The 115,343-nt window shown below is 65.4% G+C and carries 104 protein-coding genes (2 of these 104 running past the window's edge); 39 read left to right on the top strand and 65 right to left on the bottom strand.

The genetic code is table 11. From position 1 onward, the window contains the following. The 19 genes from G6N35_RS24760 to rpsJ all read right to left on the bottom strand — a co-directional run. Positions 1-89, bottom strand: the start of a protein-coding gene (locus G6N35_RS24760; protein ID WP_163807018.1) for a formylglycine-generating enzyme family protein. 793 nt of this gene lie to the left of the window's left edge; the window shows 89 of its 882 coding nt (coding positions 1-89); it begins with the start codon at positions 87-89; its stop codon lies off the left edge, out of view. A gap of 4 nt (positions 90-93) precedes the next feature. Then, positions 94-792: a hypothetical protein gene (locus G6N35_RS24755; RefSeq protein ID WP_163807017.1), complete on the bottom strand. Its 699-nt coding sequence runs from the start codon at positions 790-792 to the stop codon at positions 94-96. Positions 793-813: 21 nt separating this feature from the next. Beyond that, positions 814-3,162: an arylsulfatase gene (locus G6N35_RS24750; protein WP_163807016.1), complete on the bottom strand. Its 2,349-nt coding sequence runs from the start codon at positions 3,160-3,162 to the stop codon at positions 814-816. A gap of 72 nt (positions 3,163-3,234) precedes the next feature. After that, on the bottom strand, positions 3,235-4,908 hold the full coding sequence (locus G6N35_RS24745) for a glycosyltransferase family protein (protein ID WP_163807015.1): 1,674 nt from the start codon (positions 4,906-4,908) through the stop codon (positions 3,235-3,237). Further along, positions 4,905-6,368, bottom strand: coding sequence for a glycosyltransferase (locus G6N35_RS24740; protein WP_163807914.1), 1,464 nt, complete (start codon positions 6,366-6,368; stop codon positions 4,905-4,907). The genes G6N35_RS24745 and G6N35_RS24740 overlap by 4 nt, the downstream gene beginning before the upstream one ends. Positions 6,369-6,376: 8 nt before the next feature. Next, a complete protein-coding gene (locus G6N35_RS24735) occupies positions 6,377-7,894 on the bottom strand; it encodes a hypothetical protein (RefSeq protein ID WP_163807014.1) in 1,518 nt (505 codons plus the stop codon). A gap of 2 nt (positions 7,895-7,896) precedes the next feature. Continuing rightward, positions 7,897-9,849, bottom strand: coding sequence for a DEAD/DEAH box helicase family protein (locus tag G6N35_RS24730; RefSeq protein WP_163807013.1), 1,953 nt, complete (start codon positions 9,847-9,849; stop codon positions 7,897-7,899). An 89-nt stretch (positions 9,850-9,938) separates the two neighbouring features. Beyond that, the gene (locus tag G6N35_RS24725; protein WP_163807011.1) at positions 9,939-11,906 is read right to left on the bottom strand and encodes a cellulose biosynthesis cyclic di-GMP-binding regulatory protein BcsB; all 1,968 of its coding nucleotides are present in this window, start codon (positions 11,904-11,906) and stop codon (positions 9,939-9,941) included. A 124-nt stretch (positions 11,907-12,030) separates the two neighbouring features. Further along, positions 12,031-12,339 carry a 30S ribosomal protein S17 gene (gene rpsQ, locus G6N35_RS24720; RefSeq protein WP_163807009.1) on the bottom strand — a complete coding sequence of 103 codons (309 nt, stop codon included), beginning with the start codon at positions 12,337-12,339 and terminating at the stop codon, positions 12,031-12,033. Continuing rightward, the gene (gene rpmC / locus G6N35_RS24715; protein ID WP_163807006.1) at positions 12,339-12,572 is read right to left on the bottom strand and encodes a 50S ribosomal protein L29; all 234 of its coding nucleotides are present in this window, start codon (positions 12,570-12,572) and stop codon (positions 12,339-12,341) included. Before rpmC ends, rpsQ begins: the two co-directional genes overlap by 1 nt. After that, entirely contained in the window at positions 12,572-12,988 is a 417-nt protein-coding gene (gene rplP, locus G6N35_RS24710; RefSeq protein ID WP_059015965.1) for a 50S ribosomal protein L16, read from the bottom strand. The genes rpmC and rplP overlap by 1 nt, the downstream gene beginning before the upstream one ends. Positions 12,989-12,990: 2 nt before the next feature. Beyond that, positions 12,991-13,818 carry a 30S ribosomal protein S3 gene (rpsC, locus tag G6N35_RS24705; RefSeq protein WP_163807004.1) on the bottom strand — a complete coding sequence of 276 codons (828 nt, stop codon included), beginning with the start codon at positions 13,816-13,818 and terminating at the stop codon, positions 12,991-12,993. Continuing rightward, positions 13,818-14,279 (bottom strand): 50S ribosomal protein L22, encoded by a 462-nt coding sequence (gene rplV / locus G6N35_RS24700; protein WP_163807001.1) that lies wholly within the window; start codon positions 14,277-14,279, stop codon positions 13,818-13,820. Before rplV ends, rpsC begins: the two co-directional genes overlap by 1 nt. Then, positions 14,276-14,557 (bottom strand): 30S ribosomal protein S19, encoded by a 282-nt coding sequence (gene rpsS / locus G6N35_RS24695; protein ID WP_003883480.1) that lies wholly within the window; start codon positions 14,555-14,557, stop codon positions 14,276-14,278. Before rpsS ends, rplV begins: the two co-directional genes overlap by 4 nt. A 15-nt stretch (positions 14,558-14,572) precedes the next feature. Next, positions 14,573-15,409, bottom strand: a complete 837-nt coding sequence (gene rplB / locus G6N35_RS24690; RefSeq protein ID WP_163806999.1) for a 50S ribosomal protein L2 — start codon at positions 15,407-15,409, stop codon at positions 14,573-14,575. 33 nt (positions 15,410-15,442) lie between these two features. Continuing rightward, positions 15,443-15,745, bottom strand: coding sequence for a 50S ribosomal protein L23 (rplW, locus tag G6N35_RS24685; RefSeq protein WP_059015961.1), 303 nt, complete (start codon positions 15,743-15,745; stop codon positions 15,443-15,445). Continuing rightward, positions 15,745-16,398: a 50S ribosomal protein L4 gene (rplD, locus tag G6N35_RS24680; RefSeq protein ID WP_163806996.1), complete on the bottom strand. Its 654-nt coding sequence runs from the start codon at positions 16,396-16,398 to the stop codon at positions 15,745-15,747. The genes rplW and rplD overlap by 1 nt, the downstream gene beginning before the upstream one ends. Beyond that, positions 16,398-17,051: a 50S ribosomal protein L3 gene (gene rplC / locus G6N35_RS24675; protein ID WP_163806994.1), complete on the bottom strand. Its 654-nt coding sequence runs from the start codon at positions 17,049-17,051 to the stop codon at positions 16,398-16,400. Before rplC ends, rplD begins: the two co-directional genes overlap by 1 nt. Before the next feature lie 13 nt (positions 17,052-17,064). Next, positions 17,065-17,370, bottom strand: a complete 306-nt coding sequence (gene rpsJ, locus G6N35_RS24670) for a 30S ribosomal protein S10 (protein ID WP_003883485.1) — start codon at positions 17,368-17,370, stop codon at positions 17,065-17,067. A 392-nt stretch (positions 17,371-17,762) separates the two neighbouring features. Here rpsJ and G6N35_RS24665 point away from each other — a divergent pair, with 392 nt between their 5' ends. From G6N35_RS24665 to G6N35_RS24645, 5 genes are read left to right on the top strand one after another with little or no spacing between them, the layout of a single operon-like run. Continuing rightward, complete coding sequence (locus G6N35_RS24665) at positions 17,763-18,263, top strand: hotdog fold domain-containing protein (protein WP_163806992.1); 501 nt, start codon at positions 17,763-17,765, stop codon at positions 18,261-18,263. A gap of 33 nt (positions 18,264-18,296) precedes the next feature. Further along, positions 18,297-19,358 carry an NAD(P)H-dependent amine dehydrogenase family protein gene (locus tag G6N35_RS24660; protein ID WP_163806990.1) on the top strand — a complete coding sequence of 354 codons (1,062 nt, stop codon included), beginning with the start codon at positions 18,297-18,299 and terminating at the stop codon, positions 19,356-19,358. Then, complete coding sequence (locus G6N35_RS24655) at positions 19,358-19,822, top strand: VOC family protein (RefSeq protein WP_163806989.1); 465 nt, start codon at positions 19,358-19,360, stop codon at positions 19,820-19,822. The genes G6N35_RS24660 and G6N35_RS24655 overlap by 1 nt, the downstream gene beginning before the upstream one ends. Beyond that, on the top strand, positions 19,812-20,603 hold the full coding sequence (locus G6N35_RS24650) for an SDR family NAD(P)-dependent oxidoreductase (RefSeq protein WP_163806987.1): 792 nt from the start codon (positions 19,812-19,814) through the stop codon (positions 20,601-20,603). The genes G6N35_RS24655 and G6N35_RS24650 overlap by 11 nt, the downstream gene beginning before the upstream one ends. Beyond that, entirely contained in the window at positions 20,591-21,199 is a 609-nt protein-coding gene (locus G6N35_RS24645; RefSeq protein WP_407664639.1) for a TetR family transcriptional regulator, read from the top strand. The genes G6N35_RS24650 and G6N35_RS24645 overlap by 13 nt, the downstream gene beginning before the upstream one ends. On the opposite strand, the gene G6N35_RS24640 is transcribed toward G6N35_RS24645, so the two are convergent. Further along, positions 21,196-22,770 (bottom strand): carboxylesterase/lipase family protein, encoded by a 1,575-nt coding sequence (locus G6N35_RS24640; protein WP_163807912.1) that lies wholly within the window; start codon positions 22,768-22,770, stop codon positions 21,196-21,198. The genes G6N35_RS24645 and G6N35_RS24640 overlap by 4 nt on opposite strands. Before the next feature lie 224 nt (positions 22,771-22,994). Here G6N35_RS24640 and G6N35_RS24635 point away from each other — a divergent pair, with 224 nt between their 5' ends. Next, positions 22,995-24,245 carry a cytochrome P450 gene (locus G6N35_RS24635; RefSeq protein ID WP_163806985.1) on the top strand — a complete coding sequence of 417 codons (1,251 nt, stop codon included), beginning with the start codon at positions 22,995-22,997 and terminating at the stop codon, positions 24,243-24,245. On the opposite strand, the gene G6N35_RS24630 is transcribed toward G6N35_RS24635, so the two are convergent. Continuing rightward, positions 24,211-24,861 carry a TetR/AcrR family transcriptional regulator gene (locus G6N35_RS24630; protein ID WP_163806984.1) on the bottom strand — a complete coding sequence of 217 codons (651 nt, stop codon included), beginning with the start codon at positions 24,859-24,861 and terminating at the stop codon, positions 24,211-24,213. The genes G6N35_RS24635 and G6N35_RS24630 overlap by 35 nt on opposite strands. A gap of 108 nt (positions 24,862-24,969) precedes the next feature. On the opposite strand from G6N35_RS24630, the gene G6N35_RS24625 reads away from it, so the two are divergent. After that, entirely contained in the window at positions 24,970-25,632 is a 663-nt protein-coding gene (locus tag G6N35_RS24625) for an aspartate/glutamate racemase family protein (RefSeq protein ID WP_163806982.1), read from the top strand. 1 nt (position 25,633) lies between these two features. Here G6N35_RS24625 and mftG read toward each other — a convergent pair whose 3' ends face one another. The 7 genes from mftG to mftA form a co-directional block, all read right to left on the bottom strand. Further along, the gene (gene mftG, locus G6N35_RS24620; protein WP_246224705.1) at positions 25,634-27,058 is read right to left on the bottom strand and encodes a mycofactocin dehydrogenase MftG; all 1,425 of its coding nucleotides are present in this window, start codon (positions 27,056-27,058) and stop codon (positions 25,634-25,636) included. 21 nt (positions 27,059-27,079) lie between these two features. Beyond that, positions 27,080-28,492: a mycofactocin biosynthesis glycosyltransferase MftF gene (mftF, locus tag G6N35_RS24615; protein WP_163806979.1), complete on the bottom strand. Its 1,413-nt coding sequence runs from the start codon at positions 28,490-28,492 to the stop codon at positions 27,080-27,082. Beyond that, positions 28,489-29,232, bottom strand: a complete 744-nt coding sequence (gene mftE, locus G6N35_RS24610; RefSeq protein ID WP_163806977.1) for a mycofactocin biosynthesis peptidyl-dipeptidase MftE — start codon at positions 29,230-29,232, stop codon at positions 28,489-28,491. Before mftE ends, mftF begins: the two co-directional genes overlap by 4 nt. 126 nt (positions 29,233-29,358) lie before the next feature. Then, positions 29,359-30,549 (bottom strand): pre-mycofactocin synthase MftD, encoded by a 1,191-nt coding sequence (mftD, locus tag G6N35_RS24605; protein WP_163806975.1) that lies wholly within the window; start codon positions 30,547-30,549, stop codon positions 29,359-29,361. 2 nt (positions 30,550-30,551) lie between these two features. Then, entirely contained in the window at positions 30,552-31,721 is a 1,170-nt protein-coding gene (mftC, locus tag G6N35_RS24600; protein ID WP_163806973.1) for a mycofactocin radical SAM maturase, read from the bottom strand. Then, positions 31,718-32,032, bottom strand: a complete 315-nt coding sequence (gene mftB, locus G6N35_RS24595) for a mycofactocin biosynthesis chaperone MftB (RefSeq protein ID WP_407664582.1) — start codon at positions 32,030-32,032, stop codon at positions 31,718-31,720. The genes mftC and mftB overlap by 4 nt, the downstream gene beginning before the upstream one ends. A gap of 2 nt (positions 32,033-32,034) precedes the next feature. Then, entirely contained in the window at positions 32,035-32,130 is a 96-nt protein-coding gene (gene mftA, locus G6N35_RS24590) for a mycofactocin precursor MftA (RefSeq protein ID WP_163806961.1), read from the bottom strand. A gap of 92 nt (positions 32,131-32,222) precedes the next feature. Here mftA and mftR point away from each other — a divergent pair, with 92 nt between their 5' ends. The 3 genes from mftR to G6N35_RS24575 are packed head-to-tail and all read left to right on the top strand — an operon-like array spanning position 32,223 to position 34,654. Then, entirely contained in the window at positions 32,223-32,837 is a 615-nt protein-coding gene (mftR, locus tag G6N35_RS24585; protein ID WP_163806959.1) for a mycofactocin system transcriptional regulator MftR, read from the top strand. A gap of 48 nt (positions 32,838-32,885) precedes the next feature. Then, on the top strand, positions 32,886-33,401 hold the full coding sequence (locus tag G6N35_RS24580) for an RNA polymerase sigma factor (RefSeq protein ID WP_163806957.1): 516 nt from the start codon (positions 32,886-32,888) through the stop codon (positions 33,399-33,401). Next, on the top strand, positions 33,398-34,654 hold the full coding sequence (locus tag G6N35_RS24575; RefSeq protein ID WP_163806955.1) for a VOC family protein: 1,257 nt from the start codon (positions 33,398-33,400) through the stop codon (positions 34,652-34,654). The genes G6N35_RS24580 and G6N35_RS24575 overlap by 4 nt, the downstream gene beginning before the upstream one ends. Positions 34,655-34,683: 29 nt before the next feature. Here the strand turns inward: G6N35_RS24575 and G6N35_RS24570 are convergent, their stop codons facing one another. Together G6N35_RS24570 and G6N35_RS24565 are read right to left on the bottom strand one after the other, a co-directional pair. Next, a complete protein-coding gene (locus G6N35_RS24570) occupies positions 34,684-35,865 on the bottom strand; it encodes an NAD(P)/FAD-dependent oxidoreductase (RefSeq protein ID WP_163806954.1) in 1,182 nt (393 codons plus the stop codon). A 66-nt stretch (positions 35,866-35,931) separates the two neighbouring features. Beyond that, on the bottom strand, positions 35,932-36,378 hold the full coding sequence (locus G6N35_RS24565) for an Rv2324 family transcriptional regulator (RefSeq protein WP_163806951.1): 447 nt from the start codon (positions 36,376-36,378) through the stop codon (positions 35,932-35,934). Between the two features lie 123 nt (positions 36,379-36,501). Here G6N35_RS24565 and ddaH point away from each other — a divergent pair, with 123 nt between their 5' ends. Genes ddaH through G6N35_RS24545 form a run of 4 tightly spaced genes read left to right on the top strand, consistent with a single transcriptional unit; the run spans position 36,502 to position 40,989 of the window. After that, positions 36,502-37,344 (top strand): dimethylargininase, encoded by an 843-nt coding sequence (ddaH, locus tag G6N35_RS24560; protein ID WP_179967416.1) that lies wholly within the window; start codon positions 36,502-36,504, stop codon positions 37,342-37,344. Positions 37,345-37,346: 2 nt separating this feature from the next. After that, on the top strand, positions 37,347-38,579 hold the full coding sequence (rocD, locus tag G6N35_RS24555) for an ornithine--oxo-acid transaminase (RefSeq protein ID WP_163807909.1): 1,233 nt from the start codon (positions 37,347-37,349) through the stop codon (positions 38,577-38,579). A 32-nt stretch (positions 38,580-38,611) separates the two neighbouring features. Next, the gene (locus G6N35_RS24550; RefSeq protein WP_163806949.1) at positions 38,612-40,111 is read left to right on the top strand and encodes an amino acid permease; all 1,500 of its coding nucleotides are present in this window, start codon (positions 38,612-38,614) and stop codon (positions 40,109-40,111) included. Beyond that, positions 40,108-40,989, top strand: a complete 882-nt coding sequence (locus G6N35_RS24545) for a universal stress protein (RefSeq protein ID WP_163806946.1) — start codon at positions 40,108-40,110, stop codon at positions 40,987-40,989. Before G6N35_RS24550 ends, G6N35_RS24545 begins: the two co-directional genes overlap by 4 nt. A gap of 13 nt (positions 40,990-41,002) precedes the next feature. Here the strand turns inward: G6N35_RS24545 and G6N35_RS24540 are convergent, their stop codons facing one another. The 9 genes from G6N35_RS24540 to G6N35_RS24500 form a co-directional block, all read right to left on the bottom strand. Continuing rightward, the gene (locus G6N35_RS24540; RefSeq protein WP_163806944.1) at positions 41,003-41,857 is read right to left on the bottom strand and encodes a mycofactocin-coupled SDR family oxidoreductase; all 855 of its coding nucleotides are present in this window, start codon (positions 41,855-41,857) and stop codon (positions 41,003-41,005) included. 173 nt (positions 41,858-42,030) lie between these two features. Next, on the bottom strand, positions 42,031-43,278 hold the full coding sequence (locus G6N35_RS24535) for an arginine deiminase (protein ID WP_163806942.1): 1,248 nt from the start codon (positions 43,276-43,278) through the stop codon (positions 42,031-42,033). A 17-nt stretch (positions 43,279-43,295) separates the two neighbouring features. Beyond that, a complete protein-coding gene (locus G6N35_RS24530) occupies positions 43,296-44,144 on the bottom strand; it encodes an SHOCT domain-containing protein (RefSeq protein WP_163806941.1) in 849 nt (282 codons plus the stop codon). Positions 44,145-44,231: 87 nt separating this feature from the next. Beyond that, a complete protein-coding gene (locus G6N35_RS24525; RefSeq protein WP_163806939.1) occupies positions 44,232-44,510 on the bottom strand; it encodes a hypothetical protein in 279 nt (92 codons plus the stop codon). Between the two features lie 117 nt (positions 44,511-44,627). Continuing rightward, positions 44,628-45,818: an elongation factor Tu gene (gene tuf, locus G6N35_RS24520; RefSeq protein WP_163806937.1), complete on the bottom strand. Its 1,191-nt coding sequence runs from the start codon at positions 45,816-45,818 to the stop codon at positions 44,628-44,630. A gap of 125 nt (positions 45,819-45,943) precedes the next feature. Further along, complete coding sequence (gene fusA / locus G6N35_RS24515; RefSeq protein ID WP_246224703.1) at positions 45,944-47,995, bottom strand: elongation factor G; 2,052 nt, start codon at positions 47,993-47,995, stop codon at positions 45,944-45,946. Positions 47,996-48,119: 124 nt separating this feature from the next. Further along, the gene (gene rpsG / locus G6N35_RS24510) at positions 48,120-48,590 is read right to left on the bottom strand and encodes a 30S ribosomal protein S7 (protein WP_059015889.1); all 471 of its coding nucleotides are present in this window, start codon (positions 48,588-48,590) and stop codon (positions 48,120-48,122) included. Continuing rightward, the gene (gene rpsL / locus G6N35_RS24505; RefSeq protein ID WP_007167812.1) at positions 48,590-48,964 is read right to left on the bottom strand and encodes a 30S ribosomal protein S12; all 375 of its coding nucleotides are present in this window, start codon (positions 48,962-48,964) and stop codon (positions 48,590-48,592) included. Before rpsL ends, rpsG begins: the two co-directional genes overlap by 1 nt. Before the next feature lie 316 nt (positions 48,965-49,280). Continuing rightward, positions 49,281-49,913: a TetR/AcrR family transcriptional regulator gene (locus G6N35_RS24500; RefSeq protein WP_163806933.1), complete on the bottom strand. Its 633-nt coding sequence runs from the start codon at positions 49,911-49,913 to the stop codon at positions 49,281-49,283. 119 nt (positions 49,914-50,032) lie between these two features. Here G6N35_RS24500 and G6N35_RS24495 point away from each other — a divergent pair, with 119 nt between their 5' ends. Beyond that, a complete protein-coding gene (locus tag G6N35_RS24495; protein WP_163806931.1) occupies positions 50,033-50,446 on the top strand; it encodes a DUF3060 domain-containing protein in 414 nt (137 codons plus the stop codon). A 9-nt stretch (positions 50,447-50,455) separates the two neighbouring features. Here G6N35_RS24495 and G6N35_RS24490 read toward each other — a convergent pair whose 3' ends face one another. The 4 genes from G6N35_RS24490 to G6N35_RS24475 form a co-directional block, all read right to left on the bottom strand. Beyond that, entirely contained in the window at positions 50,456-51,289 is an 834-nt protein-coding gene (locus G6N35_RS24490) for a crotonase/enoyl-CoA hydratase family protein (protein WP_163806929.1), read from the bottom strand. After that, entirely contained in the window at positions 51,286-52,002 is a 717-nt protein-coding gene (locus G6N35_RS24485) for a PaaX family transcriptional regulator C-terminal domain-containing protein (protein ID WP_163807908.1), read from the bottom strand. The genes G6N35_RS24490 and G6N35_RS24485 overlap by 4 nt, the downstream gene beginning before the upstream one ends. Positions 52,003-52,028: 26 nt before the next feature. After that, positions 52,029-52,964, bottom strand: coding sequence for a crotonase/enoyl-CoA hydratase family protein (locus tag G6N35_RS24480; RefSeq protein WP_281357046.1), 936 nt, complete (start codon positions 52,962-52,964; stop codon positions 52,029-52,031). Between the two features lie 63 nt (positions 52,965-53,027). Next, complete coding sequence (locus G6N35_RS24475) at positions 53,028-54,656, bottom strand: acyl-CoA dehydrogenase family protein (RefSeq protein ID WP_163806928.1); 1,629 nt, start codon at positions 54,654-54,656, stop codon at positions 53,028-53,030. 62 nt (positions 54,657-54,718) lie between these two features. Here G6N35_RS24475 and G6N35_RS24470 point away from each other — a divergent pair, with 62 nt between their 5' ends. Continuing rightward, positions 54,719-55,054 (top strand): cupin domain-containing protein, encoded by a 336-nt coding sequence (locus G6N35_RS24470; RefSeq protein WP_246224500.1) that lies wholly within the window; start codon positions 54,719-54,721, stop codon positions 55,052-55,054. A 17-nt stretch (positions 55,055-55,071) separates the two neighbouring features. Here G6N35_RS24470 and G6N35_RS24465 read toward each other — a convergent pair whose 3' ends face one another. Next, complete coding sequence (locus tag G6N35_RS24465; protein ID WP_163806924.1) at positions 55,072-55,581, bottom strand: MarR family winged helix-turn-helix transcriptional regulator; 510 nt, start codon at positions 55,579-55,581, stop codon at positions 55,072-55,074. Positions 55,582-55,639: 58 nt separating this feature from the next. Between G6N35_RS24465 and G6N35_RS24460 the strand changes: the two genes are divergently transcribed. After that, a complete protein-coding gene (locus G6N35_RS24460) occupies positions 55,640-56,782 on the top strand; it encodes an FUSC family protein (protein WP_163806922.1) in 1,143 nt (380 codons plus the stop codon). A gap of 1 nt (position 56,783) precedes the next feature. Here the strand turns inward: G6N35_RS24460 and G6N35_RS24455 are convergent, their stop codons facing one another. From G6N35_RS24455 to rplJ, 9 genes are all read right to left on the bottom strand, one after another. Continuing rightward, positions 56,784-57,626 (bottom strand): extracellular catalytic domain type 1 short-chain-length polyhydroxyalkanoate depolymerase, encoded by an 843-nt coding sequence (locus G6N35_RS24455; RefSeq protein ID WP_163806920.1) that lies wholly within the window; start codon positions 57,624-57,626, stop codon positions 56,784-56,786. A gap of 2 nt (positions 57,627-57,628) precedes the next feature. Continuing rightward, the gene (locus G6N35_RS24450) at positions 57,629-58,384 is read right to left on the bottom strand and encodes a deoxyribonuclease IV (RefSeq protein ID WP_163806918.1); all 756 of its coding nucleotides are present in this window, start codon (positions 58,382-58,384) and stop codon (positions 57,629-57,631) included. A 122-nt stretch (positions 58,385-58,506) separates the two neighbouring features. Further along, positions 58,507-59,151, bottom strand: coding sequence for a dihydrofolate reductase family protein (locus G6N35_RS24445; RefSeq protein ID WP_163806916.1), 645 nt, complete (start codon positions 59,149-59,151; stop codon positions 58,507-58,509). 82 nt (positions 59,152-59,233) lie between these two features. Then, positions 59,234-63,190, bottom strand: a complete 3,957-nt coding sequence (locus G6N35_RS24440; protein WP_163806914.1) for a DNA-directed RNA polymerase subunit beta' — start codon at positions 63,188-63,190, stop codon at positions 59,234-59,236. Positions 63,191-63,227: 37 nt separating this feature from the next. Then, positions 63,228-66,725 carry a DNA-directed RNA polymerase subunit beta gene (gene rpoB, locus G6N35_RS24435; RefSeq protein ID WP_163806911.1) on the bottom strand — a complete coding sequence of 1,166 codons (3,498 nt, stop codon included), beginning with the start codon at positions 66,723-66,725 and terminating at the stop codon, positions 63,228-63,230. Between the two features lie 370 nt (positions 66,726-67,095). Then, positions 67,096-70,236, bottom strand: a complete 3,141-nt coding sequence (locus tag G6N35_RS24430; protein WP_163806909.1) for a lipocalin family protein — start codon at positions 70,234-70,236, stop codon at positions 67,096-67,098. Positions 70,237-70,429: 193 nt separating this feature from the next. After that, on the bottom strand, positions 70,430-71,479 hold the full coding sequence (locus tag G6N35_RS24425; RefSeq protein ID WP_163806908.1) for an ABC transporter ATP-binding protein: 1,050 nt from the start codon (positions 71,477-71,479) through the stop codon (positions 70,430-70,432). Positions 71,480-71,666: 187 nt separating this feature from the next. Next, positions 71,667-72,056, bottom strand: a complete 390-nt coding sequence (gene rplL / locus G6N35_RS24420; protein ID WP_163806905.1) for a 50S ribosomal protein L7/L12 — start codon at positions 72,054-72,056, stop codon at positions 71,667-71,669. 37 nt (positions 72,057-72,093) lie between these two features. Beyond that, entirely contained in the window at positions 72,094-72,633 is a 540-nt protein-coding gene (rplJ, locus tag G6N35_RS24415; protein ID WP_163806903.1) for a 50S ribosomal protein L10, read from the bottom strand. Positions 72,634-73,001: 368 nt separating this feature from the next. Between rplJ and G6N35_RS24410 the strand changes: the two genes are divergently transcribed. Continuing rightward, positions 73,002-73,877, top strand: coding sequence for a type IV toxin-antitoxin system AbiEi family antitoxin (locus tag G6N35_RS24410; protein WP_163806901.1), 876 nt, complete (start codon positions 73,002-73,004; stop codon positions 73,875-73,877). Between the two features lie 68 nt (positions 73,878-73,945). Here G6N35_RS24410 and G6N35_RS24405 read toward each other — a convergent pair whose 3' ends face one another. The 4 genes from G6N35_RS24405 to G6N35_RS24390 are packed head-to-tail and all read right to left on the bottom strand — an operon-like array spanning position 73,946 to position 80,586. Further along, positions 73,946-74,851, bottom strand: coding sequence for an ROK family protein (locus G6N35_RS24405; protein ID WP_163806899.1), 906 nt, complete (start codon positions 74,849-74,851; stop codon positions 73,946-73,948). Continuing rightward, complete coding sequence (locus tag G6N35_RS24400) at positions 74,851-75,402, bottom strand: DUF7158 domain-containing protein (RefSeq protein WP_163806897.1); 552 nt, start codon at positions 75,400-75,402, stop codon at positions 74,851-74,853. The genes G6N35_RS24405 and G6N35_RS24400 overlap by 1 nt, the downstream gene beginning before the upstream one ends. After that, a complete protein-coding gene (locus G6N35_RS24395; RefSeq protein WP_163806895.1) occupies positions 75,399-79,574 on the bottom strand; it encodes a glycoside hydrolase family 38 N-terminal domain-containing protein in 4,176 nt (1,391 codons plus the stop codon). The genes G6N35_RS24400 and G6N35_RS24395 overlap by 4 nt, the downstream gene beginning before the upstream one ends. Positions 79,575-79,623: 49 nt before the next feature. Then, on the bottom strand, positions 79,624-80,586 hold the full coding sequence (locus G6N35_RS24390; RefSeq protein ID WP_163806893.1) for a helix-turn-helix transcriptional regulator: 963 nt from the start codon (positions 80,584-80,586) through the stop codon (positions 79,624-79,626). Positions 80,587-80,647: 61 nt separating this feature from the next. Here G6N35_RS24390 and G6N35_RS24385 point away from each other — a divergent pair, with 61 nt between their 5' ends. The 10 genes from G6N35_RS24385 to G6N35_RS24340 all read left to right on the top strand — a co-directional run bounded on the left by G6N35_RS24385 (position 80,648) and on the right by G6N35_RS24340 (position 90,390). Continuing rightward, entirely contained in the window at positions 80,648-81,172 is a 525-nt protein-coding gene (locus tag G6N35_RS24385; protein ID WP_163806891.1) for a DinB family protein, read from the top strand. A 1-nt stretch (position 81,173) separates the two neighbouring features. Then, a complete protein-coding gene (locus tag G6N35_RS24380; protein WP_163806889.1) occupies positions 81,174-81,773 on the top strand; it encodes a DinB family protein in 600 nt (199 codons plus the stop codon). 85 nt (positions 81,774-81,858) lie between these two features. After that, positions 81,859-82,968, top strand: a complete 1,110-nt coding sequence (locus G6N35_RS24375; protein WP_163806887.1) for a GGDEF domain-containing protein — start codon at positions 81,859-81,861, stop codon at positions 82,966-82,968. 47 nt (positions 82,969-83,015) lie between these two features. Beyond that, entirely contained in the window at positions 83,016-84,362 is a 1,347-nt protein-coding gene (locus tag G6N35_RS24370; RefSeq protein WP_163806884.1) for an ABC1 kinase family protein, read from the top strand. A 2-nt stretch (positions 84,363-84,364) separates the two neighbouring features. Then, the gene (locus G6N35_RS24365; RefSeq protein WP_163807906.1) at positions 84,365-85,276 is read left to right on the top strand and encodes an alpha/beta fold hydrolase; all 912 of its coding nucleotides are present in this window, start codon (positions 84,365-84,367) and stop codon (positions 85,274-85,276) included. 112 nt (positions 85,277-85,388) lie between these two features. Continuing rightward, positions 85,389-86,273, top strand: coding sequence for a cyclopropane mycolic acid synthase family methyltransferase (locus tag G6N35_RS24360; RefSeq protein ID WP_163806882.1), 885 nt, complete (start codon positions 85,389-85,391; stop codon positions 86,271-86,273). 128 nt (positions 86,274-86,401) lie between these two features. Further along, positions 86,402-87,295, top strand: coding sequence for a cyclopropane mycolic acid synthase family methyltransferase (locus G6N35_RS24355; RefSeq protein ID WP_163806880.1), 894 nt, complete (start codon positions 86,402-86,404; stop codon positions 87,293-87,295). A 93-nt stretch (positions 87,296-87,388) separates the two neighbouring features. Next, the gene (locus G6N35_RS24350; protein WP_163806878.1) at positions 87,389-88,087 is read left to right on the top strand and encodes a YciI family protein; all 699 of its coding nucleotides are present in this window, start codon (positions 87,389-87,391) and stop codon (positions 88,085-88,087) included. A gap of 2 nt (positions 88,088-88,089) precedes the next feature. Beyond that, a complete protein-coding gene (locus G6N35_RS24345) occupies positions 88,090-89,307 on the top strand; it encodes an RNA polymerase sigma factor (RefSeq protein WP_163806876.1) in 1,218 nt (405 codons plus the stop codon). Between the two features lie 21 nt (positions 89,308-89,328). Next, the gene (locus tag G6N35_RS24340) at positions 89,329-90,390 is read left to right on the top strand and encodes an alpha/beta hydrolase fold domain-containing protein (protein WP_163806874.1); all 1,062 of its coding nucleotides are present in this window, start codon (positions 89,329-89,331) and stop codon (positions 90,388-90,390) included. A 393-nt stretch (positions 90,391-90,783) separates the two neighbouring features. Here G6N35_RS24340 and G6N35_RS24335 read toward each other — a convergent pair whose 3' ends face one another. Continuing rightward, a complete protein-coding gene (locus G6N35_RS24335; RefSeq protein WP_163806872.1) occupies positions 90,784-91,062 on the bottom strand; it encodes a hypothetical protein in 279 nt (92 codons plus the stop codon). A gap of 172 nt (positions 91,063-91,234) precedes the next feature. Here G6N35_RS24335 and G6N35_RS24330 point away from each other — a divergent pair, with 172 nt between their 5' ends. From G6N35_RS24330 to G6N35_RS24300, 7 genes are all read left to right on the top strand, one after another. After that, positions 91,235-91,450, top strand: a complete 216-nt coding sequence (locus tag G6N35_RS24330) for a hypothetical protein (protein WP_163806870.1) — start codon at positions 91,235-91,237, stop codon at positions 91,448-91,450. Positions 91,451-91,695: 245 nt separating this feature from the next. Beyond that, complete coding sequence (locus tag G6N35_RS24325; protein WP_246224499.1) at positions 91,696-93,417, top strand: DUF4012 domain-containing protein; 1,722 nt, start codon at positions 91,696-91,698, stop codon at positions 93,415-93,417. A 46-nt stretch (positions 93,418-93,463) separates the two neighbouring features. Then, positions 93,464-94,987 carry a tyrosine-protein kinase domain-containing protein gene (locus G6N35_RS24320; protein ID WP_163806868.1) on the top strand — a complete coding sequence of 508 codons (1,524 nt, stop codon included), beginning with the start codon at positions 93,464-93,466 and terminating at the stop codon, positions 94,985-94,987. Continuing rightward, positions 94,984-96,033: a GDP-mannose 4,6-dehydratase gene (gene gmd / locus G6N35_RS24315; protein ID WP_163806866.1), complete on the top strand. Its 1,050-nt coding sequence runs from the start codon at positions 94,984-94,986 to the stop codon at positions 96,031-96,033. Before G6N35_RS24320 ends, gmd begins: the two co-directional genes overlap by 4 nt. A 2-nt stretch (positions 96,034-96,035) precedes the next feature. After that, on the top strand, positions 96,036-97,010 hold the full coding sequence (locus tag G6N35_RS24310; protein WP_163806864.1) for a GDP-L-fucose synthase family protein: 975 nt from the start codon (positions 96,036-96,038) through the stop codon (positions 97,008-97,010). A 156-nt stretch (positions 97,011-97,166) separates the two neighbouring features. Continuing rightward, positions 97,167-98,252, top strand: a complete 1,086-nt coding sequence (locus G6N35_RS24305; RefSeq protein ID WP_163806862.1) for a glycosyltransferase family 4 protein — start codon at positions 97,167-97,169, stop codon at positions 98,250-98,252. 511 nt (positions 98,253-98,763) lie between these two features. Continuing rightward, complete coding sequence (locus G6N35_RS24300; RefSeq protein ID WP_163806860.1) at positions 98,764-99,648, top strand: polysaccharide lyase family 20 protein; 885 nt, start codon at positions 98,764-98,766, stop codon at positions 99,646-99,648. An 86-nt stretch (positions 99,649-99,734) separates the two neighbouring features. Here G6N35_RS24300 and G6N35_RS27455 read toward each other — a convergent pair whose 3' ends face one another. The 3 genes from G6N35_RS27455 to G6N35_RS24280 form a co-directional block, all read right to left on the bottom strand. Next, positions 99,735-102,794, bottom strand: coding sequence for a heparinase II/III domain-containing protein (locus G6N35_RS27455; RefSeq protein ID WP_246224498.1), 3,060 nt, complete (start codon positions 102,792-102,794; stop codon positions 99,735-99,737). A gap of 235 nt (positions 102,795-103,029) precedes the next feature. After that, positions 103,030-104,280 carry a glycosyltransferase family 4 protein gene (locus G6N35_RS24285; RefSeq protein ID WP_163806858.1) on the bottom strand — a complete coding sequence of 417 codons (1,251 nt, stop codon included), beginning with the start codon at positions 104,278-104,280 and terminating at the stop codon, positions 103,030-103,032. A 126-nt stretch (positions 104,281-104,406) separates the two neighbouring features. Continuing rightward, positions 104,407-105,744 carry a nucleotide sugar dehydrogenase gene (locus tag G6N35_RS24280; RefSeq protein ID WP_246224497.1) on the bottom strand — a complete coding sequence of 446 codons (1,338 nt, stop codon included), beginning with the start codon at positions 105,742-105,744 and terminating at the stop codon, positions 104,407-104,409. Between the two features lie 252 nt (positions 105,745-105,996). On the opposite strand from G6N35_RS24280, the gene G6N35_RS24275 reads away from it, so the two are divergent. From G6N35_RS24275 to G6N35_RS24265, 3 genes are read left to right on the top strand one after another with little or no spacing between them, the layout of a single operon-like run. After that, entirely contained in the window at positions 105,997-107,289 is a 1,293-nt protein-coding gene (locus G6N35_RS24275) for a lipopolysaccharide biosynthesis protein (protein WP_163806855.1), read from the top strand. Further along, a complete protein-coding gene (locus tag G6N35_RS24270; RefSeq protein WP_220098526.1) occupies positions 107,282-108,589 on the top strand; it encodes a hypothetical protein in 1,308 nt (435 codons plus the stop codon). Before G6N35_RS24275 ends, G6N35_RS24270 begins: the two co-directional genes overlap by 8 nt. After that, positions 108,567-109,358 carry a glycosyltransferase family 2 protein gene (locus G6N35_RS24265; RefSeq protein ID WP_163806851.1) on the top strand — a complete coding sequence of 264 codons (792 nt, stop codon included), beginning with the start codon at positions 108,567-108,569 and terminating at the stop codon, positions 109,356-109,358. The genes G6N35_RS24270 and G6N35_RS24265 overlap by 23 nt, the downstream gene beginning before the upstream one ends. A 61-nt stretch (positions 109,359-109,419) precedes the next feature. Here the strand turns inward: G6N35_RS24265 and G6N35_RS24260 are convergent, their stop codons facing one another. The 3 genes from G6N35_RS24260 to G6N35_RS24250 form a co-directional block, all read right to left on the bottom strand. After that, positions 109,420-110,130, bottom strand: a complete 711-nt coding sequence (locus G6N35_RS24260; RefSeq protein ID WP_163806849.1) for an FkbM family methyltransferase — start codon at positions 110,128-110,130, stop codon at positions 109,420-109,422. 113 nt (positions 110,131-110,243) lie between these two features. After that, positions 110,244-111,071, bottom strand: a complete 828-nt coding sequence (locus G6N35_RS24255; RefSeq protein ID WP_197748441.1) for an FkbM family methyltransferase — start codon at positions 111,069-111,071, stop codon at positions 110,244-110,246. A 251-nt stretch (positions 111,072-111,322) separates the two neighbouring features. Continuing rightward, entirely contained in the window at positions 111,323-112,813 is a 1,491-nt protein-coding gene (locus G6N35_RS24250; RefSeq protein ID WP_163806846.1) for a DUF8728 domain-containing protein, read from the bottom strand. 594 nt (positions 112,814-113,407) lie between these two features. On the opposite strand from G6N35_RS24250, the gene G6N35_RS24245 reads away from it, so the two are divergent. Then, positions 113,408-114,922 carry a sugar transferase gene (locus G6N35_RS24245; RefSeq protein ID WP_163806844.1) on the top strand — a complete coding sequence of 505 codons (1,515 nt, stop codon included), beginning with the start codon at positions 113,408-113,410 and terminating at the stop codon, positions 114,920-114,922. A 4-nt stretch (positions 114,923-114,926) separates the two neighbouring features. Here G6N35_RS24245 and G6N35_RS24240 read toward each other — a convergent pair whose 3' ends face one another. Next, positions 114,927-115,343, bottom strand: partial view of an arsenate reductase/protein-tyrosine-phosphatase family protein gene (locus tag G6N35_RS24240; protein ID WP_163806842.1) — the 3' portion only. Its footprint extends 105 nt past the window's final position; 417 of the gene's 522 nt are visible here — the last part of the coding sequence; the start codon falls outside the window, past its right edge; it ends in the stop codon at positions 114,927-114,929.

Raw genomic sequence — 115,343 nt, 5'->3', positions numbered from 1 at the left:
GCGGTGTGGATCGGCGCTTCTTCGGGATAGAAGCTGACCGAGCCCATCCGGAAGGTTCCGCCGGGCAGTTCGACTAGCTCGCGCAGCACCATGTCAGGGTATGACGACACCGAAGTCGCCGGTCAGTGTATCGGCTGCCGCGTCGAATCCCGTTGCGCCAGAAGGTGCTTCGACGTGGATGGCCACCAGGTAGCTCTTCGAGTTGGTCCAGATGTGGGCGATGCGATCCTCATACTGGATCGACTCATCCGGGTCGTCGGCCCACGTCCCCATCAGCTTCTGGCCGCTGAACCCGCACAGATCGGCGGGCAGCAGGCTCAGCGTGCTGATCGGGTACTTGGCCATCAGGCTGTCGGAGTACCGGGTGAATGCGGCGGCCGGCTCCAGCGGGGTGGCGGTGATGCTGATCTCGGCCAGCATGTCGTCCGGACCGGCAAGCCGGGCTCCGACGTCACCGGAGCCGGGCGTGGCACTCCAGCCGTCAGGCAGCGCGACCGTGATCGTCGGGGCCGCCGGATCACCGACGGTGGCCACCGCGGTTGCCCCGGAGAATTTCTGCGGGCACACCGTGGCACCGGCCGGTAGCGATTGACGGGTCGTCTCCACCACTCCCGGTTCCGAGGTCTCCGCAGTCGCGGTGGCCGATGCCGAGGCGCTGATCGAGGTGGTCGCCGACGTCGCGACCGACGACTCGGCCAGCACCGCGGTGCCCGCGCTGTCGCGGACACAACCGGCAACAATGGGTGCGGCCAGTACCACCGCCGCCGAAGCGGCCCACACCAGCCGAGTCACCCATCCAGTATGCCGGGGCCGTCAGTCCCTGGCGAAAGCCGCCGCCAGTTGACGCTCCGCATCGATGTACGGGCTGCCGGACACGTCCACCACGACGTGCTGGATCGAACCGCCGCGGAAATCGAACGGGGCCCGGTAGGCCGTAGACACCGGCTGCCCCAGGTTGCGGCCCACGCTGACGCCGCCGCCTGCCAATCCGAACGTGAACGGGTGGGCCTTGACCCCGGGCAGTGTCGCCACAGCAGTGCCGTCGACGTAGAGGCTGACATCGCCGACCGGGGTGTGGGTGCCTTCCACCCCGGTACGCGCGTAGCCGACACCGAGAATGTGGTGCCCGGCGGGCACCGGGTCCGGCGCGATCACCCGCTGCTCGATTTCACCGAAGAAGTTGTAGACGAACTGCAACCGGCCATCGGCGATGAACAGCACGTACCCGCCGTGGCCTGCGCCTTGCTTGAGCAGTACCCCCTCGACATCCGGGCCGTCGATGACGACGTCGGCGAGCACCGAGAACGACCGGCCGCCGATCATCACGCACGCCCCCATCGCCACCGGCGCGGTGTGCGGGTAGTAGACGTAACTCGAGCGATTGCCGGCGATGCCGGGCCGCCAGCGTCCGACCATCTCGAAGACGTTGAGATCGGCGAGCGGAAGACCGTTGTATTTCTCGGCTTCGGCGAACCACAGGGCCTTGAGCTCCTCCAGTTTCTCCGGATGCTCAGCCGCCAGATCCCGGGTCTGACTGCGGTCCTTGTCGATGTGGTAGAGCTCCCAGCGGTCCTCGTCGAAATGTGACCATCCCGACGGGGCGGCCGGGTGCACGGTGTTAGCGAACCAGCCCTCGTGCCAGATACCACGAGTGCCCAGCATGGTGTAGAACTGGGTCTTCTTCCCGGTGTCGACGTTCGGATCATCAAGGGCCGCTTTGAAGCTCACGCCATCCAGTGGCTTCTGCGCGATGCCGCGCACCGTCTCCGGCGGTTCGATGCCCAGCAACTCGTAGACGGTCGGCGTGATGTCACTGACATTGACGTAGTGGTCTCTGATGGCACCGTGTGCCGCGATTCCGTTGGGCCAGGACACAATCGCGGTGTCGGCGATGCCGCCTTCATGGGAGGCGTAACGCTTGTAGAGCTTGTAGGGCGTATTGAACGCCATCGCCCACCCGATCGGGTAGTGGTTGTAGGTTGCAGGAGAACCCAATTCGTCCAGGAAGGGCAGCGCCTCCTCGACGGTGTCGATGTAGCCGTTGAAGAACTTGGCTTCGTTGACCGAGCCGTTCGGGCCGCCCTCACCGCTGGCGCCGTTGTCGGAGATCACCACGATGATGGTGTTGTCGAGCTGACCCGATTCCTCGAGGTAGTCGAGCACCCGGCCGATCTGGGCATCGGTGTAGGACAGGAAGCCGGCGAACACCTCGGCCATCCGGGCGAACAGCCGCTTCTCGTCGTCGGACAACGCATCCCAGGGCCGCACGGTGTCCTGCTCGGGCCAGGGCTGGCCATCCGGCCCGGTCACGTCGGAGTAGGGATTGACGCCGGACAACTCGGTGTCGGGCGGGACGATGCCGAGCTTCTTCTGGTTCTCCAGAACGATCTCCCGGTACCGCTCGTAGCCCATGTCGAAGCGGCCCGCGTATTTGTCGGCCCACTCGGTGAAGACGTGGTGCGGGGCGTGACCGGCGCCCGGGCACAGATAGGTGAACCACGGCTTGTCGGGGGCGACCATCGTCGAATCGCGGATGAACTCGATGGCCTTGTCGGCCAGGTCCTTCGAAAGGTGGTAGCCCTCCTCCGGGGTGGCGGGTGCCTCCACCGGATGGTTGTCGTAGACCAGCTCGGGATACCACTGGTCGGTCTCCCCGCCCATGAACCCGTAGAACCGCTCGAACCCGCGCGACAGCGGCCAATGACGCCGGGTAGCAGCCAGATTGGACTCCTCGATGGGAGTCAGGTGCCATTTGCCCACGCAGTACGTGTTCCAGCCCCGTTCGGCCAGCACCTCCGAGATCAGCGCGGTGTCGTCGGGGATGCGCCCACTGTTGCCGGGGAACCCTTCGGTGAACTCCTCGACCATCGCCATTCCCACGGTGGTGGCGTTGCGACCGGTGAGCAACGAGGCCCTGGTGGGCGAGCACAGGGCGGTGGTGTGGAACTGCGACAATCGCACACCGCGTTCGGCGATCCGCGACATCGCCGGCATCTCGACGAGGCCGCCGAAGCAGTCCCAGGTGGCGATGCCGATGTCGTCCCACACCACGTAGAGCACGTTGGGCGCGTCCGGCGGCGCCGTCGGCGCGGCGTACGGGCCCCAGTCGGGTTCGGAATCACGAATGTCGAGCGCGATCTTGCCGGTGAACTCCGTTGCCATCAACTACCCCTATCGTCGAAGCGACCCTACCCGTGCCGAGTAGAAATCTCCTGTGGAATCTATGTCGGTTTCTCAGGCTTCCGGTACCGGTTCGTTGACCCGATAAAGTCGCCAGTTCGGTTGGCCGACGCCGTCATTGGGGATCTCCAGTTCCAGCGTGGCCACGTCGGCACCGGTGTCGTAGAGCGTCGGGTAGCGCTGGTTGAGCGCATCGGAGACGCCACGCCCGGTCGGGGGCACGGCAAGCAGGTACTTGACGCCGTTGCCCGACGGGTTGTTGAGCAGCCGCACGAAATCGGGGTCCGACGGTACGACGAACATCCTGGGATTGCGGGAGGCGGCCACCACCGCGAAGCCGTAGACGGTGTCGGTGATCACCGAGCTGTGGGCCAGTTCGAGGTTGTCCAGGTAGCCGGCGATAGCCCGTTCGGTGGAGAAGGTTCGGGCGATGCGATGCTCGACGGCCTTTTGCGGACTCGTGCTGTCGGGGGCCGGGTTGAGCACCGCCCCCAGGGCATACTCCTGGGGTGCATAGCGGGCCAGGCTCATCCCCCATCCGGTGACCGGGACGCTCACCGCCAGCGCCAGCGCCACTGCGGCGTACCCGGTGCGGGTGCGGGTCGTCAGGCCGTGCGTCGCGGGTGCCGCGTTGCGGCCGCGGCGCTTGGGCGTGACGAACGCTCCGTCGGGAACGGCCAGCATCGCCAGGCACGCCGTAAATGGAATCGCGATGATGTAAAAGCGCAGGAACGGAAACGTCGAACCCGCGGCGAACGTCAGCGCCTGGAATATCAGGGCTGCGCCGTAGATCGCCAGTGGTGGGATCAGCATGGTCCATTTCGGCCTGCCCCAGCGGATGAATCCGGCCCATGCGCCGATCGGAATCAGGGTGGGGGCCAGCAGCAGTATGCAGGTGGCGGCGAACACCAGGCCGCTGCCCGGGCCGGCCTGCACGCCGCCCGACTGCTTGAGGATGGCCGAATTGCCGTACTGCGAGGTGAATTGGGCGAACGCCGCACCAGTGATCAGCCAGCTGGCGGCTGCCCACCCGATGAACGCGACGAAACCGGGCGCGCTGACCAGGATGAGGTCCAGCAGTGCGCGACGCAACCGCGGTGGCCGGCGGGCCCGCACATAAGTGGTCGTACCGACCATCAGACCCGCGGCGGCCACGCAAGCGACGGCGTCGTACCGGGTCAGGTAGGCCAGCCCCATCGCGATGCCGCCAGCGGCCACCAGATGGTGCACGTCGTCGTCGACCATCCAGAGGATGAGACGACGCACCGCCCACGAGATGAAGAAGATGAACGGCGCCTCGCTCATCCCGTTGGACCCGTAGAAGATGATCATCGGGTTCACGGCGAACAGCGCGGTGATGGTCAGCGCGTACCAGCGCGGCAGGCCGCGGTCGGTCCCCATCGACAGGATCTGGACGACCGCGCCGGCCATGAACGCCGCCGACATGATCGAACCCGCGAAGGCGCGCGCCGCGAGGTCGGGGAACAGCGGGCTCGCCGCGATCACCGGGATCTGCACCATCGCGGTCAGCGGAGTGAAGATGAACCCGATGGCGGCCAGATGCGGCGAGCGGCTGAACAGGACGCTCTGCGCCGCAGACACCCGCGAGAGTGCGTCGCCGAGGATGAACCCGTTGGCGACCTGCAGCCAGTACCCCACCGCCAGGTACAACACGAAAGCCGCGGCGAAGGCGACCGCCTTGATCCGCCGGTCGGTGCCTGCGGTCATGAGGCCGCCGGCCCCGGGTCCGGCTTCTGCGACAGACCGTGAAACGTCTTCTCCCAGTAGGACGGGTTGCGGATCAGCTGGTAGGTGCCCTTGGCCGCGGCGATGCTCATCATCACGAAGAAGGCGGGCACGGTCAGCGCCGCGACCAGCAGGTCCGACCGGTCATCCTCGCGCAGCGCGATCAGGTTCATGTAGAGGGTGGCGCCATTGCCCAGGATCAGCGCGGCCAGTGCGGGGAAATAGATGTACCAGGGAAAGACCGCCTCGACTACGGAGGGCTGACCGAGGAACCACAACACCGTGATGAACCAGAACAGCAGGTTCAGCACCGCGATGATCGGCGTTCCGGCCATCACCAGGTTGAACCGGATGAAGCTGCGCAAGCCGATGGTGCGCAACAACTGTCGCGGCCGCCTGATGTGGACCAGCCACGTCTGCAGGTAACCCTTGTACCACCGGGACCGTTGCCGCACCCAGTTGATCGGGTCGCTGTTGGCCTCCTCCAGCGTCGCGGAGTCCAGCACTGCGGTCTGGTAACCCGACGCCGCGATGCGCAGCCCGAGGTCGGCGTCTTCGGTGACGTTGAAGGGATCCCACGCCCCGATCCGGTCGAGCACGTCGCGGCGCAGGTGATTGGAGGTACCGCCCAACGGGATCGGCGAATTGCTCCGCATCATCCCGGGCAGCAGATAGCCGAACCACAGCCCGTATTCGGCGGTGAACCATCCGGTGAGCAGGTTCTGGTGACCATTGTGATAGGCCAGCTTGGCCTGCACACACGCGATGTTGTCGGGCAGCTCCCGAAAAGCGGCCACCACGCGGCGCAGCTGCAGGGGTTCGGGAAGGTCCTCGGCGTCGTAGATCGTGACGATCTCCCCTGTCGCGAATTCCAGCCCGTAGTTGCACGCTTTGGGTTTGGTCCTGGGTTCGGCAGGAGGCACCAGCACGATCGTGATCGTCTCGGAGTCGGCACAGCTTTCGGCCGCGGTGATGGTCACGTCGTCGTCGGCTTCGAGCAGTAACAGCACCTGCAATTTGTCGGCCGGATACTCCAGGGCCGCCATCGCGCCCAGCAGGTCGGCCACCACCTCGGGCTCGTTGTAGGCCGGGACCAGGATGGTGTACCGCGGCAGTTGATCGTCCGGGATGGCGCGAGCCTTCTCGTCGGAGATGACCAGAGCCGCCGCGGCCAGACCCTGTTTGAAGATCAGCACCCGGTCGAGCATCGTGAACACGTAGCCGAAGGTGCACAACCCGATCAGGGCGACCGCGGTCTGCATCGGCAACCAGATCGCGAAACCGACCGTGACGATCAACGCCGCCCACAACACGGCGCGCTGCCAGCCCATCACCGGATTGGCCGCCGAACGCATCGGATCGTCTTCGCGCAGTCCCTCGACGGCGCGGTGCAGTGCCCGCTGCTTCTCCTCGTCGGTGGCATCGTCGTGACTGCGCACCATCCGCCGGCTCATCGCAGCGTCTCCGAACCCTTGAGCGCGGCGTCGACCAGGCCACGGCCGAACTGGGTGAGCATCTCGGCGTCCTTGTATTCCGGATCCTTGTTGCTGGTGACGGCGTTGCCGCGCAGCAGCACCGTGAACAGTGTGCCCAGCGTCGGCAGCAGTGCGCCGTTGGGCTCCGGGAACGGGGCTTGCGCTTCGTGGTTGTCCACTGCCGCTATCAACACCCGCTGCGCAGAATCTTTGTTGCGCCATTGGAACGTCAGGATGTTCCATGTCACCAGCTGCCGGTCGTCGACGACGCTGAGCATGAAACCGGTCACCTCGTGGCCGAGTCCAACCGGGTACGGATCGCTCACCCGACTGGAAGCGATGTCATAGAGGACGTTGGCGGGATAGACGTTGAAGGAGAACGGCTGCCAGGTGTTGGTCGAGTCGACGATCACAGTCCTTGGCCGGGAGAACTTGTCCCACTTCAGGTTTCCGGTATCGGCGACCATCGCCTGACGCAACAGGGTCGAGTCACGCCCGTAGAGCCGGCGGACCCAGTCGTATTCGGTCTGTTCGGTGACGTGCCAGCCGACCGGTGGGGTCAGCGGGCGCCCGAAGGTCATCGACGAGATCCAGGTGGTCGGCGCGCTGGTCGCCGCCGGCACCACCACCAGGGACAGCGCCACGGCTACCGCCAGTACCAGTGGTAGGCCGGCCCAGACATCCTTGGCGGCAAGGGGTTCCAGGCGCCGGTCCAGGACGCGCTTGCGGGTGCCGCGGCGGGCCAGGAAGTACAGGGCCAGCCCGACCGCGGCGATCGCGGTGACCGACGGAATCATCTGGTAGGCGAACACCGGCGCGGAGGGCCGCACCAACGCGATACCCATCAGCACGACCAGACCCACCGCCCAGGAACCGATCGCGCCGACCACGCCCCGGCTTCTGGTGCGCCCCACCGCGATCGCGGTGGCAGCGGCCGCGATGAGCAGTACCCCGGTACCGGCGGCCACCCGGCTGCCGCCGAGAAAGATGACCGTGATCTGGTAGGGCAGCGGAAAGACCGCCAGAAGCAGCGCCCACACCCAGGCGAACCGGGTCACCGGCCGCAGCCCGAACAACACCACGCTGGAACTGACGACGAAGAACCACATCGCCAGCAGATCCAGCCGCAGCAGGTGGAAGTAGGTGGCGTAGCGCTGTAACAGGACGGCGTGCACCATCAGCGCCACACCCAGCCCGATGATGCCGACGATGACGTCGGTCTGGCGGTCGTGGATGGGCAGTTCGGTGCGCTCGCGACGGGCTACACCGATGGCCGCCATGATGCCGGCCATCGGAACCACCCAGATGTAGCCATTCAGGCTGCCCGCCCGGGTCGACTCCAGCAGCGACTCCAGCGAACGATGGAACGCCAGCACTGTCAGCGCGGCGATGACGACCCACCGCAGCACCAGCCGGTAGACAGGCCGCAACCCGTGCAGCCACGGTGTCGGTGGCTCCGCAATGTGCGGCGGTGTCGCTGCCGTCGCCGTCATCGTCAGCCGCCGGATTCGCCTCTGCGGGAACGCAACAGGATCAGCCCGCTGCCGACAGCGGCCGCCGCGGCAATGCCACCGCCCACCGCCCAGGCCCAGATCCTGCGGTCCTCGACGGTCGGCGCGGGCGCCTGCACCATCCCAGGCGGGGTACCCACGGTGACCGGGTTGTGGCCCGGCGTCGCGACGATCGCGGCCCCGCCCAGCCGCGACCATCGGCGCGGATCGCTGCTGAGCCAGCGCAGCAGTTCGTCGAGCTGGTCGGGTGCACCGTTGGACGTGGCGACCAGCAGCGTGCGCTGTCCGTCGAACACCGTTTGCAGCGAGCCGAACTGGATGGCGGGATCCAGCGTCAACGTGGTGGGCGCACCGGCGTCGTCGACACCGTCGAGCGCGAGCCGTCCACTGGTCGGGCTGACGGGCAGCGTGATCCGCGAGAAGTTCCAGCCGTCGGCGGCGACGACGATGGCCGGCAGCCGGCTGTTCACCGCGGTCTGGACGTCGGTAACGGCGACGTCGATGGGCAGTGCACTGAGCCGCTGCAAACCAACGATGATCGTGGTGGCCCGCACCGTATCGGCGAAGGCGTCGGCGCCGAGGCCGACCTGGACACGGGGCATCAGGGCCTGCGGCAACGATTGGAAGCCGCCGGGCACCGGCGGGATGGCCGGTTCGCTCTCCACCACGCTGTCGCCGTCGACCGTCAGGGTCAACGGCTGGAACTCCCCGCACCGTCCGGTGTTGCCCGCGATGTTCAGTGCCACTCCGAGATTGGTGTAGCGCTGCAGCAGACGATCGGGCACGGTCACCCAGTGGTCGATCACGCCGGTGTTGTCGGTGGGCCAGCGATCGATCGTCTCACCGCCGACGACGGCGACCAGTCGGGCGCTGATGGCAGCGGGTACCGGGGTGTAGGAGCCCAAGAGGTGAACCCGCACATTGTGGGCCGAGCGGCCCAGCCGGGTCTGGTCCAGACCAACGGTGACCTGAGGAGCCAGCGCCACGGCGGTCACGCCGTTCTGTCCCAGTTCGCGCACCGTGGTGACGTTGCCGGGCAGCTGCGCGGTGGCCTTCAGTGGTCCGACGACAGCTTTCGAGCTCAGCGCCAGCCGGGAGATGTCCGACGACAGCAGCCGGGTCTGGTTGGTCAATTCGTTGGCAGGTCCGGAGATTCGCAAAGCCGGGACGACACCGTCATCACCCTGCAGGGACAGGCCGGTGTCAGGGCTTTCCTGGATGACGATGCCGCGTTCGAACGGAACCTGCGGGGCCGCCGGTCCCGAACCGATCGTGCTCACCGCGACGGAGGTGGTCTGCGTGCCATAGTGCGCGACGACAGCCGCGGCCAACCGGACCGCCGCCTCGGACTCAGCCTTGGTGGGCTTGGCCGGAATCGAGATCGTCAGCTTGCGCAGCACCGGCGGCAGGAAGTCGGCGACCGTCGCCGGGGGCAACTCGACACCGTCGAACGTGACCGATCCGTTGACCAGCCGCAGCGGGTTGGTGGGATCCAGGCAGTAACCCTGAACCGGCACCAGGTAGGTACGCAACGTCACGGTCACCGAGTTGTCGATGATGTCGGCCCCGGCCAGTGGGATCACCACCGGCACCTGGTCGGCCACCGGCAGCGGGATACGGGCGATGGTGCGGTCGTCCTGCGTGACGCTCAGCGTTCCCGCGGCGACATTGATCGGGACTTCGAGCGTCGCGTTCAAGGAGGCGGGGACCAGACCCTGCGGCACCGGGAACGTCAGCATCGCGGTGCCCTGGTCGCCGTAGAACGCCAATGGGGCGCTGGTGCCCATGTCGGCCAGACCCAGGGTCGGCGCATTCGACAACGGTGGTGCGGGTTCCTCCGGCTCGGCGCGGGTCACCGGCGACGTCCACAATGCCAGGGCGAGTATCGCGACGATCAACGCCGGCCTACGCGGCGATCTGTTGTGCACCTGGGGCATCACTGTGACCTTGCTAGGCGAACGTCAATTTTCCCACCAGTCTCACATACAACTTGGGTCACTGGCGCGCGGTCCCGAAACCGACCGGCTCAGGAGGTCTTGCGCGAGCTGAGCAGAATCGCCAACGCCCCGAGGGCAGCCACGGCGACCACACCCCCGGCCACCCACCACGCCCACGAACCGGTGCTGCTGTCACCGGCGGCGTCGGCCTGCGGCGCGGTCACCTCGCTGGGCTCGTTCGGCACGGTCACCGGCGCCTGGCCGGGAACCGAGATGATGGCCCTGCCGTCCAGCCCGGACCAGCGGCCCGCGCCACCGGAAAGCCAACCGAGCAGCTCATCCAACTGGGCGGGCACCCCGTTCGACGTCGCGATCAGCAACGTGCGCTTGCCGTCGAACACGGTCTGCAGCGACCCGTACTGGATGGCGGGATCCAGCGTCAGTGTCAGCGGATTGCCCTCTGGACTCTGCGCCTGGATGTCGATCCTGCCGTTGTCCGAACTGATCGGCAGCGCGATGTTCTTGTCGCTCCACCCGTCGGCGGCAACCAGGACAGCCGGGTCCGGGCTGGCGATCGCGTCCTGCAGACCCGTCACCGACGTGGTCAGCGGTACCGGGCTGAAGCGCTGCAGCCCGACGACGATCTGGATCGCCCGAACGGTGTCGAGGAAGGTGTCCTTGTCACCGAAACCGATCTTCACGCGCGGCATCAATGTCTGCGGCAATGATCGAAAGCCTGCCGGCAGAGGTGGATTGGCCGGGCTGACGGCGACGGTGGTGCTGCCGTCGATCCGCAAGTGGATGCCCAGGTATTCACCGCACCCGCCCTGGAAACCGGTGGAGTTGATCGAGACCTCCACGGTGGTCGACCGTCCGAGAAGCTTGTCGGGGATCTCGACCCAGCGATCGATCACCCCGGTGTTCTCCACCGGCCACCGATCCAGGGTCTGGCCCGCGACCGAGATCCGCACCTCGCCACCCATCACGTTGGACAGCGGTGTGTAGGAACCGATCACATGCAACCGGACCGCGTGCAGCGGATGGCCGAAGCGGGCCTGATCGAGGGTGATACCGACCGACGGCCACATTCCCACCGACTGCAGATCAGACTGGCCAACCTGCGCCAGCGTCGTGGTGTTTCCGGCCAGCCGCAACCGATACGGCAATGGCCCGGCGACCGCCCTGGGGCTCAACGCATAGCGCAGTGAGTCGTCGGCCAACAAGCGAGCCTGATTCGTCAGCTCGTCACCTTGGCCACTGACCACTAGCGACGGCACGCCGGACCCCTGTAGCGAAAGACCTTTGTTGGGGCCCTCTTTGATGACCACCTGACGCTCCAGCGGTGCCGACGGCGCCGGCAGGGCGGTGGCACCGTCGGGCAGCGGGACGACGGCGACGTCGGGATTCTGGCCACCGAACTTGGTCACCATCGCGGCCGCCAGTTGCACCGCGGCATTGGACTCGGCCTGCGACGGCCGCGGCGGCACCGCGATGGTCAGCTTGCGCAGCACCGGCGGTACGAAGGCGGACACCGTCGTCGGTATCGCCTCGGTGCCGCCGAAGGTGATGGAGCTGTAGGTCAAGCGCACCGGGTGCAGCGGGTCCCAGCAGTACTTGTCGAGCGGGATCGCGGTGATCGTGAACGTGGCCGTCAGGTAGTTGCCGGACACCTCCGCACCGGCAAGCGGGACGACAACGGGGCTCTGATCGGTCAGCGGCAGATCGATCCGGCTGATGGTGCGATCATTCTGCGTGACGACGAGGTTGCCCGATCGCAACGTGACGGGCAGTTGCAGAACCGCATTGAGCGCTAACGGTGCCAGCCCCTGCGGGACCGGGAACGACAGCGTGGCACTCGTGGTGTCCGCGGCGCCGTCGAAGCTCAGTGTCTGGCCTTGGCCCAGATCGCCGAGCGACAGTGTTGGCGCGTCGATCGGTGCGCCGCCCGCACCCGCGTCGGTGTTCGGATCTGCGTAGGCCCCCGGCGTTCCCCCCGCGAGGAGCATCGCGACCACGGCGGCCAACGCCGCCGTCCGTTTAGCGAAACTGCTCTTCATCGGATGAATGTTAGGCATTGGCACTCCGATGGCCGCGCTGAACCGCCGAATTGTCGCGATGGTCGGTTATTGACGAAAATGCCCACCGCCGGTTTCGGCGATGGGCATTTCGGAAAGTGACGTACTACTTGGCCTTCTCGAGGACGTCCACCAGGCGCCAGCGCTTGGTGGCCGACAGCGGCCGCGTCTCCATCAACGAGACCCGGTCGCCGATGCCGGCGACGCCGTCCTCGTCGTGGGCCTTGACCTTCTTGGTCGTGCGAATGATCTTGCCGTACTTGGGGTGCTGCACACGCGACTCGAGTTCAACGACGATGGTCTTCTCCATCTTGTCGCTGACCACGTAGCCGATCGCCGTCTTACGACGGCCGCGGGGCTTCTCGGCCGCCGGGGTGTACTTGGGCCCAGCCGATTTTGAAGTGTCTTCTGCCATCACGATTCCTCACCAGCGGGTCCGGAGGCCAGACCCAATTCACGTTCACGCAGCACCGTGTAGATGCGTGCGATTTCCTGCCGGACCAAGCGAAGCCGACGATTGTTGTCCAGCTGCCCGGTGGCCATCTGGAAACGCAGGTTGAACAGCTCTTCCTTCGACTCGCGCAGCTTGTCGACCAACTCGTCGTCGGTCAGTTCGCGCAGTTCGCCGGCGCTGACGCCCACTGCCATCAGAACTGCTCCTCTCGGGTCACGATGCGTGCCTTGATCGGCAACTTGTGGATCGCGCGGGTCAGTGCTTCGCGCGCGATCTGCTCATTGGGGTAGCTCAGCTCGAAAAGCACGCGGCCCGGCTTCACGTTGGCCACCCACCACTCCGGGGAGCCCTTACCGGAACCCATGCGGGTCTCGGCGGGCTTCTTGGTCAGCGGACGGTCGGGGAAGATGTTGATCCACACCTTGCCGCCACGCTTGATGTGCCGGTTGATGGCGATACGAGCGGACTCGATCTGCCGGTTGGTGATGTAGGCGTGCTCCAGGGCCTGGATGCCGTAGTCACCGAACGTCACCGACGTTCCACCGCTGGCAATACCACGCTGCTTGGGGTGGTGTTGCTTGCGGTGCTTGACCTTACGGGGAATCAACATGACTAGTTCTCCGTGCTCTCAGCGGCGGGTTCGACGGCCGAAGCCTCGACCGTTTCCGCCGGACCTTCGCTGGCCGCGCGGCCGGCTTCGGTGCTCGTCGCGGTGGTACCGGACGCACCGCTGCGGCGCGGGCGGGTGCCCGACGGACGCTCGCGGCGCGGGCGGTCGGCGGCCGGTGCAGCGGCGGACAGCTCACGCTTGCCACCGACGATGTCGCCCTTGTAGATCCACACCTTGACGCCGATTCGACCGAAGGTGGTCTTGGCCTCGTACAGGCCGTAATCGATGTCAGCGCGCAGGGTGTGCAGCGGCACGCGGCCTTCGCGGTAGAACTCCGAGCGGCTCATCTCGGCGCCGCCGAGGCGGCCCGAGCACTGCACGCGGATGCCCTTGACGTTGGGCTGCCGCATGGCCGACTGGATGGCCTTGCGCATCGCGCGGCGGAACGCCACCCGGTTGCTCAGCTGCTCGGCCACACCCTGGGCGACCAGCTGGGCCTGCGCCTCGGGGTTCTTGACCTCGAGGATGTTGAGCTGAACCTGCTTGCCGGTCAGCTTCTCCAGGTCGGCGCGGATGCGGTCGGCCTCGGTGCCGCGGCGGCCGATCACGATGCCCGGACGCGCGGTGTGGATGTCAACGCGAACCCGGTCACGGGTGCGCTCGATCTCCACGTCGGCGATGCCGGCGCGCTCGAGACCGGTGGCCAGCAGGCGCCGGATGGCCACGTCTTCCTTGACGTAGTCGGCGTACTGCTTGTCGGCGTACCACCGGGACTTCCAATCGGTGGTGATACCGAGCCGGAAGCCGTGGGGATTGATTTTCTGGCCCACTACTCCGAGCCCTCCTTCGTCTTGTCGGCCGTCGTCTTGGCAGCCTTGCTGGCCTGCGCACGACGGGCGCGGGCTGCGCTGGCCGAGGTGCCTGCGTCCTTCTTGCTGGGACGGCTCTCCACGATCACGGTGATGTGGCTGGTGCGCTTGCGGATCCGGTAGGCGCGACCCTGCGCGCGCGGCCGGATGCGCTTGGCCGTCGGGCCCTCATCGGCGAAGACGGTGGCCACCACGAGGGAGGCCGGGTCCAGGCCGTTGTTGTTCTGCGCGTTGGCGGCAGCGCTGGCGATCACCTTGGCGACCGGCTCGCTGGCGGCCTGCGGGGCCCAGCGCAGGATGTCGAGCGCCTCTTCGACGGACTTCCCGCGGACCAGGTCGATCACCCGGCGCGCCTTGCTGGCCGAGACACGCACGAAGCGCGCCTTGGCGGTAGCAGACGGATATTCGGTAACGGTGCTCATCGGCGCTTGCTCTTCCGGTCGTCCTTGATGTGACCCTTGAACGTCCGCGTCGGGGCGAACTCGCCCAGCTTGTGCCCGACCATGGCCTCGGTGACGAACACCGGCACGTGCTTGCGACCGTCATGGACGGCGAAGGTGTGACCGATGAAGTCCGGGAGGATGGTCGAACGACGCGACCAGGTCTTGATGACCTGCTTGGTGTTCTTCTCGTTCTGGACGTCGACCTTCTTGAGCAGATGGTCGTCGACGAACGGACCCTTCTTCAGGCTGCGTGGCATTGCTTACTCTCCTGCCTAGCGCTTCTTGCCGGTGCGCCGGCGTCGGACGATGAGCTTGTCGCTCGGCTTGTTGGGCTTGCGGGTGCGGCCCTCGGGCTTACCCCACGGGCTGACCGGATGGCGGCCACCGGAGGTCTTGCCCTCGCCACCACCGTGCGGGTGGTCGACCGGGTTCATCACGACACCACGGACGGTGGGACGCTTGCCCTTCCACCGCATGCGGCCGGCCTTGCCCCAGTTGATGTTGGCCTGCTCGGCGTTGCCGACCTCGCCGACGGTGGCGCGGCAGCGCACGTCGACGCGGCGGATTTCACCCGACGGCATACGCAGCGAGGCGTAGGTGCCTTCCTTGCCCAGCAGCTGGATGCTCGAGCCGGCCGAGCGGGCCAGCTTGGCACCGCCACCGGGGCGCAGCTCGACGGCGTGGATCAACGTACCGGCCGGGATGTTGCGCAGCGGCAGGTTGTTACCGGGCTTGATGTCGGCGTTGGCGCCGGACTCGACCACGTCACCCTGCTTGAGTCCCTGCGGCGCGATGATGTAGCGCTTCTCGCCGTCCAGGAAGTGCAGCAGCGCGATGTTCGCGGTGCGGTTCGGGTCGTACTCGATGTGAGCGACCTTGGCGTTGACGCCGTCCTTGTCGTTACGACGGAAGTCGATCACCCGGTAGGCGCGCTTGTGGCCACCGCCCTTGTGCCGGGTGGTGATTCGGCCGTGGGCGTTGCGACCACCGGTGCCGTGCAGCGGACGGATCAGCGACTTCTCCGGAGTCGAGCGAGTGATCTCGGCGAAATCGGAGACGCTGGCACCGCGGCGACCGGGGGTCGTCGGCTTGTACTTGCGAATTCCCATGTTCTGGTTCCTGAGTCCTTGTTCGTTACCGGGCTAGGCCGGTGCTCCGAAGAGGTCGATCGGCTTGCTGCCGGGGGCCAGGGTCACGATCGCGCGCTTGGTGCTCTTGCGCTTACCGAAGCCGGTGCGGGTGCGCTTGCGCTTGCCCTGCCGGTTGGCGGTGTTCACCGAGTCGACCTTCACCTTGAAGATCTTCTCGATGGCGATCTTGATCTGCGTCTTGTTCGAGTCCGGGTGGACGACGAACGTGTAGACGTTGTCCTCGATCAGCCCGTACGACTTCTCCGAGATGACCGGAGCCAAGATGATGTCGCGGGGGTCGGTCACGGTAGCCATCAGGCGGACACCTCCTGCTTCGACTTCGAAGCGTGCTCGATGTAGGCGTTGAGAGCCTCCACGCTGAACACCACGTCGTCGGCGTTGAGGACGTCGTAGGTGTTGAGCTGGTCGGGCGAGATCACGTGCACACCAGGCAGGTTGCGCACGCTCTTGGCACCGACCTCGTCGCTGCGGCCGATCACGATCAGCACCTTCTTGTTCTCGGTCAAGGTGCCCAGGAAGGCCTTGGCGCTCTTGGTCGAGGGCGTCTGGCCTTCGACCAGTTCGGTGACCGCGTGGATGCGCTCGTTGCGGGCCCGGTCGGACAATGCGCCACGCAATGCGGCGGCGATCATCTTCTTCGGGGTGCGCTGGCTGTAGTCGCGCGGCTGCGGGCCGTGGACGACGCCACCACCGGTGAACTGCGGAGCGCGGGTCGAGCCCTGACGGGCGCGGCCGGTGCCCTTCTGCCGGTACGGCTTCTTGCCACCGCCGGACACCTGGGCGCGAGTCTTGGTCGCGTGGGTGCCCTGTCGCTTGGCCGCCAGCTGTGCCGTCACCACCTGGTGCATCAGCGCCACGTTGGCCTCGACGTCGAACAGCTCGGCGGGCAGCTCGACGCTGCCGTCCTTCTTGCCGCCCGGGGTGTGGACGTCAATCTTCACAGTCATTACTTCTCACCTCGTTTGACCGCGGTGCGAACCATCACCAGGCCGCCGGTGCGGCCGGGGACCGCACCCTTGATCAACAGCACGCCGTTCTCGGCATCGACCTTGTGCACCAACAGGTTCTGCGTGGTGACGCGGTCGTTGCCCATCCGGCCCGACATCCGGGTGCCCTTGAAGACGCGACCCGGGGTGGCGCAGCCACCGATCGAACCCGGCCGGCGGTGCACCGCCTGGGCACCGTGGCTGGCGCCCTGGCCACGGAAGCCGTGGCGCTTCATGGTGCCGGCGTAGCCCTTGCCCTTGCTGGTGCCGGTGACGTCGACGTAGCTGCCATCGGCGAAGATCTCCGCCGTCAGCTCCTGGCCGACCTCGTACTCGGCGGCCGCGGCCTCGTCGTCGAGCCGCAGCTCGGCGAGGTGGCGGCGCGGGTTGACGCCGGCGGCGCTGAACTGGCCGGTGACCGGCTTGGTCACCTTGCGCGGGCTGATCTCGCCGTAGGCGAGCTGCACTGCGCTGTAGCCGTCACGCTCGGGCGTGCGGATGCGGGTCACGACGTTCGGACCGGCCTTGACGACCGTCACGGGAACGACGCGGTTGTTCTCGTCGAAGACCTGGGTCATGCCCAGCTTCGTACCCAAAATGCCTTTTCTAGCCATTGTTCGCCGACCCCTACTGGATGTTCACGTCGACGCTGGCCGGCAGATCGATGCGCATGAGCGCGTCGACCGTCTTCGGCGTCGGGTCGAGGATGTCGATGAGCCGCTTGTGAGTACGCATCTCGAAGTGCTCCCGCGAGTCCTTGTACTTATGCGGGGAGCGGATGACGCAGTACACGTTCTTCTCCGTCGGCAGCGGCACCGGGCCGACCACACTGGCGCCGGTTCGGGTGACCGTCTCCACGATCTTGCGCGCCGAGGCGTCAATGGCCTCATGGTCGTAGGCCTTGAGCCTGATGCGGATCTTTTGTCCCGCCACGCTTCTCCTACCTTCACTCCTGCTTGGTCCCCGCAAGGGGACACGGTGGTCGTGCGCTGCCGCCTCGACCTGGGGCCGAAACTCAGCGCTGGCTGTCGCCGCCGCTCTTTACCTGTCCTGGTACACCGGCCCCCGCGGTCGGGCGTGTCGCCCTCACACAGCCTGCGAGGCGCGTGGAAAAACCATCGCGCTCCGAGGTTGGGACCGGACGCGCCCCTGAGGGCGCCGGTCGTATACCTTGTGCGGCCCGCTCCCGATGGGGGGCGAACCCGGCTCAAGGCAACCCGAACAGTATGCCCTAGATCGGACCTCGATCCAAATTGCTGCACTGCCTGCTCAGCACGGGTCCGCCGGGGCCCTCCGGGAGCCTGCTGCCAGTAGGGTCGGCCGGCATGGCGGCGACAACGGAGACGACGACGGAGACGCGGACCTACCGGATCTGGCAACACCTGTCCCGATACCCCGGCGGACGGCTGGTGTTCTCGGCCGCTGCCGCTGTCCGGGTGCCGTTTTTCGCGACGGTGCTGCCCCATATCGTGCGGATGGAACCCGGCTATGCCGAGGTCAGCATCCGCAAGTGGCCACTGACCTACAACCACCTGCGCACCGTGCACGCCATCGCCATGTGCAACGCCGCCGAAGTGGCGATGGGCATGCTGATGGAAGCGACGGTACCGACCACCCACCGCTGGATTCCCAAGGCCATGGAGGTGCAGTACCTGCACAAGGCGACGACGGCCCTGCGGGCCTGCGCGCGGATCGATCCACCGGACTTCGACGGCATCACCGACGGTGCCGACGTCCTCGTCGGGGTCAGCGTCTACGACCGCTTCGGCACCGAGGTGGTCCGCGCCGCGATCACCACGTGGGTGACGCGGTCCCACTCTTCCTGACAGTCACTGCCAAATCGACATAGCATGCCGGGCATGTACCGAGTCATCCAGTGGGCCACCGGCGGAGTCGGCAAGGCCGCGATCCAGGGCGTGCTGCGCCACCCGGAACTCGAACTCGTCGGCTGCTGGGTCCACAGCGACGACAAGAACGGCCGCGACGTCGGCGAACTGATCGGCGAGGGCCCGATCGGGGTCTGCGCGACCACCGATGTCGACGCCCTGCTGGCGCTGGACGCCGACTGCGTCATGTATTCGCCCCTGCTGCCCGACGAACAAGTCGTCGCCCGCATCCTGCGGTCCGGCAAGAACGTCGTCACCCCGGTGGGATGGGTCTACCCCGACCCGCAGAGCCCGGGCGTGCGGGTCATCGAGGAGGCTTGTCAGGCCGGCGCAGTCACGCTGCACGGGTCGGGCATCCACCCGGGCGGCATCACCGAACGCTTCCCGTTGATGGTCTCCTCGCTGTCCTCGGCGATCACCCATGTCCGCGCCGAGGAGTTCTCCGATATCCGCACCTACAACGCTCCCCTGGTGGTGCGCGAGGTGATGGGCTTCGGACTCACCCCGGAGCAGGCGATGAGCGGCCCGATCGCCGCGCTGCTGGAGGCCGGGTTCAAGGCCTCGGTGCGGATGGTCGCCGACGAACTGGGCTTCCGCTCCGATCCGAAGATCCGCTCCACCCAGGAGGTGGCGGTGGCGGTGCACGGTACCGACGAACTCGTCGTCCCGATGGCCGCAGGCACCGTCGCCGCCCGCCGGTTCCGCTGGCAGGCGATCGTCGACGACGTTCCGGTGGTCACCGCCGCGGTCAACTGGCTGATGTGCGAGGTCGACCTGGATCCTCCGTGGACCCTCGGCGAGCAGGGTGAGCGCTTCGAGGTCGAGATCACCGGTGACCCCGACGTGTCGCTGACGTTCAAGGGGCTGCAACCGGAAACGGTCGCCGAAGGCCTCGAGCGCAATCCCGGCGTGGTGGCCACCGCCAATCACTGCATCAGCGCCATCCCCTACGTGTGCCAGGCCGCTCCCGGCATCAAGACCTACCTGGATCTGCCGCTCATCGCCGGCCGCGCCGCCCCGGACCTGGCCCGCTGATGAAACCCCTTGCCGACCTTCGGTTTTCACACCTGGTGGTCGGGGTCACCGACATGGAACGGGCGCTGTTGTTCTATCGCGGATTGCTGGGCATGGACGTGGTCTTCGATCAGGGCATGTCCGGTGAGCCCTTCGACACGGCGATCGGTGGCTCCGCGGGCCACCAGGGCCGGGTGGTCGGCGGCCTGGTCGGCGGGGTGATGCTGGAACTGCTGTCGTTGGGCGACGGCACCAGCCCGGTCCGGCGCTCGATCGTGGGCAACCAGAACATCTCCCTGTCGGTGACCGATCTCGACGACACCTACCGCCGAGTCTGCGCTGCGGGATACCAGCCCGATCAGGCACCATTCGCCATCGCCGGGGTACGGATGTTCTTCGTCAAAGATCCGGACGGCACCGCCGTCGAGTTCGTCGAATTCCCCTCCCCCGCCCGAACGTCATGGGAGTTGCACCGTGGCAGCTGAGGATCGCACGACCTTCTGGCATCCGGCGTCGCTGAGCGGTCTGCGGGCGATCGTCACCGGTGCGGCCAAGGGGGTCGGCCGTGGCATCACCGCCGCCCTACTGGAGCGCGGAGCCGCGGTGCTGCTCGTCGATCGCGACCCGGCGGTGATCACGGTGGCCGAACAGTTCACCGCCGACGGCCGGCAGGCCACCGCCTTGGTCGCCGACCTGCGCGAGCGCGCCAGCTACTCCCTGATCATCGATACCGCCGCCGACCGGCTCGGCGGGCTCGACACGTTGGTGAACAACGCCATTGCGAGCAACGAGCCCAAACCGTTCACCGCCATCACGATGGAGGACTACGACCTGGTCTTCGACATCGGGCCACGGGCGACCTTCTTCCTGATGCAGGCCGCCTACCCGCTACTGAAGGCCTCCGGCCGCGCATCGGTGGTCAATCTCGGATCGGGCAGCGGCACCGGCGGCCAGACCTGGTTCGGTGCCTACGCCGGCGCCAAGGAAGCCATTCGCGGGATCTCGAAAGTGGCTGCGCTGGAATGGGGGCCAGATCATATTCGGGTGAATGTGATCTGCCCGTTCGCCAACTCCGACGGCGTCCGCAATTGGAGTGAATCCTTCCCGGAGGTCTACGGCAAGGTCGTCAAGGGCATTCCGCTCAAGCGGGTCGGCGACACCCACCACGACATCGGGGCGATGGTGGCGTTCCTGGTCAGCGACGACGCGTCCTACCTCACCGCCCAGACCATCCACGTCGACGGCGGGATGGGATCGTTCCGGTGACCGACACCCCGTCGCTGCGCGACCGGCAGCGAGCCCAGGTGCGCTCGGACATCCACGCCGCTGCCTACCGCCTTTTCGCCGCACGGGGATTCGGCAACGTCACCACCGAGGACATCGCCGCCGAGGCGGCGGTCTCGCCCCGGACGTTCTTCCGCCATGTGGCCACCAAGGAGGAGCTGCTGCTCGGTCCGGTGCAGCGCGGCGGCCCCGCGATCGTCTCCCTGCTGCAGCGACGACCCGCCGACGAACCGGCCGACCTGGCGCTGACGGCAGCCATCGTCGGGCGCGTCGGATCCTTCGATGACGTGGACCTGCAGAGCTGGCGCGAGGCGATCCTGACCGCACCCGACCTGCTCGACCGGGTGACGCTGCTGCCCGCCGCGGACCGCACCCGGCTGGCCGACCTCATCGCCGAGCGGATGGATGTCGACCCGGCGAACGACAACCGCCCCGGCCTGCTGGTCCAATTATCTTTGGCTGCAGCAGATTTCGCATTCCAGCGCTGGGTTCGCGACGACCGTAGCCGGCGCCGGTCGCTGTCCCGCGAGGTCGGCGAGGCACTGTCCGTGGTCGAACATTCCCGGTGGCGGGGTTAACGACCGCTCTTCAGCGTCGCCCAGAACGCGCACTGGTGGCGGTCGGCGAAATCGGTGACGACCGACAATCTCCCGGGTTGCAAGGACAGTCGTTGGCCGGTGCCCGATTCGGAGCTGAACCGGGGCCAGGCGAGCTCGCCGGTCACGTCCGGCACGCCGGTCTTCACGAACTGACTCCAGTACCCGACCATCTGGTCGGACAGCTGGCGTTGGGCCGGATTGAGCGGCGGCGCGCCCCCGATGTCGAACAGGTAGCGCAGGTCGAGCCCGTGGCTGGCGCCGACGGGGAAGGGCACTGCACGGAACGGATCGGGCGCCGGTGCGGTGCGGTCGTTGAACTCGTAGGCGTAGACCGGTGCACTGCTCGCCAGACCGTTCGCTATCGCATCTGCGGGACAGGCGAATTCGCCGTCGGTGACCGCCGCCGAGTAGGCCCGACCGGTGCTGCCGCCGTAGTGCTGCAGCGGGTAGCGCGCGGCCACCGCAGGCGCGTCCGGGCCGAAGGTGTCGGCCAGCAACGTCGAGTACGGCGGCAAGCCATGGTTCTGGAGGAACCAGATGGCGGAGAACAAGGCGAACTCGTCGGTGTTGGTGCCGATCAGCACGGGCACTCGCGCGGCCCGCCCGGTCGCGAATGCCGTCATCGGATCGACCGGAATCATGTCGGTACCCGTCACCGGCCCGGTGAGCCGGTCGGCACCGAAGCCCGCGTAGAACGGCGGCCGCAGCAATCGGGCAACGGGAAGCGCACGCAGACACTCGGGCGCGACCGCCTCGACCGGGCAGCCCACGCTCGCGGCATACGTCAGGCTCACCTGCCGCCCCGTGGGGCGGGCGCCCTGCGACTGACACGGGCCGCTCTGCAGGATCGCCGCGCGGAACAGGCCGGCCGATCCGGGGGCGACCAGGTGATCGCACACCGACATCGCACCCGCCGACTCCCCGGCAATGGTGACCTTGGCCGGATCGCCGCCGAAGGCCGCGATGTTGTCGTGCACCCAATGCAGCGCGGCCTGCTGGTCGGCCAGGCCGTAGTTACCGGCATCTCCGTTGCGGCTCAACGCCGGATGCGCCAGGAACCCCAATGTCCCGAGCCGGTAGTTGATCGTGACGACGACGATGTCGCCCTGGGTCGCCATCCAACGCGAGTCATAGATGTCGGCGCTGCCGTTGAGAAAGCCCCCGCCGTGGATCCAGACCAGCACCGGACGCGGGGTGGCCGGTGTTGCCCCGTCCGGCGTCCAGACGTTGAGGTTCAGGCAGTCCTCGCCGGTGGGCCTGCCGTAGTCAGGATCGTTACGGGTGTCCTGCGGGCACCGCAGACCCGGTCTGGTGGCATCACGCACGCCTTGCCAGGGCACGACTGGCGCCGGCGGCTGCCAGCGCAGTGCACCCACCGGTGGTGCCGCGTAAGGAATGCCGTCGAATACCCGGTAGCCGGGCGCATCGACACCAAGGACCGCTCCCCCGCTGGTGTGCACGACCGTCGGCGCAGGCACCGCCGCCGCGGGCGGGGCCGATGTGGGTTGGCCGTTGCCGCCGGCACACCCGACGACCAGGATCAGGCACATCAGGATCGCGACGGCCGCTCGGAATCGGCGAAGCGATCGGTACAGCACGGGATCTGAGCCTACGCGGCGAGCGGGACACTCCCCGAGTCGCTTCGCTCCTGCCCGCCGGAACAGGGTCTTCGGACCCTAATCGCCCGAAATCTCTTCCCCTATCCGATGTGATCGCCCACACTACTGATCTGACACCCGTCAAGTTTTGCGCACAGCCAACGAGGAGACTCCGTATGACCACCCGGATCATGGATCCCGCAGCCCGCGTTCTGGCCGATCCCCAGGCCTATGCCGACGAGAAGCGGTTCTATGAGTCACTGGCCCACCTTCGCGCTCACGCCCCGGTGTCCTGGGTCGAGGTCGACGAATACCGGCCGTTCTGGGCGATCACCAAGCACGCCGACATCATGGACATCGAGCGGCAGAATGACCTGTTCACCAACTTCCCCCGTCCCCTGCTGGCGATCACCGAGGCCGATGAGAAGCTGCTGGCCGATCTGGAGGCCGGCACCGGGCTGCGCACTCTGATCCACATGGACGACCCGCACCATCGGGATGTGCGCAAGGTCGGCGCCGACTGGTTCCGCCCCAAGGTCCTCAAGGCCCTCAAAGCGCGCTGTGACGAGTTGGCCAAGATCTGGGTCGACAAGATGGCCGAGAAGGGCCCCGAACTCGACTTCATGACCGAGATCGCAGTGAACTACCCGCTCTACATCATCCTGACCATGCTGGGCCTGCCCGACTCGGACTTCCCCCGCATGCTCAAGCTCACCCAGGAGATGTTCGGCGGCAATGACGAAGAGTTCCAGCGCGGCGGCGACGTCGACGACATGCTCGCGGTGTTGTTGGACTTCTTCAACTACTTCTCGGCACTGACGGCGTCGCGGCGGGAGAACCCGACCGACGACCTGGCCTCGGCGATCGCCAATGCCACGATCAACGGCGAACCGCTGTCCGACATGGACACGCTGTCCTACTACGTCATCGTGGCCAGCGCGGGTCACGACACCACCAGCGCCGGAATCGCCGGCGGCATGCGCGCCCTGCTCGAACATCCCGACCAGCTGGCCCGGCTGCAGAACGACATGTCCCTGATGGGCACCGCCGTCGAGGAGATGATCCGCTGGACGGTCCCGGTCAAGGAGTTCATGCGCACCGCACAGGAGGACACCGTGGTGCGCGGTGTGACCATTCCCAAGGGTGAGGCGGTCTACCTGGCCTACACCTCGGCCAACCGGGACGAAGAGGTCTTCGAGAACCCCGACACGTTCGATGTGGGGCGCGATCCGAACAAGCACCTGTCGTTCGGCTACGGCGTGCACTTCTGCCTGGGCGCGTCGCTGGCCCGTATGGAGATGAACAGCTTCTTCACCGAACTCATCCCGCGGATCAAATCCATCGAGCTGGCCGGTGAGCCGGAGTTGATGGCCACCACGTTCGTCGGCGGTCTCAAGCACCTGCCGATTCGGGTGGAACTGAAGTGATGTCACCCGCGCGGCGGTGCACGGCCAGAAAGCCGTCCACCGCCTTGCGGGAACACTCGCGATAGTCGAAGTCGGTCAGGGTGCTGATCCGGGCGGTGACCACCGGACCGATCAGCAGCATCATCGCCTGTGCACGGTCCACCTCACCGAGCTCGGCGACGGCCTCCGGACTCGCCAAGATCGCCTCGAACGGCGCCCCGTACTGCTGGGCGATCCGCTCCCGTAGGGTGCGGATCTCCGGGCTGTCACCGTCCGCCCGGTCCGGCATCCGCTCCATGTCCGGACCCAGGGCCAGCCAGTAGGTGGCGGTCAGCAACAACGGGGTGTCGACGATGAGTTCGGCCTGCGCCTGCACCAGGGCCACCAGCCGCTCGCGCAATGTGCCGCCCTCCTGGGGCATCGGTGCGGGCGGGATCAGGCTGTTGAAGGCGGCCGCGAGCAGGTCGTTCCCGCTGGGAAAATGCCGGTAGAGGGTGGCGCGGGCGACGTTGGCGCCGCGGGTGACGGCATCGACGGTGACGGCGTTGGGGCCGCCACTGCGCAGCAGCGCCGTCGCCGCGTCGAGCAACCGGGCACGTGAGCGCGCCGGTCGCGGGTCGCTGCGTTGCCCCGCCATCATGCGTCCTTCCCGGGCAGTTCCCACCCTGAGCCCGTCCGACAAGGGTACCGAGTGCCGTCACGCCCGCGGTGCGGTGTTGCGGCGCCCGCCACTAAACTGCTGCTGGTGCGGCTGCTGTTCGTCAACCCCAACACCACGGCCACGATGACTGCCGCGATTGCGCAGGCCGCCCGCCTGGCAGCCCACCCGGACACCGAGATCCGCGCCGTCAACCCACTGGACGGGCCTGCCAGTATCGAGAGCGAGGACGACGAGCGCCGTTGTGTACCAGGGCTTCTCACTGAGATCGCTGCTGCTGCAGCGGGTCCGGACGACCAGCGCCCGCACGCCTACGTGATCGCCTGCTTCGGCGATCCCGGCCTGGTGGCAGCACGCGGCGCCGTGCGCGCACCGGTGCTGGGGATCGCACAGGCCGCCATGCATTCTGCCGCACTGCTGGCCGGCGGGTTCTCGGTGGTGACGTCCATGTCGGCCACGGTGCCGCGGGCCTGGGAACTGGCCGACGACTACACCGCCGGCTCGTGCCTGGGGGTCCATGCCTGCGACATTCCGGTACTCCAGATCGATTCGGATCCCGGCAGTTTCCTGCCGATCGCGCAGCTGTGCGAGTACGCGCTGAGCACCGACCGCAGCGGCGCGGTGGTCCTCGGATGCGCGGCGATGGCCCGGTTCGCCCACCCTCTTCGACAGCGCCTTGGCGTGCCCGTCATCGACGGGGTGGAAGCCGCAACCCGCCTGGCGCAGGCCCTGGTTCCGCTGGCGGCCTGAGTCAGCAGACGAACTCCGCTGCGCGGTGGCCGATCATCGCGATGGTGGCATGCGGACCCCGGCTGGGGATCCGCGGCAGCACGGACCCGTCGACCACCCACAGCCCGTCGACTCCCCGAACCCGGCAGCGCGGATCGACGACGGCATACTCGTCGCCGTCGCGTCCCATCGGCGCGGTACCGCACAGATGCTGCGAAGTTGCCCACGCCGGCTCACCGAGTTCGGTTGTCGCACCGGCGATCTGAACCGCCAGGGCATGGCCGCGGTGCAGCTCCGCGACATCGGCCGGATCACTGTCGTAGCGGTGCTCGATCTGCAGGGGCGCGGCCGGGTCGGCCGAGGTGATCGTCACCCTGCCGTGCGACCTCGGACGCATGAGTGCTACGCCCAGGTGCGGCCAGTCCGGCCTGCCCGCCGTTCCCTCCCCGACCATCGAGATGAAACCACCTGTGTAGGGCCTGATCTCGACGTCACCGTCGACCAGGAGCACCTCCAGCACCGGCCGGCCGGGCGCCACCGTCCAGGTCGTCGGGATCACCCACTCCGGATGGTCCCAGGTGCGCCGCCCCACCGGCAGGTCGGCGATCACCGGGATCCCCGCGCCACACAGCGACGCGGCCGGACCGATACCGGACAGCAGCAGAAGATGCGCGGATTCGATGGCACCGGCCGACAGCACGACCCGGTCGGCCGACAAGCTGACCCGGCCCTCCGGGCTGATCGCCTCGACTCCGGTCACCCTCGACCCGGCCAGCCGCAGCCGCAGTACGGTGTGCCGGGTCAGCACCTCGAGATTGGGCCGGTCCATCGCTGGTTGCAGGAACGCAGCCCCCGGCCCGGTCCGGATTCCGCCGACGATGTTGAGCGGGACGGCGCCGATGCCCGGCGGGGAGTTCTCGCCGCGAGGCTCCGCGTTCAGGTCGGGCAGCCAGCGGTACCCAGCTGCGCCGGCAGCCTCGACGAATGCTGCTGTGCTACCACTGAATTCATGGGTCCGGGTGATGCGGATCGGGCCGCCGTCGTGCTGCTCGGGGAAGTCCAGGTCGGTCTCGATGGCCCGGTAATGGCCGGTCACCTCGGCCCAGGACCAGCCGGGGACGGCGGGGTCATCGAAGTCAGCGGGTAGCGCCCGGCAGAAATACCCGCCGTTGACCGCCCCGGAACCGCCGACGGTACTGCCGCGCACGATGTCGGCGATCCGGACCGGGTCCTGTGTCAGCGTGGTGCGATACCGGCGGGCCAGCGGACTCGCCGTGCCGATCGGCAGCTGGGTCCCGTTGGCCGTCATCTCCCGAACACCGGGTTCGGCCGGACCGTACCCGGCCTCCACCACCGTGACCCGGCACGAGGGATCGGCCGAGAGCCGTTCGGCGAGCACGGATCCGGCGCTACCAGCGCCCACGATCAGAACGTCACTGTGCGTGATGTCGACAACCCGGGCTATCGGTCACGTCTTGATCTGTGGTTTGAGCGGCCGCAGGGTTCGCTCCCGGACCACACCCGTCCACAACCCGGCACCGTAGGCAAGGTCGTCGAGCCGCTTGAGCAGCACGTAGGCGAACAGGCCGACCGGCTTGCCCTCACCGTCACCGCCACGGTTACGGGCGAACCAGTCCAGCACCCCGTCGAGGACGGCGGCGACCAGCACGGCCTGTCGGCAGCGCTGCGAGACCACCGCGGCCACCAATGCCAACGGCCAGTAGTGCCGACAGGTGGCAGCAGCGAGCTGGCGGGCGGCGGCGCCGATGCCGCGTAGCGTCAGAACCGCGACATCCCCGATCCCGGCATCGGTGTTCTGCACTGACTTGGCCATCCGCCCAGTGGTGACACCGGCGAACACCAACGACGCGAGATAGCCCGACGCCGAGCCGAGTGCCATCAGCACCCACACCAGCAGACTCCACGCGGACACCACCACCGGGGCGGTCTTGTCCGGGTGGCGGATCGACAACGGTGCGGCGGAACTGCCGTAGAAAGCCTTGCGCGCCAACCAGTCCCGCTTCTGGGTGCGATGCTCGTGAGCCACCAGGGCGATCGGTTCGTACCGCAGCCTCGACCCCGACTCGACCAGCCGCCAGCACAGGTCGACATCTTCACCGGAGCTCAAGGTCTCGTCGAAGCCGCCGAGTTCCAGCAGCGCTGCCCGTCGGCAGATGATCGCCGCGCTGGGCACGTGGGACACCGGGCCGTAGGGCACCACCGGCGCTTCGCGTTCCCCCAGATCGAGGGACGAACGCACCGCTTCGTAGCGCGCGACCAGGTCGTCGCTGTGCCCGAGTCCCACGATGCGCGGCGCCACCAGCGCGACTGCCGGATCGCAGAAGTGGCCGAGCAGTGCCTCCAGCCAACCGCGATGCGGCACCACGTCGGAGTCCAGGAATGCCACGAAATCCGTGGTGCACATGGCCAGTCCGGTGTTGCGGGCAGCAGACGGCCCCTTGCTGCGGTCGTGGCGAACCACCTCGACCTCGCATCGGGCGGCATGGAAATCGGCGGCGCTCACCGGAGTTTGCGAGCCGTCGTCAACGACGATGACGCGCATGGCACGCAATGACATCACCAGGCGGTACAGTCCGAATGCGTTGTCGCGCACCGGGATAACGACAGTCACATCGCGATGCGACGGGCCTCCGGCAGGGCGGGGATGTGCCACGGTCGCATCCAACAGGGTGCGGGCGAGTTGCGCGCTGACCGCGTCACGCACCTCGAGGCGGCCGCCGTCGAGCAACGTCTGAGCCGACGGAGCCAGCCGGAGCAGCCGGGTGGGCGACCCGCCAAGCAGCGCCGAACCCGATCCGAGCGTGCGGACCCGTCGATCGACCTGGACGGCGAAGCCGTCCGGTAACCGGGGCTGACTCATGAGAGCATCCCGTCGGCGGCTGGGGTCCAGCGCAGCAGGCGCCCCCGACAGTCGGCGACCATCCCGTCGAAGATCCGCGCCCCTTCCGCCGCCGTCGCCGTCGTCGGGTCACCCAACACGCCCACCTCGCTCACCGCCGCCACACCGCCGCTCCGCATCCGGGGCAACAGGTTCACCAGCGGCTCCCGGTTGCCGCTGCACCAGGCCTCAGTACGGACGTCGGCCGGTGAAAGGTGAAGCACTACAGAGGTTTCGGTATGCCCGGCGTGGGCGTCGCCGCCCTCGGCGACACATGGGGCCCAGGTGGCGTCGCGGCCTTCCCGGCGCAGCAGCGTGACCGCCGCGCGCATCGCCTCGATATTGCCGCCGTGGCCGTTGACGAAGACGATCCGCCGGGCCCAGCCGCAGGCCGAGCGGCCGTACTCGAGCAGCACCGACGTCAGGACCTCGGTGCCGATCGACACCGTGCCGGGGAACCCTTCATGCTCGCCGGAGGCGCCGTAGGCGATTGCGGGGGCAAGCAGGAACTGTCCGGGCTCGGCGCGGTCGAGCTCCTCGGTGACGGCCCGCGCCACGGCCGTCGCGATCCGGGTGTCGGTGTCCAGCGGGAGGTGCGGACCGTGCTGCTCGGTCGATCCGACCGGAATCAAGATCGTCGCGGACGTGCCGCGGAGCTGTCCCGATGTCGAGTTCCCCAACTCGCTCCGCAACGCCACCGGCCGATGGTAAGCCGAATTCACCTGGCGTGCGCCAATTGTTCGCCAGAGAAGGAGAATTCTTTCGCTTTCGGACCCGTGAACAAGCCCGCCGCGTTCACCACCGTCCCGTCCGTCACGCCAGCCACACCGGGCGCGGCGCCCACCGGATCAGTGCGACGACGGCGGGACGCCGAGCGTCCGGGTGAATCCGTCAGGCACCAGAACGTCCTCGGGGGTCAGGTCGTGCACCGAGGCCTTACCCAGGCCGCGCAGCACCGAGTCGATGCCCCCGTACATGATGTCCAGAACATTCTCCACGCCGGCCTGCCCGGCCGCTCCCAGCCCCCACAGATAGGCCCGGCCGATCATCACCGCGCGGGCACCCAGCGCCAGCGCCTTGACCACGTCGCTGCCGCGGCGGATGCCACCGTCGAGCAGGACCTCGATCTGATCTCCCACCGCCTCGGCGACCGCGGGCAGCGCCCGGATGGCCGCGGGCGTGCCGTCGATATTGTTACCGCCGTGGTTGGACACCGAGATCGCTGAAACACCGGCATCCACAGCACGTTTGGCGTCATCGACCCGCATCACGCCCTTGAGCATGAACGGACCGCCCCAGTACTCCCGCAACCAGGCGATGTCCTCCCAGGTCGGGGGCGGCGTACCCATCCACTGCCCGTAGGCCTCGAAGAATGGCGGGGCGCCCTCGCCGCGGATGGCCTGGTTGGGCACGCTCAGTGCCGGTGGGCGCAGCGTCTTGGCCCACTCCAGGAACCAGCGGGGCCGGGTCAGCGCCTCCGGGGACATCGTGACCATGGTGCGCAGATCCATCTTCTCGGGGATCTTCGGACTGCCCCAGTCCCGGCCGTGCGAGAAGCTCCAGTCAGTGGTGACGATCAGACCGACGGCGCCGGCGGCCTTGGCCCGGTCGGCCCGCGCCGCGATGGCGGCCCGGTCACCGAGCCAGTAGATCTGGAAGAACGTCTTGGGGTTGGCGGCGACGACCTCCTCGACCGGCTTGCTCGCGAAGGACGACAGCCCGATCGCGGTGCCGCGCGCCGCGGCAGCGCGGGCCACAGCCACCTCGCCGTCGGGGTGCACCGCCTGAACACCGGTCGGCGATATCACGACAGGCAACGAAATATCCTGTCCCATCACCGTCGTCGCGAGATCACGCTTCTCCAACGCACCGATGACGTGCGGAGCGAAGCCCAGCTCGCCGAATGCCTCGACATTGTCGGAGACCGTCAGGCCCTTCTCGCTGCCGGCCAGCAGGGCCGAGTACGCGGACTTCGGCAGGCGCTTCTTGGCGCGCTGCTGCGCGATCGCGACGGTTTCGAACCAGGTGTCACGTGCCATGTCTAGATCGGACTTTCGTTGCAGGGTTTGGCCGGCGGCCGGGTGGAGAGCGTGAGCATGATCGGCTTGCCCCGGGAGTGGTCGGCACTGGGCCGGGGCTTGTCACGCTCGTTGGCCAGCGCCGGGGCTCCGTAGCCCTCGACGCACTCGGGGTCCGGACCGTCCATGGGCAGGCCGGTGAAGAATTTGGCCGCCATGCATCCACCCCGGCAGGCGTCGTAGTGCCCGCAGCTACCGCACGCCCCCGCCGACTGCGGTTCACGCAGCTCGCGGAACAGCGGTGCGTTCTTCCACACGTTGTCGAAACCACTGTCCCGCACGATGTTCCCGGCGAGGAAGCGGTCATGGATGGCGAACGGGCAGGCGTAGACGTCGCCGACCGGGTCGATCAGGCATACCACCCGGCCGGCACCGCACATGTTCAGGCCCGCGAGCGCGCCGGGCGCGCCCAGACCCGACAGATGAAAGAACGAGTCACCGGTGAGCACTCCGTCGCCCCTGGCCACCAGCCAGTTGTAGAGCTGGACCTGCTGGTCGGCGGTGGGGTGCAGGTCGTCCCACACGTCGGCACCGCGTCCCGACGGACGCAGCCGGGTGATCCGCAGTGTGGCGCCATAGCGGTCGGCCAGCGCCTTGAAATCGTCGAGTTGGTCGACGTTGTGGCGGGTGACCACCACCGAGATCTTGGCGTCGGAGAAACCGGCGGCGGCCAGGTTCTCCAGCGCCCGCACCGCCATGGCGAACGAACCCGGGCCGCGCACGGCGTCGTTGACCTCGGCGGTCGCGCCGTCCAGTGAGATCTGGACGTCGACGTAATCACTGGCGGCCAGCTTGGCGGCCACCTCGGGGGTGATCCGGACGCCGTTGGTGGAGAATTTCACTCCAACGTGGTGGGCGGTCGCGTAGTCGACCAGTTCCCAGAAGTCGGGTCGCACGGTGGGCTCCCCGCCGCCGATGTTGACGTAGAACACCTGCATGCGCTCGAGCTCGTCGATGATCGCCTTGCACTGTTCGGTCGACAGCTCGCGCGGGTCCCGCTTGCCCGATGAGGACAGGCAGTGCACGCAGGCCAGGTTGCAGGCGTAGGTCAGTTCCCAGGTCAGACAGATGGGCGCGTCCAGACCGCGCTCGAACTGCTCGATCAACCGGGGTACGGGTGCCACCGAAGTCATTGGGATTCCTTGCAGATCAGCATGTTCGAGGATGCGAGTACGCCCAGGGCGTGCAGGTACGGCGCTTCGTCGTCGGCTTCGACGCCGGCGGCGCGCAGTGCACGGTGCACGTCCGGATGATCGGGCAGCGACTCGATGACGGCCAGGATGGTTCGGTTCTTGAGGAACGACAGCTTCCTGGTGCCGAAGTGGTAGAGCAGTGCGCCGAACGGTTCGGGGCGCACCGCCACCTGCGGGTGCAGACGCCAGCTGCCGGCCGGGTCGAAGTTCGACCCGGCGACAGCCGGATCGCCCACGGCGTGGGCGGGCACGGTCAGTAGACCCCGCACATCCCGTCGATCGAGACCTCTTCGACGAGGGTCTCGGTCACCAGCTCGTTGTCCACCTCGATGTTCTGGCTCTGCTCCATGAAAAGCACCCTTTCTCTGGCTGGGTTCTCGACAATTGTGATCGAGATCGCAAGAATATGGCATCGAGTGCCGAAACGGAAGGGGTGAATCCATGGCGGGTGATTCGGCGGGTGCGCCGGGGGCCCGGGTCGGCCGCCGGCGCTCGACCACGCAGGACCACATCGCCGACGTCGCGCTGGACCTGTTCGCCACCTATGGCTTCGGTGAGGTCAGCGTCGACGACGTCGCCCAGGCGTCCGGGATCGCGCGCCGCACCCTGTTCCGCTACTACTCGTCGAAGAACGCCATCCCGTGGGGTGCGTTCGACTCGCACCTGCAGGACTTCCAACATCTGCTCGACAGCGCGGCGGACGTACCCGTCGCCACTGCGTTGCGCTCAGCCCTGCTGGCGTTCAACACCTTTGATGATTCCGAGACACGCCACCGAACTCGGATGCGGGTGATCCTGCAAACCCCCGAGCTGCAGGCCTACTCGATGACGATGTACGCCGGCTGGCGGGCCGTGGTCTCGGTATACGTGGCCGGACGCATCGGCGGCAGATCCACTGATCTGGTCCCCCAGTCGGTGGCGTGGCAGATGCTCGGCATCGCGTTGTCGGCGTACGAATACTGGTTGGCCCACGAGTCGGTGTCGTTGCCGCAGGCTCTCGGCGACGCCTTCGACGCCGTGGCGCGCGGGCTGGACGGGCTGGACGCCCGGAAATAGTTTCGCCGGACCCGTCGGAGTTCGGCCCCGCGCGACGACGATAGAGGTGTGAGCGCGGATTCCGACCCCGGTGATGCCCCGCACCAGCTGCTGGCGGTGTACGACGAGGCGCTCCCGATCGTGTACCGCTACTTCGTCCGCCGCTGCCCCGACCGGGCCACCGCGGAAGACCTGACCTCCGAAACGTTCCTGGCCGCGATGGATGCCGCCCGGCGTTCCGAGCCACCCCCGATCGCGGTGCCGTGGCTGCTGGGTGTGGCCCGCCACAAACTCGCCGACCACTACCGGCGGCGGGCCACCCGCGAGACGGTCACCGTCGCCGAGGTCCCCGACGCCCAAGCGCCCGACGGCTGGGAGACCGAACTGGACCGGATCGTCGCCGAGAGCGTGCTGGCCCGACTGCCAGACACCCACCGCACCGTGCTGGCGCTGCGTTACATGGACGACTGTTCGGTGCCCGAGTGCGCCGAACTGATCGGACGAACCGTCCACGCCACCGAGGCCCTACTGGTGCGGGCCCGCAAGGCTTTCCGAACTCTCTACCCGGAAGGAGGCGTCCGGTGACTGATCCGTTGACCGTACTGAACGCCGAAGATCCTCCGGTGCAGCCGGATCCGGAATTCGCCGCCCGCCTGCGGCGGAAGCTGGAGTCGGCGCTGTCCCTGCCCACCGGAACACGAGGAGTCGAGATGAGCGGAACCACCGCCGCCCTGGCAGACCTGACCGACGACGTGCCGTCGATCCCCGAATACCCCCGGCCCGCCGCCCTGCCCTACCTCACCGTCGCCGATGCACGAGGAGCCATTGCCTGGTACCGCGACGCACTGGGTGCCGAACTGCACGGCGAGCCCATCGTGATGGACGACGGCCGGATCGGGCATGCCGAACTCGCGATCGGCGACGGCGTGCTCTACCTGGCCGACGAGTTCACCGCGATGGGGCTGCGCGCACCCGAGCCCGGCTGGACCTCGGTCAGCCTGATGCTGCACGTCCCCGACACTGACGCGGCGCTGAGCCGGGCGCGTCGGTTCGGGGCCGAGATCGAACGCGAGCCGTATCAGGCGCACGGCTTTCGCGGGGCAACCATCCGCGATCCGTTCGGCCACCGCTGGATGATCAGCGGGCCGGTTGTCGAGCTGATCAGGCCCGGTGACATCGGCTACCTGAGCCTGCACACGCCGGACGTGCGTCTGGCGGCCGCGTTCTACGGACACGTCCTGGGCTGGTCGGTCGACGACGACGGTCAGGTCACCAATACCGTGGAGCACATTGCCCTTTCGCGCGGTGAGGGCACCCTGCGGTGCTACTACGCAGTGACCGACATCGAGGCGGCGCGCACGGCGATCATCGCCGCCGGGGGTCGGGCCGAGGGGCCACGCCGCTTCGCCCTCGGCGAGAGCATGGACGCCACCGATCCGGACGGCAACCCGTTCGCGGTCTACGTCCCCGAGTCGGCGCAGCGCCGGCCCGCGCTCAACGGCGCCGGTGCGGGGGAACTGTCCTACCTCACCCACGAGGTCGCAGATTCAGCGGTGTTCCGGGACTTCTACTCCGCGTTGTTCGGCTGGACGTTCGAGCCGGGTCGGGTCGCCGACGGCTGGCAGATCGGCCACACCCAGCCGATGGCCGGTGTCGCCGGCGGCGCACAGCGGCAGACCGTGGTGCCGATGTGGACGGTGACGGACATCGAGATCGCCGTGCGGCGAGTCCGCGACGCCGGCGGGACCGTGCTCAGTGAACCTGCGCAGCAGTCCTACGGCCTGATGGCCGAGTGCACCGACGACCAGGGTGGCCGGTTCTACCTCGGGCAGTTCTAGCGCCGGGGCGTGAATCCTCGGCGCCGCGCTCAGCCCAGGACGTCGGCGATCGGCGCGGCGGAGGCGATCTTGGCGCGGGTCTTCATGACCTTGCCCGGCATACCGCCGCCGACCACCCCGACCACCACACCGTCACGCTCGTAGTAGGCCAGGAACTTGCGCCCGTCGTCCTCGACGATGTGCACGACGTCGTTGGCCTCCGGCTCGCCGAGGCACTGGATCTTCACGTCGTACTGGTCGCTCCAGAAGTAGGGGACCACGACGAGCTCGGGAGCTTCCTTGCCCAGGATCGACGGCACCACCGCGCGCGCCTGCTCGGCGACGTTGCTCCAATGCTCCACCCGCGCTTGGTGTCCGGTGGCATCGCGCCAGGACGCCACATCGCCCAGCGCCCACACGTGCGGCGCGCTGGTACGGCCGACCTCGTCGCACACCACACCGTTGTCCACCGCCACACCGCTGCCGTCGAGCCATTCGGTGGCCGGCCGCGAGCCGATGCCCACCACCACCAGGTCAGCAGGTAACTCGCTGCCGTCACTGAGCACCACGGTGCTGACGTGCCCGCCCTCGCCACGCACCTCGGTCACCCCGACGCCGGCGCGCACATCGACACCCTCGGCTCGGTGCAGCCGGGTGACCAGACTGCCCACCTGCTCGCCGAGCACCGAGGCCAGCGGCGCTGGCTGCGGCTCGACGAGGACCACGTCGACGCCGAGCTTGCGCAGGCTTGCCGCGACCTCACAGCCGATGAATCCGGCGCCGATGATGACTGCCTTGCGGGCCGAGGCGGCGTGGGTACGCAGCGCCAGCGCCTCGTCGAGGTTGCGCAGCACCCGGATGCCCTCCAGGTCGGGGAACGACGAAATGCGCTTGGGCACCAGTCCCGTCGCGATCACCAGCTCGTCGTATCCCAGCACCGAACCGTCGGCCAGGGTGACGGTCTTGGCGGTGATGTCCAGCGTCTGGGCGGCACTGCCGAGCCGCAGGGTGATGTTGTTGTCCGTGTAGAACTCGGCGGGCTTGAGCGTGACGTCGTCGAGGTCGGCGTGCAGCACATCCTTGGACAGCGGCGGCCGGTCATAGGGCAGGTGCACCTCGTCGCTGACGATGGTGACCGGGCCGGTGTACTCCGACTTGCGCAACTGTTCGGCAGTGCGGGCGGCAGCCAGCCCGCCGCCGACGATGACGATGCCATTCTCGCTGGAACTCACGTGCTGTTCTTACCTGATCGGCGCCGGAAAGTGTCAGCCAGCCCTGGCCTTGCCTCGCTCACGGGGTCACGACGGCGAACGGTCGATCAGGTTGGACAGCACCACGATGCTCTCACTGCGCTCGATGTCGGCGCTCGAGCGAATGCGCTCCAGTGCCGCCTCGAGGTGCCGCATATCGCGGGCCAGCACGTGCAGGATGGCATCCGATGTGCCGGTGACGGTGGCGGCGCTGATCACCTCCGGAATATCAATCCAGGCCTGCCGCAACTGATCTGGCGCGATGGTGCCGTGGCAGTACACCTGGACGTAGGCCTCGGTGTTCCAGCCCAGCGCACTGCGGTCGATGACGGTGGTGAAGCCGCGGATCACACCGTTGTCGAGCATCCGATCCACTCGCCGCTTGACCGCCGGCGCCGACAGATTCACCCGGGCACCGATCTCGGCGAACGTCGCCCGGGCGTGCTCGGCGAGCTCGGCGAGAATGCGCTCGTCGGTGTCGTCGAGACGGTCCATTCGGCCACTCCTGGCGGTCGACGCAATAGATCGTCGTCATCCTAGCTGTGACGCAAGATTTTCGCCCCACACACGCAATAGCTATCGATTGATTGCGTCAGGCGGCGCCCATATCGTTGATTCATGACGATATCCCCCGATGTCGCCGCCACCACCATGGCGCCGCGCACCCAACGCCTCCGCCACTACGTCATGACCAGGCCGACGTACTTCACCGTCGAGTACGCCATCAACCCCTGGATGGACACCACCAACCCGGTCGACGTCGACCGCGCCGTCGACCAGTGGGAAACCCTGCGCGACACCTACCGCGGGCTGGGGCACACGGTAGATCTCGTCGACCCGGTCCCCGGCCTGCCGGACATGGTCTACACCGCCAACGCGGGTCTGATCGTCAACGGCGCCGCCATCGTCGCGCGATTCAGGCATGCCGAGCGTGACGGCGAGTCCGTCGCCTACGCCGACTGGATGGATCAGCGCGGACACTCCCCCGTCAGCACCCGCCACGTCAACGAGGGCCAGGGCGATCTGCTTGTTGTCGGATCGATGATCCTGGCCGGCACCGGCTTTCGCACCGACCCGCAGGCGCACAGCGAGGTGGCTGACCTCACCGGTATGCCGGTAGTGACCCTGGAACTGGTCGATCCGCGGTTCTACCACCTCGACACCGCACTGACGGTGCTCGACGACACCACCATCGCCTACTACCCGCCGGCATTCACCGATGCCGCGCGCACCCAGCTCGTGCAGCTGTTCCCCACCGCCATCGAGGTGTCCAGTACCGACGCCTACGTCCTTGGGCTCAATGCGGTATCCGACGGCAAACACGTGGTGCATCCGGCACAGGCCACCGGTTTCGCCGAGCAGCTCTACCAGGCCGGATTCCACCCGATCGGCGTCGACCTGTCCGAGTTGCTCAAAGGCGGCGGCTCGGTCAAATGCTGCACCCTGGAGGTCTTTTCGTGACCATGGCCGAGACCGTCGCACCGCCGTCGTCGACCGCCGCTGCGATCGCACTCGACGACGCCTACGCCGCGCACAATTACGCTCCGCTGCCAGTGGTGGCGGCCAGTGCGCGTGGCGCCTGGATCACCGACGTCGAGGGCCGCCGGTATCTGGACTGCCTGGCCGCCTATTCGGCGGTCAACTTCGGCCATCACAACGAGGAGATCATCGCCACCGCGCACCGCCAGCTCGACGCGGTGACCCTGGTGAGCCGCGCGTTCCACTCCGACCGGCTCGGCCCGTTCTGCGCGGCGCTGGCCCAATTGTGCGGCAAGGACATGGTGCTGCCGATGAACAGCGGCGCCGAAGCGGTCGAGAGCGGCATCAAAGTAGCCCGCAAGTGGGGTGCCGACGTCAAGAGCGTCCCGGCGGGCATGGCCAATATCATTGTGGCCGACAAGAACTTTCACGGCCGGACGATCAGCATCGTCAGCTTCTCCAGCGACGAGAGCGCCCGCGGTGGATTCGGGCCCTTCACACCCGGATTCCGCTCGGTCCCGTTCGGGGATTCCGACGCCGTCGCCGCGGCCATCGACGAGCACACCGTCGCCGTCCTCGTCGAGCCGATCCAGGGCGAGGCCGGCATCATCGTGCCGCCCGACGACTACCTGCCCCGGCTGCGCGCACTGTGCACCGAGAACAACGTGCTGCTGATCGCCGACGAGATCCAGTCCGGGCTGGCCCGCACCGGTCAGACCTTCGCCTGCGATCACTGGGGCGTGGTTCCCGACATCTATCTGCTCGGCAAGGCGCTCGGCGGCGGGGTGGTCCCGCTGTCGGCAGTGGTCGCCGACCGCAGCGTGCTGGGTGTCCTCAACCCCGGCGAGCACGGCTCCACCTTCGGGGGCAACCCACTGGCGGCAGCCATCGGCACCACCGTGGTGGAGATTCTGCAGCGCGGTGAATTCCAGTCCCGCTCAGCCGAACTGGGCCTGCACCTGCATGCCCGGCTGCGCGCACTGATCGGCCACGGGGTGCTTGCCGTGCGCGGAATGGGTCTGTGGGCCGGGGTGGATGTCGACACCCGCCTGGGTACCGGAAAACAGCTCAGCCTCGCCCTCGCCAAGCGGGGCGTCTTGGTCAAGGACACCCACGGCTCGACGTTGCGGTTCGCCCCGCCACTGGTGATCACCGCCGAGGAGATCGATTGGGCGATTGAGCAGTTCGCGAGCGCATTGGATGAGGCAGGCCGATAATCGGCTGAATCGGCCCAACTCAGGAGGCGCCCATGACGGCCCCGTCGATCTCGCTCACCGAACAGATGCTGCGCCGACGGCCCGTCATCGGCGCCCCCATCGCCCACGGCGCCTCTGATCATCTGAAACGCACCATCGGCACCTTCCAGCTGACCATGTTCGGCGTGGGGGCCACCGTGGGCACCGGTATCTTCTTCGTCCTGTCCGTCGCGGTGCCAAGTGCCGGCCCTGCCGTGGTCATCTCGTTCGTCGTCGCCGGTATCGCCGCCGGGCTGGCCGCGATCTGTTATGCCGAACTCGCCTCGGCCGTGCCTGTTTCCGGCTCGACCTACTCCTACGCCTACACCACGCTTGGCGAGTTCGTCGCCATGGGTGTGGCCGCGTGCCTCCTGCTGGAATACGGGGTGTCGATCGCCGCGGTCGCCGTCGGGTGGAGCGGCTACCTGAACAAGTTGCTGGACAACCTGTTCGGCATACAGATCCCGCACGCGCTGACCGCGGCGCCGTGGGATTCGGATCCGGGCTGGTTCAACCTGCCGGCCATCGTGCTGATCGTGATGTGCGCACTGCTGCTCATCCGCGGCGCCAGCGAGTCTGCAGCCGTCAACACGATCATGGTCGTCATCAAACTCGGTGTCCTGGCGTTGTTCGCGATCATCGCCTTCACCGCCTTCCAGGCCGACCGGTTCGCCGATTTCGCGCCGTTCGGCGTCGCGGGCATCGGCTCGGCCGCGGGCACGATCTTCTTCTCCTATATCGGCCTGGACGCCGTCTCCACTGCCGGTGACGAAGTCAAGGACCCACAGCGCACGATGCCCCGGGCGATCATCGCCGCGCTCGTCGTCGTCACCTGCGTCTACGTGCTCGTCACCGTGGCCGCCCTGGGCACCCAACCCTGGCAGGAGTTCGAGAACCAGCAGGAGGCTGGGCTGGCCACCATTCTGGACAAGGTCACCGGAAGCACCTGGGCCAGTACGGTTCTGGCGGCCGGCGCGGTGATCTCCATATTCTCGGTCACCCTGGTGGTGATGTACGGCCAGACCCGCATCCTGTTCGCCATGGGGCGCGACGGTCTGTTGCCCGCACGGTTCGCCAAGGTGAACCCGAAAACCATGACGCCCGTGGGCAACACGATCATCGTCGCGGTGGTGGTGTCGATCCTGGCCGGCTTCGTGCCGCTGGACAAACTGGCAGACATGGTATCGATCGGCACGCTGGTGGCGTTCATGATCGTCTCGCTCGGCGTCATCATCCTGCGAGTGCGTGAACCGGACCTGCCTCGCGGCTTCAAAGTGCCCGGCTACCCGGTGACCCCGGTGCTGTCGATCCTGGCCTGCGGCTACATCCTGTTCAGCCTGCACTGGTACACCTGGATCGCGTTCAGCGCCTGGGTGGCCGTGGCCTTGGTCTACTACCTGCTGTGGAGCCGGCACCACAGTGCGCTCAACGATGGTGGTGACGGCGTGATCGCCAGCGCTGCGCCGGGTGTGGACGCCGTCGAAGTGGTCAACCCGCCCCGGGATGCGTCGTGACGGTCGTCGTCGGCTACCTGGCCGGAAAGAGTGGTACCGCCCCGCTGAATCTGGCGGTGGGTGCGGCCAGGACACTGCGCACGTCGCTGACGGTGGCGACCATCGTCCCCAAGCCGTGGACCACCCCGTCGCCGGCGCGGATCGACGCCGAATATGCCTCGTGGGCAGGACAACTCGGTGCCGACTCGGCACAAGAGGCACAGCGCTATCTCGATTCGGTCTGCGACGGGATGGCAGTGACCTACCACAGCCATTCCCACCGCTCGGTGTCCCGCGGGCTGACCGAGGTGGTCGACGAACTCGGCGCCGACCTGCTGGTGCTGGGATCGTCATCCAACGGCCAGTTCGGGCAGGTGGTGGTCGGGTCGACCGCCGACCGGCTGCTGCATTCCTCGCCGGTTCCGCTGGCGATCGCACCGCGGGGTTACCGCATCGCCCGGTCCGGAGCGTTGACCCGCATCACCTGTGGCTACCCGGGAACTCCCGAATCTGTGGGAGTGGTCAAGCGCATCGCCGACTTGGCGATTCGGCTCGAGGTTCCGCTGCGGGTGATCACCTTCGCGGTGCGCGGGCGCACCATGTACCCACCGGAAGTCGGTCTGCATGCCGAGGATTCGATCCTCGCCGCGTGGGAGGCGAGTGCCCGCGAGCTGCTGGCCAAGCTGCGTACCGACGGCGTGGTGGGTGACGACGTGGTGCTGCAGGTGGTCAGCGGCAACGGCTGGGATCAGGCGCTGGACGCCGCCGAATGGCAGGACGGCGACATCCTTGCGCTGGGCACCTCACCGCGCGGTGACATGGCCCGGGTGTTCCTCGGGTCCCGCGGCACAAAGATCCTGCGGCACAGCCCCGTTCCGGTGCTGGTGCTTCCGGGCTGAGCCGATCAGCCGGCTAGTACTTCATCACGCCGCGGTCGATGCGGATCTGTGAACCCGACAGGGTCGAGGAGGCATCACCGGCCAGCCAGACCACCACATCGGCCACCTCGTCGACGGTCATGAAGTCGGACCGCTTACCGGTGGCGCCTTGGCCGACCGGAAGGTAAGGCATCGGCGCGAACGCATGCAGGTAACTCGGATGGGCGCCGAAAACCTTGAGCATGGCGTCGTTTTCGGTCATCGGTGTGGCCACCGAGTAGGGGTGGATCGAGTTCACCCGAATGCCGTACTCGCCGGCCTCCAGGGCAAGCGAGTTCGTCAGCGCCGTCAGGCCGTGCTTGGAGGCGGCATAGTGGCTGTTACCCGGGGTGGCTTTCACACCGGCCGAAGAACTGACCACGATGATCGACCCGCCGTTGCCGGCCTCGATCATCGCCGGGACCACGGCGCGCAATGTCCGCCAGGTACCGGTGAGGTTGGTGTCGATGACCGCGTTCCACTGATCATCGGTGAGCTCCCAGAGCCGACCCCACGACAGCACGCCCGCGTTGGCCACCAGAATGTCCAGTCGGCCGAACTGTTCGATCCCGTCGGCAACCAACAGCCGTAGCGCGGCGTCGTCACGGACGTCGACCTCGCGAGCCAGCACCTTGCGGCCCTCGGCCTCGACCAGCCGAACCGTCTCGGCCAACTCCTCCGAGGTGGTGCCCGGGTAAGGAACGGTGTCAGAAACCGGCCCACAGATGTCGGAGACGATGACGTCTGCCCCTTCGCGCGCCAGCCGCACCGCGTGCGCGCGGCCTTGACCGCGGGCGGCACCGGTCACGAATGCCACTCGTCCTTCGAGGGTGCCTGTCGCTGCTGCCATCAGAGGTCCTTTCCCTGCGTCCACGTCAGGCTAGCAAGACAACTGAAACGTGTTCTTGATCGTCCCGCTCCTTGCAACAGCAGCCGGCTGGAGGGCGGAGCCGCGACCGTGCGCTCTCATCCGCGTGGCGCGGCATGTCGCGGACGACACCGCACACTCGCGGCCGGATTGGCTCAGTACGTGATGGAGTCGCGGATTATCGGGCAGGTCATGCAGTGACCGCCACCGCGGCCGCGCCCCAATTCGGCACCCACGATCGTGATGACCTCGATACCGGCCTTGCGCAACAGCGAGTTGGTGTGGGTGTTGCGGTCATAGGCGAACACGACACCGGGTGACACCGCGACCAGGTTGTTGCCGCTGTCCCACTGTTGACGTTCGGAGTCATAGGCAGAACCGCCCGTCTCGACCACCCGCAACTCGGGCAGGCCAAGCGATTCGGCCACCACTTCGACGAAGGGTTTGGTGGCCTGGACGACCTCGAGGCCGGGCGCGGTGTCGCTGGGAGTCAGGGTGAAGGTCTGGATGTTGTCGACGATGTCGGGATAGATCGTCACCACGTCATGATCGGCGAAGGTGAACACCGTATCGAGATGCATTGCGGCGCGTAGTTTCGGCATTCCGGCGACGATCACCTTCTCGGCACCACCCTGGGCGAACAGCGTGGCGGCAACCTGGGTGATGGCTTGACGTGAGCTGCGCTCACTCATCCCGATCAGCACCACGCCGTTGCCCGGCACCAGGACGTCGCCACCCTCGATAGTGGCCATCCCCCAAGCCTTCTCGGGATCGCCCCACCACACCTTGGAGCCCACGAAGTCGGGGTGGAACTCGTAGATCGCCTTCATCAGCATGGTCTCGTCATGCCGGGCTGGCCAGAACAACGGGTTGAGCGTCAGGCCGCCATAGATCCAGCAGGTGGTGTCGCGGGTGTAGAGGGTGTTCGGCAGCGGCGGCAGCAGGTACTCGGTGACACCGGTGGCCTCACCGGCCAGGGCGCGGAAACCCGCACCCAATTCGGTGGGCAGGTCGCGGGTCGACATCCCGCCGATCAGGAATGCGGCCAGCTGCCGGGGCTCCAATGAGTCCAGATACGAACGCGTTTCGTCGACGAGACCGAGTCCGACCTCGTTGGGCACGATCTCGCGGTCGAGTAACCACGCCCTGGCAACGGGGTTGCTCATCGTCTCGGCCAGGATGTCGTGGAGTTCGACGACGTCGACTCCGTGGTCGCGCATCTTCGCGACGAAGTCGAGGTGGTCGCGGCGGGCGTTTTGCACCCACAGCACATCATCGAACAACAGGTCGTCACAGTTGGACGGGGTGAGCCGTTCATGGGCCAGCCCTGGTGAACACACCAACACCTTGCGCAGTGGCCCCACCTCGGAATGCACACCGTAGGCGGCGGACGGACGGGTCATCGCGCTGCCCCCGTCCCTCAGAGTTCGGACAGGATCTGCTGACGCTTGGTCGCGTACTCGGCTTCGGTGATGGTGCCGGTGGCGCGCAAGGTCTCGAGCTCCTGCAGCCGCTGGGCCGTCGTCGGCTCCGGCGGCGCACCCAGGAATGGTGCCGGCATCGGGGGTGCCACCGGGGCGGCGGGAGGCGCTGCGGTCGGCTGGGCGCCCGCGGCCTGCCGGACGACGGCCATCACCTGCTCCCGCGCCACCGGGTTGGACCGGAGGTCGACAACGTGATCGGCCGCGATGCCGTTGGCCCGCAGGATCTGCAGAATCTGCATCAGCGGACCGATCTGGCCGCGCAGATCGTAGGTCCGGTTGTCACTGGTCGAGGTGAACTGCGCCGGAACTGTGCCGGCGATCAGAGCACTGGCGCCCCAGTCGATCTCGTACTTCTGGGTGGCCGGGTCAACCAGAGCGACCAGATGGTGGCTATTGATGATCTGCATCCGCGCCGGGCTGGACGCCATCGTTTCCTGTGCGTCGAACGGCGCGAAACCAGGCCCTTCGAAGTGCAGGTTGACCTTGATCATCTGCTGATCGTTGACGAACCAGGACGTGTCGCTGATCCCGTTGATGGATACGAGGGTCAGTACACCGGTCTGGGTCAGCTGTTGATGGCGTGCCGCGGCTTTGACGCCGGCGTTGGTCAGCCACAGCGCGATCAGCACGTCGGCGGCGGTGATGAGCAACCCGACCCAGAACATCCAGTTGATGTAGGGCTGGGCCATCGGTCCCAGAGCGAAGTAGACGATCAGGAAGATCGGCCCCACCAGACCGCCGAACAGCAGAACTGTGAGCTGTGCCTTCAGATACCGCACCAACATGTTGCTGTGCCCTTCCTGTGTCGGAGACAGACTAGCGCCATCTGACCGGCGAGGATGGGCTTGCTGGAGCTGGGAGAATGCTGGCAATTACGGCGCCAGGACCTGGCCTACCGTCGGCACGTGCGGCAGTTGTCCGAAGAAGGCGGTATCACCGGCGGGCGTTGCCGGCGCCGGTGTCGCGGGATGGGCGAATGCGGTTGTGGCCGTGGGCATGACAGCGGGGACACGGCGGGGAACGGCGTTCATGCTGGTTTCGCCGACCATGATCACCGCGACGACGATGGCGGCCAACACCGCGACCAGACCGGCACCGCCGATCACGGTCGGCACCGAATATGTCCGCTGCGCGACGTCGTCGTACTCCACGTCCCCATTCCCGACTCCAGAAGATGCCGCAGCGTAGCACCGCAGCGCCGGCCGAAAAACGAAAACGGCGCCCACCCGAAGGTGAGCGCCGCTTCGCAGCAGAGCTAGGTACTCAGATCACTTGAGGATCTTGGTAACCCGGCCGGCGCCGACGGTACGGCCGCCCTCGCGGATCGCGAAGCGCAGGCCCTCGTCCATGGCGACGGGCTGGATCAGCTTGACGGAGATGTCGGTGTTGTCACCGGGCATCACCATCTCGGTGCCCTCGGGCAGGGTCACCACGCCGGTCACGTCCGTGGTACGGAAGTAGAACTGCGGACGGTAGTTGTTGAAGAACGGCGTGTGCCGGCCGCCCTCGTCCTTGGACAGGATGTAGACGCTGCCCTCGAACTCGGTGTGCGGGGTGGTGGTGCCGGGCTTCACGATGACCTGGCCGCGCTCGACGTCCTCACGCTTGACACCACGAACCAGCAGACCGACGTTGTCGCCGGCCTGGCCCTGGTCGAGCAGCTTGCGGAACATCTCGACACCGGTGACGGTGGTCTTGGTGACACCCGGGCGGATGCCGACGATCTCGACCTCTTCGTTCACGTTGATCACGCCACGCTCGACGCGACCAGTGACCACGGTGCCGCGGCCGGTGATGGTGAAGACGTCCTCGACGGGCATCAGGAACGGCTTGTCGGTCTCACGAACCGGATCCGGGATCGAGGCGTCGACGGCGTCCATCAGCTCTTCGACGGACTTGACCCACTTCTCGTCGCCTTCGAGCGCCTTGAGCGCCGAGACGCGGACCACCGGGGCGTCCTCGTCGAACTCCTGGGCGGCCAGCAGTTCGCGGACCTCCATCTCGACGAGCTCGAGGAGCTCCTCGTCGTCCACCATGTCCGACTTGTTCAGCGCAACCAGGATGTAGGGCACGCCGACCTGACGGGCGAGCAGCACGTGCTCACGAGTCTGGGGCATCGGGCCGTCGGTGGCGGCAACCACCAGGATCGCGCCGTCCATCTGGGCGGCACCGGTGATCATGTTCTTGATGTAGTCAGCGTGACCGGGGGCGTCCACGTGGGCGTAGTGGCGCTTGTCGGTCTGGTACTCAACATGCGAGATGTTGATGGTGATACCACGCTGACGCTCTTCGGGCGCATTGTCGATCTGGTCGAATGCGCGCGACTCGTTCAAATCGGGGTACTTGTCGTGCAGAACCTTGGTGATTGCTGCAGTCAGCGTGGTCTTGCCGTGGTCAACGTGACCGATGGTCCCGATGTTGACGTGCGGCTTCGTCCGCTCGAACTTCGCCTTCGCCACTTCTGTGTCCTCCTGGACTGTGTTGGTGCTTTTAAAGCAGGTTGTTGTTTTTCAGTTGTGTGGTCTGCCAAGCCGACAGGCCAGTCTTACTACTGAGCTCTACCCTATTGGGCCGTCCGCTCCGCTTACTGACCCGTCGCCTTCGCGATGATCTCCTTCGACACGTTCGCCGGAACTTCGGCGTACGAGTCGAACACCATGGAGTAGTTAGCCCGGCCCTGGGTCTTCGACCGAAGGTCGCCGACGTAGCCGAACATCTCCGACAGCGGAACCTGCGCCTTGACGACGCGCGCACCGCTGCGCTCCTCCATGGCCTGGATCTGACCACGGCGGGAGTTCAGGTCGCCGATCACATCACCCATGTAGTCCTCAGGGGTGGTGACTTCCACGGCCATGATCGGCTCCAGGATGACCGGCTGAGCCGCTGCGGCGGCCTTCTTCAACGCCTGCGAACCGGCCACCTTGAAGGCCATTTCCGACGAGTCGACGTCGTGGTAGGCACCGTCGAGCAGGGTGACCTTGACGTTCACCAGCGGGTAGCCGGCCAGCACGCCGTACTGCATGGCGTCCTGCGCGCCGGCGTCCACCGACGGGATGTACTCACGCGGGATGCGGCCACCGGTGACCTTGTTCTCGAACTCGTAGGTCGCACCGTCCTCGCCGGTGAACGGCTCGAGGTCGATGATCACCTTCGCGAACTGGCCGGAACCACCGGTCTGCTTCTTGTGGGTGTACTCGACGTTCTTGGCCGGGCGGCGAATCGTCTCGCGGTAGGCCACCTGCGGCTTGCCGACGTTGGCCTCGACCTTGAACTCTCGGCGCATGCGGTCCACCAGGATGTCCAGGTGCAGCTCGCCCATACCGCCGATGACGGTCTGGCCGGTGTCCTGGTCCAGGTGCACCTTGAAGGTCGGGTCCTCTTCGGCCAGCTTCTGGATGGCCGTGCCCAGCTTCTCCTGGTCGCTCTTGGTCTTGGGCTCGATGGCGACCTCGATGACCGGATCGGGGAAGGTCATCGACTCCAGCACGATCTGGTGGTTCGGATCGCACAAGGTGTCACCGGTGGTGGTGTCCTTGAGGCCGATGACCGCGTAGATGTGGCCGGCGGACGCCGTGTCGACCGGGTTCTCCTTGTTGGAGTGCATCTGGAACAGCTTGCCCAGGCGCTCCTTCTTGCCCTTGGTCGAGTTGACGACCTGGGCGCCGGAGTCGACCTTGCCCGAGTAGACGCGGACGTAGGTCAGCTTGCCGAAGAACGGGTGCGTGGCGACCTTGAAGGCCAGGCCCGAGAACGGCTCGTCGGCCGACGGCTTGCGCGAGATGATCTCGTCTTCCTTGCCGGGGACGTGTCCCTCGGCGGCCGGAACGTCGAGCGGGTTCGGCAGGTAGTCGATCACCGCGTCCAGCATGGGCTGCACGCCCTTGTTCTTGAACGCCGAGCCGCACAGCACCGGGTAGGCCTCGCTGCTGATCGTCAGCTTGCGCAGGCCGCCCTTGATCTCCTCGACGGTGAGTTCCTCGCCGCCCAGGTACTTCTCCAGCAGCGCCTCGTCGGTCTCGGCGACAGCCTCGATCATCGCGGTGCGGTACTCCTCGGCCTTCTCCTGAAGGTCCGCGGGGATCTCGACGACGTCGTACTTCTCGCCGAGCTTGGTCTCACCGGTCCATACCTTGGCGGTCATCTCGACCAGGTCGACGACACCCTCGAAGTCACCTTCGGAGCCGATCGGCAGCTGGATCGGGATGACGTTGGCGCCGAGGCGATCCTTCATCGTCTGCACGGAGAAGTAGAAGTCCGCGCCCAGCTTGTCCATCTTGTTGACGAAGCAGATGCGCGGGACGTCGTACTTGTCGGCCTGACGCCACACCTGCTCGGACTGCGGCTCGACGCCCTCCTTGCCGTCGAAGACGGCCACGGCGCCATCGAGCACACGCAGCGAGCGCTCCACCTCGACGGTGAAGTCGACGTGGCCCGGCGTATCGATGATGTTGATCTGGTTGTCGTTCCAGAAGCAGGTGGTCGCAGCCGAGGTGATGGTGATACCCCGCTCCTGCTCCTGCTCCATCCAGTCCATCGTGGCGGCGCCGTCGTGCACCTCACCGATCTTGTAGCTGATACCGGTGTAGAAGAGGATGCGCTCAGTCGTCGTCGTCTTGCCGGCGTCGATGTGCGCCATGATGCCGATGTTGCGGACCTTCGTGAGGTCGGTCAACACGTCCTGTGCCACGGCTAAATTCCCACTCTTTCGCTTGAGTTAATGCTTGTGGTGGTGGACCCGCGCAACGGTGCGCGGGTCGGTGTCACCAGCGGTAGTGCGCGAAGGCCCGGTTCGCCTCGGCCATCTTGTGGGTGTCCTCGCGTCGCTTGACGGCGGCACCCAGGCCATTGCTGGCGTCCAGGATCTCGTTGGCGAGCCGCTCGATCATGGTCTTCTCACGGCGCTGCTTGGAGAAGCTGACCAGCCAGCGCAGAGCCAGCGTGGTCGAGCGGTCGGGACGAACCTCGACGGGCACCTGGTAGGTGGCGCCACCGACACGGCGGCTGCGGACCTCGAGGGCCGGCTTGACGTTGTCCATGGCCCGCTTGAGGGTCACGACCGGATCGGTGCCGGTCTTCTCGCGCGCCTGCTCGAGGGCACCGTAGACGATGCGCTCGGCGAGGGACTTCTTCCCATCCAGGAGCACCTTGTTGACCAGCTGGGTCACCAGCTGCGACCCGTAGACCGGGTCGTTGACGAGGGGACGCTTGGGAGCGGGGCCCTTGCGCGGCATTAGCTCTTCTCCTTCTTGGCGCCGTAACGGCTGCGGGCCTGCTTGCGGTTCTTGACACCCTGGGTGTCCAGCGAGCCGCGGATGATCTTGTAGCGGACACCGGGGAGGTCCTTCACACGACCACCACGCACGAGCACCATCGAGTGCTCCTGCAGGTTGTGACCCTCACCGGGGATGTAGGCGGTGACCTCGACCTGGCTGGTCAGCTTCACGCGCGCAACCTTGCGAAGCGCCGAGTTCGGCTTCTTCGGGGTGGTGGTGTACACGCGGGTGCACACACCACGGCGCTGCGGGCTGCCCTTGAGGGCCGCGGTCTTCACCTTGGCGATCTTGTCGCGGCGACCCTTGCGGACCAGCTGCTGAATGGTTGGCATCTACCGGCTTTCTGTCTCTCGTCGTCTTTCGGCGGTCTTCAAGTCTCTGTACTGCACTTTTCGCCCTGCCGCGTACCCCGCGTCCGGGCGTGTCGCACGCGCTGAGCACCGGTCGAATCCGATGCATACTGGACATGCGAATTTGCCCGGCGTGCGCGCACGCGTCCCCGCGAGCGCCCCTATTGGCCAGGCACGAGCTCCCACAATACCAGGCTCCGCACGCCCCTCCAAACTCGGTGTACGGGGCTTTTCGAGGGCCTTACCGCAGGTCAACGCAGGAATGTCGGCGTTGGTTCCCGCAACCCCCTGAACTGCGTCAGCCGCCGGCACCGTTGCGGTGGGCCATCCCGACCGCCAACCGCAGCACCATATCGGTGAACACGGCGTCGGTGTCCACCTCGTTCATGACCCCGGTCATCTCCAGCAGGACGAAACCGTGCAGGGCTGCCCAGAACTCCAGGGACGCGTAGTAGGCGTCCTCGCCGTCCAGGCCGTAGGAGGCCAGGACCTCGATGACCGGCGCCGCCGCCGCGTGGGAAGCCGCGGTGAACTCCGGGTCGTCACCCTCCAACGGCATCCGGGTGAACGCCGAGTAGCGGCCCGGGTGGTGATGGGCGTAGCTGCGATAGGCACTGGCCATCGCCATCACCGCGTCGTCGCGGGTGCGCCCCTGCCCCACCGTGCTCAGCATCTGCAGGATGTCGTCGATGACGTGCATACGGACGGTCCGGCGCAGGTCTTCGAGACTGTGGACGTGGTTGTACAGCGAGGGACCCTTGGTCCCGAGCTGGGTGGCCAGCGCGTTGATGGTCAGCGCATCCCAGCCTTCCCGGTCCAGGAACGTCAGCGCCGCGTTGACGATGACCTCGCGGCTGAGTTTGGCCGAGCGCGCCGACGACCGGGTCCCGGCGCGCGACCGCCCGCCCGCGGATGCCGGTTGTGATGTCATGCCCTGGCCCTTCAGTTCTGCGATCAGCGAAGAACTCTAGTTGACGTCAGCACCGACACGTAGGCTCCAACCGTCGAGCCGAGCTCGTGACCCCACCAAGTCAGTAAGGAATAGCGCCGATGTATACCCCCACCTTGGCCGCTGGAATCGGAGCGCTCGCCGCCGGGATCGTGGCCGTGACCGTAGCCGGCTGCGGCTCCAACAGCACTGACACGAATTCGCCGACGGCCACGGCGGGCAAGTCGGGCGCTCAGGTCGAGGTGGGCAACACCATCAACTACGGCTCGTTCGGCACTACCACCGAGATCGACTGCGCCGACGGCAAGTCCCTCAACGTCGGCGGGTCGAACAACACCCTGACGGTCAAGGGGTCTTGCGCGTCGGTGAACATCGGCGGCGCGGACAACAAGATCGTGTTCGAGAAGGTCGACAAGGAGCTGTCGGTGGTGGGCCTCAACAACACCGTCACCTACAAGGGCGGCGATCCCAAGGTCAACAACCTCGGCACCGGGAACACCATCAACAAGGGCTGAGGCCGCCGCTCAGGCTCTGGCCCCGTGTCGGCCGGCACCACCGGCGAAGCGCTGAGCACCGGCCAGGGATTCAGCGGCCACCCGGGACAGACTGCCGAACTCGACATCCATCGCCTCGGCTTCGGAGTGGCCCCACTGCTGGATGGCCGATAGGCGGTCCGCCCTGAGGCATCCCTGCGGCAGAGCGGCCAGGTCGGCGGCCAGTTCCTCGGCGGCCTGCCTGGCCTCCCCTTTTCCGACGACCCTGTTGGCCAGCCCGATCGCGAAAGCCTCCTGGGCGTCGACGGCGCGCCCGGTCAGGATCAGGTCCATCGCCCGGCCGTGTCCGATCAGCCGGGGCAACCGCACCGTGCCGCCGTCGATGAGCGGCACTCCCCAGCGCCGGCAGAACACCCCGAACACGGCGTCTTCTTCGACCACCCGCAGGTCACACCACAGCGCCAACTCGAGGCCGCCGGCCACCGCGTACCCACTCACGGCGGCGATCACGGGTTTGGACAAGACCATCCGGCTCGGGCCCATCGGTGCGGGTCCATCACGGTGCGTCGGGTTGCTGTTCGTGGTGCCAATGGCCTTGAGATCAGCTCCGGCGCAAAAGGTTCCGTGGTCACCCCAGAGCACCGCCACCAATGCCGAGTCATCGCGGTCGAATTCGTCGAACGCCTCATGCAGGGCGATGGCCGTCGGACCGTCGACCGCGTTGCGGGCGTGCGGTCGGTCCAGGATCACCGTGGTGACCGCACCGTTGCGCTCAACGCGGACCGATTCCCCGGTCGCTGCGCTCCTGCCCTCCGGAACCGATTCCCCGGCCGCTGCGCTCCTGCCCTCCGGAACACCACTCATCTCGTCGCCTCCAGCTGTCGTGCGTCATCACGTCGCGCCACCAGTTCGGCCGCGAAGTCCAGGTAGGCCTGCCGCAACTGCGCACCGGGCCAACCGGAGGGCAGCAGTTCCGCAGGCAGGACGGGGTCAGCGAGTAGGTGGCGCACGATGCCGGCGGCGGCGGTGAATCGGCCGGGAATGTCTGCAGCCGAGGCCATCTCGGCCAGCAGCCGATGCCCGGTGGACGACCATGAGTCGAGGTCCCACAACCGCGATGCCAACTGCGCAGGGGCGTCGTCACGGGCCTGCAGCACCCGCACCCGTTCCACGATTTCGGCGGGTAGCTGACCGGAGAGATTGTCCGGCCGCAGCCATACTCCCTCGCGCAGTTCACCGAACCGGTTGTTCTGCAAGCAGTTCCGCAAGGACGCACGGGCCCGCGGATCCATCCCCACGGCGGTGATGACCAGCGTGGTCCAGGTGCCGTCCCAGTCCCGGGTCCGCGGGTCCAGTGCGTCGTCCTGTCGGCGCTGGCGGGCCAGCAGCCGGTCGGCGAGCCGGTATCCATCCTCGGACCGCACCAGGTCACCGGCCCCGACCATCCGCGTCAGCGCAACCCGGAGCGTCTGCTCACGGATCCCGAAATCCGATGTCAGTCGCAGCAACTCGGCCGGCGTGGCCCACGCCGGGTGGGCACCCAGCAGCACCGAGAGCACCACCGACCGGGCGGTCATCCGGGACAGCGACGGCGCCACCGTCCTCACACCCCGGAGGTGCTGCGGCCGTGGTCACCGAAGGGTTCGTCGCGATGCCGGACCGCCGACCGGAATCCGTGCTCGCGGGCGTCGGCGACGAAGGCGTGCCCTTCGGGGGTGTGCCGGGCGATGCCGTCGAAGACGGTGCTGACCATCCGGCTGGTCGCCACACCCTGTTGGTAGAGCGCGCTGTTCATGGCGAGCTTGACCATGATGAGCTGGTTGACCGGCACCGCGGCGATCCGCTCGACCAGCCGCTCGGTGCGCTCGTCGAGGTCCTTGGCCTCAGGCGCCTCGACGGCCAGGCCCCACTCCGCGGCCTGCGCGCCGGTGATGCAATCCCCGGTCAGCAGAAGGCGTTTGGCGCGCTGGTCGCCCAGGCGGTGCGCCCACAGGCCGGCCGCCGGCACGCCCCATACCCGGGTCGGCGGGTAGCCGATCTTGGCGTCGGCGGCCGCGATCACCTGATCGGCGTGCAGCGCGATGTCGGTACCGCCTGCCACGCAGTAGCCATGGATCTTGACCACCGTGGGCTTGTCGGCGTGCATCAGGCTGGCGAAGCCCCGGACGAACCGGCTCATCATCTGGTAGTCGATCATCGGGTCCCAGGGTTGGTTGGGCAGGTGGTTGACGGCTTGGGTCTTACCGTCGAGCACCGTGCCCGCCCGCTCGGATCCCCCGGCCGACCCGGTGCCGTCGGCATAGGCGGACAGGTCGAACCCGGCGCAGAAGCCTTCGCCGCGCCCCGACACCAGGATCACGTGGACGTCTTGATCGAGGTCTGCCCGTTCCACCAGCGCCGCCAGCTCCAGCGGGGTGTCCGCGACAATCGCATTGCCCTTCTCCGGGCGGTTGAAGGTGATCCGCGCGACGCGGTCGGTGACCTCATAGGTCATCGTGTTGAGAGTTTCCACGGTCACCCTTCCTGCGAGCAGACGCAAAATCGCATCATCGGAGCCGAATTCATGCGATTTTGCGTCTGCTCGGCGTCACGACCACCGCGATCATCCCTTCACCAGGCAGCGCTCCAGGATCGGTGCGAGGTCCAATCCGGTGGGCAGGGTGCCGAACGCGCCGCCCCAGTTGCCGCCCATCCGGGTCGCCAGGAACGCCTCGGCCACTGCGGGATGGCCATGACGCACCAGCAGCGAGCCCTGCAATGCCAGGCAGATGTCCTCGGCGACCTTGCGGGCCCGGTACTCGACGGCGTCGGTATCCCCCAGTTCGGCCCGAAGCGTGGCGACATGGACGTCGAGCCTGGCGTCTTGACCGGCGGTGGTCGCCAGTTCGTCGAACAGCACGGCGATGCATTCGGGCCGAGTTGCCATGGCGCGCAACGTGTCCAGCGCGCTGACGTTGCCCGAGCCCTCCCAGATCCCCATCAGCGGCGCCTCGCGATAGAGCCGCGGCATGCCGGATTCCTCGGCGTAGCCGTTGCCGCCCAGGCACTCCATCGCCTCACCGGCGTGCGGGGTGGCCCGCTTGCACACCCAGTACTTGGACGCTGCCAGGCCGATCCGCCGCAGTAGTGTCTCCCGCTCGTCGCCACGAACGGCCGCGTCGGTGGCGCCGGCCATCCGCATCGCGACGATCGTGGCGGCCTCCGCCTCGACCGCGAGGTCGGCCAGCACGTTGCGCATCAACGGTTGATCAATCAGGTAGGCGCCGAACGCCTTTCGATGCTGGGCGTGATGAACCGCCCGCGTCAGGCCGTTGCGCATGCTGGTGGCACTGCCCAGTGTGCAGTCCAGCCGGGTCAGGTTGACCATCTCGATGATGGTCGGCACACCGCGGCCCTCCTCGCCGACCAGCCACGCCACCGCGCCGTCGTATTCGATCTCACTGGAGGCGTTGGCGTGATTACCCAGCTTGTCCTTGAGCCGCTGGATGAACATCCGGTTGCGGCTGCCGTCGGGCAGCACCCGCGGCAGCATGAAACAGCTCAATCCGCCGGGCGCCTGGGCGAGCACCAGGAAGATGTCGCTCATTGCCGCCGAGGTGAACCACTTGTGGCCGGTCAGCGAGTAGCTGCCGTCGCCGTTGGGTACGGCCTGGGTGGTGCCGGCGCGAACGTCGGAGCCGCCCTGCTTCTCGGTCATCGACATCCCGGCGGTGATGCCCGCCTTGGTGGCAGGCACTTTCAGCTCCGGGTCGTACTCGCGACTGGTCAGCAGCGGCTCGTAGACGGCGGCCAGCTCCGGGTTGTGCCGCAGCGCGGGGACGACGGCGTAGGTCATCGAGATCGGGCAGACGTGCCCGGGCTCGGGCGTCCACACCCCCATCTTCGCCGCCCGGACCACGTGGGCGCCCGGACGCTCGTCGGCCCACGGGGCGGCGTGCACACCGTGGGCGATCGCCGTGCGCATCAGCTCGTGATAGGCGGGGTCGTATTCGATCTCGTCGACCCGGTACCCGTAGCGGTCATGGGTATGCAGGATCGGCTGATTGCGATCGGCCAGATCACCCCAGCGCTGGGCCTGGGCGCTGCCGGCCAGGGCCCCGAGCTCGGTGACCTCCTCGAGCCCCCACTGCCCGCCTTCGCGGATCAGTGCCTCGATGAGGACCGGCGAGTTAGCCGGATTGTGGTCCACCAGCGGGGGGACCTGGTTGGTGACGACATGCGTGTCCGACATTCCACCACTGTTACATTTTTCGGACAGTCGCACAAGAACCGTAATATGGCATGCTGATTGCCGTGAAGCTGAACTCCGTGGTCCACGCGTCCAGCCAGTGGCTCGAGCACGAGCCGGTGCCCGCCGAGCAGTCACACGGCGGCAGCCCGCACACCGGTGTCGCCGAACTCGGCCGGTTCGGCGGACTCGAGGTCGGGGTCTGGGAGATGACGCCCGGAGTGATGAGTGATGTCGAGGCCGACGAACTGTTCGTCGTGCTGACCGGTGCGGCGACCGTCGAGTTCGACGACGACACCCCCACCATGACACTGGGCCCAGGTGACGTGGTGCGACTGGCCGAGGGAGCGCGCACGGTATGGACAGTCACCGAGACGCTGCGCAAGGTGTATCTGACCTGACTCCGACACGTGCGGGTTCAGTCGCCGAGCGTCGCGCAGATCCTCCGGAGTAGACCGGCGAGGGTGGCTCGCTCTGCATCGGTGAGACCGGCGATCATCGCCTCGTCGTCGGCAAGGCGGCGAGGCATCTCGGTGTCGACCACCGCCCGTCCGGCATCAGTGAGCGCGAGCAGGACCACCCGTCCGTCCCGCTCGGACTTCTGCCGTTCCAGTAGTCCCCGGCCGGCGAGGCTGTCGGCGATCTTGGTCACCGATGCCCCGCTGAGCAACGTTGTGGAGACGACTTCGCTGGCCCGAAGCGGGCGATCGACCCGGGCCAGCGCGCCGAGCACGGCGAACTCGGAGCGCGTCACGCCGTGCCGTTCCAGGTTCGAATCGAGCCGTTGGCTGCAGATCGAGGCGATGCGCTGGATCCGCCCCAGGATGTCGATGGGCGCCGTATCGAGGTGCGGGTAGGCCGCCGCCCATTCCGAGCGAATCCGATCCACGGTGTCGCTGAGCGCACTGGCTTCGACACGTCTGGACACCCGGCCATCCTAAGCACGACGAATCATTTCACTAGTAAAATAGTGATAAATTATCTCGATGCCCGCTTCGCTCGCTCAGCAGCTCGGCCCCACGTACCGCGCGCTGCGCCACGCGGTCCGGCCGACGACCTGGCGCGGCGCCCTCAACGGCGACCTGCGCAAAGCCGGAGTGGCCGTACCCCTGCGGGTCGGTGCCGCGGTGGCCCTGATGTTCGTGCTTGGCGGATTGACCGGTCACCACGACGTGGCCGGGTTCGCCGCCCTCGGTGCTCTGGTCGCAGCGTTCTGCCGGCCCGATCCCTATCCGGTTCGCGTCGGCCGGCTCGTCGTCCTCAGCATCATGATCATCTCGTCGATCGCGGCCGGCGCAGCGTTGGGCGCGAGCAGCGCTTCGGCGGCCGTCAGCGTCGTGGTGATCGCCCTGATCGCTGGAGCCGCAGCATTTTTCGTCTCTGCCCTGCACATCGTCGGCCCCGGTGCGGTGGTGTTCGTCTTCGGCGCGGTCGGTGCCGAGGCCTTCGCCCGCACCACCGGCGATGTCGCGCACGCAGTACTGGCGTGCGCCATCGGCACCGTGACTGGGATGATCGCCGCACTGGCGCCCTGGCTGCTGAACCTGACGTGGCGCGCAGCGACCGGGCGGCCCGCCGCGACCACCGGCTCTCACCCTGCCCGCCGCGAATCGATCGCGGTCACGCTGCTGCGCGCGCCGCATTCCACGCTGGTCACGAGCAGCGCTCGGATCACCATCGCGGGCGCCCTCGGCGCGGCCGTCGCGCTCGCCTTCGGCCTGCCCCACTACATGTGGGCGGCGATGGGCGCGGTGGCCACCATGCAGGGCGTGGCCTATCACGTCGCGGTCCACCGCGGTGTGCAACGTCTGCTGGGCAATATCGGTGGTGCGTTGCTGGCCGCTGGTCTACTGGCCCTGCCGCTCGGGTACTGGGGCACTGCCGCTGCCATCGTCGTCTTCCAGGTCTGCGCCGAGATCGCCTCGACCGTCAACTATGCCTTGACCTCACTGGCCGTGACTCCGATGGCGTTGCTGCTCACCGGCATTGGCGCAGGCTTGACACCCGCAGCGGCCGTCGACCGGGTTCTCGACACGCTGGTGGGCGTCGTCGTCGGCATCGTCGTAGGCGCTCTCACCATCAGTGGTACCGACAGCGAGCACCTGCGCACCGCCGGTGACCAGCCCTGACTCAGCGCGGATGCGCGGCGAAGAAATCCCAGATCGTCTGTGTCGCGAACGGCGGCCACTCGTGACCGCCGCCGGCGACGGTGATCAACTCGACGCTTCGCCCGCTCGGGCAGTTCGCCGTCGATGTGGTCAGTGCACCGTTGACCGTCACCGCCGGCGGCGCGCACTGGTCGACACCACGCCAGAAGGCGTTGACATCAGGCACCGGTGGACCGTCGATGTTGGCGATGCCGGCACCGGGTCCGCCGTCGTAGCGGATCATCCGATCGCCGGTGCCGTGGACATGGATGACCGAGGTCGGCGACGGCGCTGAGCAGCTGTCGAGCTGGGTAGCCGAGTCGGGCCCGATCGCCGCGAAAACCGCTGTGGTGCAGGCGAGTCGGTAAGCCATCATGCCGCCGTTGCTGATGCCGGTGGCGTAGATCCTGGTGGGGTCGATGCCGATGTTGCCCGCGATGTCGCGCACCGCGGCGGTGATGAAGGCGACGTCGTCGACGTTGTCGCGGCCGGGGCGCCCGCAGCATCCTCCCCCGGAGTTCCACGCTCGATTCAGTCCGTCGGGATAGGCGACGACGAACTTGGCCTGCTCGGCCAGTTGATTCCAGCCGTAGGACCGTTCGGCTTGATCGGCGCTGCCGAAGCCGCCGTGCAGCATGACCACCAGCGGCGCTGCCGGGGGCAGGCCGGCGGGCAGGTAGAGCCGATAGGTGCGATCGAGGCCGCCGACCGAGATGGTGTGTGCGGTGGCCCCGGGCGTGAACGGAGCCGGGGCGGCCAATCCGGACGCGGCGCAGGCGGAGACGAGGAACAGGATCCCCAGCAGCGCGACGACTCGGCTCCGCATCCTCAACCCGGCACGTTGTCGCGGAGGAAGGCGATGTCGTTCTTGCGGCCGTCGTCGGCCGTCTCGCAGATCACCGGTGCACCCGCCGCGGTGACCACGGCCACCAGCAGCTGCGGATCGATCTGTCCGGCGCCGAAATTGGCGTGCCGGTCGGCGCCGGAACCTTTGGCGTCGCGGGAGTCGTTACAGTGCACCAGGTCGATGCGGCCGGTGATCGCCTTGATCCGCTCGACGGCGTCGATCAGCTCCTCGCCGGCCGCCCAGGCGTGGCAGGTGTCCAGACAGAACCCGATGCCGGTGTCGCCGATGCGGTCCCACAACCGGCCGATGGTGTCGAAATGGCGCGCCATGGCGTGGTCGCCGCCCGCGGTGTTCTCCAGGTACACCGGCACGTCGGTCTGCAGTTGAGCCAGCGCCTTGACCCAGCGCTCGAAGCCGGCCTCCATGTCGTTGTCGTCGGCGTGGCCGCCGTGCACGATCACCGCGGTCGCACCGACCTCGGCGGCGGCGTCGCAGGTGTCCTGCAGGATCTTGCGCGACGGAATGCGCACCCGGTTGTTGGCCGAGGCCACGTTGATCAGGTACGGGGCGTGGACATAGAGCGGGATCGGCGAGCGGCGCAGCATGTCGGCGTCCTCGCGGGGCTTCGGTTTCTTCCAGCTCTGCGGGTCACCGAGGAAGAACTGCACCGCGTCGGCCTCGTCGTCCAATGCCCCGGCCAGCGGGTTGTCGGAGCGAACATGGGAGCCGATCAGCACGTCGGCCAGTCTAGGCGGGGCCGCCAGGCTGCGCCTCCCCGGCCGACCGCCGCCATCGGCGAGCAGACGCAAAATCGCACGAAAATGACTCTGCCAGTGCGATTTTGCGTCTGCTCGAAACGTCAGCGCCAGAAAAGGTGATGGATCACACCGCTGGGGCTGGGCACCACCTCGTGGCGGTAGCGATCATCGAGTTCGTCCGGCGATTCCCACAGCCGCGAGCCGGCTCCGATCTCCACGTCGGCGACCGCCACGTGCAGCGTGTCGACCAGGCCGGCGTCGAGGAATTGCCGGACGGTGCTCGCCCCGCCGCCGAGCCGGACGTCCTTGCCGTCGGCCGCATCCTTGGCCTGTTCCAGGACACTCGCCGGATCACCGGAAACGAAATGGAAGGTGGTATCGGACAAGGTCAACGCTGGCCGCGCGTGGTGGGACATCACGAACACCGGGGTGTGGAACGGCGGCTCCTCGCCCCACCACCCCTGCCAGTCGGGGTGGTCGTCCCACGGGCCGCGGTAGGGACTGAACTTGTTGCGGCCCATGATCTCCGCGCCGATGTTGTTGAAGTAGTCACGGGTGAAGTAGTCGTCGAGGCCGCGGTCACCGCCGGGCTCGCGGCGTCCCACCCAACTCGCCGTCGCGCCCACCCACGCGAACAGGGCCGGCTGGTCGGCATCGCCGAACGGACGTTGCAAGCACTGGTTGAGCCCGGCGCCGAACCCGTCGCGCGACAGCATGAAGTTCTGAACTCTGAGCAGTTGGGTCACAGGTAAGTAGACCGCGGCCGGTTGCCGAATTCATCGCAACGAAAAAGCCCCCGGGCGAACCCGGGGGCTATTTCGTTCGTGACTAGCGGTAGTCGCTGTAGCCGTAGTCGTCCAACGGCACCGCGGCACCGGTGGCCTGGCCGAAGTCGGGGCTGTAGTACTGATCCTCGTAGGACGGGATCGTGTACGCGGCGGCCCGCGCCTCTTCGGTCGGCTGCACCTGGATGTTGCGGTAGCGGTTGATACCGGTACCGGCCGGGATCAGCTTGCCGATGATCACGTTCTCCTTCAGACCCTGCAGCTTGTCGCTGCGGCAGTTGATCGCCGCATCGGTCAGCACGCGAGTGGTCTCCTGGAACGACGCCGCCGACAGCCACGAATCGGTGGCCAGCGACGCCTTGGTGATACCCATCAGCACCGGACGGCCAGCCGCGGGCTCGGCGCCCTCGGCAACCACCCGACGGTTCTCGGCCTCGAACTCGCCGCGCTCGGTCAGCGAACCGGGCAGGAACTCCGTCGCACCCGAATCGATGATCGTGACGCGCCGCAGCATCTGCCGGACGATGACCTCGATGTGCTTGTCGTGGATCGACACACCCTGCGCCCGGTAGACCTCCTGGACCTCCTTGACCAGGTGGATCTGCACCTTGCGCGGGCCCTCGACACGGAGCACCTCGTGCGGGTCGGCCGAGCCCTCCATGAGCTGCTGGCCAACCTCGACGTGGTCACCGTCGGCCAGCAGCCGCTCGGTCCCGTCGTCGTGCTTGAACACGCGCAGGCGCTGACGCTTGGACAGCTTGTCGTACACGACCTCCTCGCCCCCGTCGTCGGGAACGATGGTGATCTTGTAGAACTTGTCGCTCTCCTCCAGGCGAACCCGCCCGGCGACGTCGGCGATCGGAGCCCGGTTGCGCGGGATACGCGCCTCGAACAGCTCCTGCACACGCGGCAGACCACCGACGATGTCGGCGCCACCGGTAACACCACCCTGGTGGAAGGTACGCATGGTCAGCTGCGTGCCGGGCTCACCGATGGACTGTGCGGCCACGATGCCGACCGCCTCGCCGATGTCGACCAGCTTGCCGGTGGCCATCGACCGGCCGTAGCACATCGCACACACGCCGGAGGCGCTGCCGCAGGTGAGCACGGAGCGCACCTTGACCTGCGAGATACCGGCCTCGAGCAGCGCGTCGATTGCCGGGTCGCCCAGATCGTGGCCGGCCTCGACGATGACGTTGCCCTTCTCGTCGACCGCATCGGCGGCCAGCGTGCGGGCGTACGCCGAGGTCTCGACGTGCGGGTCCCGGATCAGGGTGCCGTCGGCCTGACGCTCGGCCAGATCGACCAGGATGCCCCGCTCGGTGCCGCAGTCGTGCTCGCGGACGATGACGTCCTGAGACACGTCGACCAGACGACGGGTCAGGTAACCCGAGTCGGCGGTACGAAGAGCGGTGTCCGCCAGACCCTTTCGGGCACCGTGGGTGTTGATGAAGTACTCCAGCACCGTCAGGCCCTCACGGAACGAGGACTTGATCGGGCGCGGGATGAACTCACCCTTCGGGTTCGTCACCAGACCCTTCATGCCGGCCAGGGTGCGAGTCTGGGTGAAGTTACCCGTCGCGCCGGACTTCACGATCGTGATGATCGGGTTGTCCTCCGGGTAGTGCGCCTCCAGGGCCTTACCGACCTCTTCGGTGGCTTCCTTCCACAGCTCCACCAGAGCGTCGTTGCGCTCCTGGTGGTTCAGGGCACCGCGCTGGTACTTCTTCTCGATCCCGTCGGCCTCGGCCTCGTAACGCTCCAGGATCTCCTGCTTCTCCGGCGGCACGATGACGTCGGCCATCGACACGGTGACACCCGAACGGGTGGCCCAGTAGAAGCCGGCATCCTTGAGCTTGTCGACGGTCTGCGCAACCACGATCATCGGGTAGCGCTCGGCCAGATCGTTGATGATCCGCGCCTGGACCTTCTTGTGCATCTGCTCGTTGACGAACGGATACCCCTGCGGCAGAAGCTCGTTGAAGATCACCCGACCCAGCGTGGTCTCGGCGGTCCAGGCATCGCCCGGGCGCCAGCCGTTCTCGCCGAACAGCTCGGTCTCGACCTCGTGCGGCGGACGCAGCTGCGTCAGGCGCACCTTGATCTGAGCGCGGACACTGAGCACGCCACGGTCCATCGCCATGATGGCCTCGGCCGGGCTCGAGTACACGCCAGTCTCCGGTGCGTCGGTACCCGCCGGGGCGTACTCGCCCTTGCTGCCCGCGACATGGGTGGTCAGGTAGTACAGACCGGTGACCATGTCCAGACGCGGCATGGCCAGCGGCTTGCCCGACGCCGGCGACAGGATGTTGTTGCTCGACAGCATCAGCACACGGGCCTCGGCCTGCGCCTCGGCGCTCAGCGGCAGGTGGACTGCCATCTGGTCGCCGTCGAAGTCGGCGTTGAACGCCTCACAGACCAGCGGGTGCAGCTGGATGGCCTTGCCTTCCACCAGCTGCGGCTCGAAGGCCTGGATGCCCAGGCGGTGCAGCGTGGGTGCACGGTTCAGCAGCACCGGGTGCTCGGCGATGACCTCTTCGAGGACGTCCCACACCTGCGGACGCTGACGCTCGACCATGCGCTTGGCGCTCTTGATGTTCTGCGCGTGGTTCAGGTCGACCAGACGCTTCATCACGAACGGCTTGAACAGTTCGAGCGCCATCAGCTTGGGCAGACCGCACTGGTGCAGCTTGAGCTGCGGGCCGACCACGATGACCGAGCGGCCCGAGTAGTCGACACGCTTGCCGAGCAGGTTCTGACGGAACCGGCCCTGCTTGCCCTTGAGCAGATCGGACAGCGACTTCAGCGGACGGTTGCCCGGTCCGGTGACGGGGCGGCCGCGGCGGCCGTTGTCGAACAGCGCGTCGACCGACTCCTGAAGCATGCGCTTCTCGTTGTTGACGATGATCTCGGGCGCACCGAGGTCGATCAGTCGCTTGAGCCGGTTGTTGCGGTTGATCACGCGGCGGTACAGGTCGTTGAGGTCCGAGGTGGCGAAGCGGCCACCGTCGAGCTGGACCATCGGCCGCAGCTCCGGCGGGATCACCGGAACGGCGTCGAGCACCATGCCCATCGGCGAGTTGCCGGACTGCTGGAAGGCCGCGACGACCTTCAGCCGCTTGAGGGCACGGAGCTTCTTCTGTCCCTTGCCGCTGCGGATGACCTCGCGCAGCGATTCGGCCTCGGCGTCGATGTCGAAGTTCTGGATGAGCTTCTGGATCGACTCCGCGCCCATCGAGCCTTCGAAGTACTCGCCGTAGCGGTCGACGATCTCGCGGTAGAGGTTCTCGTCGACGATCAGCTGCTTGGGAGCCAGCTTGGTGAAGGTGCTCCAGATCTCGTCGAGCCGGTCCAGCTCGCGCTGGGCCCGGTCACGGAGCTGACGCATCTCGCGCTCGCCACCGTCGCGCACCTTGCGGCGCACGTCGGACTTGGCACCCTCGGCCTCGAGTTCGGCCAGGTCGGCCTCGAGCTTCTGGGCGCGGGCCTCCAGGTCGGCGTCACGCTGATCGGCGACGGCCTTCTTCTCGACCTCCATCTCGGCTTCGAGGGTGGAGAGCTCGTTGTGGCGCATCTCGGTGTCGACCGCGGTGATCACGTAGGCCGCGAAGTAGATGATCTTCTCGAGATCCTTCGGGGCCAGGTCCAGCAGGTACCCGAGGCGCGACGGGACGCCCTTGAAGTACCAGATGTGGGTGACCGGGGCGGCCAGCTCGATGTGGCCCATCCGCTCGCGACGCACCTTGGCGCGAGTGACCTCGACGCCGCAGCGCTCGCAGATGATGCCCTTGAAGCGGACGCGCTTGTACTTGCCGCAGTAGCACTCCCAGTCGCGAGTCGGTCCGAAGATCTTCTCGCAGAACAGGCCATCCTTCTCCGGCTTGAGCGTGCGGTAGTTGATGGTCTCCGGCTTCTTGACCTCGCCGTAGGACCAGTTGCGGATGTCGTCCGCGGTCGCCAGACCGATGCGGAGTTCATCGAAGAAGTTGACGTCTAGCACGTAACTCCCTTTCCCCTTTCGGGACTAGAAACACTAATTAGGCGAGATCTTCGACAGAGGCAGATTCGTTGCGCGACAGGTTGATTCCGAGGTTGGCAGCAGCACGCTCCAAGTCCTCGTCGTCACCATCACGCATCTCGATCGCCGCGCCGTCCGAAGACAGCACCTCAACGTTCAAGCACAGCGACTGCAGCTCCTTGAGCAGCACCTTGAACGACTCGGGAATGCCCGGCTCGGGGATGTTCTCGCCCTTGACGATCGCCTCGTAGACCTTGACCCGGCCGACGGTGTCGTCGGACTTGATGGTCAAGAGCTCCTGCAGCGTGTACGCCGCGCCGTAGGCCTGCATGGCCCAGCACTCCATCTCACCGAACCGCTGACCACCGAACTGCGCCTTACCGCCCAGCGGCTGCTGGGTGATCATCGAGTACGGACCGGTGGAGCGGGCGTGGATCTTGTCGTCCACCAGGTGGTGCAGCTTGAGGATGTACATGTAGCCCACCGTCACCGGGTACGGGAACGGTTCGCCGCTGCGGCCGTCGTAGAGCACAGCCTTGCCGTCACCGTCGACGAGAACCTCGCCGTCACGGTTGGGCAGCGTCGAGGCCAGCAGGCCCTGCAGCTCCTCCTCGCGGGCACCGTCGAACACCGGCGTGGCGGTCCTGGTGTCCGACGGAGCGCTCAGCATCTCCTCGGGCAGGTTGGCCGCCCACTCCGGAGAGCCGTCGACGTTCCAGCCGGTCTTGGCCACCCACCCGAGGTGGGTCTCCAGGATCTGGCCGATGTTCATGCGTCGCGGCACACCGTGGGTGTTCAGGATGATGTCCACCGGGGTGCCGTCCGGCAGGAACGGCATGTCCTCGACCGGCAGGATCTTGCCGATGACGCCCTTGTTGCCGTGGCGGCCGGCGAGCTTGTCACCGTCGGAGATCTTGCGCTTCTGGGCCACGTAGACGCGGACCAGCTCGTTGACACCGGCGGGCAGCTCGTCGTCGTCCTCGCGGGAGAACACCCGGATGCCGATGACCTTGCCGGACTCGCCGTGCGGCACCTTCAGGGAGGTGTCGCGAACCTCGCGGGCCTTCTCACCGAAGATGGCGCGCAGCAGGCGCTCCTCGGGGGTCAGCTCGGTCTCGCCCTTCGGGGTGACCTTGCCGACCAGGATGTCGCCGTCGCGGACCTCGGCACCGATGCGGATGATGCCGCGCTCGTCGAGATCGGCGAGCACCTCGTCGGAGACGTTCGGAATGTCCCGGGTGATCTCCTCGGCGCCCAGCTTGGTGTCGCGGGCATCGATCTCGTGCTCCTCGATGTGAATCGAGGTGAGCACGTCCTCCTCAACCAGGCGGTTGGACAGGATGATCGCGTCCTCGTAGTTGTGACCCTCCCACGGCATGATCGCGACGAGCAGGTTCTTGCCCAGCGCCATCTCACCGTTCTCGGTGCACGGCCCGTCGGCCAGGACCTGGCCCGACTCGACGCGCTGCCCGGCGTCCACGATCGGACGCTGGTTGGCGCAGGTGCCGTGGTTGGAACGGGCGAACTTGCGCATCCGGTAGGTGTGCCGGGTGCCGTCGTCAGCCATCACGGTGATGTAGTCGGCCGAAACCTCTTCCACCACACCGGACTTCTCGGTCACCACCACGTCGCCGGCGTCGATGGCCGCACGCAGCTCCATGCCGGTACCCACCAGCGGTGCCTCGCTACGCACCAGCGGAACCGCCTGGCGCTGCATGTTGGCACCCATCAGGGCGCGGTTGGCGTCGTCGTGCTCGAGGAACGGGATCATCGCCGTCGCGACCGACACCATCTGGCGCGGCGAGACGTCCATGAAGTCGACCTCGGTGGCGTTGACGTACTCGACCTCGCCACCCTTACGGCGCACCAGGACGCGGTCCTCGAGGAACTTGCCGTTGGCGTCGGCCGGCGAGTTGGCCTGCGCCACGACGTGGCGGTCCTCCTCGTCGGCGGTCAGGTAGTGGATCTCGTCGGTGACGACACCGTCGACGACCTTGCGGTACGGCGTCTCGATGAAGCCGAACGGGTTGACCCGCGCGTACACCGACAGCGAACCGATCAGACCGATGTTCGGACCTTCCGGGGTCTCGATCGGGCACATCCGGCCGTAGTGGCTGGAGTGCACGTCGCGGACCTCGAGGCCGGCGCGCTCACGGGACAGACCGCCGGGGCCCAGCGCCGACAGGCGGCGCTTGTGGGTCAGACCCGACAGCGGGTTGTTCTGGTCCATGAACTGCGACAGCTGGCTGGTGCCGAAGAATTCCTTGATCGCCGCCACGACGGGACGGATGTTGATCAGGGTCTGCGGCGTGATCGCCTCGACGTCCTGGGTGGTCATCCGCTCGCGGACGACGCGCTCCATGCGGGACAGGCCGACCCGGATCTGGTTCTGGATCAGCTCACCGACGGTACGCAGACGACGGTTGCCGAAGTGGTCGATGTCGTCGACCTCGACGGGAACCTCGACGCCGCCGGGGGCGGTCATCGTCGGCTGGCCCTCGTGCAGGCGCACCAGGTACTCGATGGTGGCGACGATGTCCTCTTCGGTCAGCGTCGAGCTGGTGATCGGCTGGCCGGCGTTGAGCCCCAGCTTCTTGTTCACCTTGTAGCGGCCCACCCGAGCCAGGTCGTAGCGCTTGTCCTTGAAGAACAGGTTCTCCAGCAGGGTCTGCGCGGACTCCTTGGTCGGCGGCTCGCCCGGGCGCAGCTTCCGGTAGATGTCCAGCAGCGCCTCGTCGGTGCCGGCGGTGTTGTCCTTCTCCAGCGTCGACATCATGATCTCGGAGAAGCCGAACCGCTCGCGGATCTGCTCGGAGGTCCAGCCCAGCGCCTTGAGCAGCACGGTGACCGGCTGGCGGCGCTTGCGGTCGATACGCACACCCACGGTGTCGCGCTTGTCGACGTCGAACTCGAGCCAGGCACCGCGGCCCGGGATGACCTTGACGCTGTGCAGCGTCTTCTCGGTGGACTTGTCGATGGTCTCGTCGAAGTAGACACCCGGCGAGCGGACCAGCTGGCTCACCACGACACGCTCGGTGCCGTTGATGATGAAGGTGCCCTTCTCGGTCATCATCGGGAAGTCCCCCATGAAGACCGTCTGGCTCTTGATCTCACCGGTGTTGTTGTTGATGAACTCGGCCGTGACGAACAGCGGCGCCGCGTACGTCATGTCCTTGTCTTTGCACTCGTCGACCGGAGCCTTGACCTCGTCGAAACGCGGGTCGGAGAAGCTCAGGGACATCGAGCCGGAGAAGTCCTCGATGGGCGACAGCTCCGCGAGGACCTCTTCGAGGCCGCCGACCGGGCTGGGGTCACCCAGGGTGATCGCCTTCTGACGCCACTCGTCGGCACCGATCAGCCATTTGAAGGAATCGGTTTGGACGTCAAGCAGGCCGGGAACCTCAAGGGGCTCACGCAGCTTGGCGAAAGAAACTCGTTTCGGTGCTCCGGGGACGGAGTTAGAAGTAGTAGTTGATTTGCTCTGGCTAGAGACTGCCAAGATGCATCCTTCCAGCACCTAATGCGACTACCCGGAGAACCTCCGGTACGCCGCGAGATCTGCGTCGGTTCAGGCTGGCGTCCTCAAGGACCGGGCCTGTCCCCGACGCACACGGCACGCAAATAGGTCTCTGAGCTGGAAGTCTTGGCTCAGACGTGGACCACGGTGTCAGGTGCGGGTTGAGGTGGGCAGGAGGCAGCCAGCGCAACGTCCAACAATAGCGCAGAACGGCGCATTCCTCAACAACCGCATGCTGGGTCTGCTGGCGCTGGCTGGCGAACTAGCTACCCACGCACACATGCTGGTCAACAGACTGGACCGTTTGCGCCTTTCCGTCAAGGGATAACGCGGTGTTTGGTGTGGAAAACTTCGACCGCGTCATTCGGGCCTAGAGCGTGGTCGGGTATTGCTGGGTCCGGGTGATCGGCCCCCAGACGCCGAGCTGGCGAGCCCGCGTGACAAGGGTGTCGTACTGCGTGTCGGAGATGGTCTTGTCCCGGGTCAGGATGTAGCCGGAGAAGCTCGTCGGGTCACTGACGATCACCCACTGGTAGTTCGGGTCGTAATCGAGAATCCAATAGTTGCCGGGTTCGGCGCTGCTCGGCGTGCTGCCGAAGAAGCCCACGTCCAAGCGGGTGTTGAAGGCCGGGTTGACCGACACCGCGGTCCCGGTGATCTGGGACAGTGGGCCGTTGGGACCGAAGTAGTTGCCCGAGTTCTGCACCTTGACCGTGCCGTCGGAGTTCAGCGTGTAGACCGCGGTGGTGTTCACCAGCCCCCAGGCGAACGGCAGCTTGACACTGCCCTGCTCATACCAGGGTTGGCCGTTGGCGTACTCGGTGACGTTCACCGGCGGCGGGGCGGGCAGCGTGGTGGCCCCGGCCTGACCCATCACGATCGGCTGGTTCTGGACATAGGTGCCGTCGTTGGGGTTGCCGTAGATCCCGTAGACCGGGTCGGTGGGGCCTTTACCTGCATAGATGTCGTTGATCCAGCCCGAGGCGAAGGTGCGCACCGCGTCCTTGCCGCCCGGCGGTGACGGCCGCACGATGATCGAGCTGGCAATCTCACCGAGCCAGGCAAACAGGTTGTTGCCTGCGATGACGTCGGTGTGCGAACCGTTGTCGATCTGCACCCCGTAGAACAGACCCTTCGGCCCGTAGAACAACTGCATCAGTTCGGTGGCCACGCCGTAGGCGTTCCACGACTGCGGCGGTGCGGCGATCTGATAGTCCGGGATGCCGGCGTTGTACAGCGCCTGCAATGAGTCGGTGAACAGCGGGTTGCGCGACACTCCGTCGAACATCACCACGCCCATCAGGTTGTCCTTCTGGGGGGTGTCGGTGATCAGCGCGCCGACGGCGGTGGCGAAGTTGCCGCCCGCCGAGTGCCCGGTGAGCAGGAACTTCGCCGGCAGCGTGCCTTGGAAGCCGGCGGCGTTGGCGCTGATGTTCAGCGCCGAGCGACTGTCCTGGAACATCGAGGCGACGGCTTGGCGCATCACCGCACCGCCGAGGTAGCAGCCGGGGCACAGCGGGTTGTCGAACCAGAAGATGTTCGGCACCACGACGATGCTGTTGGTCTGCTGGGCCAGTTCCTGGGCCATGCTGGCGTACCAGTCCTTGAAGCCGAGGAAGCCGTGCTGCAGCCAGATCACGCCGTTGGCCTGCACGGTGCCGTCGGCCTGGGTCGGGAAGTACCAGTCGGCCGGGGCGGCGTAGCCGTTCTGCCCCGCGGGGATGTCGAGCACCGACGATCCGGTGCGCACGCCGGTGACACCGTTGCCGACGGTGGCGACCGGGGTGTTGGGGTTCAGCCCGTTGTTGCCGCCGTTGACCGGGGCCGGAAGGTGGAATCCGAAGATTCCGCCGACGGTGTCGATCAGTGCCTTGACGAGGTAATCACCGAACGACAGCTGATTGGCCTCGGCCGCGGGCAGCCCGACGGCCGCGGTCGGTCCCATGATGATCTGCTGATTCGAGGCGGCGTAGAGCCCGTACTTGGGGGTCTGCGGGGTCGCCCCGGAGTACATGTCGTTGATCCAGCCGTCGGACAGCGTGTAGACGGCCTGGGTGTTGCCCGCGGGTACGGCCTTGGTCACCAGCTGCAGGACGAAGTCGAAGAGCGGGTTGACCCCGAGCATGGAGTCCACGTGCGAGCCACCTTGGAGCACGACGCCGATGAACTGTCCGGGCAGGGTCGCGGCCAGCACATTGGTGGTGGCGCCGAACAGATTCCAGCTCTGCGCCGGGGCGGCGATCTGGTAGATCGGCTTGCCCGCGGCGGCCAGCGTCGACACCTGGGTGGCGAACGCCCCGTCCAGGGATCCGTTGGAGACGCCGTCGAACATCACCACGCCGACCAGGTCATTGGGGTCGTACTGGCTGTCGTTGCCTTCCAGGTAGTCGTCGGCCACCGCGGTGGCGAAGCCGCCGCCCGCCGAGTGGCCGGCCAGCACGAAGCGCTCCGGCAGGGCGGTGCCGGTGAATCCGGCCGCGGTCGCACTGGCCAACAATGTCGCGCGGTCCGGGCCCAGCAGTGCCGCGGCGTCCTGCTGGGTGACCTCACAGGTGAGGCAGCCGCCGGAGAAGGTGATCGGGATGGACGACAAGGTGGGGGCGACCACGATGCTGTTGGTCTGCTGGGCCAGGTTCTGGGCCAGCGCAGAGTAGAAGGTGTTCGTCGCGGCGAAGCCGTGCTGCAGCCAGATCACGCCCTGGGCGTCGACGCTGCCGTCGGCCTGGGTCGGGAAGTACCAGTCGGCGGCGACGGTCTGTCCGATGAAGGCACCCGGGAGCTCCAGCCGGGAATGGCCGACAAGTACGCCGGTGACCCCGTTGCTGTCGGTGGGCAGCAGGGGCGCCGAACTCGTCACCGGCGCCGACGGCTCGGTGGGGGCGGCGCTCCTGGGTGCGACGCCCAGACCGGAGAGCAGGTTGAGCATCGCGGTGGCCAGCAGGCCCGAGGTGGGCGCGGCGGTGGAGCTCGCACTGGCGGTGATGGTGCCGGCCGAGGCGAGGATCTGGTTGATCTGGGCCTGGCGGGCAGCGGCCTCGGCGGCTCGCCGCGACGTGCCGACGGCCACCGATACCGGGACGGTCTGAGGCGCGGCGCTCGCGCCGGTGTCCACCGCAGCGCTGGTCGACGAGGTGGTGGTGACGCCGGCAGCCGGGGTCGCGGACTGCTCGGTGTCCTGCTCAGTGGCGGTGCCGGTCTTGGTGGTCGATGGCGTCGATGGCGTTGTGGTGGACGGGGTGGTGGCCTTGGTCGTCTGGCTGTCGAGGGAGGTCCGCGGGGACTTGCGGTCGGAATTGGCAGCTGCCGACTTGGGCCCGGTAGCGCTCTTCGACGCGCGCTTGCTGCCGCCGGTGGCTTTACCGCTCGAGGCCGACGAGCCGCTCGACGATTGCTGATTGCCCGAGCCGTCGTCGGTGCCGTCGGCGTGCGCCGCCCCCGACCCGGCCAGCAGGGCCGCACCCAATCCGACGACCACTGCACCCGTGCCCAGCAAGACGCGTCGCTCCGCCATCCACCTCAGCCTCTCTATTGACGATGTCGGAAACGTACTCACAACAACGGCATTCGGTACACGGAATCCGTTGTGCCGAGCGGACACGTCATAAGTTGGTCAGACCGGCGGAGGCCAAAAAATAGCCGGGACGACGCAAGCGCGTCGTCCCGGCTCGAGCGGGGTGAACGGCAACCAGGACGGTCGCCGAGCCTCAGCTGGTGGCGTCCTCGGCGTGCGCGGCGTGCGCGGGCTCGCCGGCGAACGTGTGGGTCGGCAGCTTGTGGGTGCCGTCCAGGTCGTCGCGGATCGCTTCCTGGGCCGCCGGCGGCAACGTGTGCAGGATCTGGCGCACCCGCTCCTGGCGGCGGGCGACGGCCTTGCGCTCGGGGAGACCCGGGGTGGCCTGGATCTGCGGCGGCACACCTTCGATCTCTTCCACACCGCCGTCGTGGTGACCGGCGTCGGCCAACGCCTGCTCCTCGGCCATCGTCGACTCGTCCTTCTCCTCGGACATGCCGATGGGGCCGATGCGGCGGCCGTTGAGGAACTGCTTGACCACGGGTTCCTCGCTGGTCAGCAGCACCTCACGCGGGCCGAACATCACCAGGTGCTTGCGGAACAGCATGCCCATGTTGTCCGGCACGGTGCGAGCGATGTTGATGTTGTGCGTCACGATCAGGATCGTGGCGTCGATCTGGGCGTTGATGTCGATGAGCAGCTGGCTCAGGTAGGCGGTACGCACCGGGTCCAGACCGGAGTCGGGCTCGTCGCAGAGGATGATCTTCGGGTCGAGCACCAGCGAGCGGGCCAGACCGGCGCGCTTCTTCATACCGCCGGAGATCTCGCCGGGGAACTTGTTCTCGTCGCCACCGAGGCCCACCATGTCGAGCTTCTCCATGACGATCTGACGGATCTCGCTCTCCTTCTTCTTCGTGTGCTCACGAAGCGGGAAGGCGGTGTTGTCGTAGATGTTCATCGAGCCGAACAGCGCACCGTCCTGGAACATGACGCCGAACAGGGTGCGGATCTCGTAGAGCTCCTTGGCCGAGCACTGGATGATATCGGTGCCGTCGACGATGATCTTGCCGCGCTCGGGGCGCAGCAGACCGATCAGCGACTTGAGGAACACCGACTTACCGGTACCGGACGGACCGAGCAGCACGCTGACCTCGCCCGCCGGGATGTCCAACGTCACGTCTTCCCAGATGCGCTGAGAACCGAACGACTTGGTCAATCCCTCGACCTGAATACCAATGCCCACGCGAGATCCTTCCGCCCACACCCAAGTACCACTGGCTCGACGACCTGTGGTTTGAGTCACTGTAGCGCACGAGATTGGCAGCCACTCACTTTGTGTGCCTACCCGTGATCGATCAGTGAACTCTCTGCCCAAAAAACGAAATCCCCCGCGGGCGCAATGGCCCGCGGGGGATTCGTGGAAGCTGGAATTACTTGACGGTGACCGTCGCGCCAGCGGCCTCGAGCTTGCCCTTGGCATCCTCGGCGGCTTCCTTGGTGACCTTCTCGAGCAGCGGCTTGGGAGCGCCGTCGACCAGATCCTTGGCTTCCTTCAGGCCCAGGCCGGAGACGATCTCGCGGACGACCTTGATGACGCCGATCTTCTTGTCGCCGGCACCCTCGAGGATGACGTCGAACTCGGACTGCTCTTCGGCGGCCTCGGCCGGAGCGCCAGCGGCACCCGGGGCGGCAGCAACGGCGACCGGAGCGGCCGCGGTGACGTCGAAGGTCTCCTCGAACACCTTCACGAACTCAGAGAGCTCGAGCAGGGTCAGTTCCTTGAAGGCGTCGATGAGCTCTTCGGTGGACAGCTTTGCCATGGTGGTTCCTTTTCTTGATGGGTTGGGGGTGGATTGATCAGGCTGCGGGTTCTGCTGAACCGTCGGCAGCCTTCTTGTCTTGCAGAGCTGCGGCCAGGCGCGCGACCTGGGACGCGGGCGCCACGAACAGCGCCGCGGCCTGGGACTGCTTCGCCTTCAGGGCGCCGGCGACGCGCGACAACAGCACCTCGCGCGACTCCAGGTCGGCGATCCGCTCGACCTCGGACACGGACAGCGCTTTGCCGTCCATGTATCCGCCCTTGATGATGAGCGCCTTGTTGTCCTTGGCGAACTTCTTGATCGCCTTGGCAGCGTCGACGGGCTCGCCGTTGATGAACGCGATGGCGGTCGGTCCGGCGAACAGGTCGTCGAGACCCTCGATGCCGGCCTCGGACGCGGCGCGCTTCACCAGGGTGTTCTTGGCGACGGTGTACGACGCACCAGCACCCAGCGACCTGCGCAGCTCGGCAAGGTTGGACACCGTCAGGCCGCGGTACTCGGTGACGACGGTGGCCGTCGCCTCCTTGAACTTCTCGGCGATGTCGGCGACCGCGGTGGCCTTGTCAGCTGTGGCCATGCTTGCCTCCTCGTGATGGTTTCACCGCCGGAGAGCCTGGAATACAAGAACGCCCCGGACGCAGATGGGCCGGGGCGTGAAGGAACCGCACGAAAATGACGGTCGAGCCTCGTCCTCCTGCGTGGGCCGCCTGGATGTCCAGGACCTTCAACCGATTGCTCGGTGACCGACGGTCTTCGGTGGAACTGGACAAGAATAGCCTGATCCCCCGCGATCAGCCAAAACGCTCCCCCCTTCTTCCCGCGAGCAGACGCAAAATCGCACCAGAACAGCCCGAAACGTGCGATTTTGCGGCTGCTCGCGCCCCTATCCACAGGGTGAAGCCGCGCTGCACACGGATGCGGGCCGGTATCGCACATCCTTCTCCCGTGTTCTCCGACGCCGTCGCTCTGCTCAAGCAGACCGGCGGCGTGGCCACCACAGCCCAACTCTGCACTGTGATGACCCGACAGCAGCTCGACGTTCAGGTCGCCAAGGGCAAGTTGGTCCGGGTATGGCATGGGGTGTACGCCCGGACCGAGCCCGATCTGCTGCACCGGCTTGCCGCCCTGGACCTGCTCACCGGCCGCGACACCGTCGCAGCGATGGGAACCGCAGCGGCCCTCTATGGCTTCGACACCGAAAACACGACGGCGGTCCACATCCTGGACGGCGGAGCACGGACGCGATCGACCACCGGACTGGTGGTTCACCAACGTGCCGGCGCCCCCGTGCACGTCGTGGCGAGCCGACGAGCGACGGCCCCGGCCTGGACGGCGGTGGAGGTGGCCCGGCAGCTGAGGAGACCTCGAGCGCTGGCCACTCTCGATGCAGCGCTGCGCTCGGGGTGGTGTGGCAGGGCCGATCTCGAGCAGGCCGTCCGCGACCAGCGCGGCCGTCGTGGGATAGCAGCGGTCCGCACCCTGCTGCCGCTCGCAGATGCCCGCGCGGAGTCGGCGATGGAGAGTGAGGCCCGGCTGATCATGGTCGACCACGGTCTGCCGCGACCCGAGTTGCAGTACACAATCCACGGGATCGACGGCGAGCGGTGGCGGGTCGATTTCGCGTGGCCCGAGGCACGGGTCGCAGCTGAATACGACAGCGTGGAGTGGCACGCCGGCCGCATGGAGATGATCCGCGACAAGTCACGGTTCGCCGGTGTGCAAGAAATGGGGTGGACGGTCGTTCCCATCGTGGTCGACGACATCCGGCGCCACCCGCAGCGTCTGGTTCAACGCATTGACCGTCATCTTCGACGGCCGTAACCCCCGCCGAGCAGACGCAAATTCGCACCAGCACGGCCCGAAACGTGCGATTTTGCGGCTGCTCGCGCTCAGCTGGCCCCACGCAGCAGAGCGGCGGCCCCGACCAGCCCGGCATCCCCGCCCAGCGCCGCCGGAACCACCCGCAGGTCGGCGATGAAGTCCAGTCGGGCATAGGTGCGCAGCGCAGCGGTCAGCGGATCGAACAGCACCGGCCCGGCCTTGGCCACTCCCCCGCCGACGACCACCAGATCCAGGTCGCACGTCGCCCCGACCGAGGCGATCATCGCGGCGATGGCGCTGGCCCCCCGCTGGAACGCGCGTCGCGCAATGTCATCCCCGGCTGCGGCAGCCTCGGCCAGTTCTTTGGCGTCGGCACCGGCCCAACCCTGTTCCTGTGCCCAGGCCGCCAGATGCGGTCCGCTGGCGATCGCCTCGACACATCCCCGCGCCCCACAACTGCAGGGGGGCCCCTGGGGATCGACGATGACGTGCCCGACGTGGCCGGCATTGCCGGTGCGCCCGTTGTAGGGCGCGCCGCCCAGGACCAGACCACCCCCGATGCCGGTCGACACCACCATGCCCAGCATGAACCCCACGCCGCGGCCGGCGCCGCGCCAATGCTCGCCGAGGGCCATGCACACCCCGTCGCCGCCGAGGCGCACCGGAACCCCGGGCACCGCGTCGCTCACCCGGTCGCGGACCGGAAAGCCCCGCCAGGCCGGAATGTTGATGGGGCTGATGGTTCCGTCCGGCAGGTGGATCGGTCCCGCCGACGAGATCCCCACACCGGCCACCGCTGCCCCCGCTTCGGCGAGCGCCGCGGCGATGGTGCGCTGGGCGGCCGCCCACACCACGTCGGGGTCGGGCGAGTGCGGTGTGGGTTCGCGGGTCTGGAACGTCAGCCGACCGTCGGGGTCGACCAAGCCGGCGGCGATCTTGGTGCCACCGATGTCGAGAACCAGGGTGTCGGCCATCAGTGTTTGTGGGTGTTATCGGGTTGGCGGGGGTCGCCGGGGTGTTCGTAGCCGGGCGCCAGCCACACCAGTTCGGCGCTGCGGGAGACGAGCCACATCCGGAAGGCGCGACGACGGGCGGCGCCGCGCAGATGTGCGGCGAGCTCTCGACGCACCGGGAAGCGACCGGGGTTGCGTTGCGCGTAGTCGTCGATGTCGGACTCGGCGACATCGACGTCTGCGGTGACGCGGGCGAACACGGCGCGGCCCAGCGGTTCGGCGAGCACCGCGGCTGCGATGCTGCCGATCTCCAGGCGAGCGGTGAGGTCAGGGAGGAGGTGGTCTTCGGTCGGGGTGGACGCGTCGACGGTCACTGCCAGCACCTGTGCCTCCCGCGCGATGACCCGTTCGGTCACCACCAGTTGGGTGAGCCAGCGACGCAGTTGGCGACCCTCGCTGGTGCCGGGGCGCGGCAGTGCGGCGACCTGGGGTGTGGTGCGCAACAGCGCTTCGCGCGCATCGATATCGCGGACGTCGATGGGGTCTCCGGCGACGGTGGCCGCAATGGTCATCGGACCGTCACCGCCACGGCCGGTGTGTAGAGCAGCCGTCCCGCGCAACCGATCCGGATCAGCGACCACCACTGTCCGGGCTCCTGGCCCGGCGGCGGTGCGACGTCGAATCCGACGTCGACGGTCGCCCCGGCCCGCAACACCTCGCCACGCACCGCGGGACCGATCCACTCCCAGGTGCCCCAGGGGCTGATCAGATGGGCCTCCAGTGCCAGGTCGGCGCGGGCGAGGGACTCGACGGACACCACGATTCGGGCGCGCTGTCCGGGGGCGACGACGACATCCTCGGGATCCGAGGCCAGCCGCAGCAGTTCGGGGCCGGGTGGCGCTCCGACGGACACCACGCAGACGTCCTCGACGGTCTGCTGCCACGCGGGTGGCACGTCGCCGCGCAGGGTGAGTTGCGCGCGAACGGGGTAGTCACCGGGTTCGGCATCCGCGGGCACGGTGACCAGGATGTCGTCCGCATCGTGGCCGCGCGGTGGCAGCGTGAACCCGACCTCCGCGGAATCAGCTGTCCAATTACGCGGAAGCCGTAGCTGCACAACACCTTTCACTGCCCCGTCGCTGCAGTCGCTGGCAATCGTGAGGCGCAGCCGAACCGTCTGGCCCGGGCCGGCCGCGACGGCTTCGGGGTGCAGGTGCGCAACAGCCGGGAGGCCACCCAGGGGCGCCGGGCCACGGTTGTGCAGCCAGTAGCGGGCATAGAGCGGTTGGGCCGCTTCGGCATCGGAGATCAACGTTGCACCGGCACAGTCCAGTACCGGCGTGACGTCAAGGCGGGCACGCAGGGTAGCGATCTGGTAGCCGTGCAGGTCCTGGCGCGCCGCGCCGCGCGGAGCCTCCAGCAGGTCGGCGGCCGCCAGCTCCGATACCGATCCGACGCCGGACGCCACGGTGATATCGACCGCTGCACCGCGCGTCTCGACCAGGCGCATCGTCACCTCGGCCGGGTCGACGGTAACCACGCTGCCGACGGCTGTCGGATTGCCCGCGGGTTTGAGCGTGCCGAGCTGGGCGACACCCGCGGGCTCGACGCTCAGCAGAGAGCCGTCGGCGGGCAGCACACCGGCTGCCTGTCCGGCGGCGACCACCATCATCGGGTGGTTGAATTCCGCACTGCGCGAGGGAATGTCATTGCGGCGCCAATCCCCCTCCCCGGATATCACGGCAAAGTCGAACTCGTGCGTCCAGTGCTGCAGCTGGAAGTTGGAGCCGTCGGGCGCGGTGCGCCGCGGCGGGTCGATCCACACCCCCGACGGCCACCCGGTGCAGGACCGCATCAGCGAGCTGTGCAACGTGTGGTCGGGTTCGACGGCGAATCCGGGGACCCCGCGGTTGATCAGGGCGACGGTGCGCGCGGCGAAATCGCCGCTGCCGCCGGGGACATCCTGGCTGACGGTGATCTCGGCGTCGTCGAGGTCGTCGACCAGTGCAGCGACCGCGTCGCTCAGTCCGCCCGCCCAGTGACCGGCCACGATCAAGACCGGCAGCGCCAGCACGTCACGCAGATCGGCATCGGGTTGCCACACCCGATCCAGCGGTGCTGAGGCGGGGACGAACACTCTGGCCTGGCCGCCTGCCGCGAGTTGCCGATGCAGTTCCGCGGTATAGACGTGATCGGCTGCGGCGAGAACCGCTGCGGTGAAGGCGTTCTCGTCAGGTCCACCGAGCGCGATGCGGGCATCGGGCAGGTTGGAGTCCACTTCCAGGTGGCCGTAGCGGGGACGCGGCGCACTGCTGCAGGTGGCGGTGACCCCGGCCCGCACCAGCGCAACAATGAGGTCGCGCGCCACCTCGGCCGCCGAGTCTTCCGAGGGCGCCACGACTTCGGCGACCGAGACGGCCCGGGTGTAGGTACCCACTCGGATGCGGACTGCCGAGGACAGCCCGAACCAGCCGTGAGCCGGATTGTCGAGAGTCCACGGATGTTCCGCGGTGTCCACGGCGCGGTCCGCTCCGGAGGCGTGGTCGTGCAGCAGCCCGAATCCGCGGCCCACGACGGCGTCGCCGACCTCGCTGACGGGTAGCGCGCCGGGCACCGGGCATGGCCATCGCAGCCGCAGCAGTTTGTCGGCACCGGTGAAATCGTCGATGGTGGTGCGGCAGTCCACCCGGTCGATACCGTGCCACAGGGTCAGCACCTGTCGGTAACTCAGTTCGTCACTGACCTTGCCGCGCACTATGATTCGTTCGCCCAGCGGACTTCGGTAAGCCTGCACCGATTCCGCGGTGAAGGCCGACGAGCACACGACCGGACCCTTCGGCAGCAGGTGCCACGGCCCTTCGCCGGCTTGCGGGTGTGCCGGGTATTCCTCGTAGACGGCCAGTTCGTTGCCGACCCGCCCCGGCGCGATCAGTTCGGCGCCCGAGCGCAGGTCGAGCAGCGACGACACCCCACCGCCCCGGCCGGGGTCGACCCGCAGCCGGTGGTAGTCGTTGGCGATCTCCACACCAGCCAGCGGCTCCCAGGCCGACGCCTGCTCGGACTCTTTGAGGCGATAGGTCCGCCAGCCCACCGACCCCACGTCGACGGCTCGCCAGCTCACCCGGTGGCCATCCTCGGACACCAGGGCCGGCAGCTCCCGGCCGTCGCTGTCCACCACCGTCACCCCGGTGCGCACCGGCTTCTCGAGCTGTGCGTGGACGATGTCAGTACGGTTGTGCGCCAACGGGTTCCACACCACCAGCGAGCCGGCTGACGGGGCGACCGCGCGCGACAGCAGGTCCAGCGCGCCGGCGCGGGCAGACCGCCCGATCTCCCAGGCGTCCCGCCACCCGGTCAGCAGGTCGAGGTACACCTGGTCGGACTCCGAACCGGTGATCGCATCGTGGTGAGCGCCGTAGGCCAGCTGCACCCAGGCTTTGGCCAGTGCGGCTTCCGGATAACGGGCCCCGGTCAGCAGCGCGGCGAACAGCGCGAATCGCTCCGCACCGAGCACCGCATCTTCGGCGGCGCGGTTGGCCTGCTTGGTGTCGATGTAGGAGACGTCCTTGCCGGTGTAGATCGGGTTCATGTCCCGGGTCTGCGGTGACGGCGCGATCCCACGCTCGTCGGCTTCGGCGCGGACGGCCGCGAAGAACTCACTGGGCACCGCGCAGATGAACCGCGGCCAGGTGTAGCGGGCGTTCCAGTCGCGGTGGATCTCGGTGACCCAGGCATTAGGCGGGGTGTAGTCGGTGCCGACCGGCAGTAACACGTTGCGCGTCAACGCCACCGACTTCAGCCCGGCGAACAGCTCGTAGGTGGCGCGCTCGGCTTCCGCCAGTGAGGCCGAGGAGTCCATCCACCAGCCCGCCGAGTAGTGCGCGGGCATGTAGTGGGTCAGCAGGCCCAACCCGGACGGCGCGATCCATTCGAACTCGCTGCTGAACTGCATGCGTCGCGGATCACCGTCACCGGCCATCGGCCCCCACTGATGGTGCGGTCCGCGGGCCCAGGAGCTCGATGTCAGGCCGGCGTCGGCGGCCATCCCCGGGAACTGTGGGTCGTGGCCGAACACGTCGAGCTGCCATGCGGTCGCGGGTCGCGCGCCCAGCACATCGCGTTGAAAACCGATGCCGTGCACGAAGTTCCGGATCGATGTCTCCGCACCGGTGAGATTGGTGTTCGGCTCGTTGTAGGTGCCGCCCATCACCTCGACGCGCCCCTGGTCGACGAACCGTCGCAGGTCGGCCCGGTCTTCGGGGTGGGTGTCGAAATAGGGCTTCAGGTAGTCGACTTCGGCCAGCACGAATTTGTAGTCGGGATCGCGGCGGGCCATCTCCAGGTGCGCGGCCACCAGGGCGAAGCCATTGTTCTGTTTGGCGCGCCCGGGTGGGTCCTCGTGCCAGACGCTCGTGTAGGCGGCCTGGGTGTTCCACCAGACCGGGTCGTAGTGGAAGTGGCTGATCATGTACATCGTCCAGCCCGGCTCGGCGACGGTGAACTCGAAGCCGAACTCGCCGGCCCGCGCCGAGCGCTTCTCCCCCACCATGGCCCGCTCGACGGCTACCGGTACTTCCAGGACACCGTCGCCGGCCGCCATGGCGGCCTGCCCTGACACACCCTCGCCGGAGATCGTCAGTGGTTCCGTCCCGGAGGCGCCCACATAGCCCACCCGCACCACCTGCAGCGGCGCGTCAGGAGGCCCGACGAACAGCTCCGTCGATTCCGCGGAGGTCACACGCACGCGGCCAATCTACGTGGCGAGACCCGTCAGCGCGGCGAGACGTCGACGATCAGGGGCCGGCGCGCCCGGCCGCACCTGCCAGCAATGCGCCCGCCGCTGCCGCCGCCTGCGCCACTTCGGGCGGGTCGAGAACCTCGAACGCGATGCCGGGCATCGCCAGGTACAGGGCCAGCCGCTGGGGGTCGTCCGCGCCGGTGAGGACGACGCAGCTGTGGGGACCGTCATCGACGATGGTCACCGACGACGGCGAGAAATGCTGCACAAGAACATCTTTCGAAGCAAAGTAACGCACCCTGGCCGGGTAGCGGTAGGGCGCGACGCTGATCGCCCGGCCGACGTAGTCGGCGGCGTCAGGGGCCTCGCGGCCGGCGAAGGTGGTACCCCGGGAGCGCACGTCGGTCATCCGGTCCAGGCGCAGGCTGCGCCAGTCGTCGCGGTCGCGGTCGTAGGCCAGCAGGTACCACCGTCGCCCGGTGGTGACGAGCCGGTAGGGCTCCAGACGCCGGCTGCTGGTCATCCCGGCCCGGTCCACGTAGCCGGTATCGACGTGTTCGCGGTCGCGGCAGGCACGGGCCAGCGTCATGAGGGTGTCCGGGTCCACCGGGGTCTCGGCGGTGGGTGTCAGGGTGACCGTCGCGCCGCGCAGGGCCGCCACCTGAGCCCGCAGCCTGGCCGGCATCACCTGGTCGAGCTTGCTCAGCGCACGCAGCGCCGCTTCCCCGACGCCTGCCACGCTGCCGCCGGCAGCCAGCCGCAGGCAGACGGCCATGGCGACCGCCTCGTCGGAATCGAGGAGCAGCGGCGGCAGTGCGGCGCCGGCGCCGAGTTGGTAGCCGCCGCCGTGCCCGGTGCTGGCATGTACGGGATACCCCAGTTCGCGTAGCCGCTCCACGTCGCGGCGCACACTGCGCGTCGTCACGCCGAGTTGCTCGGCCAGCTCCGGACCCGTCCATACCCGCCGCGACTGCAGCAATCCCAGCAGCTGCAGCACCCGGCTCGTCGTCTGGGACATGTCCCCAGTGTCGCGCAGTCTGCGGACAGAATCTGTCCGCTTACCGTGACAGCGTGGGGTCATGCCCTGGACCACATCCCTTGCCGATCAGCTCGACTGGCATTGGCACCACCAACTGCGCCCGCGCCTGGACGGTCTGACCGACGCCGAATACTTCTGGCAGCCGGTGGGGAACTGCTGGACGGTGCATCCCGACGGCGCCGTCGATTTCAGCTACCCACCGCCACGGCCGGAACCGTTCACCACCATCGCCTGGCGGTTGGCACACGTCATCGTCGGTGTACTCGCGATGCGCAATCACGCCCACTTCGCCGGCCCGCCCGCCGACTACCAAAGCTGGCACTATGCCGCCGATGCGCAGACGGCGCTGCATCAGCTCGATGACGCCTACCGGAATTGGATCACCGGGGTCCGCGCATTGAGTGACGACGATCTGGGCCGGCCGTGCGGCCCGGCCGAACACGGTTACTCCGAGCATCCGATGTCCGCGCTGATCCTCCACATCAACCGTGAGGTGATCCATCACGGCGCCGAAATAGCTTGTCTGCGAGACCTTTACAGCCACACCCACGGGGAAGGAATCTGACATGCCCGCACTCGCCCGACCTGTCCGCGACGAACGCCACGCCCTTGGCGAGTTCCTGTCGTACCAGCAGGGCGCGTTTGTCGCGGTCGCCTACGGCTTGACCGACGATCAAGCCCGCGCCACCCCGACTGCCAGCGCCCTGTCCATCGGCGGGCTGATCAAGCACGCCACCGGTATGCAACGCAGCTGGATGCGCCGCGTCATGGCCGCCCCGCACGAACCGGCGGACGACACCCGCACCTTCGAGGAACGCCAGCAGGAGTACACCGACGAGTACGTCATGCGTCCCGACGAGACCCTGGCGCAGGTTCTCGACGGGTATGCCCGGCAGAACGAGCACACGCTGCGTCTGGTCGAGTCGGCAGATCTCGATGCCGCCGTCCCGGTCCCCCGGGACGCCCCGTGGTTCCCAACCGATGTCGAGGCGTGGTCGGTGCGCTGGGTGTTTCTCCACGTGGTCAGCGAACTGGCCCGGCACGCCGGACATGCCGACATCATCCGAGAAAGCATTGACGGCGCGACCATGTACGAGCTCGTGGCGGCGGTGGAGAAATGGGAGCCACAACCGTGGCTGACGCCGTGGACGCCGGCGAACGAGTAACAGACTCGGTGCTTTGCGGTGCCGTCGGGTCACCCAGCGTTTACCCTCATGACCGATCGAGGTAACGACGTCGCGGGGGAACTGGGTGTCAGACGTGGTGCGGCAGTGGTGGCGACATCCGGACCGCTATGACTGGCTGACCGGCTACCTGCGCGCCCGCGGCATCGTGGGCCAGGCCCGTCTGGTGATGGGCGTGGTCGTGGCGGGCCCGGTGCTTTCGTTGTCGATGCTGCTGCACAGTCGGGACGGGGCGGTCGGGGTCGGCAGAGCAGTCGCCTGGGTGCCCACCCTTTTCGGCGTCTTCGCGGTGCTGCTCTGGGCTGTGCGGTGGCCGACGCACCGCGAGTTCATCGCTTTCTCCATCGGGTGTTGTTCGTCGATCGCGATGATCTGCCTTCTGCTGCCTGACCCACGGTCATCGTTGATCTCGACGTACGCATTCATGATCGCGGGATCGCTCCTGGCGCTGTTCCAGAGCCCGAAACTGATGCTCTACAACTTCGTCCTTGTCACCGCGGTTGTCCTGATCGACGTGACGCGGCTGATTGGAGATGGCCACCTCGCGCTGTCCGTCGTCGCGGTGATAGCGGTACTGCTGTCCAACCTCTTTGTGCCGGTTGGTGTCTACAGCCTCGTTTACCGGCTCGGCACGGATCTGGTGCAGGCCGATCGCGATCCGTTGACCGGACTGTTCAACCGGCGTGCATTCCGCAACCAGACGCTCAATCTGATTCGGTCGCCGCAACGCGGTCCGGCGTGGTTGTCCATTGCGCTCATCGACCTCGACGCCTTCAAGGCGGTCAACGACACTCACGGCCACGACGCCGGTGACCGCGTGCTCGCGCACGTGGCACAGGTGTTGGTTGCCAGCGCCGGGCAAGAAGCGATCGTCTCCCGAAACGGTGGCGAGGAGTTCGTCGTCGCCACGGTCACCGCGAACGACGACGCACACTCGCTGGCGCAGCGGCTGTGCGACGCCGTGGCGTCTGCCGCGGTGCCGGTGACCGCCAGCGTCGGGTCGGCCAGCGCCCGCCTCGACGAGATCGGAGCGCTGGATCCCCGCTCGTGTATTGAGGAGCTGATCATCGACGCCGACAGCGCGATGTATCGGGCCAAGCGCAATGGCGGGAATCAGACCCGGCACTATTCGGTCCATCCGGACAGAGGCGGAGCCGCCGAGGAGCACGAGAGCTAACTGCTGAAGTTGGAAGAGTAGCGAAGCTTTTTGGCACACTGGCAAGAATGAGTTCGACCAAACACCGCGAAGTCGCCAAGCTCGATCGGGTTCCGCTGCCGATCGAGGCCGCGCGCATCGGTGCGACGGGTTGGCAGCTCACCCGCACCGGGGCCCGCGTTCTGACCAAATTGCCCAGTCGCGGCCCCTGGCAGGACAAGGTCATCAAGGAGATTCCGAAGACCTTCGCCGAGCTCGGCCCGACCTACGTAAAATTCGGCCAGATCATCGCCTCCAGCCCGGGCGCCTTCGGCGAACCGCTGAGCCGCGAGTTCCGTGGTCTGCTGGATTCGGTTCCGCCGGCCGATACCGCCGAAGTGCACGCGCTGTTGAAACAGGAGCTGGGCGGCGACCCGGCTGAGCTGTTCGCACACTTCGACGAGGAGCCGTTCGCGTCCGCCTCCATCGCGCAGGTCCACTTTGCGACGTTGCACAGTGGCGAGGACGTGGTGGTCAAGATCCAGCGTCCCGGGATCCGGCGACGGGTTGCCGCCGATCTGCAGATCCTCAAGCGGTTCGCCCAGCTCGTGGAGTTCGCCAAGTTGGGCCGGCGGTTGTCGGCCCAGGACGTGGTGGCCGATTTCTCCGACAACCTCGCCGAGGAGCTGGACTTCCGCATCGAGGCTCAGTCGATGGAGGCCTGGGTGTCCGGGCTGCACGGATCGCCGCTGGGCCGCAACATCCGCGTCCCTCAGGTGCATTGGGAGTTCACCAGCGAGCGGGTGCTGACGATGGAACGCGTGCACGGGGTGCGGATCGATGACGTCAAGGAGATCCGCAAGAAGGGCTTCGACGGCACCGAACTGGTCAAGGCGCTGCTGTTCTCCACGTTCGAGGGCGGCCTGCGGCACGGCCTGTTCCACGGCGACCTGCACGCGGGCAACCTGCTGGTCGACGACGACGGCAAGATCGTGTTCCTGGATTTCGGCATCGTGGGCCGCATCGACCCGCGGACCCGCTGGCTCTTGCGAGAACTGGTCTATGCGTTGCTGGTCAAGAAGGACCACGCGGCCGCGGGCAAGATCGTGGTGCTGCTCGGCGCGGTGGGCACGGTCAAGCCCGAGGCGCAGGCTGCCAAGGATCTCGAGGCCTTCGCCCAGCCGCTGACGCTGAAATCCCTGGGCGACATGTCCTATGCGGAGATCGGTAAGCAGCTGTCCACGTTGGCCGATGCCTACGACGTCAAGCTGCCGCGTGAGCTGGTGCTCATCGGCAAGCAGTTCCTCTACGTCGAGCGCTACATGAAGCTGCTGGCGCCGAAGTGGCAGATGATGAATGATCCGCAATTCTCCGGATACTTCGCCAACTTCATGGTCGAGGTCAGCCGGGAACACCAGAGCGACGTCGAGGTCTGAGCATCGTGGAAATCCGCTCGGGTACGGCTCACATCAGCGACGACCTCGAGATCTACTACGAGGACATGGGTAACCCCGGCGATCCGCCGGTGCTGCTGGTCATGGGCTTGGGCGCTCAGCTTCTGTTGTGGCGCAACGGCTTTTGTGAGCGACTGGTCGATCAGGGCCACCGCGTCATCCGGTACGACAACCGCGATGTGGGCCTGTCGTCAAAGCTGCACGGGCAGCGGGCGGGCGGCGCGCTGGTGCCGAACCTGCTGCGCTCCTTCGTCGGCAAGCCCAGCCAATCGGTGTACACCCTCGAGGATCTGGCCGACGACGCCGCCGGCCTGCTGGACCATCTGGACATCGACCGAGCTCATGTTGTCGGCGCGTCGATGGGCGGCATGATCGCGCAGATCTTCGCCGCCCGCTACGCGCAGCGGACCAATGCGCTGGGAATCATCTTCTCCTCCAACAACTCTGCGTTCCTGCCGCCGCCGGCGCCACAAGCATTGTTGTCGTTGATCAAGGGCCCGTCGCCGGACTCCCCGCGTGAGGTGATCGTCGAGAATTCGATCCGCGTCAGCAGGATCATCGGATCGCCGGGTTTCCCCGCAAGCGAGGAGAAGCTGCGCGCCGAGGCGATCGAGGCCTACGAGCGGGCCTACTACCCGCAGGGCATCGCGCGGCATTTCGGGGCAGTACTGGGTAGCGGCAGCCTCAAGCGCTACGACAGGCAGATCAGCGCTCCCACCGTCGTCATTCACGGCCGCGCAGACAAATTGATGCGCCCGTCAGGTGGGCGCTCCATCGCCTCGGCGATTCCGAACGCCCGCCTGGTGCTGTTCGACGGAATGGCGCACGATCTGCCCGAGGAATTGTGGGATGACATCGTCGGCGAGCTGAAGACCACCTTCTCCGAGGCGAGCTAGTCTCAGATTGCTGGGTTAAGCTCGGCTCTGCAATACAGCGGTGATCGCTGATCGTGTCGGGGGCGATACGTGGTTGCTGCCTTAAGCATCTTGCGAAAGGCGCACCGAAACAATGCCCAAACGGCTCACACCCCATTTTGACGACGTCCAGGCCCACTACGACCTGTCCGACGATTTCTTCCGGCTCTTCCTCGACCCCTCCCAGACCTACAGCTGCGCCTACTTCGAGCGCGACGACATGACGCTGGAAGAAGCGCAGCTGGCCAAGATCGATCTGGCCCTGGGCAAGCTCGGTCTGCAACCAGGGATGACCTTGCTCGACATCGGCTGCGGCTGGGGTGCCACCATGCTGCGCGCCTTGGAGCGCTACGACGTCAACGTCATCGGGCTGACGTTGTCGAAGAACCAGCGCGACCACGTCGCCCGGCTGTTCGCCGAGTCCGGGAGCCCCCGCACGAAGCGGATCGAGCTGATGGGCTGGGAGGAGTTCGACGAACCCGTCGACCGGATCGTGTCGATCGGCGCTTTCGAGCATTTCGGCTTCGACCGCTACGACGACTTCTTCACCATGGCCTACAAGGCGCTGCCCGATGACGGAGTGATGCTGCTGCACACCATCACCGCGCTGACCTTGCCGCAGATGACCGAGCGCGGTATGCCGCTGACCATCGAGGTGGCCAAGTTCGTCAAGTTCATCGTGACCGAGATCTTCCCGGGTGGGCGGCTGCCGACGATCGAGAAGGTCGGGGAGCATTCGGCGGCGGCCGGCTTCACCCTGACCCGGACGCAATCGCTGCAGCCGCACTACGCCCGCACGCTGGACCACTGGGCGGCTGCCCTGGAGAGCAACCGGGACCAGGCCATCGCGGTGCAGTCGCAGGAGGTCTACGACCGCTACATGCGCTACCTGACCGGATGTTCACAAGCGTTCCGGATTGGGTACATCGATGTCGACCAATTCACGCTCGAGAAAGAGCCCCGGCAAACACACAGCTAGAGCATCATTTTCGCAGGACGCCGGTGGGGCGTAACGCTATGGTGTGCGTCACATGGGGCATACTGACCACCACACACCGCCACATGCGGGGGCCGTGGCGATGAACATTAAGGAAGGTTTTGACAACCATGCCCGAGGCAACTGACACCAAGGACATGCGCCCCCACTTCGAGGAAATTCAGGCGCACTACGACCTGTCGGATGACTTCTTCGGGGTTTTCCAGGATCCGACTCGCAAGTACAGCTGCGCGTTTTTCACCGGACCGAGCGCCACCCTCTCCGAGGCCCAGATCGCCAATGTCGACCAGCACCTCGACCGGCTCGATCTCAAGCCCGGTATGACACTGCTCGAGGTGGGCTGCGGCTGGGGGCTGACCCTGCAGCGCGCGATGGAGAAGTATGACGTCAACGTCATCGGGCTGACGTTGTCGAAGAACCAGAAGGCCTACTGCGACCAGTTGCTGGCCAAGGCCGACAGCGACCGCACTTTCGATGTGCGGTTGGAAGGCTGGGAGCAGTTCGACGCACCGGTGGACCGGATCGTGTCGATCGAGGCCATCGAACACTTCGGATTCGAGCGCTTCGACGATTTCTACAAGAAGTGCTTCGACATCCTGCCGGACGACGGCCGGATGACCATTCAGAGCAGCTGCGGCTACCACCCCGATGACCTGCAGGCCCGCGGCAAGAAGCTGACCTTCGAGCTGGCGCGCTTCGCCAAGTTCATGGCCGAGGTGATCTTCCCGGGCGGCCGCATCCCGAGCACCAAGATGTTGGTCGAACACGGCGAGAAGGCCGCGTTCGTCGTCCCCGAGCCCTTGTCGCTGCGTAACCACTACATCAAGACGCTGGGCATCTGGGCGGCCCGCCTCGAGCAGCACAAGGACGAGGCCATCGCGGCGGCCGGCGTCGAAAGCTACGACAACTACATGCGGTATCTGACCGGCTGCCAGTACTACTACCTCGATGAGGCGCTCGACGTGAGCCTGGTGACGTACCTCAAGCCGGGAGCTGCTGCGTAATTTTCGGCACGGGTGTCGGATTCGGCATTCGCCATTCGTCGATCAGGTAGAGAGTGGGACGACGGGTTCTGCTCCTGACTGAGGGACGAGACGATGTACTACTTCGCACTTCTCCAGACGCCGCCGCGTGACCTGGCGCCCGAGGACTTCCAGGCCGAGATGCAGGCCTATACCGACTTCCATGCGCGAGCTCGCTCGGCCATCCGGGGCGGGGACGCGTTGGGCCCGGCGGCCGAGGGCGTGCGTATCGACGGCGGCCCCGACCACCCGGTCATCACCGATGGTCCGTTCGCCGAGGGCGCCGAGGTCGCGGGCGGCTTCTACGTCTTCGAGGCCGACAATCTCGACGATGCCCTCGAGCTGGCCAAGCAGGTACCGGCGGCGCGCTATGGCGCGGTCGAGGTCTGGCCGATCGTGCACTTCAATGCTCCCGAGCAGCCGATTACCGGTTCGGACTGGCTGGCGCTGCTGCTGGAGCCGGCCGCCGAGGTTGCGGTACCCGGCAGCGACGAATGGAATGCGATGGCCGCCCGGCATGTGGAATTTGGTGCCGCGGCGGGTGCCCACGTGCTGGGCGGCGCGCCGCTGCATCCGCCGAGCACGGCGACGACCGTCCGGGTGCGCGACGGCGAGGTGCTTCTCACCGACGGTCCGTTCGCCGAGGGCGCCGAAGTGGCAAACGGCTTTTATCTGCTGCGGGCGGCGGATCGTGACGAGGCAGCCAAGCTGGCGTCGATGATCCCGGCGACGGCGATCGAGTTGCGCCGTCTGGCGGGCGTTGCCCAGCTCTAGCGATGCAGTCCCTGGATGGCGTCTTCCGGCGCGAGTGGGGTCCGACGGTGGCCGCGCTGGCCCGTTGGTCGGGCGATCTGTCGGTCGCCGAGGACGCCGTCCAGGAGGCCTGCTCGGACGCGGTGCGCGCGTGGTCACGGGACGGATTGCCGGACAACCCTGGGGCATGGCTGGTGACGGCCGCCCGCAACCGGGCACGCGACCGGCTCCGACGCGAATCACTGCGGCCGGGAAAGGAATTGGCGGCCGTGCTTGACGATATTGTGGCCCGTACCGACCGGTCGGACGTGCACCCGGTGCGCGACGACGAATTGCGGATGATGTTCACCTGCGCCCACCCCGCTCTGGACCGCGCCGCACAACTGGCGCTGACGCTGCGACTGGTGTCGGGTTTGACGGTGCCCGAGATCGCCCGGGCGCTGCTGCAGAGCGAGGCCGCCGTCGGTCAGCGAATCACTCGGGCCAAGAACAAGATTCGCCACGCCAATATCCCGCTACGGGTTCCCGATGCCGACCTGCTGCCACAGCGCACGCCGCATGTGCTGTCCTGCATCTACTCGGTGTTCACCGAAGGCTATTGGTCGACGGCCGGGCCGTCGGCAATCCGGGACGAGCTGTGCGACGAGGGGGTACGGCTGGCTGGCGAACTGTGCGCATTGATGACCGATGAGCGCGAAGCGCATGCGCTGTATGGCCTTGTGCTCCTGCACGATTCACGGCGACACACCAGGGTGGACAGCACCGGGGCGCTGGTGCCGCTCGACGAGCAGAATCGCCGGCGATGGGATCGCGGCAAGATCACCCGCGGCTTGGCGTCGCTGCGCCGGGCCGAGGGCTCGACGGGACCGTATCTTCCGCAGGCCGTGATCGCGGCGGTGCATTCGACCGCACCGGACTGGGAGCAGACCGACTGGGCAACGATCTGCCTGGCCTATGACCGGCTGCTGGAGCTCACCGACTCCCCCGTCGTCCGGGTGAATCGGGCACTGGCGGTCGGGCTGCGGGACGGACCCGAGGCCGGCCTGGCCACGTTGGACACGTCGGCCCATGACCCGCGGCTGGCCCGATCGAACCTGGCCGCCACCGTGCGCGCCGATCTCCTGCGCCGGGCGGGCCGTCACCGCGACGCCGCCGAGTGGTACCGGAACGCGCTGGAACGCAACGGCTCTGAACCCGGGCGGGCATTTCTCCGACGGCGAATCGCCGAATGCGGGGGCTGATTGCGGGCTACGCTCCGCTTCATGACGGCTGGTCGACTCGCTGATCCGAAGTGCACCCTGGGGACCGATCCCCGATCCGATCCCCGGATGGTGGCGGCGTTCGCCCCACTCGGGCTGGCCGACGCGCTGCCTGAGGCCCCGCTGACGGTCGACTCCCCTATCGAGCACCGACTCGGCTACGCGGCCGCCGCCGAGGAGGCCATCGGCGCGGTGTTCGACATGCTGGCCCTGGCAGCCCCAGCACCGACCGGTGTCACCACCACCACGGTCACGATTCCCGGCGGGGACGGCAACGAGCTGACCTTGTTCATCAGCCGGCCGGAGCAGGTGTCCGGCCCGCTGCCGGCGGTCGTGCACTTCCACGGCGGCGGCATGGCGATCGGCAGTGCGGCCGATGCCGCCTATCGCCACTTGCGTGAGGCGTTGGCAGCCACCGGATTGGTGGCGGTCGGGGTCGAATTCCGGAACTCGGCCGGACGCCTGGGTGTGCATCCCTATCCGGCGGGGTTGAACGACTGCGCGGCGGCCACCCGATGGGTGTACGCCAACGCCGCCGAATTGGGCGTCAGCCATCTGATCGTGGCGGGCGAGTCCGGTGGCGGGAACCTGACGCTGACCGTGGTCCACAAAGCCAAGCGGGAAGGCTGGCTCGGTGAGATCGCCGGCGCCTATGCGCAGTGCCCGTATATCTCGAACCGGTGGCTGGACTACCCCGAGGAATTCCCGTCGCTGCGGGAGAACGACGGTTACTTCATCAGCTGCCAGCAAGCAGCGCTGCTGGGATCGCTCTATGACCCGTCTGGGACACATGTGAACGATGTGACCTGCTGGGCCGGACAAGCCTCGGCTGAAGAGCTGGAGGGATTGCCGCCGCACGTCATCTCCGTCAACGAGCTCGATCCGCTGCGCGACGAAGGACTCCTCTACTACCGCCGGCTGCTCGCCGCCGGCGTCCCTGCGGTCGAGCGGATCGTGGTGGGCACCTGCCACGGCGGGGACCTGCTGTTTCCCGCTGTCATGCCGGACGTATTCGGGTCGACGGTGCGCGATATCAGTGGCTTTGCGTGGTCGGTGGGAATCTAGCGATTCAGCCGTTGTTAAGTTGAACAATCAAGCGGTTCGGCTGACTGCCCAACACCTACCGTGTCACCGAATTCCGTCGACCCACTTCGACGTCAGCTGGGATCGGTTACTCGATCAGCAAATCACACGGCGATAACGGTAATAGCGGCAATGGGTCCAACCCCACGAGCCGCTCGAGCCCAGCCGCTCTCCAGGGCGTCCCGAACGGGTGCACAGACGGCTGAAAGTGGCCGTTGAAGTGCGAGTTTCTATTGACGTCTCAGCCAGTGCTCAGGTACGGTACGATCAGCTCGTCGGACAGATCATTAGGGCTGGCCGTTAAACTTTCGGAGTCGGGCAATAGGGGCCAATAAGGGGGGGTTGGATTATGTCGTCTGCATTGTCCAAAAAGATTCAAGCAGGCTTAGCCACCGTCGCGCTGAGCGCCGCAGCCACAATTTCTCCCGCGGTGGTCGCGCACGCCGCGCCAGGCCTCGCGCCCATTGCACAAGAAGGCCCCGGTTCCGGAGCTTCTGGATCCAGCAACAAGTCCAACTCGTCCGGGACTACTTCCGGATCGAACACTTCCCCCGGCTCTTCGTCGGGCTCAAGCAGCTCCCCCGGCGCGGGCAGCTCGCCCAGCACCGGCGGCTCGTCAAGCACGCCGAGCGCGCCCGGCACCTCAACCGGCACCGGCCACTCCGGCCGCACGGGCAGCTCGAACTCCGGTTCCGGTACACCCGGCTCTGGCGCCTCAGTGCCCCCGAGCGGAACACCAACGCCCACACCCACCCCTCCGACGACGTCGGGCAGCTCTCGATCGGCAGCCTCTAGCACCGACGACCTCGGCCCCATCGGAAACCTGGTGAAGGTGACGGTGCAGATCGCCGGCACGATTGCCTACGGGCTTCTCGATACCACCGCTGGGGTGATCAAGCTCGTCGGTCAGTACATCAGCACCATCCCCGTCATCGGTCCGCCGATCGGCAACGTCTTCATCGCCGTGGCTGACGCCACGCAGAACGTCGCGTACGCGGTGGCCCGAGCCACCCACGTCGGCCCGTACAGCACCTCCGGATAGCGTTCTCTGCAATCAAGAACGGCTCGCCGTTGGCCTCGGTGCCAACTGGCGGGCCGTTTTTGGGTTGGGGCCAAAACGTGAAGCCGCGCGTTGTCGCGGACAAACACATTCAAGTAGGAGAAGCTAGCTGCGTGGAAGCTCATTCGCGACGTGTGACCGACGGTGACGGTGCGCCATCACCCGCTGAGGAGGATGGGGCGCCGCCGTGGTTCAAGCGCCGCGGTGTTCGGTGGCCACTCGCGATAGTGGTGCTGCTCATCGGATTTGGCGTATGGCTGGGCATCGAGGCGTTCGCGACGAAGTCGAATCTCGAGCAAGCACGCACCAGCGCCCAGCAAGCCAAAACTGCGCTGTTGCAGGGTAATACCGCAGATGCTTCACGTTTCGCCGCCGACGCTCAGTCGCAAGCCCAAGCTGCCCGCAATGCGGCTCATTCGCTGCCATGGGACATCGCCGCAGGTGTGCCGTGGCTGGGCAGCCCGTTCAAGACGGGTCAGCAGATCTCCGATGTGGTGCTGAACCTGTCGACCGATGTGCTCAAGCCGATCGCGGACGCCGGCACCTCGGTCTCTCCTAGTCATCTGCTGAACGATGGCCGGCTGGACGTCGTAGCGCTGCGCACTGAAGAGCCTGCATTACGCAAGATCGCGACGGATGCGGGCCGGATCAACACCGAAGCTCAAGCGATCTCAGAGTCCAGCTACCTGGGCGCCATCAACACCGCACGATCTCAATTGCAAACGCAGACACAGGATTTGGCGAAACTCCTGAGTAACACCGCACTCGCAGCTCGCTTGGCACCGTCGATGCTGGGCGCCGACGGTCCACGAAGCTACTTCATCGGCTTCCAAACCAACGCGGAGGCCCGCGGGACCGGTGGGCTGCTCGGCGGCTTCGGCGTGGTGCGTTTCGACGACGGCAAGCCGGGCGTCGACGCCCTGGCGCCCAACACCGACTTCAACCGGAAGTTCGCGCCCATCAGCCTTGGGCCCGAATTCGACAATCAGTACGGTTTCACCAACCCCACTACCGACTACCGCAATTCCAATCAGAGCTCGCACTTTCCCTACGCGGCGCAGATCTGGAAATCGATGGCAGACCAAGCAGGCCTGAAGGTCGACGGAGTAATTGCTATCGACCCGGTTGCACTGAGCTACATCCTCGGCGCTACCGGACCTATCGTCATGCCGGATGGGGAAACGGTGACCGCAGACAACGCCGTGGAGCTGACGGAATCGACTGCCTACATCCGATACCCCGATGAAAAGGATCAGCCCGCCCGCAAGAAGTACCTTCAAAGCATTGCCGCCGAAGTCGTCAAGAAGATCACCGGCAAGGTGAAGTCGCCACGCGCCCTGCTGGACGCCATGGGACGTGCGGTTAGCGAGGGTCGGATCGCGGTGTGGAGCTCGTACCCTGAGGAACAGGCACTGCTCGAGCAGACACCGTTGGCGCACATAATTCCCGACGATCCAGCTCCCTATGCCGAAATCGTCCTCAACAATCTCGGTGGCAATAAGCTGGATTACTACCTCGATCGGCAAATCGAGTACGTCGCAGACGGGTGCTATGGCAACACTAGGAGGTCGACCGTGACCGTTCGGCTGAAGAACACCGTCACCAACCCAGAATCCCTGCCTGACAACGTAGCCGGACGACTAGGGTTTTTCCCAAAGGCCGGCAGAGAAGCCATTCCCAAGGGAACCATGATTACCTCCATTCGCTTGCTCGCGACCAAGGGGGCTACGCTCGTCAGCGTCACGTCGAACGGCGTTCCAATTGACGTGCACACCGATACTGAGCGCGGCCATCCAAGCTTCGAAGCTCAAGCGGTGATACCGGCAGGGCAGACAGAAGACCTGGTTTTTCAGCTATCCGAGCCAACGGTTCCAGGCGCCGCGCGAGTTCCGACACAGCCGCTAGTGGGGCCAGTCACCACGAAAGCAACGGTGCCACAATGTTCATGACGAACTACAGCGTGGATGGCAACCCGATAGAGAGCAGCAAGCGTCAGTGAACCTTCAGGACTACGTCAAAGTACTACGGACGCGGTGGATTACGGTCTGCGCGACAACGCTCGTCGCGGTTCTGGCTGCGATTGCCTACACGCTGACTGCCACCCCACAGTACCGAGCCTCGACCCAGCTATATGTTTCGGCATCTTCCGCATCATCAATGAGCGACCTATATCAGGGGAACCGCTTATCTCAGGAGAAGGTGCTGTCCTACGCGCAGTTGATCATGGGCGAAACGTTGGCGCAGCGCACTATCGACCGACTCAATCTGGATATGACTGCAGCATCATTGCGAGCCAAAGTCAGTGCAGCTGCGAAGCCAAATACCGTGCTCATCGACGTCTCAGTGCTTGACCCGTCACCCGCCCGGGCACGAGACATTGCCAACGCCTTGTCGGACGAATTCGTGGAGCTGGTACGAGAATTGGAGACGCCGGTAGGGGGGACAACGCCAAATGCACGGGTTGTCGTCGAACAACGTGCGTCTCTACCCGCTAGCCCCGTTTCACCTAAGAAGTTCCGCAATTTGTTGGCTGGTCTTGCAGGAGGGCTAGCGCTCGGCGTGGGCCTAGCTCTCGTTCGCGACAGACTCGACAACACCGTCAAGGAGCGGAGCACCCTTGAGACGATCACCAGTGTTGGGTTGGTCGGCGGCATCCCGATCGACAAGGAACTACGACGAAGGGCTGCAATCTCGTTCGAAGGGAACAACTCGTCTGTCGCGGAGTCTTTTCGTAAGCTGCGCACCAATCTGCAATTTCTCAATGTGGACGATCCGCCGCGCGTAATCGTCGTGACGAGTGCATCCCCCGGTGAAGGCAAGTCCACTACCGCAGTGAACATCGCGCTGGCGTTGGCCGAGGCCGAACACAATGTGGTGCTGGTGGATGGCGACCTTCGCCGACCTTCAGTCGACAAGTATCTCGACCTCATCGGATCTGTGGGGTTCAGCACCGTGCTCAGCGGCTCAGTCTCGCTGTCTGAAGTTCTGCAGACGACGACATTCACCAACTTGACTGTTCTAACCTCCGGTACCACTCCCCCGAATCCCAGCGAGCTCCTCGGGTCACAAGCTGCCAAAAACATCCTCAGCCAACTGAGGGAGAAATTCGACTACGTAATCATCGATTCGCCGCCGTTGCTGGCAGTCACCGATAGCGCAGTACTCTGCGCCAATTCTGACGGTGCACTGATAGTGGTGCGACAGGGAGAGACGAAGCGCGAGCACCTAACGCAGGCCATTGGCAATCTCACCAGCATTGGAGCGAAGGTGCTTGGTGCAGCGTTCACCATGACATCGGCCCGAAGCGGTACCGAGTACACCTACAACTACAGCTATTACGGGGAGGCGCCCCTCCGCTCGCCCTCCGTCACTGAGGGCGTGACCGAATTAATGGTCCGAGACCACGCCGCGACTGACCCAGACCGCACGTCGGCAAACGGTAGCGAGACCGCCGATGCGGCTGACGCGGAACCTCAGCAGACACCTAAGGCGACTACACGGGATTCAAGGAATCAATGACCAAACGTGCCCTGATCACCGGCATCACCGGACAGGACGGCTCATATCTTGCCGAACTGCTGTTGAGTAAAGGGTATGAAGTCCATGGCTTGATACGTCGCGCGTCGACATTCAATACCTCTCGTATCGACCACCTGTACGTCGACCCGCACGCGCCTGACGCGCGAATGTTCTTGCACTATGGCGATCTCAGCGATGGCGCCCGCATGGTCTCATTGCTGGCTCGTATTGATCCTGACGAGGTCTACAACCTGGCGGCTCAATCGCACGTCCGAGTTTCCTTCGACGAGCCCGAGCACACTGCAGATACCACCGGCACCGGCACCATCCGCATGCTTGAGGCCGTGCGTCTGTCTGGCATCGAAACGCGTTTCTATCAGGCGTCGTCCTCGGAGCTCTACGGTGCCACACCGCCCCCGCAGAACGAGAGCACACCGTTCTATCCCCGCTCGCCCTACGCGGCGGCCAAGCTGTACAGCTACTGGATTACAAAGAATTACCGCGAGGCCTACGGCATGTTCGCGGTGAACGGGATCCTGTTCAATCATGAGTCACCCCGTCGCGGAGAGACTTTCGTAACGCGCAAGATCACGAGGGCTGTCGCTGCCATCAAGGCGGGACTGCAAGAGCATGTCTACATGGGAAACCTCGACTCCATCCGCGACTGGGGGTATGCCCCCGAATACGTTGAGGGCATGTGGCGAATGCTCCAAGCCGACGATCCTGACGATTATGTTTTGGCAACCGGGACGGGCATTACGGTACGGAACTTCCTTGAAGAGGCATTTGGACATGCTGGGCTCGCATGGGAGGACCACGTCCGCTTCGACGAGCGTTACATCCGCCCCACCGAAGTGGACGCCCTGATCGGAGATCCGAGCAAGGTGGGCGACCAGCTCGGTTGGGTCCCCACAGTGAACGGCCGCCAGCTCGCTCGCCTGATGGTTGACGCTGACATCGAAGCACTCAATTACGCCGGACAGCCGTGGATAGATAAGGTACTGCTGCCTGGTTGGAACACTCCGGTCGCCAGAAGCACGATCTGACCATGGCCGATGACGTCGCTTTCACCCCATCCGAACTCGACCGCAGCGCAACGTTTTACGTCGCTGGCCACCGCGGGCTGGCAGGTTCGGCGATGGTTCGACATCTGGAAGCATGCGGGTTCCGCGCCATAGTAGGCAGGACATCTTCCGAACTCGACCTTAGAGACCGCGATGCAGTGTTCGCGTTCTTCGCGGACGTCAAGCCACGATATGTCGTACTCGCCGCGGCCAGAGTGGGCGGAATCCTGGCAAACAGCACCTATCCCGTAGACTTCCTCAGCGACAACCTACGGGTCCAACTCAACGTGCTTGATGCCGCGCGGGAAACCGAAGTTGAACGTCTACTCTTCCTTGGCTCTTCATGCATCTATCCGAAATTCGCTGAGCAGCCCATACGTGAAGAGGCACTCCTCACCGGCTACCTCGAGCCCACCAATGATGCTTACGCAATAGCCAAAATAGCCGGAATTATCCATATTCAGGCAGTACGCCGGCAGTACGGGTTGCCGTGGATCTCGGTGATGCCCACCAATCTGTATGGGCCGCAAGACAACTTCTCGCCCACCACTTCACACGTCTTACCGGCACTGATCCGACGCTATTGTGATGCCGAAGCAGCTGGCCGGGAGTCGGTGACGAACTGGGGAACCGGCACACCACGCCGGGAGTTCCTGCACGCCGACGATATGGCGAGTGCCTGCTTGCATCTCCTGGAACAGTACGATGGACACCAACACGTGAACATCGGAACCGGCACGGATGTGACCATCAGGGAAATCGCCGACACGATTGCCGGAATCGTCGGCTACGAAGGGGAAACCCTCTGGGACGCGACCAAACCAGACGGGACCCCCCAAAAGCTCCTCGATGTTTCCAAATTATCCCAAACAGGTTGGACACCGAAGATCGATCTGCGGGAGGGCTTGGAACGAACAATCAATTGGTATCGAGAGCACGTGCACGCGCTTCGGGAATGAGCGCTGCCGTGCACGAGATGAATAGTCGCCGTTCCGCTAGCGGAATTATCCCGCCCCCGATACGAAGCTGACCCGCCATATAGAATGACGAAAGGCCACCAGAATGGGACTGCCACTAGATTGATGAGCCGAGGATCTTCATCAAATCAGTCAGCAGTGCTGCAGCTCATCTCGTCTCTTCAGGTTGGTGGCACGGAACGTTTGTTGGTGAATTTCGTAAAGAGTTGCGCAGACGTGCCGAATTTTTCGCAGGTCGTCGTTGTTATGAATGACCGTATCGACTCAGACTTGGCTTCAGAACTAAACTCGACGGAAGTGCCCGTCTACTATCTCAACCGTCCGCAGGCTAGCAAGAATCCGAGATACCTCCTCGCGCTGTTGAAGATTATCCAGAACCATGGAATTTCCGTCATTCATTCACACAATCGCGGCTCAAAATATTGGGCGATGCTGTGTAGACTCACGATGACGAAACTCAAGTTGGTCTTCACCTTCCATTACACACAGATCAGCATGGCGCGCTGGGAGGTGTACCTACATAACGCCATGATTGATGCCACCATTGCAATCTCCCAGTCAGTCGCCGCAGAAGCACGTTCCCTTCGTTTGCGTCGGGTAAAGCAGATCGAGAACGGAATACCCACTGCGGATTTTGGCTCCATTGCGCTACGGACCTCTGGGTCCCGAACAAGAATTATATCGGTGGGCAGATTGTCTCTCGAGAAAAAGGGACAAGACATTCTCGTGCGAGCGATAAAACGTTGCGTTGACCGAGGCTTGGACGTCGAATGCACTTTGATGGGCAGTCCAGCTACTGGCGATTTCGAGACGCTCCCACAGCTCCAAACCTTGACATCTACCCTACAGCTAGATGACCGGATCAATTTTGTTCTGGGCAGAAGCGATGTAGCAACAATGCTTGGCAATTCTGACATATTTGTCTTACCGTCACGCCATGAAGGATTTGGTTTAGCACTAGTAGAGGCTATGGCCGCGGGATTGCCGGTCATCGCATCAGACATTGAGGGTCCCGCCGACATACTGACTGATGGAATCGACGGGCTACTTTTCAAGTCGTGCTCTGAAGAGCAGCTAGCCGATAAAATCGAGATCCTGATCCAATCTCCCGATCTCGCCGACACGCTGCGCGTCAATGGAAGAACAACATCAGCCAAATACGATATTTCAATGATGCGAGACAAGTGCATAGATATCTATGGGAACTTGATGGAGAGGGAGTAGCGGCCCGCTTTTTAGCCGTACGCCCCATGACGTGTCAATCGAGGGCAGAGGCGCCATCGGCGGATGACCTCAAAGTGGCGGGTGCGCTACGGGGCTGCTCGCCACCGCTGGCCTCGGCCGAATTGCCGGCATCCCTGCCCTCACAACGTGGTCAGAGTTTCAATTCACCCCCAGCACACGTCACCTTCAGCACACGCGGTTCAGACCGCAATGCGACCGATCTTCAGCAGCCCGGGAAGGCGCGGCCGACGCGTCCGACACATAGATTTGTTCGCTGAGACCAATCACACCCTTAGGCGTCGGGCCCGTCCTCAAGTCGTAACGAACTTGTGATGCACCCTGATAGGCCTGCATAGATTCCCCAAGCATCGGCGCCTATCGCCGTTGATAGCTGGCCAGGGGGACGGTTCGAAGTTCGACGGTCCGCGCTGACCCCCGTACTCTGGTTATGGTCGCCATCTCGATGGTCGGGTTGCGATGGCGCAGGCGGGGAGAGAGAAGAGTTTGCTAGATGGAAGCGTCGCGCAGTCCGGGCCGACTGAGCCGGAGTTTTCCGCTGCTTGCAGTGGCTGCGCTTACGTTGACGTTGTTTTCTGGTAGCTCCGAGGTGAGCCCAGCGATCGCGAATGCTGGCGGACCCATATCGCCTTCGGTGGCGCCGGATCCCCTGACCCACACCGCCTACAAAACTCTGTTGGCGGGCGTCGATAGCTATGCCTATTGGACTGACCAAGTGAAGACGCCCGATCGGGTCCAGTATGTAGATGATCCGATGCATCAGCGGGGCATCGTGCAGCGCGTCGAAGTCCAACCCGGCGACAACGGAGTTGCGGGGTCGAATAGCGGGGAACGCGCCGAAGTGATCAATTCATCCGATCTGGGCGGCTTTCAGGACGGGGACACACTGGTGATGTCCTGGGGACTCTTGATTGACTCGGCCTTCGCGAGCCCGCCTGGCACCTGGAACGGCTTCGTTCAGATCCATGCCTCCGGTGGTGGGAACCAAGCGCCACTGTCGCTTCGCCTCGGTAGTGACGATGCCGATCTGGTTCTCGGACTATTTGGTGGCGGTGACTGGACTCCTTGGGGACAGCCGGATGGCACGGTCGCTGAGACGATTGATCTCGGCGCCCTAGCCAAAGATCAGTGGCACGACTTCGTCATGGCGGTGCATTTTGGATGCACGGGCACGGGGTATGTTCAGCTCTGGCTCGATGGTCAACAGGTGGTAGACGCACGTGATCGCAAGATCGGATATTGCGGTGATCCGGGCATGTACTGGAAGCAGGGCTTCTATCGTTCCGCGTACGACAAAACCACTCGGCTTTGGTTCAGCGACACCTACCGTTGGGCGACTGTTCCCGATGCCTTCAGCAATTACAGGGCCCGCGTCTGACCGCGCGAGGACTCACTCCGAGTGGATGTTCTGACTGACGCGCACGTCCCAACGACACACTCGAGATTGACAGAAGTTGCCATGCCTTAGTCACGAGGTATGTTCCTACGTTGCAAGATGGTCCGGTAGATCTTGTCGATCCGGTCTGCAGCTATCTCGATATTGAATTCCTCTTCAATTCGTCGATAGGCCGATGCCCCATAACGAGCCCGTGCGTCGCTATCACTCACGACCTGAAGGAGCGCGCTCGCAAGCATCTCTGTGTCGTCTGGTTCGACAAGAATGCCGGCGGAGTCGCTCAGCATCTCGGGAATACCACCGACCGTACTGGCGACGACGCATATGCCTCGGGACATGGCCTCGAGTATCGCCATGGGCTGCCCTTCGTTCATCGAAGGCAGAACCAGCACTTGAACATCGTTCAACAGTGCCGCAACCTGATATTCCGACAACCAGCCGCGCACCTCAACGCTTGCGTCGATCCCGAGTTCCGCGATCCTGTTGCGAAGGCGATCGATCTCACCGTCACCAGCAATTGTCAGTTTGACCGGCGGGCAGTCGGTATGTGCGACTAATTTCGCCCAAGCCTCTAGAAGCGCGAAAGTGCCCTTGCGTTCCCCTACTTCGCCTAGGAACACGACGTGTGCAGGGCTGACGGAGTCCTGTTGAACCTTGCTTTGCAGCCGTACGGCGTTGGGAACTACCTCGATACGAGCATTGGGCGCGATCCGATGGAGTTCTTCCGCCCAGTGACTCCCGAGCGCGATTACTGCGTCCGCGTGCTCGAGCGCAGTGCGGATCAGTAGACGTCCCGGTCTTGATGCACCGTCGGCGAATTCGTTAAACCGGGACCCGTGGACGTGAAGAACCACTGGAAGCCGGAACGCTTTGGCCGTCCACATCACCAAGAACTTGCGTACGAAGCTTCCGTAGGACGACATGTGAATGTGGGCGATCTGGGGCCGTCTGGTTATCAAGTGCCACACGAAATCGCCGAAACCGTACACGAACATTGCGCACCGGGTCAGCGTGCCACCGTTGCAGTGAGTAGCCACGTGATGCACGTCCCAGCTCCGCCATAGATCTGTCTCGCGCACATTCCGGACGTATGTAGAGATCCCTCCGCGGGTGGATAAGCTCGTCGAAACCCACACTGCACGGCCGAGTCTTCCAACCTCGCCAGTCCTTACCGGGATCGTGACCGCGCGCCTCTCACCTTCCTCGCTCCATTGCACCTCGACCCGATCGCCCTCGACCTCGACTGACAAGCCGTCGGCTCTGTAACCGTCGGATGCCGCGAGCAGGGTTGCGATGACGACAGGAAGCTCGACATTGGCGACTGCGCCTAGCCACCACGAAGGTGTGCGGCTCTCTAATCGATCGGACCACCAGCCCAAGTTCTGCATGGTGTCGCCTCGGACCTCGTCGACCACCAGCGGCGCATTTGACGCGTACAGCAATTGCAGAACGGCAGAACCCTGCCGGGACACGTTGTGCCCGGATGAGATTCGCTCCACCTCAAGGCTGGGATGAAGTGGCCAGGAAGCCCTCACCTCATGGCTGCCAGTCCCGGTGACCACATCCACTACCAACTGCCAGGGCTCATCACCGGGGGCGATCAAGAGGCGTCGGTGGACAGGGCCGCCCGGAAGACGCGTGTAGCCATCGTGTTCCGCGTCGACAACTCCTGCGTTCAAGTCAATCTCGCGAACATGTGTGCGTGCGTGCCGCAACCACATGAACGCGCCGGCGTTGATCGACTGATCCTGATCGTCAATACAGACAGTCGCATGGGCGCGCGTCCCCCGCATTGCCGAGCGCCACTCTGGATGCCCGTAATAGCTCCCTGTACCCGGATCGCCGATGATCTCTTGGCCATCAGCGCTCACAGTGACGGCCAACGCATCAGCGTGGCCGTGGGCGGCAATGGATAGATACCCCAGTGGGCCGACATCCATCATGGTGCGGCGGCGTCCGCTGCGTAACACGACCAGACCGCCATCAGGTGCGACGAAGCTCTGCGGTTCCGCGACGGGTGTTGAAGCTGTCAATGATGAGCGGGGCGCTACTACGCGGTACCACTGCGAAGTCAATGTCTCGTTACCGAATGCCTTACCAGCAGAAGCCCAATCGAAGACCGACACGATTCCAAGATGATCCCGAATGTCTCGCACGCCTTCGGGCCCGAGCCGCAAAGCGAAGCCCTCGTCGTCATCACCGTATCGCGGGGGTGGATCGTCTTGTCCAATCACTCCCGCAAGAAACGACGTGCTACGACTGATGGCATCGACAAGCTGCCGAGGCGCGCGCCCGTCCCGCTGGAGCAGCAGAACGGCGACAACCTGCATCAGCTCGACGGTGAACATTTGGTAGCCGATGGCCTGTTCAGCGCCAACCCCGTCAGGCAGTATCTGTCTCTCCGCCTCGGCGCACAGAATCTGGACTGCTGACACCTCCCACTCGGACGATTGTGGGAACTCGGGAAACATCAGCGCGATGACAGCAAGTCCTGCCATCTCGCCTACCAGGTGATTGTTAGCAGAGCTGTAGAGCGAGCGGTCTTGCCAGCAACGGCGGGCACTTTCATTGAGGACTGCGAGGATCTTGTCGAAGCGGTCGACCGTAAGCTCAGCGGAATCGCGCAGCCCCTGCAGAGCCACCGCAATCGAGACGGCGCGAATTCCAGCCTCGAACGCGCCACGCCACGCTATGCCGTGGCCGGGTGGATTCTGGTCGATCCAGGAATCCAGGTGCTCGAAGGCCGCCCGCTCATAGCGAACATCATCAGTGAAGAGCCAGGCCTGCGCCAACCACGGCAAATGCTGGAGACGGTTGAGTTCCCAGATCCACTTGACGTCGCCATCAAACACACGGTGGTTGATCCGCTCTGACGGAAGCTGCGGCCAATGGACATTGGAGATTGGGTCGTAATGCCAGTCGATCGGCCGGTCCAGCGTCACATCCGGATAACCGAAGAAGCGAAAAGAGGGTTGGATTGCGCTGTCAGCCGCTTCCAAGAGCGAATCGAGAAGCGCTGGATAGTCCGCGCGAATCGCTTGCGCGCGTTGCCGATCAAGGAGCACAGGGCGGCCATCACCAAGCCGAAAGCGTTCCAGCGCAGTCCGCACGTCAAGCGAGCCGGTCAACTTGACAGTCCCCTCGGTGTGCCCGCCACCAGTTCTTAGGCGGTGTAGCTGTCTGGTTACTCGCCAGAGGACTTCGCGTGCACCCATGGTTCGAAGCCGATGTGCGTACCAGCTGAGACGACTCATGCGAAGTACCCAGGGGCGCCGGTGAGACCAAAGTGCGTCTTTACGGCCGCAGACTTCCTCATCGCTTAACGGCCCCATCCGGCGATCGAAGACGAGACTTCAGGAACCATCAGGGGACTCGTTGGCCGGGCGCGTAGCCCGCGGTGTTCGGTTCGCCGAGCAATCGTTGGTAGAACGCGACCAGCTGTCGGCTGGAGAACTCCCAAGACAGCTGTCTTTCGAGCCGGCTTCTCCCAAACTGACCCATTTCAGCTCGGCGCGTGGGGTCATCGAGGAGATCGCTGATCGCCCGCGCGAACGCGACTTCGTCATTTGCTGACACATAGATTGCAGCGTCGCCAGCCGAATGACGGGCCTCGATGAGTTCGAAGGACACAATCGGGCGCGACATCGCCATGTACTCAAGAACCTTATTCATAGTCGAAACGTTATTGAGCGGGTTTAGCGGGTCCGGGGACAGACAAACGTCAGCCGTCGAGAGGCAACGCTGGACGTACTCGTCAGGAACCCGACCCGGGAATTCCGCGATGTCATCGATGTCCAGGCTCTTGGCCAGCGCAACCATATCGGCGTAGCTGTCCCCAGCTCCCATGAAGATGCAATGGAAGTCATCGCGACCGATGTCGTCGCGCAGTATCTTTAGTGCCCGCAACGCATAGTCAACGCCATCTTGGGGCCCCATGACGCCAAGATAGGCAAGGAGGTAGCGCTTGCTGTTGCGCAGGCTGTCATCTGGGGGTCGCGGGACAAAACGACTGAGATCCGGCGCGCTGCGTACGACCGTGACTCTTTCTGGCGGCACCTTGCCTCGGCCAATGGCCACCTGCCGATAACTCTCGTTTGTGGAGATCACGCCATCCGCAGCTGCAAAAGTCAGACGTTCAACGAATCGGGTCGCCCAATACAGAATTGCCGAGGGACGCGAGAAGCGCGACTGGAACAGCTCGGGCACGAGGTCATGGTGGTCGAAAACGAAACGTGTGCCGAAGGGTCGAAGAGCCAGTGCGACGAGAAAGAGTAGGTCCGGTGGATTGCACGCGTGTACAGCATCGATCGCGCCCTTCCGACGGACCTTCACTGCAAGCTTCAACGTGTGCCAGAGCGCGAGAGCGTATTCCCGGAGATATCCGGTTGGTCCTCCCGCCGCTGGGCGCAGCGGGTAGCGCAGGATGCGGATGCCGTTGAGTACCTCCTCGCTGAGATGGTCACGATTCACCCCAGCCGGACAGATCACAGTCACCTCGAAGCCAGCGTCAACCAGTGCGCAGCTCTCCTGCCACACCCGGCGATCGAAAGGCACCGAAAGGTTTTCGACCAGAATGAGAATGTGCCTTCTCCGGCCAGAGTGCGCTACGTCCATGAGCCTCCCCCGCTCTTCCACCGATTGTAGTTCCCGCTTTGGCATCACACTGTGGGCCCGCAAAAACCGCTGCAACGATAGCTCGGGCTTCAAGGGGTCCGCCGTGACATTCGGCTGGAACGCCCGCTACCAGGCGATGCCCCGATAGCTACCGCTGCCATTCAACTGTTTTGCGTCAGGTAGACGCACTAGGTCGATAACCAGCTGGTCTGCCGCGCGCCGCGTGACCGCGTCACAGACCTCAGGTGTGCGCGAGCCGACGATCAAGATCTCGCCGTGCCGAAGAACTGCGTCGAGGTCGTCAACGAGCAACTGGCCGATATGTGGAAGCCGTTCACTGATATAGGCGCGGTTCGCGCCAACTAGCCGAGACAGCGTGACGTTCGCGTCGAAGACCTTCACCTCGAATCCTTTGCCGATCAGGCGCTCCGCCAATTCAACCAAAGGACTCTCCCGGAGATCATCCGTCCCAGACTTGAATGACAGACCGAAGATCCCGACTTTGCGCCGCCCATCGGCAATGACCAAATCGAGAGCTCTTTGCAAGTGACTCTCGTTGGAGCGCAACAGATTTCCAATCAAGGGCGTGTCTACGATGTTGCGTCGGGCTATGTGGTTAAGCGCCCTGACATCCTTCGGCAAGCAAGAGCCCCCGAAAGCAAACCCAGGCCGCAGATAGGCAGGTCCCAAGTTCAGCTTGGTGTCAGCCAGGAAGATGTCCATTACATCGAATGAATCAAGACCGAGCGACGCACAGATGGCGCCAATCTCGTTAGCAAACGCCACCTTGAACGCGTGAAAGCTGTTGTCAACGTACTTTGTCATCTCAGCGACACTGATCGCCACTGTATAGCGCGGCCCCGGCAGGTTCGCATACAGCGCCATGACGGCCTCAGCCGCACGTGAATCACTAGCCCCGACAACCGTTTTGGGCGGATCGAAAAAATCCGCGACACTTGTGCCTTCGCGCAGAAACTCAGGATTGACGCAGACGCCGAAATCAACGCCCACGCGCTTCCCCGACAACCTTTCAAGCATGGGGATCAGCAGATTCTCGCAAGTTCCCGGAATCATGGTGCTGCGATAGACAACGACGTGCCAGCGGTCCGTGGTCGCGAGAGCCAACCCGATCTGCGAAGTGACCTGCTCGAGGAACGTCGTAGTCAGCTCCCCTGTGTGCGTTGAAGGCGTACCAACACACACCAGAGAAACATCAGACTCAGTTACGGCATCTCGCGCCTCGGTCGTGACCCTCAGCATTCCTGCGGCAACGACCTCAGAAGTCAGGTCGCCGATCCGCTCTTCGACGATCGGCGCCTTCCCGCTGCCGAGCATCTCGACCTTGTCGGCGTTCACGTCGACACCGATGACCTGGCACCCCTGCGACGCCAGGCATACCGCCGAGACGCAGCCAACGTAGCCCAGCCCGTAGACGCCTACGCGCATCCCGATTCGGTCGCTCACGGCTCAATCTTCATCGCTACTAATCCCCCCGTACGGTGTTAACGCTGAAAGCAGATGTTAGCGGCTCCATACACGCCCGCGGAGAATGTCGCGCGTACGCTATCCCGAATGAACGTACGCGGGCCCCACTCGACAGCATGCTGAAGGCATTGTTGGAGATATGCGGCATCCCGCGAATATCTGCTCCACCGTCCTCGGGGTGCTGAGGCGAGTGTCCCCACGCGCCCCACGATGACTGGACAGCAACGCGGGGTGGTCCGCGAACTTCTCTCGGGCATGTCCGCGCGTTTGATAGTCCTCCCCGTCGCGGCAGTCGCAACGATCTTCACGACGCGGCTGATCAACGCCGCGCTGGGGCCGCAGACATTCGCTGTCTACTCGCTTGTGGCGGGGCTTCCACTCCTGTTCCCCGTCGCAGACCTCGGACTGGGCGCCGCTATCACGAATGCCGCATCTGTCGCGGAGACAGACCCAGGTCGTTTCCACTCGATACTTCGGCGGAGCCTAGCGATCTCGTTCGTCGTCGCCTTCCTCATCGCGGCTACCTCTGTCTTTCTCGGCGCTTCTGGCCTCTGGCCCCGTCTCCTCGGGCTTTCCGACCCGAGCCTCAACGCTCCGATCAGCATTGCGATGGCTATCTTCGGGTTCTCGGTGCCCGGCGGCCTAGGCACAAAAATCCTCCTCGGCGTCGGTCGATACGTACACGGAGTCATCATTCAGGGACTGACGCCCGTCTTTTCGCTCGGCGTCATCGGGGCGGCTTTGGGTTTCGGCGCGCAAACCGCGGGTGTCGTCGCTGTTTCGTCGCTCGGTGTCTTCTTGACCAACTGGATTGGATTCCTGTTTGCCGCCATCTCCATGCCAGGCGCGCCGGCCGGTTACCATCGAGGTGCACAACGTGGGGTGTTGGGTGAAGTGATCCGGACGGCAACGCCGATGATCGCAATGACGGCAGGGGGCGCCGTGGTTTATCAGAGCGGTCGCTTGGTGCTGTCCCATGTGTCGACGCTCCAGCAGGTTGCCGTGTATTCGGCTCTGTGGACATTCTTCCAGCCACTAATGTCAGTAGTCGTCACTGCGGGCCTAGCGCTCTGGCCTCGGTTCGCTGCGGCACGTTCCATGGGCCGCCCAGTCCGCAATGAATTTCAGCTAGCCACATTGGCAAGTGCCGCAATCGGGCTGTTTGCGGGCATCGGACTAACCGTCCTCGGGCCATTTGCCGTGGACATCGCGACCGCCGGTAAGGTCGTGGTCACCTACTCACAGTGCGCAATTCTCGGTGCGACACTTACTGTTCTTGCGATGATGCTACCGGCGGGAATGATATTGACTTTCCCGCGCGGTTTATGGTTGCAAGCCGGAGCCGCATGGGTCGCATCCGTCATCGTTATAGTCGTCGGATTAGCGGGTTCCGGCAGATACGGGGCTACCGCTCCATTAGTAGGCATCTTCACCGCAATTGCTATCGGCGAAGCAATCCCCATAATGGTCGCTGCAAACGTTTCCTTGCGTCGCCCGGAACGAAGTCGTGCAAGTCATGCCTAGTCTGCAGCGCTCCGCCTCAACCAGCACCGTACCAACACAACCGGGGCGTATCGCGATCGACAAGCTAGTCGCGAGCGCCTTGGCGATGCTTTTCGCGGTGCCATCCGGCGTCTCCACCAGCATGAGCTTGGGCGGTGCAATAGCACTGCTGCTCGCTCCGGTCACTTTCCCCCCACTCTGGCGCAACACCCGCGGTCGATGGCTCATCGTGGCCCTCGTTGCGCTAGTGCCTTCCGGGTGGCTTGTAGCTCAGGGTTCGCTGCTTCAAGACCAAGGACGCACGTTCAGTGCAAAGTTCTTTCTATTCGAGGCCGCATTGCCGGTCGGGTTGACTGCGAGCGTGATCGGAGCCTATTGGTGCATAACGAAACTCGGGCTTCAACGTTCCCTGGTGTTGTTCTTTGCGGGCCTCCTCATAGCGGCGCCCGTGTTCTACGAGAGACTGCAAGATAACGCGTGGAAGTACGGCCTAGCGCTACCGGTTTCGATGCTGGTGATTCTCTTCCTCGCGCGCAGTCGCCCCTTGCTAGTACTTGTGATCACGCCGCTACTCGCCGCAGTGTCAATTGCGAGCGACTTCCGAGCCTGGATAGCCTTTCTTGCGATCGCCGCTATGTTAGCCGTCCTGGCAGGAAGCCAGCGAAAACGACCGTCAGCATCGCGGATTGCCTCATTCGGGCTCATTACGGTCTTTGCAAGCACGATCGTTGCGTGGCTCATCACGCAGGCGGCTACCGCGGGCATGCTCGGTGCTTACCTCGAGCAACGCACGCGCGAGCAACTTGAGGGTTCCGGCGGAAATCTGATCCTAGGCGGGCGCCCGGAGTGGGGCGCCGCAATTGCACTGTGGCGACAGAATCCCCTTGGTATGGGAATCGGCGTTACGCCGTCCTCAGATGACTATTGGCTTGCAGTCCGCAGCATGCCGTTCAGCACGCGAGCACAGCAGGACATCAGCACCGTAGCGGCATCATTCCAGCAGGGCTTGATCAATTTTCACTCAACGTTTTGGACATTCTGGGGTGTATATGGTGCAGCAGGTGTTCTCTTCGCCGTTCTTACGCTCGCATATACGTCACATGCAGCGATGGTGGCAAGCGCGACGCTAAAATCAGTCGGTTTACGCGCTGCCGTAATTCTCCTTATGTTGTCGACCATCTGGGACGTCCTCTTCAGTCCGATGGTCGTTCCCCATTTAGCCATCGCAATTGCTGCAGCATTGCACATACTTCAAGAACTTAAACGTCCCGCCGAAATCCGAACGAAGGATCCTGTAGATGAGAACACTTCCCCTCATTAGCGTCATCACGATCACGCTGAATGACCTGGATGGCCTCGTTTACACTGTGAATACAGTCGAAAATCAGACATATTCCAACTACGAACACATCGTCATCGACGGCCTTTCCAGCGACGGAACCGTGGATTTCTGCGCGGATGCGGAGCAGCGACTTTCCCGATTTTCCTATGTATCTGAGAAAGACCGCGGGATCTTCGATGCAATGAACAAAGGAGCGAGGAAGGCACAAGGAGACCTTCTAGTTTTCATAAACTCGAGCGATGGCTTTACACACCCATCTGTACTTGATTTTGTGGCAAACAGATGGTCCGAATCCGAAGACTGGCAATGGGGTTACGGAGCTATGCGCTTCACCGACGCGAATCGGATGCCGTTCTCCGGGACAGTGCAAGCCCCCTTCGATCGCCGAAAATTTGAATTCGGCCGACAGTACATCCCACATCCGGCAAGTTACGTAAGCCGGCGCCTGTTTCTGGAGACCGGGGGGTTTGACGAATCGTTCGGAACGGCGGCAGATCAAGAGTTCTTCGTACGAATATGTCGCACACATGCTCCGGCAGTATGGATAGAGTTCCTCGCAGATTTTATGGCTGGAGGAGTCCACAGCACAGAATCAATTTGGCATACAAGGACTCTCTGGCATTTGATGCGCGTAAAAAACGGAGCAGCTATCGGGAGCAACCGATACGTTGACCGAGTAGCTTCAGCAGCTCACGCATCTGCCGAACACTTGGCGAGCGCCGCACGAAAGCAACTACGCCGAATCTGACAGTCTTCTGCGAACGTACGAGATTGAGGGCTACATACGCCGGGCCACTTTCGCGCACGATCTACATCGCAAAAAACACGGCGTCGACTTGCAACGTCTGACCCGACTTCGGATCGTCGAATATGGGATCAACTCTCACCAGGGTCATCCCTAGACTCTCTGCGCGGTCAAACCCTTCCCGGTATGTCATCGCCCCGGCGTAAAGAGGTACCAGGGACAACTCGAGTTGCATTCCCACAATCACGCCACCTGCAAACAGGTCAGTGGCGCCATCAAGCACTGCATGCTCGTAGCCTTGGACATCAACTTTTAAGAAGCTTCTGTTCGGCATCGTCTCGGGCCGCAGCAGTCGATCCAGCCTATCTTGGTTCACCTTCTCGACGCCCACATAGCGGACATGCGGAGCGGCCTCCAAGCAGCTATCCAGCATAGGCAACACAGAGCTGGATGCCCCGTTATTGCCGGCCACATTGATCGTTATCTCGCGCTTTTCATCCCCGACCGCGTACTGCATGGCTTCCCAATGCCCGTCGGCAGATGCTTTCTCTCGAAGCGAATTGAACGGCTCGTTCAGCGGCTCGAACGAAACGATGCGCCCACCATAACCATATGCGCGAATCTCGCTTGCAAAACCTCCGTCGTTAGCGCCGACATCGATTACGCAATCAACACCGAAGTGCTTGAGCAATCTAACCGTTTGCCTAGACGGCGGCCGCTTAATGTCGTACCCGAGGCGGTGCAGGGTGTGCCATATCCGCGATCGAACATCCATCTGCCGTGCTCCTTTCCACTCTCAATACCGGCATATACAGCTGATCGAACGCCTAGCTTTGCAATACGCGTTCAGTCGCTGCCGGGGACGCCCTCCTTGGGCTCTCGCCAGCTTCACAGTCCGTTCAACACGTACCAATCATCGAATGCCGATACTTCCTGGGACACTCTCGAATATCCATTAGCTGTCAGCAGTTCGAAAATTTTATGCCGCATGGGGGTGTAGTTGTGCTCACAAGTTATGACGCGAAATTTGTATCTCGAGAAATCGAATCCCTTAAGGATATCAAATTCACTTCCCTCGGTATCGATCGAAAGATAATCGATAACCTCAGGGGCGTTGTGCTCCTCGAGGAGATCCAGCAGCGAAATTGTATTGACTGAGTATTCCGAACCTGTCCGCCGTATCTCAACATGAGAATCTGTTCCACTATAACTACTCACCGTCGAATATTCGGCAGAACTAACTTCATTGAACACAAGTGACGAACCGGAGGTCGTCCAAACACAGCGTGTGTCGATGATGGCACTCCGGTTACGCGTCAAATCCGCGTGCCAACACCTCGCAGGTTCCGCAAGTATCCCAGACCATCCAAACTCCTTCTCGAGCAGGTGCGTATTGGACAGGTTGACACCGTTCGTGGCACCAAATTCAACGAAGAATCCGCTCGACTTGAAACCTAATTTTGACAAGACAAAAAGATCCTGCCTCAACTGTGCTTTTGAATGAACGAGATGATCTAGTGCCTTTTGCAGCAATTCCGGTTCCGAAATTGTGCGCAGGAAAGCAAGGTCATTTGACGCGCCTATCTGAGCGAGCTCCCCTGATCTGAGCCTCTCCAATGTCGAGTACCGTGTGATGCCAATGCCAAAGGATCTGAATAGCGATTTCAGCCAGGATTTCAGCAATTGAGGTGCAGGACCCCTTCTGACCGTATTCATTGGTTCGACACTCTCACTCGGATATGGATATTGCGTACAAAAGCCGGCGGACGACTGATCGCGCCATATTCCGGTTGGCGTGCAGTCGGTGTCGGTACCTGTGCCAGCCCCTCGCCATCCCGATCTTCCTGCGATTGGACCAAGGGATCAGGATGACCGTAGCGCAACGACCGCGGCAATCGACGATGCTGCGACACTATCCCGTGGCAGTGGTGCAAAGCTAAGCAAGCCAAACCTCGTCTACCCATCACTCAGTCGCCAAGATCTTGTGACGGGATCTTCCAAATCACCAGCACTGTCTCCGTTGATCCTTCGTAGTAAGGGCGTGACCGATAGACTTCTTCGGACCGTCTGAGTTGGAGTTCGCCGCCGGGACGGTCGTACAGATGGCTGTATGACCTGAACGTGTAGGTCACGTAGTTGCCTGTGGTTACGTCTGGATCGTCCACGAAAGCATGCTGGACGAGATACCCGACACCGCTATTGCGCAGGAATGCGCGAAATTGGCCACGCTTGAGGAACTCCTGATATGCGAAGCTGTTCACCAGTCCGTCGAGATTCACTACGGGTCGGTCGCTATAAAACCCCATGTTGCCGGCATCCTTCATGGCGATGACGGCGTTGACGGGTAGGTTCGCCTTGACCCATTGTGATGCCTGATACGACGTCACCTTCCAGGAGCGCGATAGGTCTGGACGCCAATCCTGTTGCAGGACAACGAGAGGCGCGGCAATCGCCAGAATGGTGATCATTGCCCCAATCGCCAAACGCTGCAGAACTGGAGCGAAGAATGGAGCGATCTTGGCGCAAAGGTAGGGCAGGAGAAGGCATACCGCGAATCGCTCCAGGACGAAGTGCCATGAAAACACCGCCCACTTCATGAACAGCAACGCATATCCCACGTGCAGCAGGACTCCCAGGGACATAGCGCACGCTGGTAAACGCAGCGGCCCATTTTCACCTCCTGGCCAATGCCCAAGCTCCCAGAGCAAGCAGGCAGCACTAAGAATTACTGATAGCAGCAACAACGCCCGTGTGTCTGGCGTCAGGCTAAATTCTGATAAGTGGAATCCCGGTCGAGGGAAGCTTGTCTTGAGCGCCCCACTGATCGGCATGAAGTGTCCGTAAACGATGTAATTTACTGTCAGGTAAGGAATTACGACAGCGGCACATGCCAACCCGATCCATACGGCCTTGGCAAGGCGAATGCGTATTCGGGCGTCCTCCGTCTCCCCTGTCATCAGAACGAACACCCCGAACAGCCCGACAATCCAAAAAATGCTGTCCAACCGCGCGAGCAGTACGCCTCCAAGCAGAAGACCAAAGGTAAGGCAGGCTCGCGTACTCCATCCGTCCACGCCACCATTGCGGGCCTGGAAGTGGACCACCATCGCCGCAAGGAAGACCAGCAAAGCTGACTCCATACCGTCTCGAACCATGAGGAAGACAGTCGTCAAGAAGAGCAGTGTGCCCAATCGGCGCAGCAGTTGATTGTCGAGGAATAGCAGCGTGCGGTTGAACATCATCAAGGCGGCCAGGAGGAGGATTCCCTGGAAGACGAGGACGGCCCTCGCGAACTGTTCTGCTTGGTCGCGGAACGGCAGAGTTTCTTGCATCAACGCAATCAGCACCTGCCAGAACGGCTGGAATCCGTTTGTCGGGTTACGTCCGTCAAATGTCACGCCCTGGCCGGCGACGTAATTGTGGGCGATTTGAAAGTAATAGGCGGCATCATCAGGCACCCGGCTCGCTAGGTTCAGCCACGGGCGAAACGGCGAGATAGCGATGCAATAGACCACACATGCCCCGACTAGAGCGGCGAACAATTGGCCTGCTAGTCGTCTCACCGCGGGTCGATGGACCCTGTATCTGCTGTGCAGCATGCGGGACGCGCTCCTCCCCCGAGTACTCCCGTTGGCCTAGGCAGCCGGCCTATGCCGCCGCGGCTCTTCATCTCGTTCATCTTGACGAGAGATTTCACATGAGGCGAGTTTAGGGGTGGCGCAACCCCGTTCGTCGGCTTGGATCAAAATCCCTGAGTCATCCGCCGCGTTCCCGCGGCGCCGCCGAGTCGTGGGTTCTTAGCGAAGATTCCCAAGATTCTGCAGGCTGGCCGGTAAGGCGTGGGCAGAGCAGTCTTCTGGGTTAGCCACAATAGAGAGCGCGGCGCTCAGATTAGGAGACGCTTCTTCATCGTCGTCATCGGGCGGCCGTCATTCGCAGTCCGCTGGTGAAGGATTTTGCCCAGGATCGCTTTTCGCTGTGAACGCAGACACGAGAGCGACTATCATCATCCCAGCTCCATTGGGGGAACAGAGCGGGTCTCGGGGGAAGACATGACGGCCATCGGCGAGCCTTTTAGGCAGCCAACTACCAGCGTGGTGGCGCCACCGCGAACGGCGGGTTGGCAGGAGACGTACGCCAAGGCCTTGGTCGCGGTTGATTTCGTGGCCGTCGTCCTGGCGGTGGCCCTTGCGCAGTGGCTGCGCTTCGGTGGACCACTCACGATCGCACGTCCCCGCGGGCGCTCGGCCAACTGGGCCATCTATTTCTCGAACTACCTGGTGGTGTCGCTGCTCATCGTCATCGGCTGGATGCTGGTCCTGTCGATCAATCGATCTCGGGCGCCCGGCATCGTCGGCTCCGGGGTCGAGGAGTACCGCCGGGTGTGCGTCAGCACTGCGGCGACCTTCGGCAGCATCGCCATCATCTCGATGGCTTTCAAGCTGGAAATTGCCCGCGGTTACCTCCTGATCGCCCTGCCGAGCGGCATCGTGCTGCTGCTCCTGTTCCGCTGGCTGGCCCGGCACGTCGTGCTCGAAGCACGGAAGAAGTCCGGCCGTTGCGTCACCCGGATTCTGGTCGTCGGAAGCCAGTCGGCCGTCCGCGATCTCGCCAGGTCCCTCACCACAGGCAGTGGATCCGAATACGAGGTCGTCGGAGCGTGCATTCCCGGCCGCCCTATGCGGACTCAGCTCGACATCGCAGGAGTCGGCACCATCCCGACCTTCGGTGATGAGTCAGACATCGTCGCGGCCGCGGTCGAATCCAACAGCTTCGCCGTCGCCGTCACCGCATCCGAGTATCTCGACGGCCGCGCGTTACGCGAACTGTCCTGGGAATTGGACGGCCTCAACATCGACATGTTCGTCGCCCCCGGCGTCATCGACGTCGCCGGGCCACGACTGCAGATGCGCCCGATCGCCGGCATGTCCCTCATCCACGTCGAAAAGCCCACCTACCACGGCGCCAAGCAGTTCGAGAAGCGGCTCTTCGACGTGATGTTCTCCAGCCTCGTCCTGATCTGCGGGCTGCCGATCTTGGTCCTCATCGCTCTCGCGATCAAGCTGACCAGCCCCGGTCCGGTCTTCTACCGGCAGGAGCGCATCGGAGCCGACGGCCGCCCGTTCCGCATGATCAAGTTCCGCACCATGGTCGACGGCGCCGACAAGATGCTCGGTGGGCTCGTCGCGCTCAATGACAGCCCCGGCGGGGTCCTGTTCAAGATGCACAGCGACCCGCGGGTCACACCGGTCGGTCGCATCCTGCGCAAGTACAGCCTCGACGAGCTCCCTCAGTTCATCAACGTGCTCAAACGGGATATGAGCGTCGTCGGCCCGCGGCCGCCGCTGGCTCGCGAGGTCGCAACCTACGACGATTGCACCCGGCGCCGCCTTCTGGTCCGTCCCGGCATCACCGGTCTGTGGCAGGTCAGCGGACGCTCCGACCTCAACTGGGAAGACTCCGTCCGGCTGGACCTCTTCTACGTCGAAAACTGGTCCATGATCTCCGACCTGTTGATCGCGGTGAAGACGGTCAAGGCCATCGTCAGCCCGGTCGGCGCCTACTAAGCCCTCACCCTGCCCGTCGGCACAACTCCAGAATCGGCGGCAGCAGGTCGGCGATCCTCGCACCGACGGTGTCGAAGACGTCGGAACTTCGGCCGATGGGATCGGTCACGTCCCACCACGTGTCCGCGGCGACCTGCGGCCGCAAGGCCGCCAGATCGGTGATGCTCTCGGGCGCATGGTCAGTGACCAGCCTGGCCGCCTGTGGGAGAGTAAAGGTCCGGCGCAGCTGAGCCGGAGCAGCTTCGAGTACCGCATTGCTGTGCGCACGCGACATCGTCAGGATCAGGTCGGCACCGGAGGCGATGCGTTTCGACAACCGCCGGGCACTGAAATTCGAGGCATCTCCCCCACGGCTTTCGATCACCCGCACCGATTCTGGATGAATCGGATGACCGACCAGCGCCCGCGTCCCCGCACTCGA

Origin of the sequence: Mycolicibacterium anyangense, from assembly GCF_010731855.1 — a bacterium.
GTDB lineage: Bacteria > Actinomycetota > Actinomycetes > Mycobacteriales > Mycobacteriaceae > Mycobacterium > Mycobacterium anyangense.
Note: the sequence above shows the minus strand (reverse complement) of the source record. Positions and strands in the feature narration are given on the sequence as shown.

Excerpts from the sequence above, each read along its gene's own strand:
- G6N35_RS24495 (WP_163806931.1), top strand. The coding sequence starts at position 50,033 with ATGTATACCCCCACCTTGGCCGCTGGAATCGGAGCGCTCGCCGCCGGG.
- G6N35_RS24245 (WP_163806844.1), top strand. The coding sequence starts at position 113,408 with ATGACGGCCATCGGCGAGCCTTTTAGGCAGCCAACTACCAGCGTGGTG.
- fusA (WP_246224703.1), bottom strand. The coding sequence starts at position 47,995 with ATGGCGCACATCGACGCCGGCAAGACGACGACGACTGAGCGCATCCTC.
- G6N35_RS24740 (WP_163807914.1), bottom strand. The coding sequence starts at position 6,368 with ATGGTGCGCAGTCACGACGATGCCACCGACGAGGAGAAGCAGCGGGCA.
- G6N35_RS24750 (WP_163807016.1), bottom strand. The coding sequence starts at position 3,162 with ATGGCAACGGAGTTCACCGGCAAGATCGCGCTCGACATTCGTGATTCC.
- mftD (WP_163806975.1), bottom strand. The coding sequence starts at position 30,549 with ATGGCACGTGACACCTGGTTCGAAACCGTCGCGATCGCGCAGCAGCGC.
- rplL (WP_163806905.1), bottom strand. The coding sequence starts at position 72,056 with ATGGCAAAGCTGTCCACCGAAGAGCTCATCGACGCCTTCAAGGAACTG.
- G6N35_RS24310 (WP_163806864.1), top strand. The coding sequence starts at position 96,036 with ATGGCCGATGACGTCGCTTTCACCCCATCCGAACTCGACCGCAGCGCA.
- G6N35_RS24400 (WP_163806897.1), bottom strand. The coding sequence starts at position 75,402 with ATGACCATTGCGGCCACCGTCGCCGGAGACCCCATCGACGTCCGCGAT.
- G6N35_RS24430 (WP_163806909.1), bottom strand. The coding sequence starts at position 70,236 with ATGGCGGAGCGACGCGTCTTGCTGGGCACGGGTGCAGTGGTCGTCGGA.
- G6N35_RS24300 (WP_163806860.1), top strand. The coding sequence starts at position 98,764 with ATGGAAGCGTCGCGCAGTCCGGGCCGACTGAGCCGGAGTTTTCCGCTG.
- G6N35_RS24475 (WP_163806928.1), bottom strand. The coding sequence starts at position 54,656 with ATGTCGGACACGCATGTCGTCACCAACCAGGTCCCCCCGCTGGTGGAC.
- G6N35_RS24565 (WP_163806951.1), bottom strand. The coding sequence starts at position 36,378 with ATGGACCGTCTCGACGACACCGACGAGCGCATTCTCGCCGAGCTCGCC.
- G6N35_RS24460 (WP_163806922.1), top strand. The coding sequence starts at position 55,640 with ATGCCCGCTTCGCTCGCTCAGCAGCTCGGCCCCACGTACCGCGCGCTG.
- G6N35_RS24490 (WP_163806929.1), bottom strand. The coding sequence starts at position 51,289 with ATGAGTGGTGTTCCGGAGGGCAGGAGCGCAGCGGCCGGGGAATCGGTT.
- G6N35_RS24355 (WP_163806880.1), top strand. The coding sequence starts at position 86,402 with ATGCCCGAGGCAACTGACACCAAGGACATGCGCCCCCACTTCGAGGAA.
- rpsQ (WP_163807009.1), bottom strand. The coding sequence starts at position 12,339 with ATGGCAGAAGACACTTCAAAATCGGCTGGGCCCAAGTACACCCCGGCG.
- rpsL (WP_007167812.1), bottom strand. The coding sequence starts at position 48,964 with ATGCCAACCATTCAGCAGCTGGTCCGCAAGGGTCGCCGCGACAAGATC.
- rocD (WP_163807909.1), top strand. The coding sequence starts at position 37,347 with ATGGCCGAGACCGTCGCACCGCCGTCGTCGACCGCCGCTGCGATCGCA.
- ddaH (WP_179967416.1), top strand. The coding sequence starts at position 36,502 with ATGACGATATCCCCCGATGTCGCCGCCACCACCATGGCGCCGCGCACC.
- G6N35_RS24255 (WP_197748441.1), bottom strand. The coding sequence starts at position 111,071 with ATGAATACGGTCAGAAGGGGTCCTGCACCTCAATTGCTGAAATCCTGG.
- G6N35_RS24485 (WP_163807908.1), bottom strand. The coding sequence starts at position 52,002 with ATGACCGCCCGGTCGGTGGTGCTCTCGGTGCTGCTGGGTGCCCACCCG.
- G6N35_RS24350 (WP_163806878.1), top strand. The coding sequence starts at position 87,389 with ATGTACTACTTCGCACTTCTCCAGACGCCGCCGCGTGACCTGGCGCCC.
- G6N35_RS24630 (WP_163806984.1), bottom strand. The coding sequence starts at position 24,861 with ATGGCGGGGCAACGCAGCGACCCGCGACCGGCGCGCTCACGTGCCCGG.
- G6N35_RS24380 (WP_163806889.1), top strand. The coding sequence starts at position 81,174 with ATGCCCGCACTCGCCCGACCTGTCCGCGACGAACGCCACGCCCTTGGC.
- rplB (WP_163806999.1), bottom strand. The coding sequence starts at position 15,409 with ATGGGAATTCGCAAGTACAAGCCGACGACCCCCGGTCGCCGCGGTGCC.
- rpsG (WP_059015889.1), bottom strand. The coding sequence starts at position 48,590 with ATGCCGCGCAAGGGCCCCGCTCCCAAGCGTCCCCTCGTCAACGACCCG.
- mftC (WP_163806973.1), bottom strand. The coding sequence starts at position 31,721 with ATGACTTCGGTGGCACCCGTACCCCGGTTGATCGAGCAGTTCGAGCGC.
- mftF (WP_163806979.1), bottom strand. The coding sequence starts at position 28,492 with ATGAGTCAGCCCCGGTTACCGGACGGCTTCGCCGTCCAGGTCGATCGA.
- G6N35_RS24655 (WP_163806989.1), top strand. The coding sequence starts at position 19,358 with ATGAAACCCCTTGCCGACCTTCGGTTTTCACACCTGGTGGTCGGGGTC.
- G6N35_RS24390 (WP_163806893.1), bottom strand. The coding sequence starts at position 80,586 with ATGTCCCAGACGACGAGCCGGGTGCTGCAGCTGCTGGGATTGCTGCAG.
- G6N35_RS24385 (WP_163806891.1), top strand. The coding sequence starts at position 80,648 with ATGCCCTGGACCACATCCCTTGCCGATCAGCTCGACTGGCATTGGCAC.
- G6N35_RS24535 (WP_163806942.1), bottom strand. The coding sequence starts at position 43,278 with ATGACCCGTCCGTCCGCCGCCTACGGTGTGCATTCCGAGGTGGGGCCA.
- G6N35_RS24550 (WP_163806949.1), top strand. The coding sequence starts at position 38,612 with ATGACGGCCCCGTCGATCTCGCTCACCGAACAGATGCTGCGCCGACGG.
- G6N35_RS24640 (WP_163807912.1), bottom strand. The coding sequence starts at position 22,770 with ATGTGCCTGATCCTGGTCGTCGGGTGTGCCGGCGGCAACGGCCAACCC.
- G6N35_RS24745 (WP_163807015.1), bottom strand. The coding sequence starts at position 4,908 with ATGACCGCAGGCACCGACCGGCGGATCAAGGCGGTCGCCTTCGCCGCG.
- mftA (WP_163806961.1), bottom strand. The coding sequence starts at position 32,130 with ATGGAGCAGAGCCAGAACATCGAGGTGGACAACGAGCTGGTGACCGAG.
- G6N35_RS24285 (WP_163806858.1), bottom strand. The coding sequence starts at position 104,280 with ATGGACGTAGCGCACTCTGGCCGGAGAAGGCACATTCTCATTCTGGTC.
- rplD (WP_163806996.1), bottom strand. The coding sequence starts at position 16,398 with ATGACTGTGAAGATTGACGTCCACACCCCGGGCGGCAAGAAGGACGGC.
- G6N35_RS24360 (WP_163806882.1), top strand. The coding sequence starts at position 85,389 with ATGCCCAAACGGCTCACACCCCATTTTGACGACGTCCAGGCCCACTAC.
- G6N35_RS24265 (WP_163806851.1), top strand. The coding sequence starts at position 108,567 with ATGAGAACACTTCCCCTCATTAGCGTCATCACGATCACGCTGAATGAC.
- G6N35_RS24345 (WP_163806876.1), top strand. The coding sequence starts at position 88,090 with ATGCAGTCCCTGGATGGCGTCTTCCGGCGCGAGTGGGGTCCGACGGTG.
- G6N35_RS24500 (WP_163806933.1), bottom strand. The coding sequence starts at position 49,913 with ATGACATCACAACCGGCATCCGCGGGCGGGCGGTCGCGCGCCGGGACC.
- rplV (WP_163807001.1), bottom strand. The coding sequence starts at position 14,279 with ATGAGCACCGTTACCGAATATCCGTCTGCTACCGCCAAGGCGCGCTTC.
- rpmC (WP_163807006.1), bottom strand. The coding sequence starts at position 12,572 with ATGGCAGTGGGCGTCAGCGCCGGCGAACTGCGCGAACTGACCGACGAC.
- gmd (WP_163806866.1), top strand. The coding sequence starts at position 94,984 with ATGACCAAACGTGCCCTGATCACCGGCATCACCGGACAGGACGGCTCA.
- G6N35_RS24660 (WP_163806990.1), top strand. The coding sequence starts at position 18,297 with ATGTACCGAGTCATCCAGTGGGCCACCGGCGGAGTCGGCAAGGCCGCG.
- G6N35_RS24665 (WP_163806992.1), top strand. The coding sequence starts at position 17,763 with ATGGCGGCGACAACGGAGACGACGACGGAGACGCGGACCTACCGGATC.
- mftR (WP_163806959.1), top strand. The coding sequence starts at position 32,223 with ATGGCGGGTGATTCGGCGGGTGCGCCGGGGGCCCGGGTCGGCCGCCGG.
- rplJ (WP_163806903.1), bottom strand. The coding sequence starts at position 72,633 with ATGGCCACAGCTGACAAGGCCACCGCGGTCGCCGACATCGCCGAGAAG.
- rpsS (WP_003883480.1), bottom strand. The coding sequence starts at position 14,557 with ATGCCACGCAGCCTGAAGAAGGGTCCGTTCGTCGACGACCATCTGCTC.
- G6N35_RS24340 (WP_163806874.1), top strand. The coding sequence starts at position 89,329 with ATGACGGCTGGTCGACTCGCTGATCCGAAGTGCACCCTGGGGACCGAT.
- G6N35_RS24730 (WP_163807013.1), bottom strand. The coding sequence starts at position 9,849 with ATGCCCCAGGTGCACAACAGATCGCCGCGTAGGCCGGCGTTGATCGTC.
- G6N35_RS24635 (WP_163806985.1), top strand. The coding sequence starts at position 22,995 with ATGACCACCCGGATCATGGATCCCGCAGCCCGCGTTCTGGCCGATCCC.
- G6N35_RS24270 (WP_220098526.1), top strand. The coding sequence starts at position 107,282 with ATGCCTAGTCTGCAGCGCTCCGCCTCAACCAGCACCGTACCAACACAA.
- G6N35_RS24735 (WP_163807014.1), bottom strand. The coding sequence starts at position 7,894 with ATGACGGCGACGGCAGCGACACCGCCGCACATTGCGGAGCCACCGACA.
- rplW (WP_059015961.1), bottom strand. The coding sequence starts at position 15,745 with ATGGCTACCGTGACCGACCCCCGCGACATCATCTTGGCTCCGGTCATC.
- rplC (WP_163806994.1), bottom strand. The coding sequence starts at position 17,051 with ATGGCTAGAAAAGGCATTTTGGGTACGAAGCTGGGCATGACCCAGGTC.
- G6N35_RS24725 (WP_163807011.1), bottom strand. The coding sequence starts at position 11,906 with ATGAAGAGCAGTTTCGCTAAACGGACGGCGGCGTTGGCCGCCGTGGTC.
- rplP (WP_059015965.1), bottom strand. The coding sequence starts at position 12,988 with ATGTTGATTCCCCGTAAGGTCAAGCACCGCAAGCAACACCACCCCAAG.
- G6N35_RS24405 (WP_163806899.1), bottom strand. The coding sequence starts at position 74,851 with ATGGCCGACACCCTGGTTCTCGACATCGGTGGCACCAAGATCGCCGCC.
- G6N35_RS24530 (WP_163806941.1), bottom strand. The coding sequence starts at position 44,144 with ATGTTGGTGCGGTATCTGAAGGCACAGCTCACAGTTCTGCTGTTCGGC.
- G6N35_RS24455 (WP_163806920.1), bottom strand. The coding sequence starts at position 57,626 with ATGCGGAGCCGAGTCGTCGCGCTGCTGGGGATCCTGTTCCTCGTCTCC.
- G6N35_RS24540 (WP_163806944.1), bottom strand. The coding sequence starts at position 41,857 with ATGGCAGCAGCGACAGGCACCCTCGAAGGACGAGTGGCATTCGTGACC.
- G6N35_RS24260 (WP_163806849.1), bottom strand. The coding sequence starts at position 110,130 with ATGGATGTTCGATCGCGGATATGGCACACCCTGCACCGCCTCGGGTAC.
- G6N35_RS24370 (WP_163806884.1), top strand. The coding sequence starts at position 83,016 with ATGAGTTCGACCAAACACCGCGAAGTCGCCAAGCTCGATCGGGTTCCG.